This window comes from Bradyrhizobium sp. HKCCYLRH1034, from assembly GCF_051168375.1.
Classification (GTDB): domain Bacteria; phylum Pseudomonadota; class Alphaproteobacteria; order Rhizobiales; family Xanthobacteraceae; genus Bradyrhizobium.
In genome coordinates this window covers 338738-454080 of record NZ_JBNPUW010000002.1, presented here as the reverse complement: position 1 = coordinate 454080, position 115343 = coordinate 338738, and the positions used below count along the sequence as shown (strand labels likewise).

General features: G+C 65.2%; 95 protein-coding genes and 1 pseudogene (1 of these 96 cut by a window edge). 47 read left to right on the top strand and 49 right to left on the bottom strand.

The genetic code is table 11. The features are described 5' to 3' along the window. The 3 genes from ACQR0W_RS05895 to ettA form a co-directional block, all read right to left on the bottom strand. On the bottom strand, positions 1–279 hold the 5' end (the start) of the coding sequence (locus ACQR0W_RS05895) for a lytic murein transglycosylase (protein WP_315717841.1). The gene continues 909 nt to the left of window position 1, outside the view; the window shows 279 of its 1188 coding nt (coding positions 1–279); the start codon lies at positions 277–279; its stop codon lies beyond the left edge, outside the window. Between the two features lie 131 nt (positions 280–410). Beyond that, positions 411–989 carry a TIGR00645 family protein gene (locus ACQR0W_RS05890; RefSeq protein WP_315750243.1) on the bottom strand — a complete coding sequence of 193 codons (579 nt, stop codon included), beginning with the start codon at positions 987–989 and terminating at the stop codon, positions 411–413. 135 nt (positions 990–1124) lie between these two features. Beyond that, complete coding sequence (gene ettA / locus ACQR0W_RS05885; RefSeq protein WP_315717864.1) at positions 1125–2774, bottom strand: energy-dependent translational throttle protein EttA; 1650 nt, start codon at positions 2772–2774, stop codon at positions 1125–1127. A gap of 304 nt (positions 2775–3078) precedes the next feature. Here ettA and ACQR0W_RS05880 point away from each other — a divergent pair, with 304 nt between their 5' ends. Both ACQR0W_RS05880 and ACQR0W_RS05875 read left to right on the top strand, forming a co-directional pair. Further along, positions 3079–3297 carry a hypothetical protein gene (locus tag ACQR0W_RS05880; RefSeq protein ID WP_315717844.1) on the top strand — a complete coding sequence of 73 codons (219 nt, stop codon included), beginning with the start codon at positions 3079–3081 and terminating at the stop codon, positions 3295–3297. A 124-nt stretch (positions 3298–3421) separates the two neighbouring features. Continuing rightward, a complete protein-coding gene (locus tag ACQR0W_RS05875; RefSeq protein WP_434840598.1) occupies positions 3422–4384 on the top strand; it encodes a D-2-hydroxyacid dehydrogenase family protein in 963 nt (320 codons plus the stop codon). 81 nt (positions 4385–4465) lie between these two features. On the opposite strand, the gene ACQR0W_RS05870 is transcribed toward ACQR0W_RS05875, so the two are convergent. Next, a complete protein-coding gene (locus ACQR0W_RS05870; protein WP_434840597.1) occupies positions 4466–5686 on the bottom strand; it encodes a L,D-transpeptidase family protein in 1221 nt (406 codons plus the stop codon). Between the two features lie 364 nt (positions 5687–6050). Between ACQR0W_RS05870 and ACQR0W_RS05865 the strand changes: the two genes are divergently transcribed. After that, a complete protein-coding gene (locus ACQR0W_RS05865; RefSeq protein ID WP_315750240.1) occupies positions 6051–7067 on the top strand; it encodes a hypothetical protein in 1017 nt (338 codons plus the stop codon). Positions 7068–7081: 14 nt separating this feature from the next. On the opposite strand, the gene sseA is transcribed toward ACQR0W_RS05865, so the two are convergent. From sseA to ACQR0W_RS05850, 3 genes are all read right to left on the bottom strand, one after another. Next, entirely contained in the window at positions 7082–7939 is an 858-nt protein-coding gene (gene sseA, locus ACQR0W_RS05860; protein WP_316171677.1) for a 3-mercaptopyruvate sulfurtransferase, read from the bottom strand. Positions 7940–8052: 113 nt separating this feature from the next. After that, a complete protein-coding gene (locus ACQR0W_RS05855; RefSeq protein WP_315717849.1) occupies positions 8053–8466 on the bottom strand; it encodes a rhodanese-like domain-containing protein in 414 nt (137 codons plus the stop codon). Between the two features lie 101 nt (positions 8467–8567). Continuing rightward, entirely contained in the window at positions 8568–9743 is a 1176-nt protein-coding gene (locus tag ACQR0W_RS05850) for a vWA domain-containing protein (RefSeq protein ID WP_316171676.1), read from the bottom strand. 115 nt (positions 9744–9858) lie between these two features. Here ACQR0W_RS05850 and ACQR0W_RS05845 point away from each other — a divergent pair, with 115 nt between their 5' ends. Next, positions 9859–10104: a GlsB/YeaQ/YmgE family stress response membrane protein gene (locus ACQR0W_RS05845; RefSeq protein ID WP_315717851.1), complete on the top strand. Its 246-nt coding sequence runs from the start codon at positions 9859–9861 to the stop codon at positions 10102–10104. A gap of 97 nt (positions 10105–10201) precedes the next feature. After that, on the top strand, positions 10202–11044 hold the full coding sequence (locus ACQR0W_RS05840) for an AAA family ATPase (protein ID WP_315717852.1): 843 nt from the start codon (positions 10202–10204) through the stop codon (positions 11042–11044). 27 nt (positions 11045–11071) lie between these two features. Here ACQR0W_RS05840 and ACQR0W_RS05835 read toward each other — a convergent pair whose 3' ends face one another. Next, positions 11072–11455: a response regulator gene (locus ACQR0W_RS05835; RefSeq protein ID WP_315717853.1), complete on the bottom strand. Its 384-nt coding sequence runs from the start codon at positions 11453–11455 to the stop codon at positions 11072–11074. Beyond that, positions 11448–15140 (bottom strand): PAS domain-containing protein, encoded by a 3693-nt coding sequence (locus ACQR0W_RS05830; protein WP_316171675.1) that lies wholly within the window; start codon positions 15138–15140, stop codon positions 11448–11450. Before ACQR0W_RS05830 ends, ACQR0W_RS05835 begins: the two co-directional genes overlap by 8 nt. A 233-nt stretch (positions 15141–15373) precedes the next feature. Between ACQR0W_RS05830 and ACQR0W_RS05825 the strand changes: the two genes are divergently transcribed. Further along, entirely contained in the window at positions 15374–16888 is a 1515-nt protein-coding gene (locus ACQR0W_RS05825; RefSeq protein WP_315750236.1) for an ATP-binding protein, read from the top strand. Between the two features lie 45 nt (positions 16889–16933). On the opposite strand, the gene ACQR0W_RS05820 is transcribed toward ACQR0W_RS05825, so the two are convergent. Then, a complete protein-coding gene (locus tag ACQR0W_RS05820) occupies positions 16934–19063 on the bottom strand; it encodes a phosphocholine-specific phospholipase C (RefSeq protein WP_316187227.1) in 2130 nt (709 codons plus the stop codon). Between the two features lie 272 nt (positions 19064–19335). Here ACQR0W_RS05820 and ACQR0W_RS05815 point away from each other — a divergent pair, with 272 nt between their 5' ends. Further along, a complete protein-coding gene (locus ACQR0W_RS05815) occupies positions 19336–20928 on the top strand; it encodes an ATP-binding protein (protein ID WP_315717857.1) in 1593 nt (530 codons plus the stop codon). Between the two features lie 816 nt (positions 20929–21744). On the opposite strand, the gene ACQR0W_RS05810 is transcribed toward ACQR0W_RS05815, so the two are convergent. Then, positions 21745–22860: a helix-turn-helix transcriptional regulator gene (locus tag ACQR0W_RS05810; protein WP_316235283.1), complete on the bottom strand. Its 1116-nt coding sequence runs from the start codon at positions 22858–22860 to the stop codon at positions 21745–21747. Positions 22861–23185: 325 nt separating this feature from the next. On the opposite strand from ACQR0W_RS05810, the gene ACQR0W_RS05805 reads away from it, so the two are divergent. Continuing rightward, the gene (locus ACQR0W_RS05805) at positions 23186–24865 is read left to right on the top strand and encodes a methyl-accepting chemotaxis protein (protein WP_316235282.1); all 1680 of its coding nucleotides are present in this window, start codon (positions 23186–23188) and stop codon (positions 24863–24865) included. Positions 24866–24910: 45 nt separating this feature from the next. Here the strand turns inward: ACQR0W_RS05805 and ACQR0W_RS05800 are convergent, their stop codons facing one another. Beyond that, positions 24911–26089 carry a cytochrome P450 gene (locus tag ACQR0W_RS05800; protein WP_316235281.1) on the bottom strand — a complete coding sequence of 393 codons (1179 nt, stop codon included), beginning with the start codon at positions 26087–26089 and terminating at the stop codon, positions 24911–24913. A gap of 90 nt (positions 26090–26179) precedes the next feature. Continuing rightward, complete coding sequence (locus tag ACQR0W_RS05795) at positions 26180–26971, bottom strand: helix-turn-helix transcriptional regulator (RefSeq protein ID WP_316235280.1); 792 nt, start codon at positions 26969–26971, stop codon at positions 26180–26182. 177 nt (positions 26972–27148) lie between these two features. Between ACQR0W_RS05795 and ACQR0W_RS05790 the strand changes: the two genes are divergently transcribed. Beyond that, the gene (locus tag ACQR0W_RS05790; RefSeq protein ID WP_316235279.1) at positions 27149–28294 is read left to right on the top strand and encodes an ABC transporter substrate-binding protein; all 1146 of its coding nucleotides are present in this window, start codon (positions 27149–27151) and stop codon (positions 28292–28294) included. Between the two features lie 126 nt (positions 28295–28420). Here ACQR0W_RS05790 and ACQR0W_RS05785 read toward each other — a convergent pair whose 3' ends face one another. The 5 genes from ACQR0W_RS05785 to ACQR0W_RS05765 form a co-directional block, all read right to left on the bottom strand. After that, the gene (locus tag ACQR0W_RS05785) at positions 28421–30055 is read right to left on the bottom strand and encodes a GMC family oxidoreductase (RefSeq protein WP_316186793.1); all 1635 of its coding nucleotides are present in this window, start codon (positions 30053–30055) and stop codon (positions 28421–28423) included. A 63-nt stretch (positions 30056–30118) separates the two neighbouring features. Continuing rightward, positions 30119–30712: a GNAT family N-acetyltransferase gene (locus tag ACQR0W_RS05780; protein WP_316186792.1), complete on the bottom strand. Its 594-nt coding sequence runs from the start codon at positions 30710–30712 to the stop codon at positions 30119–30121. A 112-nt stretch (positions 30713–30824) separates the two neighbouring features. Further along, positions 30825–31751 carry an SMP-30/gluconolactonase/LRE family protein gene (locus ACQR0W_RS05775; protein ID WP_316167551.1) on the bottom strand — a complete coding sequence of 309 codons (927 nt, stop codon included), beginning with the start codon at positions 31749–31751 and terminating at the stop codon, positions 30825–30827. A gap of 172 nt (positions 31752–31923) precedes the next feature. Continuing rightward, positions 31924–32763, bottom strand: coding sequence for a GyrI-like domain-containing protein (locus tag ACQR0W_RS05770; protein WP_434840596.1), 840 nt, complete (start codon positions 32761–32763; stop codon positions 31924–31926). Positions 32764–32841: 78 nt separating this feature from the next. After that, positions 32842–33219 carry a hypothetical protein gene (locus tag ACQR0W_RS05765; protein WP_434840595.1) on the bottom strand — a complete coding sequence of 126 codons (378 nt, stop codon included), beginning with the start codon at positions 33217–33219 and terminating at the stop codon, positions 32842–32844. Positions 33220–33353: 134 nt separating this feature from the next. Here ACQR0W_RS05765 and ACQR0W_RS05760 point away from each other — a divergent pair, with 134 nt between their 5' ends. Next, positions 33354–33626 (top strand): hypothetical protein, encoded by a 273-nt coding sequence (locus ACQR0W_RS05760; RefSeq protein ID WP_315718054.1) that lies wholly within the window; start codon positions 33354–33356, stop codon positions 33624–33626. A 23-nt stretch (positions 33627–33649) separates the two neighbouring features. Here the strand turns inward: ACQR0W_RS05760 and ACQR0W_RS05755 are convergent, their stop codons facing one another. The 3 genes and pseudogenes from ACQR0W_RS05755 to ACQR0W_RS05745 form a co-directional block, all read right to left on the bottom strand. Then, complete coding sequence (locus ACQR0W_RS05755) at positions 33650–34126, bottom strand: HXXEE domain-containing protein (RefSeq protein WP_434840594.1); 477 nt, start codon at positions 34124–34126, stop codon at positions 33650–33652. A gap of 308 nt (positions 34127–34434) precedes the next feature. Further along, positions 34435–34869, bottom strand: a pseudogene (locus ACQR0W_RS05750) (cupin domain-containing protein). 341 nt (positions 34870–35210) lie between these two features. Further along, positions 35211–35864, bottom strand: a complete 654-nt coding sequence (locus tag ACQR0W_RS05745; RefSeq protein WP_316166653.1) for a glutathione S-transferase family protein — start codon at positions 35862–35864, stop codon at positions 35211–35213. Between the two features lie 190 nt (positions 35865–36054). On the opposite strand from ACQR0W_RS05745, the gene ACQR0W_RS05740 reads away from it, so the two are divergent. Next, the gene (locus ACQR0W_RS05740) at positions 36055–37275 is read left to right on the top strand and encodes a polyhydroxyalkanoate depolymerase (RefSeq protein ID WP_434840593.1); all 1221 of its coding nucleotides are present in this window, start codon (positions 36055–36057) and stop codon (positions 37273–37275) included. Here ACQR0W_RS05740 and ACQR0W_RS05735 read toward each other — a convergent pair. Next, complete coding sequence (locus tag ACQR0W_RS05735; RefSeq protein WP_316166651.1) at positions 37265–38308, bottom strand: AraC family transcriptional regulator; 1044 nt, start codon at positions 38306–38308, stop codon at positions 37265–37267. The two genes, ACQR0W_RS05740 and ACQR0W_RS05735, sit on opposite strands and share 11 nt — an antisense overlap. Before the next feature lie 131 nt (positions 38309–38439). Between ACQR0W_RS05735 and ACQR0W_RS05730 the strand changes: the two genes are divergently transcribed. The 3 genes from ACQR0W_RS05730 (at position 38440) to ACQR0W_RS05720 (ending at position 41619) form a co-directional block, all read left to right on the top strand. Beyond that, the gene (locus tag ACQR0W_RS05730) at positions 38440–38889 is read left to right on the top strand and encodes a cupin domain-containing protein (RefSeq protein ID WP_315718048.1); all 450 of its coding nucleotides are present in this window, start codon (positions 38440–38442) and stop codon (positions 38887–38889) included. 290 nt (positions 38890–39179) lie between these two features. Next, entirely contained in the window at positions 39180–40667 is a 1488-nt protein-coding gene (locus ACQR0W_RS05725) for a flavin-containing monooxygenase (RefSeq protein ID WP_434840592.1), read from the top strand. A 157-nt stretch (positions 40668–40824) separates the two neighbouring features. After that, positions 40825–41619: a substrate-binding domain-containing protein gene (locus ACQR0W_RS05720; RefSeq protein ID WP_315718045.1), complete on the top strand. Its 795-nt coding sequence runs from the start codon at positions 40825–40827 to the stop codon at positions 41617–41619. 79 nt (positions 41620–41698) lie between these two features. Here the strand turns inward: ACQR0W_RS05720 and ACQR0W_RS05715 are convergent, their stop codons facing one another. The 4 genes from ACQR0W_RS05715 to ACQR0W_RS05700 form a co-directional block, all read right to left on the bottom strand. After that, positions 41699–42496 (bottom strand): transporter substrate-binding domain-containing protein, encoded by a 798-nt coding sequence (locus tag ACQR0W_RS05715; protein ID WP_434840591.1) that lies wholly within the window; start codon positions 42494–42496, stop codon positions 41699–41701. Positions 42497–42661: 165 nt separating this feature from the next. Beyond that, complete coding sequence (locus tag ACQR0W_RS05710) at positions 42662–42895, bottom strand: hypothetical protein (protein WP_315718042.1); 234 nt, start codon at positions 42893–42895, stop codon at positions 42662–42664. A 162-nt stretch (positions 42896–43057) separates the two neighbouring features. Continuing rightward, positions 43058–44035 carry a hypothetical protein gene (locus tag ACQR0W_RS05705; RefSeq protein WP_434840590.1) on the bottom strand — a complete coding sequence of 326 codons (978 nt, stop codon included), beginning with the start codon at positions 44033–44035 and terminating at the stop codon, positions 43058–43060. A 161-nt stretch (positions 44036–44196) separates the two neighbouring features. After that, a complete protein-coding gene (locus ACQR0W_RS05700) occupies positions 44197–45390 on the bottom strand; it encodes an MFS transporter (protein WP_434840589.1) in 1194 nt (397 codons plus the stop codon). A 62-nt stretch (positions 45391–45452) separates the two neighbouring features. Between ACQR0W_RS05700 and ACQR0W_RS05695 the strand changes: the two genes are divergently transcribed. After that, positions 45453–46259, top strand: a complete 807-nt coding sequence (locus ACQR0W_RS05695) for an AraC family transcriptional regulator (protein WP_315750222.1) — start codon at positions 45453–45455, stop codon at positions 46257–46259. Positions 46260–46385: 126 nt separating this feature from the next. Further along, positions 46386–47735 carry a malonyl-CoA decarboxylase gene (locus ACQR0W_RS05690; RefSeq protein WP_315718038.1) on the top strand — a complete coding sequence of 450 codons (1350 nt, stop codon included), beginning with the start codon at positions 46386–46388 and terminating at the stop codon, positions 47733–47735. Between the two features lie 853 nt (positions 47736–48588). On the opposite strand, the gene ACQR0W_RS05685 is transcribed toward ACQR0W_RS05690, so the two are convergent. Then, positions 48589–49005: an SRPBCC family protein gene (locus ACQR0W_RS05685; protein ID WP_315828301.1), complete on the bottom strand. Its 417-nt coding sequence runs from the start codon at positions 49003–49005 to the stop codon at positions 48589–48591. Between the two features lie 133 nt (positions 49006–49138). Between ACQR0W_RS05685 and ACQR0W_RS05680 the strand changes: the two genes are divergently transcribed. Beyond that, positions 49139–49426, top strand: coding sequence for a hypothetical protein (locus tag ACQR0W_RS05680; protein ID WP_315828302.1), 288 nt, complete (start codon positions 49139–49141; stop codon positions 49424–49426). 2 nt (positions 49427–49428) lie between these two features. After that, positions 49429–50058, top strand: coding sequence for a hypothetical protein (locus ACQR0W_RS05675; RefSeq protein ID WP_315828303.1), 630 nt, complete (start codon positions 49429–49431; stop codon positions 50056–50058). 19 nt (positions 50059–50077) lie between these two features. Here the strand turns inward: ACQR0W_RS05675 and ACQR0W_RS05670 are convergent, their stop codons facing one another. Then, entirely contained in the window at positions 50078–50620 is a 543-nt protein-coding gene (locus tag ACQR0W_RS05670) for a hypothetical protein (RefSeq protein WP_315828304.1), read from the bottom strand. A gap of 247 nt (positions 50621–50867) precedes the next feature. Between ACQR0W_RS05670 and ACQR0W_RS05665 the strand changes: the two genes are divergently transcribed. Continuing rightward, the gene (locus tag ACQR0W_RS05665; protein WP_315828305.1) at positions 50868–51107 is read left to right on the top strand and encodes a hypothetical protein; all 240 of its coding nucleotides are present in this window, start codon (positions 50868–50870) and stop codon (positions 51105–51107) included. Positions 51108–51310: 203 nt separating this feature from the next. Here the strand turns inward: ACQR0W_RS05665 and ACQR0W_RS05660 are convergent, their stop codons facing one another. The 4 genes from ACQR0W_RS05660 to ACQR0W_RS05645 all read right to left on the bottom strand — a co-directional run bounded on the left by ACQR0W_RS05660 (position 51311) and on the right by ACQR0W_RS05645 (position 54889). Then, positions 51311–52366, bottom strand: coding sequence for a hypothetical protein (locus tag ACQR0W_RS05660; protein ID WP_315828306.1), 1056 nt, complete (start codon positions 52364–52366; stop codon positions 51311–51313). 401 nt (positions 52367–52767) lie between these two features. Continuing rightward, on the bottom strand, positions 52768–53022 hold the full coding sequence (locus ACQR0W_RS05655; RefSeq protein WP_315718031.1) for a DUF3297 family protein: 255 nt from the start codon (positions 53020–53022) through the stop codon (positions 52768–52770). After that, positions 53019–53495, bottom strand: coding sequence for a glutathione peroxidase (locus ACQR0W_RS05650; RefSeq protein WP_315828307.1), 477 nt, complete (start codon positions 53493–53495; stop codon positions 53019–53021). Before ACQR0W_RS05650 ends, ACQR0W_RS05655 begins: the two co-directional genes overlap by 4 nt. Further along, a complete protein-coding gene (locus ACQR0W_RS05645; protein ID WP_316169165.1) occupies positions 53495–54889 on the bottom strand; it encodes an amidase family protein in 1395 nt (464 codons plus the stop codon). Before ACQR0W_RS05645 ends, ACQR0W_RS05650 begins: the two co-directional genes overlap by 1 nt. Before the next feature lie 364 nt (positions 54890–55253). Between ACQR0W_RS05645 and ACQR0W_RS05640 the strand changes: the two genes are divergently transcribed. Then, positions 55254–56357, top strand: coding sequence for a lactonase family protein (locus tag ACQR0W_RS05640; protein ID WP_315828309.1), 1104 nt, complete (start codon positions 55254–55256; stop codon positions 56355–56357). Positions 56358–56437: 80 nt separating this feature from the next. Continuing rightward, positions 56438–56872 carry a group III truncated hemoglobin gene (locus tag ACQR0W_RS05635; RefSeq protein ID WP_315828337.1) on the top strand — a complete coding sequence of 145 codons (435 nt, stop codon included), beginning with the start codon at positions 56438–56440 and terminating at the stop codon, positions 56870–56872. Between the two features lie 54 nt (positions 56873–56926). Here the strand turns inward: ACQR0W_RS05635 and ACQR0W_RS05630 are convergent, their stop codons facing one another. After that, positions 56927–57184 carry a DUF6894 family protein gene (locus tag ACQR0W_RS05630; RefSeq protein WP_315718026.1) on the bottom strand — a complete coding sequence of 86 codons (258 nt, stop codon included), beginning with the start codon at positions 57182–57184 and terminating at the stop codon, positions 56927–56929. Between the two features lie 305 nt (positions 57185–57489). On the opposite strand from ACQR0W_RS05630, the gene pqqA reads away from it, so the two are divergent. The 10 genes from pqqA (at position 57490) to ACQR0W_RS05580 (ending at position 68368) form a co-directional block, all read left to right on the top strand. Beyond that, positions 57490–57570 (top strand): pyrroloquinoline quinone precursor peptide PqqA, encoded by an 81-nt coding sequence (gene pqqA / locus ACQR0W_RS05625; RefSeq protein WP_012029362.1) that lies wholly within the window; start codon positions 57490–57492, stop codon positions 57568–57570. Between the two features lie 215 nt (positions 57571–57785). Then, positions 57786–58715 carry a pyrroloquinoline quinone biosynthesis protein PqqB gene (gene pqqB / locus ACQR0W_RS05620; RefSeq protein WP_315718025.1) on the top strand — a complete coding sequence of 310 codons (930 nt, stop codon included), beginning with the start codon at positions 57786–57788 and terminating at the stop codon, positions 58713–58715. A 20-nt stretch (positions 58716–58735) separates the two neighbouring features. After that, positions 58736–59491 (top strand): pyrroloquinoline-quinone synthase PqqC, encoded by a 756-nt coding sequence (gene pqqC, locus ACQR0W_RS05615; protein ID WP_409977980.1) that lies wholly within the window; start codon positions 58736–58738, stop codon positions 59489–59491. A 245-nt stretch (positions 59492–59736) separates the two neighbouring features. Continuing rightward, positions 59737–60045, top strand: coding sequence for a pyrroloquinoline quinone biosynthesis peptide chaperone PqqD (gene pqqD, locus ACQR0W_RS05610; protein ID WP_315828310.1), 309 nt, complete (start codon positions 59737–59739; stop codon positions 60043–60045). Beyond that, complete coding sequence (pqqE, locus tag ACQR0W_RS05605; protein WP_315828311.1) at positions 60042–61235, top strand: pyrroloquinoline quinone biosynthesis protein PqqE; 1194 nt, start codon at positions 60042–60044, stop codon at positions 61233–61235. The genes pqqD and pqqE overlap by 4 nt, the downstream gene beginning before the upstream one ends. Further along, positions 61228–62217, top strand: coding sequence for a prolyl aminopeptidase (gene pip, locus ACQR0W_RS05600; RefSeq protein ID WP_315718020.1), 990 nt, complete (start codon positions 61228–61230; stop codon positions 62215–62217). Before pqqE ends, pip begins: the two co-directional genes overlap by 8 nt. A gap of 176 nt (positions 62218–62393) precedes the next feature. Next, positions 62394–63065, top strand: a complete 672-nt coding sequence (locus ACQR0W_RS05595) for a DUF4286 family protein (RefSeq protein ID WP_316169167.1) — start codon at positions 62394–62396, stop codon at positions 63063–63065. A 458-nt stretch (positions 63066–63523) separates the two neighbouring features. Then, positions 63524–65323, top strand: a complete 1800-nt coding sequence (locus ACQR0W_RS05590) for an FAD-dependent oxidoreductase (protein ID WP_434840588.1) — start codon at positions 63524–63526, stop codon at positions 65321–65323. Then, positions 65293–67143: a 2-oxoacid:acceptor oxidoreductase subunit alpha gene (locus ACQR0W_RS05585; RefSeq protein ID WP_316169168.1), complete on the top strand. Its 1851-nt coding sequence runs from the start codon at positions 65293–65295 to the stop codon at positions 67141–67143. The genes ACQR0W_RS05590 and ACQR0W_RS05585 overlap by 31 nt, the downstream gene beginning before the upstream one ends. Positions 67144–67312: 169 nt before the next feature. After that, positions 67313–68368: a 2-oxoacid:ferredoxin oxidoreductase subunit beta gene (locus tag ACQR0W_RS05580; protein ID WP_315718016.1), complete on the top strand. Its 1056-nt coding sequence runs from the start codon at positions 67313–67315 to the stop codon at positions 68366–68368. A 367-nt stretch (positions 68369–68735) separates the two neighbouring features. Here the strand turns inward: ACQR0W_RS05580 and ACQR0W_RS05575 are convergent, their stop codons facing one another. Next, positions 68736–70007 carry a TMEM143 family protein gene (locus ACQR0W_RS05575; RefSeq protein WP_316169169.1) on the bottom strand — a complete coding sequence of 424 codons (1272 nt, stop codon included), beginning with the start codon at positions 70005–70007 and terminating at the stop codon, positions 68736–68738. Between the two features lie 147 nt (positions 70008–70154). Between ACQR0W_RS05575 and ACQR0W_RS05570 the strand changes: the two genes are divergently transcribed. Next, the gene (locus tag ACQR0W_RS05570; RefSeq protein WP_316169170.1) at positions 70155–70565 is read left to right on the top strand and encodes a VOC family protein; all 411 of its coding nucleotides are present in this window, start codon (positions 70155–70157) and stop codon (positions 70563–70565) included. Positions 70566–70590: 25 nt separating this feature from the next. Here the strand turns inward: ACQR0W_RS05570 and ACQR0W_RS05565 are convergent, their stop codons facing one another. From ACQR0W_RS05565 to ACQR0W_RS05555, 3 genes are all read right to left on the bottom strand, one after another. Next, on the bottom strand, positions 70591–72129 hold the full coding sequence (locus ACQR0W_RS05565; protein ID WP_315828312.1) for a SpoVR family protein: 1539 nt from the start codon (positions 72127–72129) through the stop codon (positions 70591–70593). Next, a complete protein-coding gene (locus tag ACQR0W_RS05560; RefSeq protein WP_315718011.1) occupies positions 72126–73403 on the bottom strand; it encodes a YeaH/YhbH family protein in 1278 nt (425 codons plus the stop codon). The genes ACQR0W_RS05565 and ACQR0W_RS05560 overlap by 4 nt, the downstream gene beginning before the upstream one ends. 225 nt (positions 73404–73628) lie before the next feature. Then, positions 73629–75572, bottom strand: a complete 1944-nt coding sequence (locus ACQR0W_RS05555) for a PrkA family serine protein kinase (RefSeq protein WP_315718010.1) — start codon at positions 75570–75572, stop codon at positions 73629–73631. Positions 75573–76172: 600 nt separating this feature from the next. Here ACQR0W_RS05555 and ACQR0W_RS05550 point away from each other — a divergent pair. The 7 genes from ACQR0W_RS05550 to ACQR0W_RS05520 are packed head-to-tail and all read left to right on the top strand — an operon-like array spanning position 76173 to position 84236. Further along, positions 76173–76694 carry a hypothetical protein gene (locus ACQR0W_RS05550; RefSeq protein WP_316166629.1) on the top strand — a complete coding sequence of 174 codons (522 nt, stop codon included), beginning with the start codon at positions 76173–76175 and terminating at the stop codon, positions 76692–76694. Positions 76695–76703: 9 nt separating this feature from the next. Further along, positions 76704–79550, top strand: coding sequence for a bifunctional transaldolase/phosoglucose isomerase (locus tag ACQR0W_RS05545; RefSeq protein WP_316186790.1), 2847 nt, complete (start codon positions 76704–76706; stop codon positions 79548–79550). 14 nt (positions 79551–79564) lie between these two features. Then, positions 79565–80602, top strand: a complete 1038-nt coding sequence (gnd, locus tag ACQR0W_RS05540) for a phosphogluconate dehydrogenase (NAD(+)-dependent, decarboxylating) (protein ID WP_316169172.1) — start codon at positions 79565–79567, stop codon at positions 80600–80602. Further along, positions 80599–82122 (top strand): glucose-6-phosphate dehydrogenase, encoded by a 1524-nt coding sequence (zwf, locus tag ACQR0W_RS05535; RefSeq protein ID WP_316169173.1) that lies wholly within the window; start codon positions 80599–80601, stop codon positions 82120–82122. Before gnd ends, zwf begins: the two co-directional genes overlap by 4 nt. Positions 82123–82175: 53 nt before the next feature. Continuing rightward, a complete protein-coding gene (gene pgl, locus ACQR0W_RS05530) occupies positions 82176–82874 on the top strand; it encodes a 6-phosphogluconolactonase (RefSeq protein ID WP_316169174.1) in 699 nt (232 codons plus the stop codon). Positions 82875–82896: 22 nt separating this feature from the next. Beyond that, positions 82897–83391: a gluconokinase gene (locus ACQR0W_RS05525; protein ID WP_316169175.1), complete on the top strand. Its 495-nt coding sequence runs from the start codon at positions 82897–82899 to the stop codon at positions 83389–83391. A gap of 20 nt (positions 83392–83411) precedes the next feature. After that, positions 83412–84236, top strand: a complete 825-nt coding sequence (locus tag ACQR0W_RS05520; protein WP_316169176.1) for an HAD family hydrolase — start codon at positions 83412–83414, stop codon at positions 84234–84236. A gap of 11 nt (positions 84237–84247) precedes the next feature. Here ACQR0W_RS05520 and ACQR0W_RS05515 read toward each other — a convergent pair whose 3' ends face one another. After that, positions 84248–86059 (bottom strand): glycoside hydrolase family 15 protein, encoded by a 1812-nt coding sequence (locus tag ACQR0W_RS05515; RefSeq protein WP_434840587.1) that lies wholly within the window; start codon positions 86057–86059, stop codon positions 84248–84250. A gap of 39 nt (positions 86060–86098) precedes the next feature. Then, entirely contained in the window at positions 86099–88051 is a 1953-nt protein-coding gene (gene malQ, locus ACQR0W_RS05510) for a 4-alpha-glucanotransferase (protein ID WP_316169620.1), read from the bottom strand. A 355-nt stretch (positions 88052–88406) separates the two neighbouring features. Here malQ and treS point away from each other — a divergent pair, with 355 nt between their 5' ends. From treS to treY, 5 genes are read left to right on the top strand one after another with little or no spacing between them, the layout of a single operon-like run. Beyond that, the gene (gene treS, locus ACQR0W_RS05505; RefSeq protein WP_316169178.1) at positions 88407–91712 is read left to right on the top strand and encodes a maltose alpha-D-glucosyltransferase; all 3306 of its coding nucleotides are present in this window, start codon (positions 88407–88409) and stop codon (positions 91710–91712) included. Beyond that, on the top strand, positions 91709–93847 hold the full coding sequence (gene glgB / locus ACQR0W_RS05500; RefSeq protein ID WP_315828321.1) for a 1,4-alpha-glucan branching protein GlgB: 2139 nt from the start codon (positions 91709–91711) through the stop codon (positions 93845–93847). The genes treS and glgB overlap by 4 nt, the downstream gene beginning before the upstream one ends. Positions 93848–93851: 4 nt before the next feature. Next, positions 93852–95927 (top strand): glycogen debranching protein GlgX, encoded by a 2076-nt coding sequence (gene glgX, locus ACQR0W_RS05495; RefSeq protein ID WP_316169179.1) that lies wholly within the window; start codon positions 93852–93854, stop codon positions 95925–95927. Further along, entirely contained in the window at positions 95924–97690 is a 1767-nt protein-coding gene (gene treZ / locus ACQR0W_RS05490) for a malto-oligosyltrehalose trehalohydrolase (protein ID WP_315828322.1), read from the top strand. The genes glgX and treZ overlap by 4 nt, the downstream gene beginning before the upstream one ends. A gap of 1 nt (position 97691) precedes the next feature. Continuing rightward, on the top strand, positions 97692–100493 hold the full coding sequence (gene treY, locus ACQR0W_RS05485; RefSeq protein WP_315828323.1) for a malto-oligosyltrehalose synthase: 2802 nt from the start codon (positions 97692–97694) through the stop codon (positions 100491–100493). On the opposite strand, the gene ACQR0W_RS05480 is transcribed toward treY, so the two are convergent. Continuing rightward, positions 100494–100805 (bottom strand): polyhydroxyalkanoic acid system family protein, encoded by a 312-nt coding sequence (locus ACQR0W_RS05480; RefSeq protein ID WP_315717996.1) that lies wholly within the window; start codon positions 100803–100805, stop codon positions 100494–100496. A gap of 170 nt (positions 100806–100975) precedes the next feature. On the opposite strand from ACQR0W_RS05480, the gene ACQR0W_RS05475 reads away from it, so the two are divergent. Continuing rightward, entirely contained in the window at positions 100976–101140 is a 165-nt protein-coding gene (locus ACQR0W_RS05475; RefSeq protein ID WP_006614022.1) for a DUF3309 family protein, read from the top strand. 95 nt (positions 101141–101235) lie between these two features. Here ACQR0W_RS05475 and ligD read toward each other — a convergent pair whose 3' ends face one another. Further along, positions 101236–103926 (bottom strand): DNA ligase D, encoded by a 2691-nt coding sequence (ligD, locus tag ACQR0W_RS05470; protein WP_315828324.1) that lies wholly within the window; start codon positions 103924–103926, stop codon positions 101236–101238. Positions 103927–104566: 640 nt separating this feature from the next. Here ligD and ACQR0W_RS05465 point away from each other — a divergent pair. Continuing rightward, positions 104567–105448, top strand: a complete 882-nt coding sequence (locus ACQR0W_RS05465) for a Ku protein (protein WP_315750197.1) — start codon at positions 104567–104569, stop codon at positions 105446–105448. A 236-nt stretch (positions 105449–105684) separates the two neighbouring features. Here ACQR0W_RS05465 and ACQR0W_RS05460 read toward each other — a convergent pair whose 3' ends face one another. Beyond that, a complete protein-coding gene (locus ACQR0W_RS05460; protein ID WP_315750196.1) occupies positions 105685–105963 on the bottom strand; it encodes a DUF6496 domain-containing protein in 279 nt (92 codons plus the stop codon). Between the two features lie 183 nt (positions 105964–106146). Continuing rightward, entirely contained in the window at positions 106147–106326 is a 180-nt protein-coding gene (locus ACQR0W_RS05455) for a hypothetical protein (RefSeq protein ID WP_315717991.1), read from the bottom strand. A 14-nt stretch (positions 106327–106340) separates the two neighbouring features. Between ACQR0W_RS05455 and ACQR0W_RS05450 the strand changes: the two genes are divergently transcribed. Continuing rightward, positions 106341–106556 (top strand): hypothetical protein, encoded by a 216-nt coding sequence (locus ACQR0W_RS05450; RefSeq protein ID WP_315717989.1) that lies wholly within the window; start codon positions 106341–106343, stop codon positions 106554–106556. 396 nt (positions 106557–106952) lie between these two features. On the opposite strand, the gene ACQR0W_RS05445 is transcribed toward ACQR0W_RS05450, so the two are convergent. From ACQR0W_RS05445 to ACQR0W_RS05420, 6 genes are all read right to left on the bottom strand, one after another. After that, positions 106953–107642 (bottom strand): response regulator transcription factor, encoded by a 690-nt coding sequence (locus ACQR0W_RS05445; RefSeq protein WP_316169180.1) that lies wholly within the window; start codon positions 107640–107642, stop codon positions 106953–106955. Then, positions 107639–110356, bottom strand: coding sequence for a sensor histidine kinase KdpD (locus ACQR0W_RS05440; protein WP_316169181.1), 2718 nt, complete (start codon positions 110354–110356; stop codon positions 107639–107641). Before ACQR0W_RS05440 ends, ACQR0W_RS05445 begins: the two co-directional genes overlap by 4 nt. A 67-nt stretch (positions 110357–110423) precedes the next feature. After that, positions 110424–111029: a K(+)-transporting ATPase subunit C gene (locus tag ACQR0W_RS05435; protein ID WP_316169182.1), complete on the bottom strand. Its 606-nt coding sequence runs from the start codon at positions 111027–111029 to the stop codon at positions 110424–110426. Between the two features lie 116 nt (positions 111030–111145). Next, on the bottom strand, positions 111146–113263 hold the full coding sequence (gene kdpB / locus ACQR0W_RS05430; RefSeq protein ID WP_316169183.1) for a potassium-transporting ATPase subunit KdpB: 2118 nt from the start codon (positions 113261–113263) through the stop codon (positions 111146–111148). Positions 113264–113279: 16 nt separating this feature from the next. Next, complete coding sequence (gene kdpA, locus ACQR0W_RS05425; protein WP_316169184.1) at positions 113280–114983, bottom strand: potassium-transporting ATPase subunit KdpA; 1704 nt, start codon at positions 114981–114983, stop codon at positions 113280–113282. A 34-nt stretch (positions 114984–115017) separates the two neighbouring features. Then, positions 115018–115107, bottom strand: a complete 90-nt coding sequence (locus ACQR0W_RS05420) for a K(+)-transporting ATPase subunit F (RefSeq protein ID WP_042340291.1) — start codon at positions 115105–115107, stop codon at positions 115018–115020. Positions 115108–115343 lie beyond the last annotated feature (236 nt).

The window sequence follows — 115343 nt, the reverse complement described above, 5'->3', positions numbered from 1 at the left end:
TTGCTGGATCAGCTTCTCGCCGTGCGCGGCCAGCCGCGCGATCGACGCTTCCTTGATGTAGTCGGCTGGCACCTGCACGAACTCGGCCTGCGCCGGCGCCCCCGTCGCGGGCCGGCCGGGCAGCAGCAGATCGGGAAGCTTGTAGTCAGGCTCCAACCCGCGCGTCTCCGCCTCGAACGTCGCGCGGGAGACGCCCTGCTCCTTGGCTTCGGGCCAGAGCGAGTTGATGAACTGCGTGAAGGCGGCGTCAGCCGCGCTCGCTTGGCCATCGCCGAACATGCAGAGCGCCAGACCGACGAGAACGAGCCTGCGCAAACGGAGTAGCAGCTGCCGAACCATGCCTCAGGGCTACCATAGCCCGCGGCACTTGTGAACGTCGGCAGGCAACCGACGGAACCCGAGGCTGCCGCTCAATGCCCCGCCTGCTTCGCCTCTTCGATCGCGGCATTCGACAATTTGTCGACCACGGCGATGCCGATCGCGGAGAGGATGAAGACCGTGTGGATGATCGTCTGCCACATCACGCCGGTCTCGGTGTAGTTCGACTTGCCAGACGAAAGTGCGCCGGCCTCGATGAAGGTGCGCAGCAGGTGGATCGACGAGATGCCGATGATGGCCATCGCCAGCTTGATCTTCAGCACGCTGGCATTGACGTGGCTGAGCCATTCCGGCTCGTCGGGATGGCCCTGCAGATTGAGCCGTGACACGAACGTTTCGTAGCCGCCGACGATCACCATCACGAGCAGGTTCGAGATCATGACCACGTCGATCAGTCCGAGCACGGCGAGCATGATCTGCTGCTCGGAGAAATCGAAGGCGTGGGCGAACAGGTGCCAGAGCTCCTTCAGGAACAGCACGACATAGACGCCCTGCGCGATGATCAGCCCGACATAGAGCGGCAGCTGCAGCCAGCGCGAGCCGAAGATCAGCATGGGAATGGGGCGCAGCGCTCCGCCCTTGGAGGACAGGGTCGCGTCGGAGGAAGACATGTGAAAAATCTCACGGCTGGGAGGGATTGCGGATCATGTATCTACGCAATCGCAGCACGCGGAAAAGCGACAACTGGCCGCAGCCGGGGCGCGACGCTTTGTCTCGGAACAAAGACCGCGTCGCGCCTCGCGAGATCAGCGCGTCAGCTTCTTGTACTTGACCCGGTGCGGAATCACGCTGTCCTGGCCGAGCCGGCGCATCTTGTCCTTCTCGTAGTCCTGGAAGTTTCCTTCGAACCATTCGACATGGCTGTCGCCCTCGAAGGCCAGCATGTGGGTCGCGATGCGGTCGAGGAACCAGCGATCGTGGCTGATGATGACGGCGCAGCCGGCGAAATCCTCCAGCGCCTCTTCGAGCGCACGCAGGGTGTCGACGTCGAGGTCGTTGGTCGGCTCGTCGAGCAGCAGCACGTTGGCGCCCGACTTCAGCATCTTGGCGAGATGAACGCGATTACGCTCGCCGCCGGACAGTGCCCCGACCTTCTTCTGCTGGTCGGCGCCCTTGAAGTTGAACGCCGAGCAATAGCCGCGCGAGTTCACTTCCTTCTTGCCGAGCAGGATCAGCTCGTTGCCGCCGGAGATCTCCTCCCACACGGTCTTGTTGCCATCGAGCGCGTCGCGCGACTGGTCGACATAGCCGAGATGCACGGTCTCACCGATGGTGATGGTGCCAGCGTCCGGCTTCTCCTGCCCGGTGATCATGCGGAACAGTGTGGTCTTGCCGGCGCCGTTCGGACCGATCACGCCGACGATGCCGCCCGGCGGCAACTTGAAGGTGAGATTGTCGATCAGCAGGCGGTCGCCGAAGCTCTTGGACAATCCGTCGAAATCGACGACGTTCTGGCCGAGCCGCTCGGCGACCGGAATGATGATCTGGGCGGTCTGGGTCTGCTTCTCGCTGGCCTTCTTGAGCAGCTCCTCATAGCGCTGGTAGCGCGCCTTGGACTTGGCCTGGCGGGCCTTCGGCGAGGCCGCGATCCACTCCTGCTCGCGCGCCAAAGTGCGCTGATGCGCGGCATCCTCGCGGCCCTCCTGCTCCAGCCGCTTCTGCTTCTGCTGCAGCCAGGAGGAATAATTGCCCTCGTAGGGGATGCCCTTGCCGCGATCGAGCTCCAGGATCCAGCTGGTGACGTTGTCGAGGAAGTAGCGATCGTGGGTCACGATCAGGATCGCGCCCGGATAATTGCGCAGGTGACCTTCGAGCCAGGACACCGATTCGGCGTCGAGATGGTTGGTCGGCTCGTCCAGCAGCAACAGCTCGGGCTGGTCGAGCAGCAGCTTGCACAACGCGACGCGGCGGCGCTCACCACCGGACAGCTTGGTGACGTCGGCATCGTCGGGCGGACAGCGCAGCGCATCCATCGCCTGGTCGACCTTGCTGTCGAGATCCCAAAGGCCCTGCGCCTCGATCTCGTCCTGCAGCTTGGTCATCTCGTCGGCGGTCTCTTCCGAGTAGTTCATCGCCAGCTCGTTGTAGCGATCGAGGATCGCCTTCTGCTTGCCGACGCCGAGCATGACGTTCTCGCGCACTGTGAGCTTCGGATCGAGCTGCGGCTCCTGCTCGAGATAGCCGACGCGGGCACCCTCGGCCACCCAGGCCTCGCCGGTATAGTCCTTGTCGATACCGGCCATGATCTTGAGCAGGGTCGACTTGCCCGAGCCGTTGACACCGAGCACGCCGATCTTGGCGTCCGGATAGAACGACAGGTGAATGTTATCGAGCACCTTGCGGGTCGGGTAGGTCTTGGACAGACCCTGCATGAAATAGACGAACTGGCGCGCCATCGCGTGTCCCTTGAAGCCTGCCGGAATTTTCGGAAAATGGTTGCCGCTGATGTAACCGCGCGGTCCCCAAAGGGCAACCGGCGAGCCGGTCTCGGCGGGAACAAATGCCGGGAGAATCACGGTCGTTCCTGCGCCGGCCCGGCCTGCCGCCCACGGACGAATACGGGTCCATCACCTTGTGTGTGGCGGATCACGACAATTGCAACCATCTTTTAATTAATTCGGCGGGACACTCGGTCTCGGCCCGCAAGACCCCGCGCGCCCAAGCGGCAAAAGCCGCGACCGACAACAGCGAGAGCCCGTCATGGCAGCCTTCACCTCAGCCTCCCTGCCCGCTCCGGCGGCACACCGCAAAGACCGATCCGGGATCGCGGACGACATCCGCGGCTTCTGGCGCGAATTCGTCGCGCGCGCCTTCAACCCGTACCGGCCAGAATTGCACTATATGCGCGGCCCCGGCCCCGCCTGGCGCGCCAAGTACGGCCATGACGCCGCGTTCAGGCTGAAGACCCGCCTCGACTGATGTCTCCTGGTTCCGCGTGAGAGCGTGACGATGCCTTGCGCAACCAGCGCGTTGCGCGCAAGCATGGCGCCATTCCTGACGGCATTCACCATTGCCGCCGTCCCCCGATGAATGGACCCTGCCGATGACACGGCTGCGCTGTGCGATCCTCGACGACTATTACGATACGGCCCTCTCATTGGCCGACTGGCCGCGGCTGGCCGACAGAGTGGATGTGACGGCTTTCACACAGCCGTTCGGCAACGAGGAAGCGGCCGCCAGCGCGCTCACCGATGCCGACATCATCTGTGCGATGCGCGAGCGGACGCCATTGCCGCGCTCCCTGATCGAGCGGCTGCCGAAGCTGAAGCTCCTGATCACCTCCGGCATGCGCAACGCCGCCATCGACCTGGAGGCCGCCAAGGCGCGCGGCATCATGGTCTGCGGCACGCAATATGGCCGTGACCCCACCGCACCGCTGACCATGGGCCTAATCCTGGAGCTGACCCGCAGGATCGGCCAGGAGAATGCTCGCATGCATGCCGGGGAGCCCTGGCAAACGCTGGGCGGCGTGGAGATCGAGGGCAAGACGCTGGGCGTGATCGGGCTGGGCAAGCTCGGCACCAAGGTCGCAGAGCTCGGCAAGGCGTTCGGCATGAACGTGATCGCCTGGAGCCCCAACCTGACCCCCGAACGCTGCAAGGCGGCGGGAGTAGGCTACGCGACCAAGGAGGAGCTGTTCACCGCCGCCGACGTCATCACCGTCCACGTCGTGCTCAGCGACCGCTCACGCGGGCTGGTGGGCGCGGCCGACATCGCGCGCATGAAGGCCACCGCCTATCTCGTCAACACCTCGCGCGCGCCGATCGTCGACGAGGCCGCACTGCTGCAGGCGCTGCGCGACAAGCGCATCGCCGGCGCCGGCCTTGACGTGTTCTCGGTGGAACCGCTGCCCGTCGCCCATCCGCTGCGCCGGCTCGGCAATGTCGTGCTCACGCCGCATCTCGGCTACGTCACCGAGGAGAGTTTTCGCGCCCATTACGGCCAGATGGTCGATTGCATCGCCACCTGGCTCGCAGGAGCCGAGCCGCCGCGCCGGCTGGCTTGACGCAGGCGAGCGCGGCGCTCGCAGCAAAACACCCTCCGCGAGGAGGGTGTTTTCAACGTAATCAGCGCGCGCACGCCCGCCTCAGCGGATCGTCACCGGCGGCGGCAGCGGCTGCATGTTGGCGGGCTGGCCAGCCGCCGGCACAGTCGCCTGGGCCTGGACGGGCGCCGGAGCCGGTGAGGCCGCGGCAGCAGCCATGTTCTTGCTGGAACCCGGAGGCGCTCCGCCCGGCATCACGACCACGCGGGTGCCGACCTTGACCCGGTCGAACAGGTCGGCGACGTCGTCGTTCAGCATGCCGATGCAGCCGGAGGACACGAACTTGCCGATCGTCGACGGCTGATTGGTGCCGTGGATGCGGTACACGGTCGAGCCGAGATACATCGCGCGGGCACCGAGCGGATTGCCCGGCCCGCCGGCCATGAAGCGCGGCAGATAGGGCTGCCGTTCGATCATCTCGCTCGGCGGATACCAGTCCGGCCACTCGGTCTTCTTGGTGATCTTCTGCACGCCGGTCCAGGTGAAGCCTTCGCGGCCGACGCGGACGCCGTAGCGCATCGCCCGGCCGTTGCCGAGCACCAGATAGAGGTAGGTGTTGGGCGTATCGACGACGATCGTTCCCGGCGGCTCCTTGGTGACGAAGTCGACCTCCTGGCGGCGCAGGTTCGCCGGCAGCGGCGCCGGCGCCGCATCGGGTTGTTCCTCAGGCGGCAGAGCTGCTACCGTCATCGGACGATCCCCGGCGGACGGGGCCTGCGCCGCGCCCACGACGGCGCCGGGCGGCCGCGGCGCGCCTGCGTCGCCACCAGGCGCGCTGTTGCCATAGGCGCCACCATAGGCCTGTTGGCTGGAGGCGGGACGATCACCATAGATCACCGGGGGCGGACCAGCCGGGCGGCCATACCGCGGATCATCCGGGGACATCACCGGGCCGGTCGGAGCGGCCCCATAGACCGTCGCACCGGCCGGACGTCCGTATCGGGGATCGTCGGGAGAAAGGATGGGACCGGTCGGAGCCGCAGCACCATAAACCGGCGCATTGGCTGGACGACCGTAGCGCGGATCGTCCGGCGAGATCACCGGGCCGGGCGGCGGCAACGCCGCGGAATTGCCGGGCGCATCCTCATCGTCGAGCGCGTCAAAATCCTGCCCCTGCCCGCGCGCGTCGGCCGGGTAAGGCGTCGGCGCCGGTGAATACGCTCCAGGCGCGGTCTGATAGACCTGCTGTGCCTCGGCAAATGAAGTTGCCGTCACGCCCGCTGCCGCGACCGCGCAAACCGTCAGGATTTGTCTGATCATCATCGCCCTTGCAGTATCCCCAAGCCGCCGATTGGGACCTTTGCTGTGCCAGATGGCCGAAGATAGCGGCGCATTCAAGACAATTCCGGCCAGAGCGGCCCGACTTCGGCAATTTGTGATCATGTCTCCGTCGTTGCACGGAAGTCTCACGCCGCCGAAAAAGTGCGGCGTAGCCCCCGCAGGCCCTATCGATGCCGTGATTTGCCGAGCGGGCGGGAACACTTCCGGTATTCTGACCTGAGCCTGATTCGCGATGCACGGCAGAAGCCGGCCTCGTCGCGAACGCGGCTATTCCCTGTGATCACCGCGTTCCCTACTGGCTCGAATGTCTCGGCAGTCCCCGCTGCCGTGGCGAGAGTTACCGTCAATGCTTCCCGGCTTTCGTTTTCTGGTCGCCGCGATCGTCTGTTCCATCTCTCTCACCATCTTCGGCATGGGCGCCGCGGCCCTGTTGCGCGCCGCCCACGAGCAGTTCGCCAGCAACGCGTCCTGGCGCACGACTCAGGCGTCGGGCTTCACGACGTTCCTACCGCCGGCCGAGCCCACGCCGGTGCTCGCAGTGCTGCGGGTGGATTCGATTCCGACACCGCCGGTGACGCCGCCGCCGGTCGTGGCCGATGCTGCCCCGGCAACGTCCGAACAGCCGAGCGCGCCGTCGACGGCGGCGCCGCTCACAGAAGCGCCCGAAGTGACACCCGTTGCGGTGGCCACCGACGTGCCGACGCCCTCGCTGCCCGCGGAAACGGTCGACACGTCCCGCACCTCCGCCATTGTCGCGACCGCGTCCGCGACGAACGACCGGATCGAGAGCACCAAGCCGGAGCGCCCCATTCCGGACACGACCGCTTCGATCGTCGCTCCGGTCGAAAAAGCGTCCGACAGGCCGAGCATGGACAGCTCGCCCGAGACTGCAGCGCCGGCCCCGCCGCGGGCGTCGAGCGAAACGGCGGCCGCCGTGGTCGCACCACCGCCGCCAGTTCCTCAGGTCATCGCCAGCGCCGATCCGATGATGACGACCGCAGCCGCCGCTTCAACCGCGCTCGCGCCCGTTCCGGCGGTGCTCGATCCGATCGCGGCGAAGCTCGCCGCGCTGGCCGAACAGCCGGCTCATCAGGAGCGGCCCGCCGCCAGCGAGCATCGTGCCTCGGTGAAGGTCGCGAGCGTTCAGTTGCGCCGGAGCATCCTCAAGAAGCGCCAGGCCCGGGAGAAGCAGATCGCTGCGCGCCGCGCCAAGCAGCGGCGCATCGCCCAGCGGCTCCGGTCGGCTCGGCAAGCCGCTGCCGCCCAGCAGCAACAGACTGCCTTCCCCGATCCATTCGGACAGCAGCCGTTTGGTCAACCGCAGGCGGTCGGCCAGCAGGCTGCCGGGCCGCGCACGCGATAGGCGGAGCCAGCCGATCAGGCCGGCCCCGTCGCAACCGGCGGACCGTTCTCGATGCCCCACTCCGACCACGAGCCGTCGTAGAGCGCGGTGTCGCGGATGCCGAGACGATAGAGCGCCAGCGTCAGCACGGCCGCCGACACCCCTGAGCCGCAGGAGGTGACGATCGGCTTGGCGAGATCGACGCCGGCAGCGCCGAATGCCTCGCGCAACCGGTCGAGCGGCTTCATCACGCCGGTCGCCGCGTCAAACAGCTCCGCATAAGGCAAATTTCGGCTGCCGGGGATATGGCCGGATCGGAGGCCGGACCGCGGCTCGGCGACCTCGCCCGCGAAGCGCGGCGCCTGCCGTGCATCGATCACCTGCTCGGCATTGCCGGCGAGATTGGCAACCATCTGCTCGATCCGGCGCACGCGCGCGGCATCGAACTTCGCGCTGAACGTGCCGAGCGCCGGCGTGACCTGTCCGCTCTCGACCGGGCGCCCCTCCGCCATCCACTTCTTCAGCCCGCCGTCGAGCACGCGCACATCCGTGTGGCCGAATGACAGGAACATCCACCAAGCGCGCGGCGCGGCGACCCAGCCGCCGGAATCATAGACCACGACCGTATCGCCATTGCTGACGCCGAGCCGGCCCGCGTCGCGGCCGAACTGCTCGGCGCTCGGATACATGTGCGGCAGCGGATTGGAATGGTCGGAGACCTCGTCGACGTCGAAGAACACGGCGCCGGGGATGTGCGCCTTCAGATAATCGTCCTTCGGCAGCGGCAGCACACCCGGCATCTTGAAGGTCGCGTCGAGCACCTTCACCTTGGGATCGCCCAGATGCGCAGCGAGCCAGTCGGTGGAGACGAGAGGGTCGTCGTGGATGGTCATGCGCAAGAGCTCCGGACTTCACATTCAATCGTCATCGCCGGACTTGAGATCCGGCGATCCACCTTGTCGAAGCGATGGACACGCGGGTCAAGTCCGCGCGGGATGGGCAGCGATCAATCCTTCTTCTTCGGCGCCCAGGCCTCGACCGGCCCGCCGGCGTCGCGCCACGCCGCGAAGCCGCCGCCGATATGGGCGACCGGCGTCAGACCCATGTCCTGTGCGGTCTTGGCCGCGAGCGCCGAGCGCAGGCCGCCGGCGCAATGAAAGATGAACGTCTTGTCCTGCTGAAAGATCGGCTTGGCGTAGGGGCTCTGCGGGTCGATCCAGAACTCCAGCATGCCGCGGGTGCACGAGAACGCGCCGGGAATCCTGCCCTCGCGCTCGATCTCCCGGGGATCCCTGATATCGACGATCACGACATCGTCGCGCTTCGCCGCCGCGATCGCCTCAGCCGCCGAGAGCGTCTCGATCTCGGCGTTGGCTTCATCGAGCAGCGCCTTGATGCCGCGCGTGATGGTCTGGGGCATGCCTTCTTCCTTCGTCGTGTCCAGCCGTCGCGCGGCGCCGTTTCGACCTCGTCATTCGGGGTGGTCGGTCAGGACCGAACCGCCCGGAATGACGGGACTGCCTACCGGACCAGCTCCTTCATCGCCGCTTCCAATCCCTCAATCGTGATCGGATACATGCGCTCGGAGAAGATGCGGCGAATGATGGTGGTGGACTCAGAATAGTCCCAGTGCTTCTGCGCCACCGGATTGAGCCACACCGCGTGTGGATAGGTGCGGATGACGCGGTCGAGCCACACCGACCCCGGCTCTTCGTTGACATGCTCGACCGAACCGCCGGGCACCATGATCTCATAAGGCGACATCGAGGCGTCGCCGACGAATACGACCTTGTAGTCGTGCGGGTACTTGTGCAGCACGTCCCAGGTCGGCGTGCGGTCGGTGAAACGCCGCTTGTTCTGCTTCCACACGCCCTCGTAGAGGCAGTTGTGGAAGTAGAAATATTCCATGTGCTTGAATTCGCTCTTGGCGGCCGAGAACAGCTCCTCGACCTGCGCGACGTGGGAATCCATCGAGCCGCCGATGTCGAAGAACACCAGCACCTTCACCGCGTTGCGCCGCTCGGGACGCATGTGCACGTCGAGATAGCCGTGGTTGGCGGTTTCGCGGATCGTGGTGTCCAGATCGAGCTCGTCGGGCGCACCGGTGCGGGCGAACTTGCGCAGCCGGCGCAGCGCCACCTTGATGTTGCGGATGCCGAGCTCGACATTGCCGTCGAGATCCTTGAACTCGCGCCGGTCCCACACCTTCACGGCGCGGTTGTTGCGGTTCTTCTCCTGGCCGATGCGGACGCCTTCGGGGTTGTAGCCATAGGCGCCGAACGGCGAGGTGCCGGCGGTGCCGATCCACTTGTTGCCGCCCTGATGGCGGCCCTTCTGCTCCTCCAGGCGCTTCTTCAAGGTCTCCATGAGCTTGTCCCAGCCCATGGCCTCGATCTCTTTCTTCTCCTCCTCGGTGAGGTATTTCTCGGCCAGCTTCCTCAGCCATTCCTCGGGAATCTCGGCCTTCTCCATCGCGTCGAGCAGGTTCTCCAGCCCCTTGAACACGGTGCCGAATACGCGATCGAACTTGTCGAGATTGCGCTCGTCCTTCACCAGCGCGGTGCGCGAGAGATAGTAGAAGTTCTCGACCGAATGCTCGGCGAGGTCGGCGTCGACGGCCTCTATCAGCGTGAGATATTCACGCAAGGAGACCGGGACCTGCGCGTCGCGCAGTGCTGTGAAGAATTGCAGGAACATGCCCATTAGATCGCGCGGCTGGGAGGGCGCGTCAAGGGCCGCTCCACGCCCCACGCTGGACCCGCCGGCATTTTGCTCTACAATCCCTGGAACAACAGGTGGAATGGGGGCTTTGATGGGTATTATTGCAGCACTGATCATCGGCGCCGTCGCGGGCTGGCTGGCGGGGCTGATCGTGCGCGGCGCAGGTTTCGGCCTGATCGGCAACATGGTCATCGGCATCATCGGCGCGCTGGTCGCAAGCTACGTGCTGCCGGCGCTGCACATTGCGCTTGCCAGCGGCACGCTGGGGGCGATCCTGGACGCCACGATCGGCGCCGTCATCGTGCTCGTGATCCTCTCATTGATCAGGCGCGCTTGATTATTTCTGCTTCCGATGGCAGCCATCATCTTAAGGCCGCAGCCGCGTTGCCGCTGTGTAGCCACTCAACACAAGTTCGAACGATGAGCGAGACGCAATGAAATTTACCGGCACCCAGGACTACGTCGCCACCGACGACCTCAAAGTGGCCGTCAATGCGGCGATCGTGCTCGAGCGCCCGCTGCTGGTGAAGGGCGAGCCGGGGACGGGCAAGACCGTGCTGGCTGAGGAAGTCGCCAAGGCCGTCAACGCGCCGCTGCTCACCTGGCACATCAAGTCGACCACCAAGGCGCAGCAGGGCCTTTACGAATACGACGCCGTCTCGCGGCTACGCGACAGCCAGCTCGGCGACTCCAGGGTGTCCGACATCAAGAACTACATCAAGCGCGGCAAGCTGTGGGAGGCCTTCACGGCCGAGCAGCGACCGGTGCTCTTGATCGACGAGATCGACAAGGCCGACATCGAGTTTCCGAACGACCTGCTGCTCGAGCTCGACCGGATGGAATTCCACGTCTACGAGACCAACGAGACCATCAAGGCGAAGCTGCGCCCGATCGTCATCATCACGTCCAACAACGAGAAGGAGTTGCCGGATGCGTTCCTGCGCCGCTGCTTCTTCCACTACATCAAGTTCCCCGATCCGGATACGATGGGCCGCATCGTCGACGTGCACTTCCCGAACATCAAGAAGCGACTGGTCGAGGAGGCCCTGCGCATCTTCTTCGAGGTCCGCGACGTGCCCGGCCTGAAGAAGAAGCCGTCGACCTCCGAGCTGCTCGACTGGCTCAAGCTGCTGCTCAACGAGGACATCGGTCCTGAGCAGCTGCGCGAGCGCGACCCGCGCAAGCTGATCCCGCCGCTGCACGGTGCGCTGCTCAAGAACGAGCAGGACGTCCACCTGTTCGAGCGGCTCGCCTTCCTCAGCCGGCGCGAGGTGTGAGGCGCCCAGCTCCATCCGACCGGCGCGTCATTGCGGCGCCGTCTTCTTGATCAGGCGTCCGAGCGCGCGCATGATCCCATCGACGGCAATCGGCTTCTCGCAGCGGAGGATCTTCGAGAAGCGATCCGGGATGACCGATTCGTCATAGCCGGTGGTGAAGACGAAGGGCACGCCGCGTTCGACCAGCAGATCGGCAACCGGAAACGCCATGTCGCCGCGCAGATTCACGTCGAGAACGGCGCCTTCGATCCGCCCCTCGCGTTTGATCAAGGCGAGCGCGTCGGGGACGGTTCCGACCGGGCCCAGGATCGTGCCGCCGGCGTCGCCGAAGGCGCAGCGCAGCTCATCGGCAAGCATGTACTCGTCCTCGACGATGAGGATATGACGGTCGCGAAGCGAGCGTTCAGGCATGATCCTCGAGCTCCAGTGTGGTGAGCGAAACGGGAATCGATATCGTGCAACGGACACCGTCGGATTCGAAGGCGTACGAGGTCCTCGCGCTGAGCTGATAGGGCAAGGCCTGTTCGATCAGCTCGCGCCCCTGCCCCGTGCCGCTGGGCATCGTGTCTGGCGGCGGCATGTCGACGCCGCTTTCGCGCCACTCGATATGCAGCCAGGGCTGTCCCTCCGCGCCTTCGCGCTCGAGCGACCAGACCACGCAGAGCCGGCCCGACGGCTGCGCCAGCGCGCCATACTTGACCGCGTTGGTGGCGAGCTCGTGCAGCGCCATGGCAAGGGTCTGAACGGTCGACGACCGCAGCCTTACGCCGGACGGCCCCGACAGCCCGATGCGCTCCGAACCGCCGGCGACAGCCCACAGCTCGCTACGGATCAGATCGTCGAAGGTGACGCGATCATGCTCCTTGAGGCGGGACAGCAGGCCCTGGGCGCGTGACAGCGTATCCAGCCGATCACGGAAGCGAGCTCGAAAATCGCCGAGATCGGTGCTGGCGCGCGCCGTCTTGTCGGCCATCGAGCTGACCACGCCCAGCAGGTTGCGGGTGCGATGCTGCAGTTCGGCCACCAGCACCTTCTGCCGCTCCTCCCATTCACGCCGCTCGGTCACGTCGACCATGGCGCCGGTCATGCGGATCGGTCGTCCCGCGTCGTCATAGAAGAAGCGCCCACGGCCGTAGAGGTAGCGAATTGCGCCCCCCGGATGCACCACGCGAAACTCGCTGACATACTCTTGGTGCGCCTCCATCGCGCGGTGAAGCGCGGCTTCGGCTGCGGGACGATCGTCGGGATGGATGCGCGCCGCCCAGGCCTCGTAGCTCGGAGTCAGTTCGCCAACGCCATAGCCTTCCATGCGGAAGTGCTCGTCCGACCAGTAGACCTCGCCGGTCGCGACGTTCCAGTCCCACAGGCCGAGCCGACCGACCTCGACCGCGCTGCGCAGGCGCTCCTCGCTCTTGCGCAACTCCCGTTCGGCCTTGTTCTGCTCGGAGATGTCGCGCGCCGTCCCGAACCACTCGATGATCTCGCCGTCACGCCCGAGAATGGGGATGGCGCGCGAATGGATCCAACCGAGGTTGCCATCGATCCGGATGATACGGTGCTCCAGCTCAAACATGCCCTTCGTCGCGACCGCCCTGCTGATCGCCGCAGTCACCTGCGCCTGATCGTCCGGATGAATGTATTTCGCGAGCCAGCCTTGGCTCGGGTTCATTGTATCGGCGATGAAGTCCTTGCCCTGCAACTGGCGCATCTCCCGCCAGTCGGGGCTCATGCGATAGATGACGTCGGAACTCGCGGTTACGAAAGCGCGATAGCGCTCCTCGCTGGCGCGCAGCCGCTCCGTCGCTTCGGCACGCAGACGGGCCATCTTGAGATGCGCCTCGACGCGCGCCAGCAGTTCACGCGCACTGAACGGCTTGATGAGATAGTCATCCGCACCGGCCTCCATGCCTTCGACGCGGCTCTCTTCTCCGGCCCGGGCCGACACCAGGATCAGCGGGATGGTGCCGACCCGTTCATCGGCGCGCAGCCGCGCAAGCAACTGCATGCCGTCGATGCGCGGCATCATCACATCAGACAGAACGAGGTCGGGCTTGTCGCGGGCGATGGCCGCGAGCGCGGCTTCACCATCGGCGACGGTCTCGACATCGTAGCGCGAGGCGAGCAGGCGGCGGACATAGTCGCGCATATCGGCATTGTCGTCGGCCAGCAGGATACGGGGGCGCGGCCCGGCCCTGTCGGCTGACGGGGTGGTGATGTCGATGTCCGGAACGGCATGCGCGTCGAGCGGCGGCGGATCCGGCAGCCAGCGCAACGCCTCCTCGATGAAGGGCCGCGCACCGCGAAGGATCGGTTCCTGCGCTGGCGCCGCGTCGACCTGGTCGAACGGCAGATGACTTCGTCCCCTGGGAATCCTGACCGCGAACGTGCTGCCCTGCCCGGCTTCGCTGGTCGCTGCGACGGATCCGCCGTGCAGCTTGGCGAGCTCATGCACCAGCGCGAGCCCGATTCCCGAGCCTTCATGGGTGCGGCCGAACGCGCCGGCGACGCGATGGAAACGCTCGAACAGCCGCGGCAGCTCGTGCTGCGGGATGCCGGTCCCGGTGTCCTTCACGCTCAGTTCAAAATGACGATCGCAGGTGACGAGCCGGACCTCGATGTCGCCCGCAAAGGTGAATTTGAACGCGTTGGACAGCAGGTTGAGGACGATCTTCTCCCACATTTCGGGATCGACATAGGCCGGCTCCGGCAGCGGCGGGCAATCCACCATCAGCCTGAGGCCGGCGGCCTCGATCGCCGAGCGGAAGGTGCTGGCGATCTCCGCGGTCAGGCTCGCGAGGTCGACCGGCGCGTAGACCGCCTGCATCCTGCCGGCCTCGATCCGCGAGAAATCCAGCAGCGTGTTGACCAGCTTGAGCAGCCGCAAGGCATTGCGCTCGGCGATCTCCAACCGGTCGCGATCCGCCGGCGGCAAGGCCTGCGACCGCAGCAGGACATCTTCGAGCGGACCGAGCATCAGCGTCAGCGGCGTACGGAATTCGTGGCTGACATTGGTGAAGAACGCGGTCTTGGCCCGATCGATCTCGGCGAGCGCCTCTGCGCGGCGCCGCTCCTGTTCATAGGCCAGCGTCTCCGCAAAGGAGCTGCCGAGCTGAGCGGCCATCAGATCGAAGAAGCCCTGGTGCTCGGCATCGAGGGCGCGGCGCGGATTGACGCCACAGATCAGGATCGCCGTCGCCTGCTCCCGGCCCGTCGCAACCGGCAGCACCAGCGCCAGCTGTGGCGGCTCGGGCCATGCGCCGGTCGGCACGCCGGCAAATTTCCCACGATCCAGCACGACGCGAATCGGCGCCACCGCGCGCGCCGCCGCCCGGATCGGCCACAGCCCGTCACAGTCGAGGGCAATCTGCGCCGGCGCGATTGCACTGTCCGGGTGCCCCCCCGCGGCGCTCAACAACCGTGCCGATCGCTGATCCTCGCTGAGTTGGTAGATCAGCGCAAACGGGACATCATGCGGATTCTCGGCGAGGACGTCGGTGGCTTCGCGACAAGCATGCGCCAGACTGTCGGCACGGCCGCGCGCGGCGAGATCGCGCAAGGTCCGCATACGGCGCTCGCCTACGACCCGGGCCGTCGTCTCGATGACGGGGGTGAAGACGCCGCCGACGCCGCCGGTCTCATCGCGAATCGGCGAATAGGAGAACGAAAAATAGGTCTCCTCCAGGTAGCCGTGGCGGTCGATGAACAGCGGCATGTCGCGTGAGCGGGTCGCTTCGCCAAGCCTAACGACGTGCCGCAGCATCGGGCCGATGACCTCCCAGATCTCGGACCATACCGCGCGCCCTGGCGCCCCCAGCGCCGCGGGATGCTTCTGCGAGCCGAGGATTAGGCGATACTCGTCATTGTAGAGCATGACGAGCTCCGGGCCCCACCAGATCAGGATCGGGAACGCGCAGTCCAGGCAGGTGCTGATCGAAGTGCGCAAGGACTGAGGCCAGCTCTCGGGCGGCCCCAACGGCGTCCGCGACCAATCATGGATGCGCATGAGCGCCCCCATCTCCCCGCCACCCTGCAGGAAGTCGGCTCCGCGCGCGAACGCCTTGAACGTCGCGTGACCGGCATCCGAATGCTCGTTCACTCCTGGCCCCTTTTTCGCCGCACAGTACCGTCAAATGCGCGCGGGCGCCAAGCACCGGCCCTCACGGCAAGAGGCGCGTCGACAGGGAACTGGGTAGCCCGCGATCGGGTTCCATCTGCGAACCATCCACAGCGCATCCCGCAATCTGGGACAGTCCATTGCAAACGCTCGACGTGCGCGCCCGCGCTTGTTAAGCGCCAGCCTCTGCGTGAAGCGGGCTTGAGTCGGGGCACATGACGGTTGCAATCGAGATGGGGCAGACGGCGGCGGGATCGCCTGCGGCCCTGGACCTCGAGGAACTCCTGGCGACCCGGCTCCTGGTGCAGGGCAATTCCGGCTCCGGCAAGTCGCATCTCCTGCGCCGCCTGCTGGAGCAGAGCGCGCCCTGGGTGCAGCAGACGATCATCGACCCGGAGGGCGACTTCGTCACGCTGGCCGAGCGATTCGGCCATCTCGTGATCGCGGCCGAGGACCACACCGAGCGCGCGCTGCAGGTCGCCGGCGAACGGGCGCGGATGCATCGCGTCTCGACGGTGCTCAACCTCGAAGGCCTCGACGCCGAGAATCAGATGCGGCGCGCGGCCGCCTTTCTCAACGGCCTGTTCGAGATCTCCCGCGACCACTGGTACCCGATGCTGGTCGTGGTCGACGAAGCCCAGCTGTTCGCACCGGCCGTCGCGGGCGAAGTCTCCGACGAGGCCCGCAAGGCCTCGCTCGGCGCGATGACCAACCTGATGTGCCGCGGCCGCAAGCGCGGGCTGGCGGGCGTGATCGCGACGCAACGACTGGCGAAGCTCGCCAAGAATGTCGCGGCCGAGGCCTCGAACTTCCTGATGGGCCGCACCTTCCTCGACATCGACATGGCCCGCGCCGCCGACCTGCTCGGCATGGAGCGGCGCCAGGCGGAGGCGTTCCGCGACCTCGAGCGCGGCCAGTTCATGGCCTTGGGGCCCGCGCTGTCGCGCCGTCCACTCGGCCTGCGCATCGGCCCGACCGATACCAAGCCGCGCAATGCAACGCCGCGGCTGATGCCGCTGCCGGAGGCTTCGCTCGAGGACGCCCGCGCGGTGATTCTCGCCGCACCGCCGCCCGAGACCAACGCGCGGCCGCAGCGCAAGCCGCAACCGGAGTTGCTCGACCAGCTCATGGCGGCGAAGTCCGCCGCGCTCGAGCTGCGCCCCGAACCGCCAGCACCCGCCGTCAGCGAGGAGGAGCTCGCCGAACGCAAAGCCCGCGTCGAGCGCGTGCTGCGCGCGGTCTTGGCCGAGCCCGACGCCGGCTTCCGCGCCGTCGGCGTGCTCTACCAGGAATTCGTCGTCCGCTGCCGCATCGAGGGGCTGGGCACGGCCGTGCCCGACCTCAACGAGTTCCGCCGCATGCTGACCCGCGCCCGCGCCGGGCTCGGCGGCGACGAGACGGCCGACGATGCCGGCTGGCAGGACGTCACGCTGCGCGCCTCGCTGCTGCCTGAGGACATGCAGGGCGTGTTCATGATGATCGCCCGCGCCGCCAAGGACGGCCGCCCCTGCCCGAGCGATGCGGCGATCGCCCGCGCCTATGGCTCGCATTCGCTGCGCCGGGCGCAGCGCCTGCTGACCTATATCGAGGACCAGGGCCTCATCGTGTGCCAGCTCGACGGCGCCGGCCGCCGCATCGTCACCCTGGTCGAACTTGCCTGGGCGACGGCGCCCGGCGATCCCAATGCCGACGACGCAGCCCCCGAAGGTCTCGTCACCTCGTCATCTTGAGGATGCGCCCAAATCGCTCCGGGCGCATCCCGATATCGTTCGCGATCAGGTCGCGGCGATCCTGCCCATCGCCGGGTCGCTGATGCTGGGCCGGCCGTTCTCGACGTGACCCGCGAGCTGCCAGTTGAAGTTGGCATCGCTGTCCGTCGTGACCGTCAGGTCGTACCAGCCATGGGTCTGCTGCAGGCGAACCCGCGTCTCCAGCCGCTGGCCACGCTGCAGGCGGTGCCGCTGGCTGCGTCCCGTATAGTTGTCGGCCAGTGTCACGACACAGCTCGCCCCCTTGTTGGTGAGCGCGATCGCAAGGCTGCGCGAATCGTCGTCATCATCCCAATCACAGAGATGGACCGTATCGACGTCGACCAGCGCGGCGGTGGTGGCGACGCCGCCCTTGAAGTGGCGGAAGAAGCCGTTCGGGCCGTACACCGACAGATCGTACTGGCCGGCGCTGGCCGCGAGGTCCCACACGCCGTGCAGCGATTTCCCGGCTTCGACGGTGTAGCTCCACGGGCCGGTCGCGGTGTTGCCGGAGCGGACGTGGAAGCAGGCGCCCGCCTGCCCCGGATTGGCGAAGCGGATCGCGAACGTCTTGTGCGCAGCATCGGCGTCGCCATCGACCCTGAGATCGTAGGGCAGCGGGCGCGCCGGGCGAATGCCCGGCTCCTGCTGCGGCAACGCCTGCTTGGCCGGCGGCACCGGATGATAGTCGTCGAAGCGGGCACCGGAGGTGATGTCGGCGGCCGGCGGCTTGTAGCCGGCCGTGCTCGGCAGCGGCGCCATGCCTTCGTTGGGCGAAGTGAAGTTGAACGCCGAGGTGAGATCGCCGCACACCGCGCGCCGCCACGCCGGGATGTTGCTCTCGAACAGATCGGGCGCCTTGTGATGGAAGCGGCGCTCGATGAAGCGGATCACAGAAGTATGGTCGAACACTTCCGAGCACACGAAGCCGCCGCGCGACCACGGCGACACCACCAGCATCGGCACGCGGACGCCTAGTCCGTAGGGGCCGGCAACGTGGCTTCCGTCGCCAGCGAAGAGGTCCGTGCTCACATCGACGGTCGACTGGCCCCAGGCCTGCGACATCGCCGGATACGGGCCGACGACGTGGTCGAAGAATCCGCCGCCCTCGTCGTAGTTGATGATCAGCGCGGTCTTGCTCCACAGCTCCGGGTTCGACGTCAGGATGTCGAGCACCTTGGAGATGTACCAGGCGCCCGGCCCGGGCAGCCAGTTCGGATGCTCGCTGAACGCCTCCGGAGCTGCGATCCACGACACCTGCGGCAGCGTGCCGTTGCGGACGTCGTTGCGCAGCCCGTCGAACAGGTTCTCGAACGTGCCGCCATTGGCGATGTTGCTGCCACGCAGCGCCTTCTCGTACAGCGGGCTGCCTGCTTGCGAATTCTGGTACTGATGGAAATACAGCAGCGAGTTGTCGCCGTAATTGCCGATCCACGGATTCTGGGTCCAGCCCCAGGAGCCTTCCGCCGTCAGGCCGAGACCGATGTCCTGGTAGACCTTCCAGGAGATGCCGGCCTTCTCCAGCCGCTCCGGAAACGTGGTCCAGTCGTAGCCGGCTTCCGCATTGGTGATGACCGGGCCGCCGCCCTTGCCGTCGTTGCCGTCCCAACCGGTCCACAAGTAGTAGCGATTCGGATCGGTCGGGCCCATCACCGAGCAGAAATAGGAATCGCACACCGTGAAGGCGTCGGCCAGCGCATAGTGCCAGGGCAGATCCTGCCGGTTCAAGCAGGTCATGGTCGTGGTGCCCTTGTTGGCGATCCACTTGTCGTAGTTGCCGTTGTTCCAGGCCTTCTGGCCGTCGTTCCAGCCATGGGCGACGTCCTCGACATAGACCTGGCCGGCATTGTCGACGCGGAACGGCATCACTGCCCCCGCGCCGTTCGGCTGCTGCCACACCGGATTGCCATTCGGCAGCTTCACGGCGCGCGGATCGTTGAAGCCGCGGACGCCGCGCATCGCGCCGAAATAATGATCGAAGGCGCGGTTCTCCTGCATCAGCACCACGATGTGCTTGACGTCCTCGATGCTGCCGTGGCGGTTGAACGCCGGAATGGCATGCGCGCGCTCGATGCTCTGGCCGAGGGCGGCGGTCGCAGCCGACGCTCCGAGCAGCCGCAGGAACTCGCGCCGGTTGTGCGCGATCGTGTTCGACATCTCGTTCATTCCCCATGGTGATGACGGTGTCGAGCGGCTTAGGTCGGCGCGTTAACAACCGCGTGACCGGGCGGTAAAGGATGTGTGGCAGGCTTTTGACGCCGCGCGGCGGAGCGGCATTCGCGGCGAGGGCGCCCTGCCGCGATCCGCGTCGAAGCCGCCATTGCCCTTGCGCCGGAGACGAAAAGCTGAATGATCCGTTCGGGTTGCGACGACGACCGGCCGGGCAGCCCCCGGATTTGGCGCGTTGCGTTGTTGAGGATGATTTGCATATGCCGACGTTGACGGTGCAAGCGGCGGGTCTGCAGGGAGCGCCGGTATGGGCATGGTTGCAGGTCGTATCCAACGGACTGATCGCCAGCGCCTTCTTCACCATCGCCTTCGTCGTCGGCACGTTCCTGCGGCGGCGCTGGCGCGACGTCATGTTCCGCGGAATCGTCGGGGCGCTTGCGACCTTCGTGGCCGTCGTCGGGGTCACCCGCCTGCTCGCGATCGTCGATCTCTGGGTACCGACCTCGACCATCACGGACGTCATCAACGTCTTTCTCGGCGTCACCTCGATCGGAATCATCGTCATCATGATCAAGATGCTGCCGCAGCTTCTGGTGCTGCCGACGCGCATCACCTTGCAGAAGGCCTATGCACAGCTCGAGGAGGAGATCCGGCAGCGCCGCGCCGCGGAAGCGATGGTGCGGCGATTCCAGGAAATCGAGGCCAACGAGGCCCAGGTCCGTCAGGCGCAGAAGATGGAGGCGATCGGCCAGCTCACCGGCGGCGTCGCGCACGACTTCAACAACATCCTGACCGTCATCACCGGGACGATCGAGATCCTTGCCGATGCGGTCAAGGACAAGCCCCAGCTCGCCGGCATCGCCGGCATGATCAGCGCCGCCGCCGAGCGCGGCGCCGATCTGACCCGGCACCTGCTCGCCTTCTCGCGCCGCCAGCCGCTGCAGCCGCGCGCCACCGACATCAATGCGCTCATCGTCGAGGCCGGCCGTCTGCTGCGGCCGACGCTCGGCGAGCAGATCGAGATCGAATCGATGCTGGCCCATGACAGCGCGCCGGCGCTGATCGATCCGAGCCAATTGTCGACCGCGATCCTCAACCTCGCGCTCAATGCGCGCGACGCGATGCCGGACGGCGGCAAGCTGACCCTGGAGACCAAGAACGTCACGCTCGACGAGCACTACGCGCAACTGAACCGCGACGCCAAGCCCGGAAGCTACGTCATGATCGCGGTCAGCGACACCGGCCAGGGCATTCCGGCTCCACTGCTCGACAAGGTGTTCGAGCCGTTCTTCACCACCAAGGACGTCGGCAAGGGATCGGGCCTCGGGCTGAGCATGGTCTACGGCTTCGTCAAGCAATCGAACGGCCACGTCAAGATCTACAGCGAGGAAGGCCACGGCACGACGGTCAAGCTCTATCTGCCGCGCGCCGCCGGACTGCCGGAGACGCCGGCCGCAGAGCCCGGCCGGCCGGCGGTCGCGCGCGGCGACGAGACCATCCTGATCGTCGAGGACGATGCGCTGGTGCGCGACTACGTCGTGGCTCAGGTGCGCCGTCTCGGCTATCGCACGCTGTCGGCCAGCAATGCCGCCGATGGGCTGACAATCATCGACAGCCAGGAACGCATCGACCTGCTGTTCACCGACGTCATCATTCCCGGCGGCATGAACGGCCGGCAGCTCGCCATCGAGGCCGAGAAGCGCCGCCCCGGACTGAAGGTGCTCTACACATCTGGCTACACCGAGAACGCGATCGTGCATCATGGCCGGCTCGATGCCGACGTGCTGCTGCTGGCAAAGCCGTATGTCAGCGCCGATCTCGCGCGCATGATCAGGACGGCGCTGGAAGCGTAAGGCGAACCGCGATGGTGGCGCCGGTCGATGTCTCGTTTGCCAGAGCTCGCGCGTCACGACCGGTGTCGTCCCGGCCTTGCGCCGGGACCCATGGCCACCGGCCATGGTGGCGAAGCGAAATCGATCCACCAGCGTGCCTCACACAAATTCCTGGGGTTATGGGTCCCGGCGCAAGGCCGGGACGACGGCTGAGGTTGCGGTTGGCGCCTTCCATCACACTGTGCCCGAGACATCCCATAAGACACGACGCCGCCTTCCGGCCGCCCATGAGGCGCAGGTGATGCGGCAATCATGTCCCTCCTGAAAATCGAGAGGGCGCGAGGAAGGCCGGACCTCGGCTGAGGCCCGTGGCCCGCCTGCTCAAAAGAATGCAGGCGGCAGGTACCACAGGTACAGCCGGACAGACCCGGCCTTCCCCGCGCAACGGTTTTAACGGTGTCCTTCGTGCTCTCCCTGGGGATCGGCTCTCTTGCCCCCATCGCCCGCGCGTGCCGCCAAGCAACGCTCGCGAGCTTGACCTCAGCGTCGAGAGGCCAGGACCACACGACTTCGCCGTCCGTGCCGCCTGCGCTCGTCTGGCACAGCCGTCACGTCCATCGCAGCCCACCTCCACGTTCGTGACGACGCGTACGTCCCTCTGCTCGAGGCGGGATGGGCAAGACCATCGGTCTGATTTGCCCGACGACGCAAGCCGGCGCGGCTGCGGCAAACTAACCCGACGGGCATTTCGCGCATACGAAGCATGCGGAGATTGCCCGTCGGGCACATCTGGCCGGTGCTCCATCCAGACGTGATGCCGTGAAGGTCGGCTGACGATCAGCGGGCGGACGGAGCAGCGGCGGCTTCACCCCGCGCCGCCAGCGGCAATGACGCCTGCCTCAGACTTTCCGACGGCGTCTCACCATAGATCTTTCGATACTCCCTGGCGAAATGCCCCGGATTGCTGAAGCCACATCGCAGGGCGATCGACGTCACCGTGTCACCCGCTTTCGCATCATACAGCATGCGGTGCGCATGTTGGATTCGCGTCAGCTTGATCTTCTCGGCCAAGGACACACCACTCTTCGCGAAGTACTGATAGACCGTGCGGGGGCTGACGCCGTAGCGAACCGCGAGTTGCTGGATCGATATCTTCTGATCCCAGTTCGTCTCAATGTGTTCCAGGATCCTGCGAATGGACTCCGGCACCTGGCTATCGCGATCGAGATGATCCGCGGTGACGTCGATCGTCGCGCCGACGAGATGGGTTCGTCCGTCGGACGGGCTATAGACGGAGGTCGCCATGCCACGGACCCAGCGCACCGCACCGGCTTTGCCAAGCACCCGGTAGTCGCGCGTGTAGCCGGTTCGCTTCATGATCGCACGACGGATGACCTGCTCGAGCCCGTTCCGATCCTCGGGATGCACGTGGCACAACATGTCGCGCAGCGACGATGGCGACGCCGGCGGAAAATCTCCCTTGGACTCGTCTGCATCGACGATCAGGTTGAACGTCGACAGCCCAGCGAGCTTCTCCGCGGCTGCAAGCTGTTCTTCCAGGATCCTGGTTGTCGTGATGTCCTCGACCACGGCGCAGAACCACTTCAGGCGGCCCCTGGCGTCCCTGACCGGATTGACGGTCACGCGTCCCCACACGACGCTTCCGTCCGGCTGGAGATAGCGCTTGTCGAGCTGATAGGTCGCGATCTCGCCTGCAAGCAGCTTGTCGTGCTGCAGCCGATTGCGCTCCCGGTCCTCTGGATGCGTCAGATCGACAAAGGTCAGCCCACCGGTCTTGAGCTGCTCCAGCGTGTATCCGACGATCCGGCAGCATTCGGCGTTCGCAAACCGGATATGTCCCGTTGCACTGTCGATGATCGAGATGCCGATGCCGAGGCTGTCGAGAAACACCCTCGGCACCGCGATGACTTCGGCAATGTCCTTCTCTGGCATGTCGAAGCCGATACCATCCAATCCGAATGGAGCCTAGCGCCGAGGATCATGTCGATCTTGATCTAAGGCAATCCCGGCCCTGCGACACCTGAACACGCCCCGCAGATTCACGGCCATTCCTGCACAATCAGAACATCGCTGCAGATTGCTGCCTAACCGAATCTTACTGACGAGCTGTTAGATTGAATAAAGCCCCCCGGGAATTTACGGGGATCATCGAGTTCAGGAATGATCGCAGTCAGCGCCGTCTCCGGATCACAGCAACTACCGCGTGATCACGAGGATGTGCACATCGCTGGCGTGATCGTTTGCACAGGAGACCATCATGTTTGGCCGCAAGAACAACGCCGCATCCCTGGCCGCCCTGGCCGCAAACGCGATCACCGCGAAGGTGATGGTCGCTGACGACAAGCTCAACATCGTCTACATGAACGAGGCGGTACGGGCGCTGATGCGTGAGGCGGAGGCCGATCTCAAGACGCAGTTGCCGAACTTCCGCGTCGACGGCCTCATCGGCACCAACATCGACGTCTTCCACAAGGACCCGACCCACCAGCGCCGCATGCTGCAGGCCCTCGCCTCCGAGCACCGGGCCACCATCAAGATCGGCAAGTGGACGTTCGATCTGATCGCGCAGCCCTTGAAGCACCCGGACGGAAGCCGCGCCGGAACGGTCGTCGAGTGGTCCGACGCCAGCGTGCGGCTGCAGAACCTCGACTACAGCGCTCAGGTCGCGGCCATCGGCCGATCACAGGCCGTGATCGAATTCAACCTGGACGGCACCATCGTCACCGCCAACGACAATTTTCTGAATGCGCTGGGCTACAGCCTTCCGGAGATCCAGGGCAAACATCACAGCATGTTCGTTTCGCCGGAGGAGCGCAACAGTGCCGCCTATCGCGAGTTCTGGGCCGCCCTGAACCGCGGCGAATATCAGGCCGCAGAATACAAGCGAATCGGAAAGGGCGGCAAGGAGGTATGGATTCAGGCGTCCTATAATCCGGTGTTCGATCAGAACGGAAAGCCCTTCAAGGTCGTCAAGTTCGCCACCGACGTGACCGCCCAGAAGCTTCGGAATGCCGATCTCGCCGGACAGATCGCCGCCATCAGCAAATCGCAGGCCGTGATCGAGTTCGAACTGGACGGCACGATCATCAACGCCAACGACAATTTCCTGCAGGCGCTCGGCTATACGCTGTCCGAGATCAAGGGCCGCCATCATTCGATGTTCGTCGATCCGTCAGAGCGCGACGGTGCGGCCTACCGCGACTTCTGGGCCGCCCTGAACCGCGGCGAATATCAGGCCGCGGAATACAAGCGGATCGGAAAGGGCGGTCGCGAGGTCTGGATTCAGGCCTCCTACAATCCAATCCTCGACCTCAACGGCAAGCCCTTCAAGGTCGTGAAATACGCCACCGACGTCACCAAGCAAGTGCTGGTGCGGATGGGCAACGAGCGCGTCCGCGGCATGATGGAGTCCGTCGCCGCGGGTGCCGAGGAATTGAACGCCTCGGTGCGCGAGATTTCCGAGGCCATGACGAAGTCCCGCGAGACCGCGATGGGGGCGGCTGACCGGGTCGCCTCCGCCGATTCGCAGGCCAAGCGCCTGAGCGAGGCGACGCAGGCGATGAGCGGCATCGTCGAGCTGATCGGCAACATCACCGGGCAGATCAACCTGCTGGCACTCAATGCCACGATCGAATCGGCGCGCGCCGGCGATGCCGGCCGCGGCTTTGCCGTGGTCGCGTCGGAGGTCAAGAATCTCGCCACGCAGGCCAAGGCCGCCACCGACAAGATCGGCGCGGAGATCGCCGGACTGAACGGGATCTCCAGCGAGGTCGTGAATGCGCTGAACGCGATCAAGGTCGAGATCCAGAACGTCAGCGAATACGTCACCTCGACCGCCGCCGCCGTCGAGGAGCAGAGCACGGTCACCGGCGAGATGTCGTCCAGCATGCAGCGCGCAGCCGCAGAGGCGCAGGCGATCGCAGCGGGCAGGGCGTAGAGGCCGCCTGAGCACGGCGCTCCCCCGCAAGGGCCGCGGCGAGGATCAATCCTGCGTCGCGTCCCAGGTCACCGGCAGATTGAGCAGGCCGCGAAAGGCCCAGCCGCCGATGCGCACCGGCTCGGTGTCACGCAGGCGCAGGTTCTTGAGCCGCGCGAACAGCGTCGGCAGCGCGACGTCGGCGATCATCGCGCGCGAGGCCCAGGCGCCCGCACAGAAATGCGGGCCAGCACCAAAGGCGATGCTCTTGGAGACGTCGCGGCGGACGTCGAAGCGATCGGGGTCGGTGAAATGCGCCTCGTCGCGATTGGCCGAGCCGAACATCAGGAACACGCGCTCCTCCGGTTCGAAGGCGACGTCGCGAATCGTCCAGGGCTTGGCGATGCGCCGGGGCGACATGCCGATCGGCGAGATCCAGCGGGCGTATTCCTCGAACACCTGGAGCCAGCGCACCTCGCCATGGATGGCCAGCGCGAGCTGCTCGGGATGCGTCAGCAGCGCCCACACCGTGCCGGCGATCGCATCGCGCGGTTCGTTCTGGCCGCCCGAGATGGCGAGCTTGATGTTGGCGCGGATGCTCTCCATCGGCATTTGCGTGGCGAGCATCACGCCAAGCAGGCTCTGGTTCGGGGTCTTCTCCAGCACCGGCAGCATGTCGTCGATGGCAGCGTCGATGCCTGATGTCGCGGCGTTGCAACGCGCCTCGACCGCGGGATCCCCGGTGTAGTTGGCGATGCCGTCGATCATCGCCTGCGACCACGCATTCATGTCCTGGAAGCGCATGTTGGTGAGGCCGGTGATCAGCTTCAGGCACTCGGCCGAGAAAGGCAATGCGAAGTCGCGGACGAGGTCCACGTCGGCGGTGGGATCGAGCGCATCGATCAGCCGGTCGGCGTGGGCCTGGAACTGCGCCAGCCAATGCACGCGTACCGCCCGCGGCGACACCGCCGGTGCGATCGCCTGGCGCTCGGCCATGTGCGCCGCGCCATCCTTGCGCATCATGTTGTGGCCCATCAGCCGGTTCATCAGGCCCTGCGGCTGGTGCGAGCTGAAGACGTCGATCTGCTTCTCGGAGACGAAGATGTCATCGCGCCGGCACAACAGCGTGCTGCCGAGCTGCGGCACGAAGGCGATCGGCGCCTCCTGGCGCATGCGCGCCAGCGCCGGATAGGGATCGGCCCAGAAGGTGGCGGTATCGATATCGAAGCGCGGTGCTGTGCTCACTCTCGGTCTCCGGTCTGACGGCGCAGGCTAGCTGCGCGCTCCGGCAACGTCTGTCCCGGCGATGGGTGACAGCAGGCGCGCCCTCCTCGCTCAGTTCAGCGGCCGCGGTGTCGCCATCAGGCGGAGGGCGATCGCAAACAGCTCGTTCTGCGAGGCGATGCCGAGCTTCTCATAGGCGCGCTTGCGATAGGTGAAGACGGAGTTCAGAGCGATGCCGAGATCTCCGGCGATCGCCTCGGAGGTCAAGCCTTCGAGGATGCGACGGCAGACGTCCTTCTCCCGCGCGGTCAGGACCGACAGCGGCCCGCCGGCGGCGAACAACGAAGCAAATCTGTCGGCCGGATCCATCGCTGCGGCGCGATCCTGGCAATGACGCGCGACGATGGCCCCCACGATCGGGGCGACCGCGGCGATGCGCTGGCGCTCGTGGGGCGCAAAACCGCCTTGCTCAGCGGTACGATAGAAGTTCACGTAGGTGCAGTGCTCGCCGACCCAGATCGCGGTGGCGGCCTTGTCGACGATCTCGGAGTCCTCGAAGAACAGCTTGCGGTAGCCCTTCGGGTACATGCGGCGCGCGAAATTCGGCAGCAGGATGTGGCGCGCGTCCGCGCGCCTGCGGAAGATCGTGTCCCGGTTCGGATCGGCAGTGTGGAAATGCTCCGAATAGGCCGCGCCGAGATCAGGCCCGATCGCGATGTTCCCCGTGCTGAGCAGGCAGCGCGCCGAGCGCTGGTCCTCGAAGGCGAACACCATGCAGTGGCCGACATCGGCAAGGATGCGCAACGTCTCGATCAGGACTTGCGGAAATGCGGGCTGTCCGATCGCGAGCACCATCGCGCCGACGGCACCGGCCGCCTCGATGCCAGGCTCCTGAGCCTCCATGCGTTCCTCCCGGATCTCTTTGTTCGCCGAAACCTAGCAGCAACCCGCCCTGGCTGGAAGCGCCGCCCCGCGTCACCAACCACGGGGACAGACACGAGGCCGCCGGTCCGGCTACGCTCATCGGCCAAAGTCTCGGCCAGTCAACGCGCCGAGCACGCTCAACGGGGAGGATATGCGATGAGGGCCGCGCTCACGGCGATCGGAATTGCTGCAACGATGGCTTTCGGCTCGCCCGCGCGCGCCGACATCAAGGTCGGTATCGTGGTGTCCGCAACCGGGCCCGGCTCGGCGCTCGGGCAGCCGCAGATCAAGGCGGTGGCTGCGCTGCCGAAGGAGATCGCCGGCGAGAAGATCGTCTATATCGCGCTCGACGACGAATCCGACAGCGTGAAGGGATTGCAGAACGCGCGCCGGCTGGTGATCCAGGACGGTGTCGACGTCATCATCGGCTCGTCGCTGACGCCGGTCACCATGCCGCTGCTCGACGTCGCGCTCGAAAGCAGGACGCCGCTGCTGTCGCTGGCGGCATCGACCGCGATCGTGCAGCCGATGGACGACAAGCGCAAATGGGCGTTCAAGGTCGTGCCCAATGACGACATCATGGCCGCGGCAATGCTGAAATACATCGCCAAGACCGGGGTGAAGACGCTCGGCTTCATCGGCGTGTCCGACGGCTATGGCGAGGGCTATTATCAGGAGGTGACGAAGCTGGCGCCGAAGCTCGGGCTCACGGTGACCACGCACGAGGTCTATGCGCGCGGCGACACCAGCGTCACCGGCCAGGCGCTCAAGGTGATTGCCACCAATCCGGATGCGGTGTTCATCGCCTCCGCCGGCACGCCGGCGGTGCTGCCCCAACAGGCGCTGCGCGAGCGCGGGTATGCGGGGAGGATCTTCCAGACCCATGGCGTCGCGACGCAGGAGTTCATCAAGCTCGGCAAGGAGAATGTCGAGGGCGCGGTGTTCGCCGGCGAAGCGTTCTCGATCGCCGACGACCTCCCCGCGGAGGATCCGTTCCGCCGCGCCAATGACGAATTCGTTTCAGCCTATCTGGCCGCCAATGGTGACAAGCCGAACATCTTCGCCGCACATCTGTGGGACACCGCCACGCTGCTCAAGCGCGCCATCCCGGGCGCATTGAAGGCGGCCAAGCCGGGCACCGCAGAGTTTCGCGCCGCACTGCGCGACGAACTGGAGCGCGGCAAGGACGTCTATCTCAACAACGGCCTCTCCAACATGAGCCCGACCGACCACAACGGCTACGACGAACGCTCGGCATTCCTGATCAAGGTCGAGGGCGGGCGGTTCAGGCTGGTGAAGTAGTCAAGCTCGTGATCGGAAGCATAGTCTGCCGCGCAGGCGGTGCACTCCCCTCCCCGCAAGGGGGAGGGGGGCGCACTGGTCGTGCGGCACGACGCGGGCTCGAACGATAAGCGGCGACGGCCCCAACTACGCCGACAAACTCTCCGCCACCGGCGCCTTGCCCAAAATCAGGTCCGCCGCCTTGTCGCCGATCATCAAGGTCGCGGCGTTGAGGTTGGCGGAGATCATGCGCGGCATGATCGAGGCGTCGGCCACGCGCAGGCCCTCGAGACCATGGACGCGGAGCTGGTCGTCGACCGTTGCCCAGGTCGAGTCCGCTGGGCCCATCCGGCAGGAGCAGCCGGGATGGAAGGTGGTGGTGGCGCGCTGCGTCGCCGCGGCCAGGAACTCGTCGTCGCTGTTCACCTTCGGTCCCGGGAAATCCTCATAGGCGTAGTACGGCGCGAGCGGGGCCGAGGCCAGCAGCCGACGCGCCAGCTTCATGCCGGCGACGACGACGCGGCGGTCGAGCTCGGCGGTGAGATAGTTGGTCTGGATCAGCGGCGGCGCGAACGGGTCGGCCGAGCGGATGCGGACGTAGCCGCGGCTCTCCGGGCGTTGCTGCCAGGAAGCGACCGTCATGCCGGGCTCGTCCTCGAGCTGGCCCTGCACGCCCTCCTTGTAGCTCGCCGGCGTGAAGGTGAGCTGCAGGTCGGAGCGCTCGGCGGTCTCGCCGGAATGCCAGAAGCAGTAGACCATGGTCGGCGACAGCGACAGGATGCCGCGCCGCGTCACCGCCCATTTCAGCGCCTCGCCCCATAGATTGAGGCCGCGCGCGAGCTCGTTGACGGTCTTGATGTTCTTGACACGCGCCACCGTGCGCGGCGCGTAATGGTCCTGCAGGCCCTCGCCGACGCTGTTGAGCGCATGGCGCACCTCGATGCCATGCTCCTGCAGCAGCGCGGGCGCGCCGATGCCGGAGAGCTGCAAGAGCTGCGGCGAGTTGTAGGCACCACCGGACAGGATCACCTCTTTTCGCGCGCGCACCTCGACCGGCGCCCCGCCGCGCCCGCCGCGGCTGTAACGCACGCCGACCGCGCGTTTGCCTTCCAGCACAATGCCGGTGGCATGGGCGTGGGTGCGAACTTCGACGTTCGGCCGCTTGCTGGCCGGACGCAGGAAAGCGGTCGCTGACGACACGCGGCGGCCGTTCTGGATGGTGCGCTGGACGTAGGAGACGCCTTCCTGGATGGCGCCGTTGTAGTCCGGGTTGCGCGGGATACCGAGCGAGACAGCGCCATCCATGAAAGCCTCGCACAGCGTGTCCTTCCACTCCATGGTGGTCACGATGAGGTTGCCGTCGCGGCCGCGATACTGGTCCTCGCCGGCGCCGATGCGCTTCTCCATGCGCTTGAAATTCGGCAGCACGTCGGAATAGCTCCAGCCGCGATTGCCCATCTGCGCCCAGGTGTCGAAATCCTGGCGCTGGCCGCGATTGTAGACATGGCCGTTGATCGAGGAGGAGCCGCCGAGCGTCTTGCCGCGCGGCGCGTAGATGCTGCGCCCCGCCGTGTACGGCCCCGGCTCCTGCTGATAGCCCCAGTTGATGCTCTTCATGTAGAAGGTCTTGATGAAGCCGGCGGGCAGATGGATGTAGGGATGCCAGTCGCGCGGCCCCGCCTCCAGCACGCACACCGTGACCCCAGGGTCCTCGCTGAGGCGGCTCGCCAGCACGCAGCCGGCGGAGCCGGCGCCCACGATCACATAGTCGAAGGTATCCATCTGGTCGTTCGTCCCGGTCTCGTCATCATCAGCCGCGCGAGGCGGCAAGCGGCCATAGCGCGGTCAGCGCGGCTTGTCATTCAATTGGTAGTCGAGATGCGCCTTCACGGTCGGCCATTCGGCCGCGGTGATGCTGTAGACGACGGTATCCCGCAGCGTGCCGTTCGGCGCGATCTGGTGGCTGCGCAAAATGCCGTCCTGCTTGGCGCCGAGCCGCTCGATGGCGCGCCGGCTCTGGTGGTTGAAGAAATGGGTGCGGAACTCGACGGCGATACAGTCCATCGCCTCGAAGGCGTGCGCCAGCAGCAGCCGCTTGCACTGCGTGTTGAGCGCGCTGCGCTGCACCCGCTTCGCATACCAGGTCGAGCCGATCTCGACGCGGCGGTTGGCGGCATCGACGTTCATGTAGGTGGTCATGCCGGCGACACGGCCGTCGGCATCGAGCACCGTGAACGGAAGCATGCTTCCTGTGGCGAACAGGCCGAGCCTCCGCTCGATCTCCTTGGCCATGGTCTCGGGTTTCGGAACTGCGGTGTACCACAGCTTCCACAATTCGCCGTCACTGACGGCCTCGACCAGCGCGTCGTGATGGTCCGCCGACAGCGGCACAAGGCTCGCATGCGGGCCGCGAAGGGTGACTGGTTCAAGAAAGGGCATCAGCAGTGTCCGTCATTGCGAGGAGAGCAAGCGACGAAGCAATCCAGAGTCGCATGTGCCGCTCCCGATGGCTTCGCTGACGCTCGCGATGACGGAACTATCACGTAGAGCGTCACTTGTTCAGAAAATTCAGCGCCAGGCCCGGTCGTGGCCAGTCCATCGCCACCAGCTCACCCCTGCCCGACAGCGTGATGTAGGCCGTCTTCAGCTCGGGACCACCGAAGGCGATGTTCGTCGTGACGCGGTCACCGGTCGGCACCTGCTCGACCAGCGTGCCGTCGGGCGCGATCACGCTGATGCAGCCGGTCACCAGCGTGGCGACGCAGACATTGCCGTTCGCCTCGACCGCGAGCGAATCGAACATCTGGTAGCCTCCGAGCCCCGCGATCGGGCGGCCGCGCTCGCCGCGATAGATCACCTCGCGCGGCTTCACGGTGCCGGGCTCGGCGAGATCGTAGGCCCAGAGACGCGCGGTCGGCGTCTCCGCGATGTAGACCGTCTTCTCATCCGGCGATAGCCCGATGCCGTTGGCCGGCAGAATGCCGTGGACGGCCTCGACGATCTCGCTCATGCCGGGCTTGAGGTAATAGAACGCGCCGACGTCCATGTCGCGGGCGCGGCGCTTGCCGAGGTCCGAGAACCACAGGCCGCCGTGACGGTCGAACACCAGATCGTTCGGCCCGCGCAGCGCGTGCTCGCCGCAGCGGCTGACGACGGTCTCGATCTTGCCGCTCTGCAGATCGACGCGCTGGATCGAGCCGCCGAGATAGTCCTCGGGCTGTGGGCCCGGCATGATCATCTTGCCGGTCGGAATCCAGGAAAAGCCGCCATTGTTGCAGATGTAGATCTTGCCGTCGGGCCCGAGGGCTGCGCCGTTCGGCCCGCCCGGAATCTGCGCCACGATCTCCTTGCGGCCGTCGGGAAACACCCGCGTCAGGCGCTTGCCGCGGATCTCGACCAGCACCACCGAGCCGTCGGGCATCACCACGGGCCCTTCCGGAAATTCCAGATCTGTGGCGAGCACGCGCATGTCGGACATCGGACGACCTCCCGCTTTCGTCGCCGCGCTGCGGCGCATGGTTGTTAGGCGTGAGGTTATCGCAAAGCCGGCACGGCTTGCCAAGCAAGCGGCAGGGCGCAGGACCGCAGAGCAGGCCTGCTTCGGGAGGCGCTTGCAGCGTGTCGACGCAAGTTGGTACCGCGCGCAATGTTTAACGGATCACCGGCAGCCAGATTTCCAGGCCGCCATTGCCGGTGAGCGGGTCGAAACGCCGATCATAGCGCTCGAAGTTCGGCGCATCGGCGACCTCATAGCCCGACTGCGGCAACCAGCGATTCCAGATCGTGTGTACAGTGCGGCGGATCGACGAGACGTGGCCGGAATGCGTGAACACGGCGAATGTCGCCGCCGGAACCCGCACGCGGCTGAAGGTCCGAGGCAGGTCGGAAAAATCGGCCACCTCGACGCCCGCGATATAGTCGAAATTGCCGGCATCGTCGCCGTTGCAGCACACGCCATAAGCCACCACGCCGCGGCGCGCCGGAACCTCGTGCACGATCTCGTTGAAGCGGCGCCACAAGGCGGGAATGCCGGCGCCATTGTCGACGCTGACGCGATCGCCGAGGCCGGCGACGAGCAGCGGCTGCGCGGTGACGAAGCGTGGGGCGGCGAGATCATCGAGCGGGGTCTGGTCCATCAGGATCGGCTCCTGCAGTGCGAGGCCATCGAGACGCGCACGGGCGCGCACCGCTTCCGGCGTGACGCCGAACTGGTCGCGGAACGCGCGCGTGAACGCTTCGTGGGAGCCGTAGTCGGCCTCGAGCGCGAGACTGAGAATGTCGGGTGCGCCAGAGGCCAGAGCCCGTGCCGCCTCGCTGAGACGGCGCAGCCTGACATAGCGCATCACCGAGACGCCGGTCGCCGCCGCGAACGCGCGCACGATGTGGAAGCGCGACACGCCGGCGATGGCCGCGACCTCATCCAGCGTCAATGGCGCCGACAGATGGCTCTCGATGAACCAGAGCGCCTTCTGGGCCGGGTTGTTGGACACGCCTCTCTCCTGTCGAAGCGCCCGATCCTGCGCGCGGAGATCCACATGCGCTTGATCGTTGTTGCGCTGCGGGCCGTGCTATTTGCCGGCCGGCTTCGCCGGAGCAGCGTCCTTGGCGGCCGGCGCATCGGCCTTCTTCCTCAGCTCGTCCGCAAGTTTCGCCTGCGACGCCTTGAGTTCGTCGATCAGGCCCTGCTGCGAGATCAGCGCAGCCTTCAGCGCCTGGATCTGCCGATTCGCCGCATCGAGCTTCTGCTGCTGATCGAGCGATTGCTTGGTCATCGTCTTCTGCAGGAAATCGATATTGCTCTGCAGACATGATGTCCGTCGATCCATCGCCTTTTCTGCAGTGCAGATTTCGATGCCCGGAATATCCTGCGCATGTCCGGCAGAACTCACACATATCGCGAGCGCGCTCGCGGCAAAGATGATTCGCGCGGCAACGAATTTTCGCATCACAATTTTCTCATTGGCTTGCCCAACACATGATTTTGCGTGGAACTGACGGAGTTTCCTGATTGATACCATACTGAGACCTCAATCGCGCATTGAAGTTCCGGCTGGGACCCGTTTTTAGGGAGATGGACAGAATGGCTACGCGCGAAAAACGGCTGGCGCAATTCGACGGCAGCGGTGAGCCGCCGCCCGGACAGACGGTCGAGGTGCTGTGCGAGGATCACAGCGGCACCTATCAACTGCCGTTCCCCTGCTTCTACATTGATGGCAAATGGCACAACAAGGAATCCGGCGGCGCGCTCGAAGCCACCGTCATCGGCTGGCGGTTCCCGCGCGCGCGATTTGACGAGCGCAATGGACGCCGTCCGCAGCCGAGCTTCGTTGCCGATCGCGCTTCGTCTTATTGATCATGCCGGGCCCTGAGTTCTGCTCAGGGCCGGTCTTGCCGAAAATATGGTTTTGAACGCAGATTGAGCATCACGACCGGATAGGCCATCAGCAGCGAGCCGGCGACGATCGCGAGGGCAGCCGTTCCAACGTCGAGCGCACCGTCACCCCACGCTCGCCGCCACATCGCAATTGCAATCGGAAAGAACAGAATCAGCGCCGTCGCCAGCCCCGGCGAGAATCTGCCTCCGCTGCGCAGGAACGGCAGGATGTGGAAGAAGATGGCGTTGATGATCATCAGCGCCGCGTAGGTGAGCGCGGCCGGCGGCCATGTCTCGGCAAGCTCTGCCTGCACCGCGCCGAGCACGACCACCAGCGCGTTCGTCACGTAGAAGTCGCTCCACTCGACCGGCAGCTTCATCACCGTCCGCGCCCAATTGCGCCAATCGAACGTGTATTCCTCGAGAATATGCGCGCCGTAGGCCGCGAGCGCGAGCCAAGCCAATGTGGTCAATGTCATGATCGATGCTCCCCTCGCGGGTGATGGACCGGCGCCAGACCGGTCGCAAGGGACAATGTAGAGCACCCAGGCGCGAAACAGGCAGCGCGCGTGCCGTGTTTCAAAATGCGACGGCGCTTCCTTGCAGTCTTAATCCTTGGAACGCTGCTGGAACGAATCGCGTCCGAATCGGATGCCGCATCTGGTGCGCGATCTGTTCACGCTAGATGTCGGACACATCGGAGACGACCCACCACATCGTGAGGGGAAGCCTCCGGCCGCTTGCCGCAACCGGATGCCAAAGACTAACGGAGAAGCAGATCTGGCGCTCAGGTCCAGGGCGTGACCGGCGGCACGTTGTCGGTCGCCGGCGGCATCTCGACCGTCTTGAAGTCGGCGGCCTGACGATCTCCATATATTCCATGTCAGGGGAATAATCGTAGAGGTAGTGCACGATGCCGGGACGCTGGTGCACGACGTCGCCGGCCTTCACCAGGGTCGGCTTGTCCTCGTACATGAAGCGGGCCCAGCCCTTCATCATGATGACGATCTGGAAATCGCAATCATGGCGATGCCAACCTGTACCCATCCACCGGCGGACGATCCGGATTGACCTTGACGAGGTGGCAGATCACCTGGCCGCCGGTGGCGTCGGCGATGCCGAGATCGCGGTACAGGAAGAAGTCGCGCAACCCGCCGCCCTTGCAGTCGATATCCTCGGGCTTCACGTGCGAGAACTTGGTCACCACTGCATGCTGGTTCATGACGGCCTCCACCGCTTGATCGCGACATCGGCGACCGTTGCGGCCCATCGATCGGCCACCACGTCCGAAAGCGGATTGTGCCATGCGAAAACCACGCCACGCCCTGTCTGCAACGCAGAGATCGGCAGGCCAGGGCGGCATCGCGAGCCGAACTGATTGCCAACAACCGGGGTTTTGGCCGACGCCATAGGGCAATGGTGACGTGCTGACAGCTCGCACCACGCGCCGAGAAGACGCAAATCCGGCTTCAAATTGAGCAGCCGCTGCCCGCGGCGTGAGCCGTTCTCGCTAGAGCCGCGGCAGTAAAGGGCCGCGAGCACGCGCCGCTGACGGCAGAACACCTAGTACTCGACCTCCAGCTCCTCGATCTCCTCGGGCTCGGCCTTGGCGGCCTCGATCCATTGCTGCATCTCCGGCATAGCCATGATCAGGTCGGCATAGGCCCTGAGCCGCGGCTCGAGCTTCACGTCATAAGTCACGAAGCGCGTCACCACCGGCGCATACATCGCATCCGCCATGCCACGCTGGCCGAACAGAAATGGGCCGCCGGATATGCCCAGGCAGTCGCGCCAGATCGCCCAGATGCGATCGATGTCGGCCTGCGCCCGCGTCCAGACCTTGAAGCCCGGAAAGTGGCCCTTGAGATTGACCGGCAGCGACGCCCGCAGGGTCGTGAAGCCAGAATGGATCTCGCCCGAAATCGAGCGGCAATGCGCGCGCTGGATGCGGTCGGCTGGCAGCAGGCCCGCCTCCGGAAAGGTCTCGTTGAGATACTCGCCGATCGCCAGCGTATCCCAGATCGTCGCACCATCGTGGCGCAGGCACGGCACCAGGATCGAGGACGACAGCAGCAGGATCTCGGCGCGAGCCGATGCGTCGTCCGGACCGACGATCACCTCGTCAAAATCCAGTCCGGCAAACCTGGCGAGCAGCCAGCCGCGCAGCGACCACGACGAGTAATTCTTGCTGCTGATGGTCAACGTCGCTTTGGCCATGTCGCCCTACCCTCTTGCCGCATTGTCGTTTGTCGTTCGCCCATCGTGCCGCTCGTGCGACCGGCATCATGCGCGGAGCCGGATACGTCGGAGATATCATCGAGCAAGCGACATGCCAGTTCTTCAGGCAAGACTCGGCCGTTCTGGCTCCGATATTGCATACAGCAATGCATGTAATGGATCGGACGCGATGGCGCTGCTGTACCAAGCCTATCAGAACCACATGGACCTGACCGAGCCGTGGCGCCAGAGCGCAGCAGCCGCCATGCGCTATCTCAACCTGATCCCATCAGGGCTATCCAGCCGCGCCATGCGGCGTCTGTCCGCCGCGCTCGAGCTGATCTCCCGCTCAGCCTTGACCTACGCCCGCCCGGCGTATGGCATCGATAGCGTGATGGTCGGCAACCGCGAACTCGCCGTCACCGAAGAGGTCGCGTTCAAGACGCCGTTCGGCTCGCTCCTGCACTTCAAGAAGGACGCTGCGCCGGAGCAGCCCAAGGTGCTGCTTGTCGCGCCAATGTCCGGCCATTTCGCCACCCTGCTGCGCGGCACCGTGAAGACGCTACTGCAGGATCACGACGTCTATATCACAGACTGGCACAATCCGCGAGACATCCCGCGCGATCATGGCCGCTTCGGTCTGGAAGATTACACCGATCATCTCATCAGTTTTCTCAGCCAGCTCGGTCCGCGGCCGCACATGGTCGCGATCTGCCAACCGTCGGTGTCGGCACTCGCGGCCACCGCCGTGATGTGCGAGGACGACCATCCGTCGCGCCCCGCCACCTTGACCTTGATGGCCGGACCGATCGACACGCGGATCCAGCCGACCAAGGTCAACGAGTTCGCCAAGAGCAAGCCGATCGACTGGTTCGAGGACAACCTGATCCACTACGTGCCCTTTCAATGCAGGGGCGCCTTCCGAAAGGTCTATCCTGGCTTCGTGCAGCTCACGGCCTTCGTCTCGATGAATCTCGAGCGCCACGTCAAGCAGCACATGGATCTCGCCAACCATCTCGCCAAAGGCGAGGTCGAGAAGGCCGAAACGATCAAGACCTTCTACGACGAGTACTTCGCGGTGATGGATCTGCCGGCGGAGTTCTACATCGAGACGGTGCGCGACGTTTTCCAAGAGCATCTGCTGCCGCAAGGCAGACTGATGCATCGCGGCCGTCCCGTCGACCCGAAGGCAGTCCGGCGCATCGGCCTGATGACGGTCGAGGGCGAGCGTGACGACATCTGCTCGATCGGCCAGACGCTCTCGGCGCAGGACATCTGCACCAACGTACGCGCCTATCGCCGCGTCCATCACATGCAGGCCGGCGTCGGCCATTACGGCGTGTTCAGCGGCAAGAAGTGGAATAACGAGATCTATCCGCTGCTGCGGGATTTCGTGCACGTCAATTCGTGAAGCGACCGCGCTGCACGCGTTGCAGCGTGGCCGACGGCGCCTCCCCGAACTTGTTGCGATAGGCCCCCGCCATCCGCCCGAGATGGGTGAAGCCAAGGTCGAAAGCGATGTCGATGATCCGCGCCTCCGGTGGAGCCGCCATCAATTGCGCATTGAGCCGCGCCAGCCGGATGTCGAGCAGCATGTCGGAGATCGACATCCCGAAATGGCGGCGAAAGCCGCCCTGCAGCGCCCGGATCCCCACGCCTGACGACGCCGCAAGTTGCGCCAGATCGAGCGGTTCGGCTGCGTGCGCTGCCAGAAGATCACGCGCCCGGCGGACGGCCTGCGGCAATGTCTCGACCCGGCCGGAATGCAGCCTGATCGCCTCCGCCAGGCCATTGCCGGGCTGCTCGAACAGAATGTCCAGCAGCGTCTCGCGCCAATTGGCTGCCGCAACCGGTGGCAGGCCGCGCCCACCGCCGAGACGCTCGGCGAGGTCCGCGAGCTCGAGCATGTGAGCCCGGAGCCGCGAGCCAGGACATCCCGACAACGCGATTGCGGGATCGAATTCGATCGGTTGCACCGCGCGCCCGGACAGCGCTGCTGCGCGCTGTTCCACGAGACGGCGGTCGAGCAACAGGATCAACTGAGCGCAAGCGTCCCAGACCATCCGCGTGGGCAATGTCGGCGACAGCAGTGATGCCGCATGGTCTGGCGCCGTCGCGACCTCGCCGGCCCCGGCAAAGACCCGCGCGGTCCCCGCCAGCGGGAGCTGCAGCAGAAAGAAGCGGTCGAGACAGCCCGGATCGATGGTTACCGCACCGCCATAGGCGACGTAGTTGATGGAAAAGCCATCGAATGCCGCGCAATTATGCAGAGCGAGGAAATCGCGCGCAGTATCCGCCTCCGGTTGCAGCCCATGCGGACAGAAGATGCGGCCTATTTGTTCAGCCGCCTCATCGACATCGTGCGTTGCAACACGGCCATAGGCTGTAAGCCGCGGCACAGCCGGAGACTTCCAACTACGATCAGCGGCTGCATCTGCAGTCATGGCCTACGTCGCCCGTCGAGATCGTTTGAAACCTATAATAATTAGCAACTGACGTCGAGGGATTCGTTTTCTGGATAGACTCGGCGTCGCCCCGGCTTGATCCTTCCACGCGTGCAGCAAGGAGATCCGCCATGATCACACTCGAAAAAGGCATCACGCGCGCAGGTACCGGCTATGCCGGCAAGACCTGGAATATCCTGGGTCAGCTCTATTATCCGAAAGCCGTCACCGACTCCACGTTCGCCTTCGAGACCAACAGCGAGCCCGGGCAGTTCGTGCCGGTTCACGTTCATCCCACCCAGGACGAGTTCATCCTGGTGCAGGAAGGCGTCCTCGACCTCAAGCTCGACGGCGTCTGGGTCAAGGCGAATGCCGGCGACCTCGTGCGCATGCCGCGCGGCATTCCGCATGGCTACTTCAACAAATCCGACAAGCCGGCGCGCGCGCTGTTCTGGGTCTCCCCGATGCAGAAGCTGGAAGCGCTGTTCAACATGCTCGACAATCTCGCCGATCCAGCCGAAGTGGTGCGGATCTCGGCGGAACACGAGGTCGACTTCCTGCCGCCGGAGGCCAACGACTAGGCGGCAGCGCGGGCCCCAGCGGGCGCTCCCGCCCTTTGTTGCGGTACGAACGGCGCGCGATCATCGCTATCGGCTCCGTGCGCCTGCAGCATGAGCAGCGGCTGCGCTCCAACGAGATGCGATCGGCGAGATCCTTCTCGCCCTGATTTCGATGCTGCCGCATCCGTCGGCATCGCACGTCTCGGTCGCGCCGGGCGACCTTCGTCACCGTCAAACTCTCGCGGGCTTCTGCAGCGCGGCGGACGAATGCCGCCCGAACGCGGCTGCGCGCTCGACAACAAGGAGGTCCCATGATCAGCCGAAAGAATGTCTGTGTGATCGGCGCCGGTGTCTCCGGCCTGGCTGCAGCCAAAGCATTCACCGCCCGCGGGCACGACGTCGCCATCCTCGAGCGGAGCGCCGATCTCGGCGGCGTCTGGGAGCCCGCGCGGTCCTATCCCGACGTGCAGACGCAGAGCCCCAAGGAGCTCTATCGCTACACCGACAAGGCGATGCCGGATCACTACCCCGAATGGCCGAAGGGACCACAGGTCTATGCCTATCTTGCCGACTACGCGAAATCCCACGACCTCATCCGCCTGATGCGGTTGAACACGACCGTGCTTGCGATGCAGCGCCGCAGTGACGGCAAGCCTGGATGGAGCCTCGACCTCAAAACCGGAGACCGGACGAGCCGGGAGGATTTCGATTTCGTCGCCGTCTGCACCGGTCAGTTCAACGAGCCGCAGACGTTGTCGCTTGGCGGCGAAGATCAATTCGTGGCCGCCGGCGGCTTGATCCTGCATTCCTCGAAATACAACGATGCCGCGCTCACGAAGGGGCGCGACGTGGTGGTCCTCGGCGGCTCGAAATCGGCAACCGACATCGCGGTCAACGCCGTGCGCTCCGGCGCGCGCTCGGTCACGATCGTGCTTCGTGAAGCGGTGTGGCGCATTCCCTACTTCATCGGCGGTCTGATCAACTTCAAGCGCATCCTCTATATCCGCGCCCAGGAGCAGATGTTCCCAAGCTGGGGCATCGGCCCGCTCTCGCGCCTTGCCCATCTGCTGGCCAAGCCGCTCGTCTGGGCCAATTGGCGCGGCCTGGAGAGCCTGCTCAAGACGCAGTTGAAGCTCGCCAAATGCAACATGGTGCCGAAGGGCAGGATCGAGGACGGCGTGAACTGCTCCGTCCCGATCGCGACGCCCGACTTCTTCCCGATGGTCGCAGACGGCCGGATCAAGGCCGTCTACGGCACCTTCGGCCATTACGAGCCGAACACCATCGTGACCAGCGGCGGTGAACGAATTCCGGCCGACGTCGCGATCCTCGCCATCGGCTACAAGCTCGGGGTCCCGTTTCTGTCGGATGCCGACCGCGCCAGACTGGTCGATCCGGACGGGCAGTACCGGCTCTATCGGCTGATCGCCAATCCCGATCTTCCCGACATGGGATTCGTCGGCTTCAATTCGAGCTTCTGCACCGTGCTCTGTGCGGACATGGCCGCCAACTGGCTGGTGCGGTATGCCGACAAGCAGCTGGCGCATCAGCCGAGCGAGCGCGAGATGCGCGACAACATCGAGATGATGCTGCATTTCAAGCGGATCGAGCGCCCTGCCGCGGGCGTGTATGGCGGACTTTGCGTCGCGCCCTATCACTTCAAGCATTTCGACGAACTGCTTGCCGACATCGGCGCTCAGCGCCGACGGCGCAATCTATTGGCCGAGATGTTCACGCCGCCCGATGCGGACGCGTATAACGACTTTCTCGCATCTGCGCCGGCCTATCAGGCCGGCTGAGGTGGCGGCGAACAGTCTCGCCGCGCTGCAGACACAGTGACGCCGCAAGCGAGACGCATTGCAGAGGGATGGCCGGCCCTGTGGAGCGCTGGCCTTCCCGACACAGTCGGGCTATCCAAGGCGCCCCGGCCTCCAGCCGTTCGCCTCGGAGTCTGCCATGATCCTCTCGACCCATCTCCGCACCATCGGTCTCGCCGCTTCGGCCGCGTTCCTCCTGACCACCGCGGCCCAAGCCGCAGAAGTCCACGTCATGATCTCCGGCGGCATGACCGCTGCGTTCAAATCCCTGGTGCCGGAATTCGAGCGGCGCTCGGGTCACAAGGTCACGATTGCCTACGGCCCGTCGATGGGAACAACCACGAATGCGATTCCCGTTCGCCTCGAGCGCGGCGAACCTGCCGATGTCCTCATCATGGTGGGCTACGCACTCAGCGATCTCACCACCAAGGGCAAGGTGACGCCGGATAGCCGCGCGGACCTCGCGAACTCGCCGATCGGCGTCGCGGTCAAGTCGGGGACGCCGCATCCCGATATTTCGAACGCGGAAGCCGTGAGACGCATGCTGATCGCCGCCAAGACCATCGCCTATTCGGACAGCGCGAGCGGCGTCTACGTCTCCACCGAGATGTTCGACAAGCTTGGCATCAAGGACGAGATGAAAGGCAAGGCGCGGATGATTCCGGCCACTCCCGTCGGCGAGATCGTCGCCCAGGGTGAAGCGGAGATCGGCTTTCAGCAGATCAGCGAGCTCAAGCCGGTGAAGGGCATCGACATCGTCGGGCCGCTGCCGGCCGGACTGCAGAAGATCACCGTGTTCTCCGCCGGCATCGCTACGGCCGCCAAGGAGCCGGAGGCCGGCGAGGCGCTCATCAAGTTCCTGCAGTCACCGGATGCGCGTCACGTCATCGCGGAAAGTGGCCTCGATCCGATCGTGAGGCGGGCGCCGAACTGACGACGAAGCGTGCCGGCTGAGACGATGGCTCTCCCCGCCGGGTGGCGTGGGAGAGTCGGCCAAGCAGCGTCGGGTGCGCTTACTGGGTGAGCAAAGTCGACTCGCTCAGATTGTTGGCGCCGTAGGCCTTCTTGAGCAGACCGTTCGCCTTGGAATCCGTCATGAACTTGGTGACGAAGGCCAGCGACTGCGGATGCTTCAGCGGCACCGCGACCGCGGTGTCCGTCTTCTTGAAGGTCTCGGCGAGCACCTTGGTGCCGGAAATCTGCTTGGCGATGAGATTCAATTGATCGCGCGCCAGCGCGAGCGCGTCGATCTCGCCCGCGCTGAGCAGCGCATAGACTTCCTCGTAGGATTTGAAGCCGGTGACGGTCGCCTTCTTCAGGAAAGCCTTGGCACCGCGCAGCACGGTCGTGTCGTTGATGGCCGCAACCTCGGTGCCGGCCTGGTCCAGCGCGGCGATGTTGGCGACGTCGAGACCGGCGCGGATGATGAAGGTGGTCTCGACCGAATCGTAGACCGGACCGAAAGAGACCTTGGTTTCGCGCTCCGCGTCCTTCGGCATGAAGGCCACATCCCAGACGCCCCGAGCAGCTTCATCGGTGATCGCATTGGAATTCGGATGCTCGACGAACTCGACGGGCACACCGACCTGCGCGGCCATGGCCTTGCCGAGTTCGACCGGAACGCCTGAATAGCCGCTGTCCGACTTGACGCACCAGAACGCACCGCCGGCGGGGCCAACGGCAATGGCGATGCGAAGCTTGCCGGTCGGCGCGATTTCTTCCTTCAAGCCGGCTGCGCCGGCGGCGTTGCCGGCAAACGTGACTACCGCAGCTGCCAGGGCTGCGTCACGCAGCCAGCGCCAAAACGCCATGGCCCTCTCCCGTTGGATTGCAAGTTGGATACGAGCCGCACCTTGCCGGGAGCACCGTTAAATACAGCTTACCTCGCTTAAGCAAAGCAGCATGCGACGCGCAAAACTTGCGCGTCGCAATTACGGTTTCAAATAACTCGATACCGAAAACCGATTAAGCGTCGCTTAAACGCAGCGCCGAACCGCGACGCCATTGACGATGACCGTGCGGCACGCCGCAGCCGCCACCGGCGGCTTGCGAACCACCACGGCGCCCGCCGCACCGGCGCAGCCGGCCCGCACGACGCCGCGTGCGCAGACCACGGCGTTGGCATCCGACATCGACACGAACGGCATCGCCGCCAGGATGAACAATCCGCACAGCGTGGAAATAATGGCACGTGAGACAATGGCGCTCATCTTCAAACTCCTGATCATGATCTGATTGGTCAAATATCCACCCCGTCGCGACCTTGCCTGGGACTCCCCCGCCCGACAATTGTGACAATTTGGGTGGATTTGCTCTCGTCTACTCCCCGTGCGCACAACGGTGGTAACCGTGAACGGCGGCGTTCGCCGGTATCAGCGATTGGCCGCGAACTCCGCGAGCATGCCCTTGCAGCCAGGCGTCAGCGCGCCGGCATTGGCCGCGAGGCACTGCGCGATTCGACCGCCGCCCGGCTCGATGCCGCTGCACAACGCCCGCGCGTCGGCGCCGCAGGCGGCCCTCACGATGCGCAACTCCTCGAGCGGCCGCAGCGGTCGCAGCACCAGCGCCGGCGCCGCCGGTGCAGCGGTGGTTGTCACAGCGGGCGCGGCGACAGCCGCAGTTGCCGGCGCGGCGCCGCCGCGCGAAGACGCCATCGCCTGGGCGCAGGGAGCGGACAGCTTGGCCTGGTTCTGCTCCAGGCATTGCAGCGCCGCGGCGCCGCCCGGCGGCACGCTGCCGCAGACCTTGCGGTAATCGGAGCCGCAGGCACTCCGGATCGCGGCCACCTGCGCCTCGCTCGGTTGGGCTGCGGGCGCTGACGCCGCTGCAGCCGGCTTGGCCGCCGGGGACTGCGTAGGCACGGCCGCAACGGCCGCGGCCGGCTGCGCCGCTGCCTTCGGAGGCTCGGGAGACTTGCTCGCCTCGGCGACGGCCGGCTTGGCCGGGCCGGACGGCACCGAAGCCGGCTTGGCTTCCGCGGCAGGCTTGGTTTCCGCCGGCGGCTTGGCTTCCGCCGCGGGCCTGGTCTCTGCCGCGGGCTTGACCTCTGCCGCAGGCTTGGCCTCTGCCGCAGGCTTGGCCTCTGCCGCAGGCTTGGCCTCCGCGGCAGGCTCGAGCGCCTTGACCGCCGTCTGACAAGATGAGGACAGGCTCGCGATGTTCTTCTGCAGGCATTGGAACGCCGCCGTGCCGCCGGGCGGCACGCTCGCGCATTTCGCCATGTAGTCGGACCGGCACGCCGACTTGATCGCGTTGCGCTGCGCATCGCTCTGCGCCAGCGCCTGCGTTGCTGCAAGGCCGGCCGCCGCGGCCATCCCGAGCACCAGCATTCTCCTGAAGCGATTGATCATCGGTCGATCCTCAATGGTGTCGTGCTTCAATGACTTGTCGCCAGCGCAGCCGCCCGCATGGTGGCCAATCGGGTCTCATCAGTATGCGCACGCGCATATCGGCCCAGGCTGCGCCGGCGGCGGATGCCTGGCAATTGGGAAAATTTGGGTGGATCGCATTCTCACGCCGCCGGCGCCTGCCGCAGCGCCGGCTGCGCCGCCGGAAGCTCCGGCGGCAGGATCAGCGCGGCGATGACCGCAACCAGGCAGAGCGCGGCGAAGGCCTGCAGCATGGTGACGAAGCCGCCGCGCTCATACAGCCAGGCGACGAGGCCGACCGACGCGCCGGCCGCGGTGAAGCCGATGAAATAGCGCACCGCATAGGCCCGCGAGCGCCATTCCTCGGCCGTGTACTTGCCGACCATGGCGTCATTCACGGTGACCTGCCCGAACGCACCCATGACGATGCCGATCGAGGCCACGATCAGCGCCCAGTCGCGCGCGTCGGCGGCGAGATACAGCAGCGGCGCCAGCACCAGCGACAGCGGCAGCGCGATCGTCTTCAGCGCGTGGCGATCGAGCAGCCGGCCGATCGTGTACTGCGTCATCGCGCCGAACACGTAGACACCGGCCGCGATCACGCCGAGCAGTGCCGGGCTCTGCGTCAGCCCCGCCAGCCGTTCCGCGAACAGTTTTGGCAGCGCCACGGTGATCGCGTTGAACGTCGTCGAGATCGCGATCACCACCAGCAGCAGCGCCAGCACCACGCGCCACATCTGGTCGCGCGCGACGCGGGCCTGCGCCGCGGCCTGCTTCGATCCGCGGCGATCCTCATGCACGACCGACAGCGCGAACACCACGCCGATCACCACCGTGATCACCCCGGGTACGATGAAGGCGAAGCGCCAGCCGAGATATTGCCCGACCACGCCGGTGACCAGCGCCGACGAGGCGACGCCGAGATTTCCGAACACGCCGTTCAGCCCCATGTCGCGGCCGAGCCGGTCGGCATAGGACACCAGCATCGCGGTTCCCACCGGATGATAGATCGAGGCGAACAGTCCGATCGAAAGCAGCGCCGCGCCGAGCTGCCACGGCGTCCGCACCAAGCCGACCGAGATCATCGACAAGCCGATGCCGAGATAGAAGATCAGCATCATGTGCCGCCGGCTCCAGCGGTCGCCGAGCCAGCCGGTCAGGAGCGACCCGGCGCCGAAGGCGATGAAGCCCGGCGTCGCATAGGGCAAGAGGTCCGCATAGGCCATGCCGAGCGCCGGGCCCATGATGATGACCGCGGCTGCGAAGATCAGCATCGCATAATGGTCGATGAAATGGGCCGCGTTGACGAAGCCGATGACGCGGCGGGCGCTGTTCATGGGAGCTGTCCTCGATTCCTGACGGATCGGTTATAGTCGACGCGACCAACGAGAAGCCGCCAATGACCATCGTGGACACGCCATTGAAGCCGCTCGGCGCCGACCGGGTGACGACCGAGCCCGGCGTCCATCTGATCGCGCGCCTCTATCAAAAAGGTGCGCGGCTCGATCCGCACATGCACCGTGAATCCCAGTTGATCTACGCCTCGCGCGGCACGATGCAGGTGACGACGCCGCGGGGACGCTGGCTGGTGCCGCCGGATCGCGCGGTCTGGGTGCCGGCGCGCCATGGCCACGCCATCGACATGCTGGCCGACAGCCAGATGCGGACGCTGTATTTCGAGCTGGACTGGCTGAAGCGGGAGACGCGGGGCGCGCGGCTCGACCGCGAATTCGTCGTGCAGGTGTCGCCGCTGCTGCATCAGGCGATCCTGGCGCTGTTCGCGGCGGACGGCGGGCCGGAGCGGACGGCGCTGCTGGTGCGGCTCGCTCTGCTCGAATTGCGCCGCGCCGAGGATTCCTCGACCTTCATCCCCTTGCCGCAGGATCCGCGCGCGAGACGTGCCGCCCAGCTCGTCCTCGCCTCTCCCGCGAGCGAGGAGGACCTGGCGACCCTGGCGGGCAAGGTCGGCAGCTCGGCCCGCACTTTGTCGCGGCTGTTCGCGGCGGAGACGCGGCTGAGCTTCAAGGCGTGGTGCCAGCGCGCCCGGATCGCCGCCGCGATCGAGCGGCTGTCCACCGACCGTCACCTCTCCGTCAAGCAGCTCGCCGCCGATCTCGGCTATGCCAGCGTACCGGCGTTTTCGCATGCCTTCAGGCAGGTCACCGGCCGCACTCCGACCGAATTCGCGGAGCAGACAGGTGCATGACTCGCCGGCCGCATATGCACACCGCGACGGCGGCGTTGACGATTTGTTATGTTTGAATGTCGCCAGCTTTGCCATAAATCCATGTAACATCGCCTTCATCACGCTCCGGGATTCGACCGACATCAGATGGCCAACGCCTTTTTCACCGACCTGATCACCACAATTTCCGAGCGAGGCCGGACGCTGCTGCGCGGCGGCGGCGCCCCTGTCGACAAGCATGATGCGAAAAGCCTGGCCGAGCTGTGCGAGGCGCTGGTGTCCGGCGCCGGCGAGGCCTCGGGCACGGCGATGGCCCGCGACGTTCTCGACGGCTATCACGATCTCGACCCCGAGGGCCGCAAGGCGTTCTTCACCGCGCTGGTGCATGATTTCGGGCCGGACAAGGCCAGGCTCGCCAAGGCGATCGACGACTGGCGCGCGACGCCATCGGACGAAGGCGCGAGCGCGCTGCATTTCGCCTCCGAGCCGCGCCGGCAGGAGCTGATCCGCCGGCTCAACCGCGCGCCGGGCGGCACGCCCGAGCTGGTGGCGATGCGCACCGATCTCCTGGATCTCATCAAGGGCAATCCGGAACTCGCCGCGCTCGATCGCGACGTCGTGCATCTCTTGAGCTCATGGTTCAACAGGGGGTTTCTCGTGCTGCGTAAGATCGACTGGTCGACGCCGGCGAACATTCTGGAACAGATCATCCGCTACGAGGCAGTGCACGAGATCCACGACTGGGACGATCTGCGCCGCCGCATCGATCCGGTCGATCGCCGCTGCTACGCCTTCTTCCATCCCGCGATGCCCGATGCGCCCTTGATCTTCGTCGAGATCGCGCTGACCGAGACCATCCCCGGCGCCATCGCGCCGCTGCTCGCCGTCGATCGTCCGCCGGTGCCGGCCGACCGCGCCCGCACCGCCGTATTCTATTCGATCTCCAACACCCAGCGCGGCCTCGGCGGCATCTCGTTCGGCAACTTCCTGATCAAGCAGGTGGTCGAGGAGCTGCGGCGCGAGCTGCCGAAGCTGGACACCTTCGTCACGCTGTCGCCGGTGCCCGGCTTCATGCACTGGCTGAAGTCGACGACCGATGCGACCGAAGAGGATCGCAACGTGCTCAAGCTGCTGAACGAGCCGCGCTGGGTCGAGGATGCCGAGATGACCGCCGAGCTGCGCCCGGTGATCGAGCCGCTCGCCGCGCACTACTTCCTGAAGGCGCGGACGTCGAAGGGCAAGGTGATCGATCCCGTCGCCCGCTTCCACCTCGGCAACGGCGCGAGACTCGAGCGCATCAACTGGCTCGGCGACCTCTCGTCCAAGGGCCAGCGCGAATCCGCGACCGTGATGGTGAACTACCTGTATCGGCTCGAGGACATCGAGAAGAACCACGAAGCCTATGCCAATGACGGCGAGGTCGTGGCCTCGAGCGCGGTCAAGAAGCTGCTGCGCGCCGAGGGCCGGCGGCTGCTGGATATGCGGCTGTCGTCGTAGGGCTTGAAGGCGCGCAGAGCACTCTCGCGTGCGCCATCGGCTCGACGTATCCGGCACCCTGCCCGCCGCGAACTCCGTCGTTGCGAGGAGCGAAGCGACGAAGCAATCCAGAGTCTTTCGCGTCGCCCTGGATTGCTTCGCTTCGCTCGCAATGACGCCGGTGAGAGACTGTGCTTACGCCACAGCCACCGTCGTCATCCCGGCGAACGCCGGGATCCATAACCACAGGTCGTCGTTTGAGGCAGGCCAGTCGTTAGACCTCGCCAAGCCACATCCGCCGCGGCGTATGGGTCCCGGCGTTCGCCGGGACGACGATGAGGTTGGACCGGTTTCACATTTCAAACAGCTTGGGGACGCGCGATCATAGCCTCGCGGCGCATGGCGCCCGAGTTGCTGCGAAGCATGTCCCTCCGACAAATACAGAGGGCGCAGGGAAGACCGGGTGCTGGCCGCAACCCATGGCCCCCGTGCGAGAGAAAGTGCACGGGGCAGGAACCACAGGTACGACCGGTGCATTCCGGCCTTCCCTGCGCGATGGTTTGAACGGTGTCCTTCGTGCTCTCCCTGGGGATCGGCGTTCTTGCCCCCATTTTGCGACAACGCGCCTTTGGCGCGTTGCGCAGACCTCAGCGTCGAGAGGCCAGGACCACACGACTTCTCCGTCCGTAGCGACGCCGGTCGTCCACCGTCGCCGCTGCGGCCACCGCATCCCTATCCCGACGTTCGTGACGACGCGTACGCCCCTCTGCGAAAAGGACAGGACATGCGCATCATTGCTGATTTTCGGAATTTGTCAAGGTGAAAGATTCGGGCACCGCTCGCGGTGCCCGCCGGGACCTCGGCCCCCTCGCCCTCACGACGCCTTGCGTTTCGCTTCCACATGGCGCGCGAAGCTGTCGAGAATGGCCTGCCAGCCGCCCTGCTGCTGCTCGACGGAATGGGTCGTTTCGGCATCGAAGGCGACACGAACGACAACGCCATTCGGGCCGGGCTCGAAGTGGACCTCGGCCTTCCGGTCGCCGAAGGCATATTCGATCAGCTTGTGCTCGACGATCTTCGCGTAGGTGCCGGCAAAGTCGAAGCCCATGCTGCCGTCCTTGGCCTCCATCCGCGACGAGAACGCGCCGCCCTCTCTCAGGTCGACCGTGGCCTTGGTCGTATGCCAATCGTCGGAGGCCGCGTTCCATCTCACGATGTCGGCCGGCGTCGTATAGGCACGCCAGACCTGATCGATCGGGGCTGCGACGTTGGTTTCGACGGTGATCCTCATGAACATTGCTCCTAGTTCGTGTTGAACGATCACTGCACTTGTGCAGGAGTGATGCTCGAAGGACGATGGGGACCGGCCGGTCCCGACAGACGGTAGGACAAATCTTGCCTCTTGGGATACCGCAGGATTTTCGATGGGAAAAGCGATACGAGTGTCATTCGTTGCCGCCGCAGCGCTGACAGGCGGCGCTTTTGGAGCGGTCGGTCTCGGCTACGCGGCCTTGGCAGTCGGCTTCTTTGCTCTCAGTTTCGCGCCTGGGGGCATTCACAGCGACTGGAGCATGCTCGCGCTGTTGGGTGTCGTGGTTGGCGTCGGTCTCGGCGGCCTCCTTGGAATTTGGGCGGGCGTGACGGTGGCCAAGTCTTTGCTCCGGAAAAAGCAGAAACTGGAACTCCCAGGCCATCCAGAAACCGAGAGATAATCATGAGCCCCTCAGCGGAGATTTCGAAACGCATATTCGAGCTGCTCTCGGAAGATGGCTTTTGGCAGCCGTCCCGTGGGATCTATGTCAAACCATGGATCGACGCGTGGCGAGGATGGATTAGCATCGACTCCGGACGTTACAACCTGGGCCCTGTGGTCGGCCTGTTCAACGACGAACTTTTGAAGGCCAGCAGCAAAGCGCTGAAACGATTGGGGGCTCCATGGCGATACGGCAAGAATGGACCACCGTTGATCATGATCAACCTGCAGCAGCTTGCCGAGCAGGACTCAGAGAGCAGGACGAGAATCTCTTGGACCTATAGCGGCGAACCATTGCAGGTAAGCGTTGCGGACGACATCGTTTGCTGCATACGGACCTGCGGATACCCCTACATCCAGCGGCACACCAGCATCGAGGCCGTGTTGCGCGCAGCCGTGGACGAAAGGAGGGCATCGCCGGCCTTCATCATGTACTTGCCGATCCTCCTGATCAAGCTCGGCCAACTGGACACACTCCGCCAAGTCGTAGCCATCCAGCGCGAGCGCCCCGTCAGCGCGGACCTCTCGGTCAGCTACGAGCAATACGTCGATGCCCTACTGGAACTTCGTGATGGCAGCCAAAGTGAATGATCCTTGCGATAGGATCACATCACATCCTCGGCTTGTCGATATGAAGTCCTCGCGCCGCCAGCGCCTCGATCAGATGCGGCCGGCGCTCGTCGATCCATTCGACGCACTGTTCGGGAATGACACGAATGCCGTCATTGACCATCCGCGCCAGCGGGCCCGGAGCCCACGCAAGGATATGGCTGGTGGTGGGCCCCTCCTGCAGGTAGGCCACCCACGTATCCCAGGGCGGCACGTTGCCTTCGGTGAAAAAGCCTTCGGTCTCGTCGTGGGCCACGCCACAATCGAGACTATCGTCAGGAAAAAACGCAAGCAACCGGCCTTGAAAGCTGCAGATGTTTGGGGGGGTGATGTTGCCGCCACCCAGGCGGCAACGGCGCTGCTGGGCGACCGACTGAACCCAGGCCTTCCGCGTTCGGCTGCCGAATTCGGGCGCGATGTCGGCGCTCCGGAATGTCGTCGAGGGCCACCACGGGCGCGGACGCGAGGCGCACCAGGCGATGGTCTCGGCCAGATGCTGGATGACCTCGTCCAACGTGTGGCCGTTCTCGTGATCAAGATTCATGGCGGGCTCATGTCGTTGCTGTCAGTCGAACGCTAGCATCCACCGGCCCTCGCCTCCTGTCCAGCATAGCACTGCGTCCGAAGCTCCCGCGGCACACTGGCGATTCATCATTGCTCTCTGCGCAACGATTCATGCACTGTCGTTAAGATTTCACGGACACACGTGATGCGCTGTCTCACGCAAAATTCGTGACACGGTCTCGCCATGTGGGGCATAGTGACATAGGCTTCGCCTGAGGATGCATGACGTGAGGACTTCAGAGCTGATACGACTGCTGGCTGGTCACGGAATCTCAAGACAGGCTTTCAGCATCGACGGGGTTGGGGCCTGCGAAGAGCAGTACAGACTGGACCGGGACGGCCCCCTCTGGAAATTCTACTACTATGAGCGCGGCGAGCAGGCGGGAGTTCGGCAGTTTGCCAGCGAGGATGAAGCGTGTCGTTTCATGCTCGACACCCTGCTGGCGGATCAGACGACGCGGCGCTGAGCCCTCTCGCGCGAGCGATCTGAAGGTGAGTTGATCCGGAAGAGGCGCAGAACTTGATCACAAGCACTCATAGTCGTGCTCTCCGGCCCCGCTTGCTCACTTGAGCATTCGGACCTCATTGTTCTCAAGGCGATGCGAGAGCACCGCCTGAACGCGCCGCGCGCGGCACTCCTCACCATGAGGGTGTATGCTGTCGCCGCGCCTCACCCGACCGCCCCCTGCGGCCTCAGCCGCAGTATCGCCGGCGGGAGGTTCGCCGCCAGCCATTCCGCAATCACCTTCTGCTTTCGGTGATACGCCAGTCCCACCGCGACCACCGCGACGCCGATCAGCGACAGTGCGAACGGGAACAGCAGCGAGTCCTTGAAGACGACGTCGGCGAGGTGGCCGAGATACATCGTGATGCCGATGGCGCCGAACACGGCGTAGGCGCGGCGGACGATGATGACGGCGATCGCGAGCAGGCCGACGTTCAGCAGGCAGTAGATCGCCTTGCCCAGCTCGGTCGCGCCTTCCGTGGCGCTGACGCCGCCCCAGAAGGCCATCAGGCCGAACAAGTGCAGCCAAAAGCCGAAGTCGCGGCTGTGGCTGGTGTAGTCGACGATCCACGCCACCGCGAGAATGCCGAGGCCGAACCAGATCGACACCACGCGGCGCATCTCCCAGTCGAAATGGCTGACGTTGAAGATCCAGGGCGTGAGGTCCATCGACATGAACCACAGCGCGACCGACATGATCGCGACGATGAAGGGCACGCGATAGAAGCGCAGCGCGATCGCGCCCGCCGCGATGGTGGCGATCTCCATGAACAGCCAACTGCCCTTGATCCAGACGTAGAAGTCATGAACCGTGCCGGGCTTGCCGAACTTGCCCCACCAGCCGAATTCGGCTTGGACGCCGTAGACGGCGAGCGGTGCCATCGACACGGCGATGGCGATCAGCAGGCCGCCGGGGACGCGCAGGTCGCGGCGCCAGAGGTGGTCGCCGGCGAAGCCGAACGCGGCGGCATAGGCGAGCGCGCAGGCCGTCAGGGCGCGGCCGCCCATCTGCGAGAAGGCCACCGTCGAGAACAGGCCCATGGCGCCGATCACGATCAGCGCGCCGGCGTACCAGAGCAGATGCGCGGCATCGAATTTGGCGTGCGCCGCCGGACCCGCCTTCGCCTGTTGCTCGAGGTAGGTCAGCAACCGCTGCAACTCGTCGGGCCCGATCGCGCCTGCCCCGGCGGCGGCGCGCAGATCTTGTTCCGAATAGGCCATCGTCATCACCCTCTGTGACCCCGCCGGGAGACGGCACGCAGGGGTCCGATCGCGCAAACGCCTGGGGACGTCGCGCCTCGGGACCGGTGCCGACGGGGCGGATATGGGTGAGTGTAGCGGATTGTGAGCGACGTTCAATATAATTTTGAACGACGCTCAAATATCTACGCCAACGTTCTAAAATACCCATCGCGACGCGGGGGCTAAAGCTGCTTCGACCCCGCCCTTCTCCACACCGTCATGGCCGGGCTTGTCCCGGCCATCCATATCGTGCACCTGGAATGACGACGGGGATGCCCGGGACAGGCCCGGGCATGACGAGTCCTGGGTTGGCGGTTTGCCTCATCGCTGAGGGCAGAGGTTGGCGGATACGACCACCAGAGGCCCGCAGCGCAGTCGCCTCAATCCTTGAAATACGGCTCGACCGGGCCGTGGACCTTGATGGTCAGCGGGTTGCCGTGGCGGTCCTTGGCATTCCCTGCGGCGACGCGGATCCAGCCTTCGCTGATGCAGTATTCCTCGACATTGGTCTTCTCGGCGCCCTTGAAGCGGATGCCGACGTCACGCGACAGGATCTCCGCATTGTAATAGGGGCTCTTCGGATCAACCGACAGCCGGTCAGGAAATGGGGTCGCAGTCGTCTCGTTGTCGCTCACAGCAGTGCCTCGATCTCTTTCTTCAACGCCTCGGGCGTGGTGGTCGGCGCATGGCGCGACACCACATTCCCATGGCGATCGACCAGGAATTTGGTGAAATTCCATTTGATCGCCGAGCCCAAGAGGCCGGTCTTCTCGCCCTTCAGGAACTTGTAGAGCGGATGTGCATCGGTACCGTTGACGTCGATCTTCGCAAACAGCGGGAAGGTGACGTCGTACTTGCCGGCGCAGAACGCGCCGATCTCCTCGGCCGTGCCGGGCTCCTGGGCGCCGAACTGGTTACAGGGAAATCCGAGCACGGCAAAGCCCCTGTCCGCATAGGCGCGGTGCAGCGCCTCGAGGCCGCGATATTGCGGCGTGAAGCCGCAGGCGCTGGCGGTGTTGACGATCAGCAGCACCTGCCCCTCGAAGCGCTTCAGCGGCACCTCCTCGCCCTTCAGCGAGGTCGCGGTGAAATCATAGATGCCGGCCATCAGCCCAGCACCGGATCGATCGGCGACGGCGGGGTACCGCCAGCCTCGATCGCTTCGCCAGCGAGAAGGCACGCGTCCTCGCGAAAGCGCTGGCCGACAAGCTGGACGCCGACCGGGACGCGGCCGACCATGCCGGTCGAGACCGTCAGGCCCGGCAGGCCGAAGAACGGAATCGCGATCTGCGTGAGCTGGGCGTGCCAGACCTGCTGGAACGACTCCTCGTCCTTGCGGTCGAGCTGATCGGCGAACGGCAGCATGCCCGACACCGGCATCAGCAGCAGCGGATGCTGCTCCATGAACAGGAGCCATTGCCGGGTCAGCGCGGCGCGGCGCGCGAGCGTCTGCGACAGGTCGAATGGGTGAACCTTGTCACTGACGCCGCGCAGGCAGGCCAGCGCGCCCGGGTCGCCCTCCTTTTCCGCAGCCGCGAGCTGCGCCTCGTAGCCGTCGCCGAGCCAGAGACGGGTCTGCAGCAGCGCGGCCTCCTGCATCGGCGGCGTGTCCGCGATCTCCTCGACGGTCCAGCCGGCGGCTTCCAGCCGCCTGGCGGCATCGCGCAAGGCGGCCACGACCTCCGGCACAGGGTTCAGCCCGTCCGGGTTGACGCAGAGGGTGACGCGGTTCGGCAGCGGCGGGCCCTCGAGCGGCACCGGCATCCACCAGACATCGCGGACGTCGCGCGCCGACATCGCGGCCAGCGCGATCCTGACGTCGTTGACTGTGCGGGCGAGCGGGCCGGAGACGGCGCTGATCTGCGGGCCGATCGGGCGCTCGGGGAACTGTGTATTGAAGGCCGGGATGCGGCCGACCGTCGGGCGCAGGCCGTGGATGCCGCAGGCGTACGCGGGATAGCGGACGGAGCCGGCGATGTCGGTGCCATGCCCGATATGGCCGATGCCCGCCGCGGTGGCCGATCCTGCGCCGCCCGAGGAGCCGCCCGGCGTGATGCCGGGGTCGCGTGGGTTCTTGGTGTGGCCGTGGATAAGGTTGCTGGTGAACCAGCGATAGGACACCGCCGGGGTGTTGGTGCGGCCGAGCAGCACGGCACCGGCCTTGACCAGGTTGTTGACGACCGGATTGTGCGCCGAGGCGATCGCGTCCTTCTGCAGATTGAGGCCGTTGGTGGTGGCGAAGCCGGCCTGGTCGACATTGACCTTGATCGTCACCGGCACGCCGGCGAGCGGCCCCGGATCCTCGCCGCGCGCCAGCCGGGAGTCGATGGCGTCGGCCTGTTGCAGCACGTCCTCGGGGCGATGGTCGACCACGGCGTTGACCGCGGGGTTCACCGCATCGAGCCGCGCCAGCGCCGCGGTCGCGGCATCGCGGGCGGAGACCTGCTTCGACTTGATGAGGGCGGCGAGGTCGGCAGCCGGCAGGCGCCAGAGATCGGTCATGGGGAGCTCCGTGGTGTCGGGGCTTGTTCTAGCGCGAGCACTTGTCGGGAGAAAGCCGTCGCGGCGCGGCACTCCAGCATAGCTTCGGCAGCAAACCGCATGGGTCTTGTTGCACTCGCCCTCGCCTCCTCGTCATGGCCGGGCTTGTCCCGGCCATCCACGTCGTGCAGCGCGCGTGGACCGACGTGGATGCCCGGGACAAGCCCGGGCATGACGGAGAGACAAACTGGCCGCGTGTTAGGGGTGCGAAGTGCGGTCGCGATCAATACCCATCCTGCATCGATCGATCCGGAATCAGGCTTGGTCAAGCTTCACGTTCGACTTTAAGAGCTGAAGCAAGCACATCACAAAAGGGGGAAACCACATGATCAGACCGGGCACCATCATGGCCGCAACATTCGTTCTCGCCGCTGCAGCAACGCTGGCGCCGCGCGCGGGCCACGCCGAGACCTATGCCTATGTCGGCAACGCCGACAGCAACGACATCAGCGTCTTCAAGTTCGATGCTTCCACCGGCGAGATGACCCCGGCGCAGACGGCTTCCTTCGTCGGCGTCGACAAGCCGGGCTCGTCGACCCCGCTCGCGGTCAGCCCGGACAAGACGGTGCTGATCGCCGGAATCCGCTCGCAGCCGTTCCAGGCCGAGAGCTTTGCGATCAATGCCAAGACCGGTCAGCTCAGCCACATCGGCAACGGGCCGCTCGCCGACAGCATGGCCAACATCGCCTTCGACCGCACCGGCAAGGTGCTGTTCAGCGCCTCCTATGGCGGCAACAAGGTGGCGGTGAATCCGATCCAGGCCAATGGCGTCGTCGCGGCGCCGAGCCAGGTGATCCCGACCGGGCTGAACGCCCACGCCTTCCTGCCCTCGCCCGACAACCGCTTCGTGTTCGCGACCAATCTCGGCTCCGACCAGGTGCTCGGCTTCGCCTTCGACGCCGCGACGGGCACGCTGACGGCCAAGGAGGCGCTGACGGTGAAGACGCCGGAGAAGTCAGGGCCGCGCCACTTCATCTTCCACCCGAACGGCAAGTTCATCTACCTTCTGCACGAACTCAACGCGGATCTCGCGGTCTATGCCTATGACGCGGAGAACGGCACCTGGAGCGAGCAGCAGCGCACCACCGCCCTGCCCTCAGGCTTCACCGGCAAGCCCTGGGCGGCCGATCTGCACGTGACGCCGGATGGCAAGTTCCTCTACGCCTCGGAGCGCGGCTCGAACACGATTGCCGGCTTCAAGGTCGATGCGGCCAGCGGGCGCGTGAGCCTGATCGGCAGCGTGCCGACCGAGACCCAGCCACGCGGCTTCGCCATCGATCCCACCGGGCGCTATCTCGCCGCCGTCGGCGAAGTGTCGAACGGGATGACGGTGTATCGGATCGACCCGGCCAGCGGCGCGCTCACGAGCCTGAAATCCTACGCCGTGGGCAAGAAGCCGAACTGGGTGGAGTTCGTCAGCCTGCCGTGAGCGAACGACAGGGCCGCCACAAGATCGGACGTGGCGGCCCGGCGTTTCCATCGGCGCTGCGAGTGCCTATATACAACGCCATGACGATGCCTGCCGCCCAGCCTGACCGCCATCCCCTCGCAGTTCAACATCCGGAACTCGACGACGCCTCGATCCGCCTGCTGGTCGAGACCTTCTACGGGCGCGCAAGGGAGGACGAGCTGATCGGCCCGATCTTCAACCGTACCGTGGAGGATTGGGACGACCATATCGGCAGGATCAGCGATTTCTGGTCGTCGATGTTCCTGAAGACCGGCCGCTACAGCGGCGCGCCGATGCGGCCGCATCTGTTGCTATCGTTGCAGGGGCCGCATTTCGACCGCTGGCTGCAACTGTTCGAGGCGACGGCGAAGGACCTGTTCGCGCCGGAGCTCGCGGAGCTCTTCATCGTCCGCGCCCGCCGCATCGCCGACAGTTTCGAGATGGGCATCGCCAGCACGCGCGGCGACATCGCGCGCCCGCGCCATTCGGTCTGATCTCGGCCGCAAGCACGCGGGCGTTCGGGAAACGGCCATGCGGCCGTTCTGCGCTCAATGGCGCGTCATCGATTGCGCCGGCATGTTGAAGATCGCTTCGGAGAACGGGAACTCCAGCACGATCTCACCGTCCTCGTCGGTCACCTCGATGACGGCCGTCATCAGCGCCGCGTTGCCGCCTTCGGTCCGCAGCAGTTCCTTGATCATGTCGCGCGCGACTTCCCAGGCGCGGTCGGGACTGCGCAGCACCTCGCCGTCGGTGTCGGAGACCAGTTCCTCGCCGATCCGTGTGTTGAAGAAATATCTAGGCATCATCAGCTTCCAATGGGGTCGCGCGCTGGGGTTTTGAAGTCTCGAACATCTCACGACTGCTTTATCCGGCCAGCTCAGCCCCCCAAGCTAGGGACCGAATTGAACGGTGTTGCGAAGCCATCGATCACGAATTCGTTGTTTTCACGGCTCGTTCCGACGAAAACGGCAGCAACTCGCATCTGCAACTTCGCACTGCAATAAACAGGCCTGAGAGGCTCAAACAAAAAGATTCCACTGGCGAACTTTTCGTAGCACGGTAGTTTATTGCTGAGGACGATAACCGTCCCGACTTGAAGGAGAGGACAATGGCCTGGAAAGCACCGAAGATCGTTGAAGTGCCGGTCGGCATGGAAATCAACATGTACGCCTGCGCGGCCCGCAAATAATTCGCGGGTGTGACGTCCAGGTCTCGGCGATCAGGACGTCGACGCTTGAGGGTGGGGATCAGCGACCGCGTATGTGCCAGCCCGTACGCTGGTCGGATGTCCCACCCTCGTCACCTTCCCTGCGGGCGGTCCTGACCGTTGGTCAGCCTGCCTGTCGGAGATCCTGCCGCTGGTAATCGCGTGCGCCACCACAGCTGAATTCCAGGAGACGGCTCATGCTTCGCCTCGTCGTCCTGGGCGCCGCCGCGGGCGGTGGAGTGCCACAGTGGAATTGCGGCTGCGCCGTGTGCCGTGCCGCGCGCACCGATCATCCCGAGATCAGCAACAGCCAGGCCTCGGTCGCGGTCAGCGCTGATGGCGCCAACTGGTTCCTGATCAACGCCTCGCCCGATCTGCGCCAGCAGGTTACCCGCACGCCGCAACTGCATCCGAAGCCCGGCGCCCTGCGCCACAGTCCGATCGCCGGCGTGATCCTGACCAATGGCGAGATCGACGCGGTCACGGGGCTGCTGTCGATGCGCGAGAGCTCGCCGTTTTCGATCCATGCGCACCCCAAAGTGCTTGCGATCCTCAGATCGAACAACATCTTCGATGTGCTGAAGGACGAGACCGTCAAGCGCGTGCCGATCGTGATCGATGTGCCGTTCCGGCCGCTGCTGCAGGACGGCCGGCCCTCGGGCCTGGAGATCACGGCCTTCGCCGTCTCGGGAACGAGCGCGTGGTATCTGCGCGACAAGCAGCATCCCGGCGGCAGCTCCTCGACCGGCGACACGCTGGGCCTGAAGATCGCCGATCTCGAAGGCGGGCAATATTGCTACGTCATCGCCGCCTGTGCCGGCGTGGACGATGATCTGAGAACGAGATTGAGGGGCGCGCCCTTGGTGCTGTTCGACGGCACGGTGTGGCGCGACGACGAGATGATCCAGGCCGGACTCGGCAACAAGACCGGGCAGAGCATGGGACATATCGCGATGTCCGGAGAAAGCGGCGCGATCAAGCAGCTGGCGGACCTCGCGATCGGCAGGAAGGTCTTCCTGCACATCAACAACTCCAATCCGGCGTGGCTGCACGCCTCACCCGAGCGGCAAACGTTGGAACGCGAGGGATGGGAAATCCCCGCTGAAGGGATGGAGATCGTACTGTGAGTGAGGTCAATCTGAGCGGAATGACGGCGCTGTCGATCGGACGCGGCGTGACGCTGAACAGTGCAAGCGAATTGGAAGCAGCACTTCGCCATATCGGCGCGACGCGCTATCACAACCACCACCCGTTTCATAAGCTGCTGCACGGCGGCAAGCTCAACAAGGGCCAGGTGCAGGCCTGGGCGCTCAACCGCTACTACTACCAGTCGACGATCCCGCTGAAGGACGCGATGGTGATGACGCGCTTCCGCGACCGCGCCACGCGGCTGGAATGGCGGCACCGCATCGAGGATCATGATGGCGATGTCGGCAGCGAGGGCGGCATCGAGCGCTGGATCAAACTGACCGAAGGCCTCGGCCTCGACACGGCCTACGTCGAATCGACCGAAGGCATCCTGCCGGCCACCCGCTTCGCGGTCGAAGCCTATGTGCATTTCTGCCGCGACCGCTCGCCGCTGGAGGCGATCGCCTCGTCGCTGACCGAGCTGTTCGCGCCGAGCATCCATGAAGAGCGCATCTCGGGCATGCTCGAGCACTACGATTTCGTCAACAACGACACGATGAGCTACTTCAAGCGCCGTCTCACCCAGGCGCCGCGCGACGCGAACTTCGCGCTGCATTACGTCAAGGAGCACGCCACCACGCCGGAGCAGCGCGCCGCCGTGTGCAACGCGCTGATCTTCAAGACCAACGTGCTGTGGGTGCAGCTCGACGCGCTGTATCATGCCTATGTCGAGGGCCACATCCCGCCCGGCGCCTTCGTGCCGAAGGAGGGCTGAGCGTGGTCTTCGCGGCTCTCTCAAGGGTACCGGTGCCACCCTCCCCTGGAGGGGGAGGGTCGGCTCGCGCGAAGCGCGAGGCGGGGTGGGGTGAAGCCACCTGCCGCGGTGCGCATGGAGAGATCGCCCCACCCCGTTGCGCATCGCGGGCGATGCGCAACGACCCTCCCCCTCCAGGGGAGGGTGGGCACCGCCGATGCCGCGGCATCGGACAGAACGCAACAATCATCGGCTAGAGACCCGCCATGGCCCCGCGTCACATCCAAGTTGCCGAGACCAGCCGCGTGGTGCTGCCGCGGCATGCCAAGCTGAAGTTCGACGAGACCCGGCAGGTCTGGGTGATCCTGGCGCCGGAACGCGTGCTGGCGCCGGACGAGATCGCGATCGAGGTGCTCAAGCTGTGCGATGGCGCGCGCAGCGTCGCTGATATCATCGACGAGCTCGCGGCGAAATATGCCGCGCCTCGCGACGTCATCGCGACCGATGTGGTTGCCATGCTGCAGGATCTCGCCGACAAGGGATTCCTGACCGAGGTTCGGGAGACGACATCATGACCGAGCTGACCGACACCTCACCGCCCATCGACAGCAATGACGGCCTCGCCGTGCTGGAGCGGCGCGGTTCCGTGGCCGAAACCTACGGCATTCCGCTCGCCGTGCTGCTCGAACTCACGCATCGCTGTCCGCTGCAATGCCCCTATTGCTCCAACCCGCTGGAACTCGATCGCGCCGGACAGGAGCTGACCACCACGGAATGGAAGAAGGTGCTGTCCGAGCTCGCCGAGATCGGCGTGCTGCAGATCCACTTCTCCGGCGGCGAGCCGACCGCGCGCAAGGATCTGGTCGAGCTGGTGCAGCATGCCAACGACGTCGGCCTCTACACCAACCTGATCACCTCGGCCGTGCTGCTGACGCGGGAGCGGCTGAAGGAGCTGGCCGATGCCGGGCTGTCCCATGTCCAGATCAGCTTCCAGGGCAGCGAGGCCGGCATCGCCGACCGCGTCGGCGGCTACAAGGGCGGCCACGTCAAGAAGCTCGAGGTCGCGCGCTGGACCCGCGAGCTCGACCTGCCGCTGACGGTCAACGCCGTGATGCACCGGCAGAACCTGCATCAGCTGCCCGACATCATCCAGATGGCGGTCGATCTCGATGCCGACCGGCTCGAGGTCGCCAACGTGCAATATTACGGCTGGGCGCTGAAGAATCGCGCCAGCCTGATGCCGACCTATGCCCAGTTGGAGGAGACCGACCGTCTGGTCGAAGAGGCGCGCGAGCGGCTGAAGGGCACGCTGACGATCGACTACGTCGTGCCGGACTACTACGCGCTGCGGCCGAAGAAGTGCATGGGCGGCTGGGGCCGGCAGTTCTTCAACATCTCTCCCTCGGGCAAGATCCTGCCCTGCCACGCTGCCGAGAGCATCACCGGGCTCGACTTCATGTCCGTGCGGTCGAACCATTCGATCGCCTGGATCTGGCAGAACTCCGAGGCCTTCAACCGCTACCGTGGCACCGGCTGGATGAAGGAGCCGTGCAAATCCTGCGAGTTCCGCGAGATCGATTTCGGCGGCTGCCGCTGCCAGGCGTTCGCGCTGACCGGCGATGCGGGGAATACCGATCCGGCCTGTACGCTGTCGCCGCTGCACGAGAGCATCTTCAAGCAGGCCGAGCGTGACGCGGCCTCGGGCCAGGACCGCTTCCTCTATCGCAATTTCGCCGGCGGCACGCCCGAGAGCAATGATGCCTGACGCCGAAGCCGGCCGCGCCTCCGCGCGCCGCAGCGATCCGTTCGCGCCGCTGACGTCGGAATGGCTAGATGTCTCCGGCGGTCACCAGATCTACGTCGAGAGCAGCGGCTGCGCCGCCGGCATCCCCGCGGTCTATCTGCATGGTGGGCCGGGCTCCGGATGCCAGCCGGATCACCGCCGACTGTTCGATCCCGAGCGCTTCCATGCCGTGCTGTTCGACCAGCGCGGCGCCGGCCGCTCGCGTCCTGCGCGCAGCCGCGACAACAACACCCTGCCCGACCTGATCGCCGACATGGAGGCGATCCGCGAAAAGTTCGGTTTCGACCGCTGGATCGTCGCCGGCGGCTCCTGGGGCGCCACCTTGGCGCTGGCTTATACGCAGGCGCACCCGACGCGCGTCACGGGGCTGGTGCTGCGGGCGACGTTCCTCGGCACCCGTGCGGAAGTGGAGACGGCATTCGGCGAGACGCTGGCGCGCTTTCACCCTGCCCTGCACCGCGACTTCCTGGAGATGCTGCCGGAAAACGAACGCGCCAACCCGTGCGACGCCTATTTCCGCCGCATCCTCGATCCCGATCCGGCGATTCATGGCCCGGCTGCGCGCGCCTGGCACGACACCGAGCGGGCGCTGTCCGAGATCAAACCCGCCCGCGCCCATCTGGATCGGCTCGCCATCCGCTCCGGCACAGCCTTGCCGGCGACGCCGTTCATGGAGGCGCATTACTTCTCGCAGGACAGCTTCATGGCGAAAGGCCAGTTGCTGCGCGATGCGAGCAGGCTGAGCGGGATTCCCGGAATCATCGTGCAGGGCCGCTATGACCTGCTCTGTCCGCCCTCCACCTCCGCGCGCCTGGCCGAAATCTGGCGCGACGCCGAAATCCGTGTCGTCGAAGCCGCAGGTCACAATCTTTATGATCCCGGCATCCGCGATGCGGTCATGAAAGCCATCTGCGATATGGCGACGCGCACGACTGCGCCTTAAACACATGGTCATCTCTCCTCATCCTGAGGAGCCATGCGCGGCATGGCGTCTCAAAGGATGAGGCCCCAGACATCCCCCCGCCTCATGGTTCACCGGGCAATGCGCAGCATTGTCCGGGAGCCGCGCCAAGTGACGCCCTCACCATGAGGATTGGCCGCTGAACAAGGACATCTGCAATGCCCATCGCCGGGAAAGGCATGCTTTTGACATCGATGAACATCGATGCTGAGCATGAAGCCGATTTCAACAATTGGTATGACAGCGAACATCTCGAAGAGCGCGTGGCCATCCCCGGCTTCATCGAGGCGCGACGCTATGTCGCCGAGCAGGGCAGCCCGAAATATCTCTGCCTATATTCGACCGAAACGATCGACGTGCTCGACAGCGCGGCCTACCGCGCCCGGCTGGAGTCGCCGACGGAATGGTCGAAGGCGGTGATGGCGCGGTTCAAGAACATGATCCGCAGCGTCGCGCGCATCACGATCTCGATCGGCGCCGGTCGCGGCGCCGTGCTGGGCATCATCCGCCTGCGGCCCAAACCCGGGCAGGACAAAGCGTTGCGCGACGCGCTGCAGATCGAGCTCGACCCAAGCAAGCTGAGGGGCATCATCTCGATGCATCTGCTCGAAGGCGATGCCGACCTCTCCGGTCCCGCCGCTGGAGTTCCTGCGAGCTCGCGCGATGCCGACTGGTTCATCCTCATCGACGGTACCGACAGTCATGCCATCGCCACCTTGATGACCACCCGCTTCGCGGCGATCGACGGTCCGCTGGCGAGGCAGATCTCGGCCGGCATCTATCGCCTGATGTGGGACTTGAGCCGCGCCGACATCGCGGCGGCGAAGTGAGTTAGATCCCGCCTCTCTCCACATCGTCATGGCCGGGCTCGTCCCGGCCATCCACGTTGTGCGGCATCCTGGGAACGACGTGGATGCCCGGGACAAGCCCGGGCATGACGGCGGAGTGCGTGGCAGCCCGCGTGCTCCACCCTCCATTCTTTAATTTATCGTCATCCTCGCAATCTATCGTCACCGAAAATGCCGCATCGCAACACGTGGCAGCATCAGGCCGGCAATGCGGCGCCGCACACTGTGCATGAGGGGCAGCTTTGCAAATTTGCCTTTGTGCGCGCCTTGGAATGGCTCTAGTCTGATAAGACTATTCAATTGAGCCATTCAAAAAACAGAAGGGCGACGAACAGGACCTGCTCCGGACCCACATCGATCCCTAGCCGATCCTGAACAAGCAGTCGTCCTCACGTCAGGAAGGCCGCGCGCTCATGGTTCGCCGCGCGGACAGGGTATGAATGAGAGCGACTGATATCTCGGCCCCCGACTACTTTCACAAAGTGGTCGACTGCCAATGGGCTTGTCCCGCACACACTCCGGTCCCTGAATACATCCGCCTGATCGCTGAGGGTCGCTACAGCGACGCCTACATGATCAATTGGAAATCGAATGTATTCCCGGGCATTCTCGGACGCACCTGCGATCGCCCTTGCGAGCCCGCCTGCCGACGGGGGCGTGTCGAGGAAAGCCCGGTCGCGATCTGCCGCCTGAAGCGCGTTGCGGCCGATTTCAAGGACGACATCCATCAGCGCCTGCCGCGCCCTGCCCCGAAGAACGGCCGGCGCATCGCGCTGGTCGGCGGCGGCCCGGCCTCGCTGACGGTGGCGCGCGATCTCGCGCCGCTCGGCTATCACTGCACCGTGTTCGATGCCGACCCAAAGCCCGGCGGCATGATGCGCTCGCAGATCCCCAAATTCCGCCTGCCCGACAGCGTCATCGACGAGGAGACGGGCTACGTGCTCGGCCTCGGCGTCGACTACAAGGCCGGACATCGCGTCGACAGCCTCAAGACGCTGCTGGCCGAGAACTATGATGCCATCTTCATCGGCTCCGGCGCGCCACGCGGCCGGGAGCTGAACATTCCCGGACGCAAGGAAGCCGCCGCGAACATCCATCTCGGCATCGACTGGCTCTCCAGCGTCTCGTTCGGACACACCGACAAGATCGGCAGGCGCGTGATCGTGCTCGGCGGCGGCAACACCGCGATGGATTGCTGCCGCACCGCGCGACGGCTCGGCGGCGAGGACGTCAAGGTCATCGTGCGCTCCGGCTTCGAGGAGATGAAGGCGTCGCCCTGGGAGAAGGAGGACGCGCTGCACGAGGACATTCCGATCCTCAACTATCTCGTGCCGGTCGCCTTCAATCACGACAATGGCAGGCTCACCGGCGTCACCTTCCAGAAGGTGAAGGCCGAATATGACGCCAGCGGCCGTCGCTCGCTGGTGCCGTCGGGCGAGCCCGACGTCACCTATGAGTGCGACGACGTGCTGGTCGCCGTCGGCCAGGAGAACGCGTTCCCCTGGATCGAGGCCGATTGCGACATCGCGTTCGACAAATGGCACATGCCGGTGGTCGATCCGACAACCTTCGTCTCGACCAACCCGAAAGTGTTCTTCGGCGGCGATGCGGCGTTCGGTCCGAAGAACATCATCTGGGCGGTCGCCCAGGGCCACGAGGCGGCGCTGTCGATCCACCGCCTGCTGTCCGGCGAGGACATCACCGAGCGGCCGCTGCCCGAGGTGCATGTCTCCTCGCAGAAGATGGGCATCCATGAATGGAGCTATGACAACGACGTTTCGTCCGAGAAGCGCTTCAAGGTGCCGCACTGCGACAAGGTGGTCGCGCTGAAGGACATCCGCGCCGAGGTCGAGCTCGGCTACGACGTCAAGCTCGCGCTCGGCGAGGCGCATCGCTGCCTGAATTGCGACGTGCAGACGGTGTTCTCCGACACGCTGTGCATCGAATGCGACGCCTGCGCCGACATCTGTCCGATGGACTGCATCACCTTCACCGACAACGGCGAGGAGGCGGATCTGCGTTCGCGCCTGAAGGCGCCGGCGCCGCATGTCGACCAGAGCCTCTACGTGTCGTCGGATCTGAAGACCGGGCGGGTGATGGTGAAGGACGAGGACGTCTGCCTCCATTGCGGCCTGTGCGCCGAGCGCTGTCCCACCGGTGCGTGGGACATGCAGAAATATTTCATCGAGACGACTCACGCAGGTAACGCATGTCCCAGCAAGCGCCGCTCAGCAGCGTAAACGACTTCGTCGTCCGCTTCGCCAACGTCAACGGCTCCGGCTCGGCCAGCGCGAACGAACTCTTCGCGCGCGCCGTGCTCCGCCACGGCGTGCCGGTCAGCCCGCGCAACATCTTCCCGTCGAACATCCAGGGCCTGCCGACCTGGTACGAGGTGCGCGTCACCGAAGCGGGCCATCTCGGCGCCCGCGGCGGCGGCACTGATCTGATGGTGGCGATGAACCCGCAGACCTGGGACAAGGACGTCGCCGGTATCGCGCCGGGCGGCTATCTGTTCTACGATTCCACCAAGCCGATGCCGGCAACCAAGTTCCGCGACGACATCACCGTCATCGGCGTCCCGCTGACCGCGATCACCAACTCGACCTATTCGGATCCGCGCCAGCGCCAGCTGTTCAAGAACATCATCTATCTCGGCGCGCTCTCAGCGCTGCTCGACATGGATCCGAAGCTGATCGAGCAATTGATCGGTGAGCAGTACAAGGGCAAGGAGAAGCTGCTCTCCTCCAACGTCCACGCGCTGCATCTCGGCCGCGACTGGGCGCTGCAGAATTTGAAGTGCCCGATCGGCCTGCGCATCAAGAAGGCCGACAAGGTCGGCGACCGCATCTTCATCGAGGGCAACAACGCCGCCGCGCTCGGCGCCGTCTATGGCGGCGCCACGGTCTGCGCCTGGTACCCGATCACGCCGTCGTCGTCGCTGGCCGAAGCGTTCAGCAACCACTGCAAGAAACTGCGACACGATCCGGAAACCGGGCAGGCCAAATACGCGATCGTGCAGGCCGAGGACGAGCTCGCCTCGATCGGCATGGTGGTCGGCGCGTCCTGGAACGGCGCCCGCGCCTTTACCACGACATCGGGCCCCGGCGTGTCGCTGATGACCGAGTTCATCGGCCTCTCCTACTTTGCCGAGATCCCGGCCGTGATCATGAACGTGCAGCGCGCCGGCCCCTCGACCGGCATGCCGACGCGGACGCAGCAATGCGACCTGATCGCCTGCGGCTATGCCTCGCACGGTGATACCAAGCACGTGATGCTGTTCCCCGAGGATCCGGCGGAGGCGTTCGAGTTTGCCGCTGCGGCGTTCGATCTTGCCGAGCGGCTGCAGACCACGGTTTTCCTGATGCTCGACCTCGACATCGGCATGAACCAGCGGCTATGCCGGCCGCTGAAGTGGGACGATGCCAAGCAGTATGACCGCGGCAAGGTGATGACGGCGGAAATGCTCGACGAAGGCCGCGACTTCGGCCGCTATCTCGACGTCGACGGCGACGGCATTCCGTTCCGCACCTACCCCGGCACGCATCCGACGAAGGGCTCATACTTCACCCGCGGCACGTCGCGTGACCGCTACGCGCGCTATTCCGAGGAAGGCGCCGTCTATGCCGACAACGTGCAGCGCCTGCTGCGCAAGTTCCAGACCGCGCAGGACATGGTGCCGCGGCCGCTGCAGGCCAATGCGAGCAAGCCGACCAGATATGGCGTGATCTATTTCGGCTCGACCGCGCCGGCGATGGACGAGGCAATCGGACTGCTGGAGGCGCGCGGCTGTCAGCTCGACCGCCTGCGCATCCGCGCCTTCCCGTTCCATTCGAGCGTGGCGAGCTTCATCGCCGAGCACGACTTCGTCTATGTGGTCGAGCAGAACCGCGACGCGCAGCTGCGCCAGCTGATCGTCACCGAGAACGGCATCGACCCGGTCCGGCTGGTGCCGATCCTGCATTATGACGGCACGCCGATCACGGCGCGCTTCATCGCCGATGCGATCGGCGACCACCAGGACCACATCAAGGTCACACCGCTGCGCAAGGCGGTGTCATGACTTTACAGCCACTCTCTCCACGGTCATGCCCGGGCTTGACCCGCCTGCGCGGCCGGAGCCGCTCCGGCGCGGCGAAGGCCCGGGCATCCACGCCTCTCTTTCCTCGGACTCCCACGTGGATGGCCGGGACAAGCCCGGCCATGACGGCACTGGGCGACAGGGTGCTCTCATGACCTACATCGCAAAGCCGAAATTCCAGCATCCCGGCATCAAGAAGAACGCACTCGGCTACAGCCATCGCGACTACGAGGGCAAGATCTCGACCTTGTGCGCCGGCTGCGGCCACGATTCGATCACGGCCTCGATCATCGAGGCCTGCTTCGAGCTGTCGATCGAGCCGCATCGGGTGGCAAAAATCTCCGGCATCGGCTGCTCGTCGAAGACACCGGACTACTTTCTCGGCAATTCGCACGGCTTCAACACCGTGCACGGCCGCATGCCCTCGGTGCTGACCGGCGCCAACCTCGCCAACCGCGAGCTGATCTATCTCGGCGTCTCCGGCGACGGCGATTCCGCCTCGATCGGCTTCGGCCAGTTCGCCCACGCGATCCGGCGCGGCGTGAACATGACCTATATCGTCGAGAACAACGGCGTCTACGGCCTGACCAAGGGCCAATTCTCGGCGACCGCCGACCGCGGGTCGAAGTCGAAGAAGGGCGTCACCAACACCGACAATCCGATCGACCTGGTCGGCATCGCGCTGCAGCTCGGGGCCACCTATGTGGCGCGGTCGTTCTCCGGCGACAAGAAGCAGCTGGTGCCGATCATCGAGGGCGCCATCCGGCACAAGGGCGCGGCGTTCATCGACGTCATCAGCCCGTGCATCGCGTTCAACAATCACGCCGGCTCAACCAAGAGCTTCGACTATGTCCGCGAGCACAACGATGCCGTGAACCGGTTGGACGTGCTGACCGGGCGCGATCCGATCGAGATCGACCAGGATCCGGGCACGGTGCAGATCGTCGAGCAGCACGACGGCTCCAGGCTGGCGCTGCGCAAGATCGACGCCGACTACGACCCGCACGACCGGCTCGGCGCCATGACCTTCCTCCAGAAGCATGCCGCGCAAGGCCAGATCGTCACCGGCCTGCTCTATGTCGACCCTGAGGCCGACGATCTGCACAGCCACCTCAACACGGTGGAACGCCCGCTCAACCGGCTGGAGGCCGCGGATCTGTGCCCGGGCCAGGCCGCGCTCGACAAGATCAATGCGAGTCTGCGCTAGGCAGACCGCTGCGTGGAGAGCGTGCGCTCTGTAACCGTCCTTCGAGACGCCCGCCTCCGGCGGGCTCCTCAGGACAAAGGTGGAGTGCATTGCGCCCGCTTCTGGCGGGGCTATCGCATTTCACAATCGGAGTTTTGCGCTTGTCTATCTCCACGTCATGGCCGGGCTTGTCCCGGCCATCCACGTCGTTCGGCACGCTGATAACCACGTGGATGCCCGGGACAAGCCCGGCCATGACGGAGTAACTAACTATCAGATCGTTCGTTGCGACAGCTCGGCATATCTGGTGAGCCGCGCCCTCGCTCCTCATCATGAGGAGCGCCGCAGGCGCGTCTTGAACCATGAGGCCCGTCATCGTTGATGACGATTACGCCCGCAACGCGCTTGCCCAGACGCGATCGAGCTGCGCGATCGCCTCGCGCAGCGGCAGCGCGGACAGCGCGTCATCTCCGCCGGTCACAAGGCCGAACTCCCGCAGCCTGATCAAGGCCTCCTCGACATTGAACGCGCGGCTCAATCCAAACATCTGCTGCAGCAACTCCTCGACATGGCTGCACAATGCTGCACGCGAGAGCGGCACCGACGCCAGCAGCAGGCCGCCATAGGCCAGCATCGCTTCCTTCCAGTCCTGGTCCTCGGCCTCGCCGATCAAATAGTTGAAGATGCCGGAATTGTTGTTGACGTTGCGGAAGTAGATGTTGTCGGTGACCTGCTTCTGATGGATCAGCGACTGGCGATGGAAGTTGCCCCATTGCCGCAGGATGAAGGCGCCGAGCGCGAACAATCCCGACAGCGCCGCCAGCGCCTGCTCCGTATCGTTGTCGTGCACGGTGCCGCTGAGGCCGAGATAAAAGCCGGCGACGATGAACAGCACGGTGAGCGTCGAAGCCAGCTTGAGCAGGATCGGTACGCCGCCGACCAGCGCCGGCACGCCCAGCGTCAGTTGCTCGCGCAGGCCCATGACGACGCGGACGTTCGGCAGCAGCGCCTCGAGGTCGAAGCGCGCGATGTGGCGGAAATATTTGAACAGCACCGCGCCGCCGCGAATCTTGTTGCGGCCACGCCAAGCGGCGGTCTTGCGCTTCTTCTGAGACGGCTCGTCTGGCTTGGTCGCGACCATCAGGATGATGTCGTCGTAGACCTCGATCTCCTGCTTGCGCCGCCGCAGGCCATACAGCATGGGGACCTCGATGGTCTCTTGATGCGTGCCGCGCCGGAACATGCGGACGGCGCGAAAGTCGGAGACCGGCGCCCTCAGCTTGACCCTGACAAGCGCGTGCTCGGCGAAGGCGCGCTCGATCTCATCGTGGCTGATCTCGATGAAGTTCGCTTCGCCCAGCACCCGGACGAATTCGTCGGTGAGGTTGCAATAGGCGGTGTCGAGCTCCTGAGCGGAGCGGTGGCGGCTGGCGGGGACCTCGGGATCGAAGTCGAAATAGACATCGCGCAGCCGATCGAGCTCGTCGAAATATTCGTGGTGCAGGATGGCGCCGAGCATGTGCGCCAGCTGGCGAAGGTCGGCCGCCAGGGCGTCTTCCAGGCCGCCATGCGAAATGACGGCGTCCAGGACGTCGGACTTGCGTATCGGAATGAACCGGTCCCGCCGATCCGTTGCCGCCGTCTGCTTTGGTCCAACCACGCGCCTTACGCCCGAGCTTTGATCATCGTCCGCAACGGCCGGCTGCAACCACCCGGCCAACGGCGGGCACCATAGCGGGCTCATCAGCCTTGCGCCACTCGACGCGGGATGGAAAAGCTCGGTGAGGCCGGCCGGGAGGGAGAGATCGTGACCAATGACGTAAAGAGGGTGTCCGCATTTCGCGCCATTCGCGCCATCGACTACACGGTGATCCTCGCCCGCGACTGGGACGTCATGCGGCAGTTCTACGAGGAGGTCCTGGGCTTTCCGCTGCTCCGGGAACTGTCGCAGGGGTGGATCGAATTTCAGATCGGCGCCAACACGCTCGCGCTCGCTCGGCCGCAGCGGCTGACATCGCACCAGCCGACACCGCCGGGAAGCGCGGCGCTTCAACTCGCCTTCAAGGTGGGACGCGACGACGTCGACCGCTGCGCGGCCGAGCTGACGGAGAAGGGCGTCGCGCTCCTGGAGCAGCCGAGGGACCAGGCCTTCGGCCATCGGACGCTGTTCTTCAGGGATCCCGACGGCAATCTGCTGGAGATCTTCGCGGAAATCTGATGTCGCTCAGGGCTTGGCGGCCGCGCTAGGCGGCCGCCGGTTGTATCCGGGGATTGAGCACGTACTCCTTCAGCACCTTATCGGTGGCGGCGTCGACCTCGACCAGCGACACGTCGTAGCTCCAGAGATCGGCGAGATGCTGCAGCACGCGCTTGGTGTCGGTCTCGTTGAGCTGGGCGCCCTTGACCACCGTATGTCGCAGCATCAGGCGGCGATCGCCGGCGAGATCGACATCGACCACCTCGATGTTGGGATCGATGTAGCCGACATCGTACTGTTTCGACAGCTCGCGCCGGATGCGGCGATAGCCGCGCTCGTCATGGATGGCGTCGACCAGGATGCCGGCGCGTTCGGCCGGATCGTCATGCAAATGGAACAGCTTGAAGTGCCGGATCAGGTTGGGGCTGAGGAACTGGCTGATGAAGCTCTCGTCGCGATAATTCGCCCAGACGTCACGCAGCACCGCCATTTCGTCGCCGGTGCCGGCGATGTCCGGAAACCACTCGCGATCCTCGTCGGTCGGGTCCTTCACGATGCGCTCGATGTCCTGCATGATCGCAAAGCCGAGCGCATACGGGTTGAAGCCGGAGAAGCGCGGATCGTCGAACTCCGGCTGGAACACGACGTTGGTGTGCGACTGCAGGAACTCCAGGAAGTTGCCGTCGGTGAGGCGGCCGTCCTGGTGCAGCCGGTTCATGATGCGATAGTGCACATAGGTCGCCGTGCCCTCGTTCATGACCTTGGTCTGGCCCTGCGGATAGAAATACTGCGCGATGTGGCGAACGATGCGCAGCAACTCGCGCTGCCAGGGCGCCAGCCGCGGCGCGGTCTTCTCCAGGAAATAGAGCAGGTTCTCCTGCGGGAGGCCGAGCAGCGCGCGACGGCGCTCGACGTTCAGCATCGCATTGGTCTTGACCGGGCCGGTCGGCACCGTGCGCCAGAGATCGTTGAACTGGCCCTCCTCGTAGAGCCTGCGCTTGCCCGCGCGCTTCTCCTCCTCGCGGAAGTCGAGCTTCTTCTTGCCGGGATAGCGGTCGACGCCGTGCGACATCAGCGCATGCGCCGCGTCGAGCGTATGCTCGACCGCGAGCCGGCCATAACGCTCCTCGCATTGCGCGATGTAGCCGCGGGCGAAATCGAGATAGTCGAGGATGCCGTCGGCGTCGGTCCACTGCTTGAACAGGTAGTTGTTCTTGAAGAAATGGTTGTGGCCGAACGCGGCGTGCGCGATCACCAAGGTCTGCATCGTCGCCGTGTTCTCCTCCATCAGATAGGAGATACAGGGCGAGGAGTTGATCACGATCTCATAGGCGAGGCCCATCAGGCCCTTGCGGTACGAGGCCTCGTGATAGGCGAAGTGTTTGCCGAACGACCAGTGCTTGTAGAACAGGGGCATGCCGACCGAGGAATAGGCGTCGAGCATCTGCTCGGCCGTGATCACCTCGATCTGGTTGGGATAGGTGTCGAGCCCGAGCTCCTTCTCGGCGACGGCTTCGCAGGCATCGTGGATGCGCTGCAGGGTGAGGAAATTCCAGTCTGCGCCCTCGAACAGCAACCCGCTCATGACGCCGCCCTCTCCTGCGTGGTGCCGCGACGCTGAAACAGGTCGTGGAACACCGGGAAGATCTCGCTGCGGTCGCGGACCTTGCGCATCGACAGCGGCTCGCCATTGGCGCGCAGCCGCTCATACAGCGACCACAGCGCCGAGTCGGGCATCTCGAACGAATAGGTGCCGGATTCGCCGACCTCGAGATAGGCGAAGAACTGCGACACCGGCAGGATGTTGTCGGTCAAGAGCCGCGCGACGTTCTCGGAATCCGAGGTGGCGTTGTCGCCGTCGGAGGCCTGCGCCGCGTAGATGTTCCAGTCCGAGGGGCGGAAGCGCGAGCGGACGATGTCGTGCATGCATTGCAGGGCGCTCGACACCAAGGTGCCGCCGGACGCCGGTCCGTAGAAGAACGTCTGCTCGTCGACCTCCTCGGCGCGATCGGTATGGCGGATGAAGACGATCTCGACATGGCGGTAGCGCCGGGTCAGGAACACGTAGAGCAGCATGTAGAACCGCTTGGCGAGGTCCTTCATGTGCTCCGACATCGAGCCGGACACGTCCATCAGGCAGAACATCACGGCCTGTGCGATCGGCTTCGGCACGGCCTCGAAGCGCCGGTAGCGGATGTCGATCGGGTCGATGAAGGGGATGCGCTTGGCCTTCGCCTTCAGCGCCTCGATCTCGGCCAGAAGCGCGGCGCGCTTGTCGTCGTCGGTCTCCTGCTCCAACTGGGCTTCGAGCTCGGCAATCGCCTCCGGCCGTGGACGGCGCAGCGCGACGCGGCGGGCCAAGGCGCGGGTGACGGTGCGGCTGATCGAGATATTGGCCGGCGAACCCGAGGTCGAATAGCCCGCGCGTACCAGCCCCTCGCTCTCGGCCTCGGCGAATTTGCGCTTGGCGAGATCGGGCAGTTCGAGATCGTCGAGGAAGAGGTTGACGAACTCCTCCTTGCTTAGCACGAAGCGGAACGCGTCCTCGCTGTCGCCTTGTCCGGGCGCCGACTTGCGGCCGCTGCCGTCGCCGGAGCGCGGCAGGATGTCGCCTTCGACGAACTTCTTGTTGCCGGGCAACACCATGTCGCGGGTGCCGCCCTCGCGGCGGAAGCGAGGCTCGTCCATGCCGTCGAGCGGGATCGAGACCTCGCCGCCCTCCAGCACGTCCTTGATGTCGCGGTCCTGCGAGGTCTTCTTGACCGCTCCCTGAACCAGGGCCTTGGCGCGGCGCAAAAATCGCTGGCGATTTTCGAGACTTTTGCCGCCCGGATTCAGGCGCCGATCAATGATGTGCATGACCACGTTCCATACGCCTCCTGCTGCAGCGGCTTCGACTCCTGCTCTCCCCCGCCGCGATGCCGCGGTGCAGTATCGGACCCGACACTGCAACGGCACCCTCTGCCTGTCCGACGCCTCCCAGCGAAGCTCAGCGTCGAACGTTTCGCTCGTTTCGTAGCCCTGGCGCCGACGTCAGACCGATGGCCTGCCGCACCTGCAGTGAACATCGGCGCCGGACCACGATCAACCCGCCTGCTTCACGCGCATGTACCACTCGACCAGCCGGCGGACCTGCCGCTCGGTGTAGCCGCGTTCGACCATGCGCGCGACGAAGTCGTCGTGCTTCTTCTCGGTCTCGCCGTCCTTCTTGGTACCGAACGAGATGACCGGAAGCAGATCCTCGACCTGCGAGAATATCCTCTTTTCGATGACTTCGCGGATCTTTTCGTAGGAGGTCCAGGACGGATTTTTGCCACCATTCTGGGCCCGGAAGCGCAGCGAGAACTTGACAACCTCGTTGCGGAAATCCTTCGGGTTGGCGATCCCGGCCGGCTTCTCGATCTTGGTCAGCTCCTGGTTCAGCAGCTCGCGATTGAGCAGCTGTCCCGTATCGGGATCCTTGAAGTCCTGATCTTCGATCCAGGCGTCGGCGTAGTCGACGTAGCGGTCGAACAGGTTCTGGCCGTAATCGGAGTAGGATTCCAGATAGGCCTTCTGGATCTCGTGACCGATGAACTCGGCGTAGCGCGGCGCCAGATCCGCCTTGATGAATTCGAGGTAGCGCTTCTCGATCTCCTCGGGCAGTTGCTCGCGCTTGATCGACTGTTCCAGCACGTACATCAGATGCACGGCATCGGCCGACACTTCCGCCGTGTCGTGATTGTAGGTCGCAGCCAGCACCTTGAAGGCAAAGCGGGTGGAGATGCCGTCCATGCCCTCGTCGACGCCGGCAGCGTCGCGATATTCCTGCACGCTGCGCGCCTTCGGATCGGACTCCTTGAGGCTCTCGCCGTCATAGACCCGCATCTTGGCGTACAACGTCGAATTCTCGTGCTTGCGCAGGCGCGACATCACCGAGAATCTGGCGAGCGTGTCCAAGGTCGCCGGCGCACAGGGCGCGGCGGAGAGCTCGGAGCCCTGGATCAGCTTCTCATAGATCTTGCGCTCCTCGGTGACGCGCAGGCAGTACGGCACCTTGATGACGCAGATGCGGTCGATGAAGGCCTCGTTGTTCTTGTTGGTCTTGAAGCTCTGCCACTCCGCCTCGTTGGAGTGGGCGAGGATCACGCCGTTGTAGGGAATCGCGCCGATGTTCTCGGTGCCGATATAGTTGCCCTCTTGCGTCGCCGTCAGCAGCGGATGCAGCATCTTGATCGGCGCCTTGAACATCTCGACGAATTCGAGGATGCCCTGGTTGGCGCGGTTGAGGCCGCCCGAATAGCTGTAGGCGTCGGGATCGTTTTGCGCGTAGGTCTCGAGCTTGCGGATGTCGACCTTGCCGACCAGCGAGGAGATGTCCTGGTTGTTCTCGTCGCCCGGCTCGGTCTTGGCGATGCCGATCTGGCGCAGCCGCGACGGCTGGATCTTGGCGACGCGGAACTGCGAGATGTCGCCGCCGAAGGCTTCGAGCCGCTTGTAGCACCACGGGCTCATCAGGCCCGACAGGCGGCGGCGCGGAATGCCGTATTTCTCCTCGAGCATCGGGCCCAGCGTGTCGGGATCGAACAGGCCGAGCGGCGACTCGAACACGGGGCTCAACTCATCTCCCGCCTTGAGCACGTAGATCGGATGAGTTTCCATCAACTGCTTCAGCCGTTCGGCGAGCGACGACTTGCCGCCGCCGACCGGTCCGAGCAGATAGAGGATCTGCTTGCGCTCTTCGAGACCCTGCGCGGCGTGACGGAAGAATCCGACGATGCGCTCGATCGTGTCTTCCATACCGTAGAAGCCGGCGAACGCGGGATACAGCCGAACCGTCCGGTTCAAAAAAATACGGCCAAGGCGTGGGTCCTTGGCCGTATCGATCATCTGAGGCTCACCGATCGCAGCTAGTAGTCGTTCAGCGGCGTTCGCGTATCGCATCGGGTCGGTTCGACACGATTCTAGATATTCCTGCATCGACATGTCGGTCTGGCTGCGTGCCTCGAACGACCTTGCGAACGCGTTGAACAACGAATCGTTGTACATGATCCCTCTCCACGTAGGTTCCGCTGCACTGCTGCAACGGGCCGAGATCCAAGTACGTTCCTGCTGATCCCGAACCGACTCAGAGTGAAGCGCGCTAGCCCCCATTGGGCACCGTCTTCGTCCTTTTCCGCAACGCAAAGTGCATGCAGCATATGCCCTATCAACATGCACTTCGCTCAATAGTTCGGCAAAAGCCGGCCGACTCTCTCCATTTGTACCCCATTGTCTCTGCTTCGCAACATCCGCAATACCCCGGCACCGTAGTCTTCCTGCGCCGCACAAGGTGTTGTGAAGCCACGTGAACTGGCGGCGAGACAGCACCGGGATCAGTCTGTCTTCCGGAAGTGAACCGCGAGTGAACGCCAACGGTCGCGCAGCTGCGCCAGGCAGCGAATGTCTCATTCGCGGCGCGACATGATGCGCGCCGGCCACGGTGGTCGAACAGATGGCCCCGCTGCGCGCACGTCAACCATCGCTCACGCGACGCCATCGTGATCAGGCGAGCGATGAACGCGCGCATCTCACAGCCATTCGCACATGTTCACCGCTAGAACCGAATGCCGTGACGTAACGCGCGGCCGAAACCGGACGGATCACTCGATGCTGATCATTGCCATGATCAGGTTGCGGCTCGCCACCGAATGTCTGCAAGCAGAAAGCATCATGGGTTATCCGCCGATCACGAGCCGCAGCCGACGCGACAATCGCAAGACGCTCGCCTTGATCCGTGACGTGAGGCACCATTACCCAGAACACATGTGGCCGCTTTCCGGCATTGCAAGGCGGAGAAGGTTTGATCGACGGCATTTGCTCGCGACGATGGGAGACCTCCGGCGCGCGGGTGTCGCGGAGGCCGACGCGAGCCGAACGCTGGCCGCGCTTGGCGAACCTTCGCCACGCCTTGGTCGAACGGTCGGCAGCAGGCTTCAGGCTGCCTGCACGTCTCCCGCGGGGCGCGCGCCGCCGGCACGTCGAGCCCGGCGCGAAGCTCTTGGGATTCCAGAGGGATCAATCCATTATGAATGGCGTTCTCCTGTGGGCTGGCGCATAGTTGTTCATGTGACGTCCACGACCTGGCAGGCCGCCAGGCGGGAACCCGAAAAAGCAAGCCGACGCACATAGATAGGCATCATGAATCCGGTCAAAGCTCTCGAAGAACACGGCCAGGCGGTCTGGCTCGATTTCCTCGCACGCGGCTTCGTCGCCAAAGGCGACCTGAAGCGGCTGATCGATGAGGATGGCGTCAAGGGCGTCACCTCGAATCCCGCGATTTTCGAGAAGGCGATCGGCAGCTCCGATGAATATGACGCGCCGATCGCCACGGCGCTGAAGAACGGCGATCGATCGCCGACGCAGCTGTTCGAGGCCGTCGCCGTCGAGGACATCCAGAATGCTGCCGACGTGCTGCGGCCGGTCTACGACCGCTTCGATGGCAATGACGGCTTCGTCAGCCTCGAAGTCTCGCCCTATCTGGCGATGGACAGCAAAGCGACCATCACCGAGGCCGAACAGCTCTGGAAGGCGGTCGACCGCAAGAATCTGATGATCAAGGTGCCGGCGACCGACGCCTGCCTGCCGGCCATCCAGCACCTGATCTCCAAGGGCATCAGCGTCAACATCACCTTGCTGTTTTCGCAAGACGTCTACCGGCAGGTCGCCGAAGCCTACATTGCCGGCCTCGAGGCCTACGTCGGCGCCGGCGGCGATCCGTCGCATGTCGCCAGCGTGGCGTCGTTCTTCGTCAGCCGCATCGACAGCGTGGTCGACAAGCAACTGGACGAGAAGATCGCCCAGGCCAACGATCCCTCGGAGAAGGAGCGGCTGGCGGCGCTCAAGGGCAGGATCGCCATCGCCAACGCCAAGATGGCGTATCAGGATTACAAGCGGCTGTTCGCAGGCGCGCGCTGGGAGCGGCTGGCCGAGCGAGGCGCCAAGCCGCAGCGGCTGCTCTGGGCCTCCACAGGTACCAAGAACAAGGATTACAGCGATGTCCTCTATGTCGAGGAGCTGATCGGGCCGAACACCGTCAACACTGTGCCGCCGGCCACGCTGGACGCCTTCCGCGATCACGGAGAGGTGCGCGACAGTCTGGAGGAAGACGTCGATGCCGCCCAGGCCGCCCTGGAGCATCTGGCGAAGACCGGCATCTCGCTCGACGACATCACCGCAGATCTCGTGGTCGACGGCGTCAGGCAGTTCGCGGACGCCGCCGACAAGCTCTACGGCGCGGTTGCGCACAAGCGCGCCGTCGTGCTGGGGACAGGACTTGGGCAGCAGACGATCGCCGTTGCTGCTGATCTCGAGAAGAAGGTCGCCTCCGCTACCGAGGACTGGCGCAAGGACGCCAGGATCCGCCGGCTCTGGTATAAGGATGCGACCGTCTGGACCGGCCATGACGAGCACAAATGGCTGGGCTGGCTGACCAGCGCGGAGAAAGCCGATATCGGCGATTATGAGGACTATGCGCAGCGGGTGAAGGGACAGAAGTTTTCCGACGCCGTGGTCCTCGGCATGGGCGGCTCCAGCCTCGGGCCGGAAGTGCTCGCCGAGACGTTCCCGCGCAGGGCCGGCTTCCCCAGGCTGCACGTACTCGATTCCACCGACCCCGCGCAGGTGCGCGCGATGGAGAAGGCGATCGACATCACCCGTACGGTGTTCATCGTCTCCTCGAAGTCGGGCGGCACCACCGAGCCGAACGCGATGAAGGACTACTTCTTCGCGCGCGTCTCCGAGGCGATCGGGCCGAAGAAGGCCGGCCATCGCTTCATTGCCGTGACCGATCCCGGCTCGTCGCTGGAGAAGGCGGCCAAGGCGCAAGGCTTCGCCCGCATCTTCCACGGCGAGCCGACCATCGGCGGCCGCTATTCGGTGCTGTCGCCGTTCGGCCTGGTGCCGGCCGCCACCGCCGGCATCGACGTGCGCAGGCTGATTACGCAGGCGCTGTCAATGGTGCGCTCCTGCGGGCCCGACGTGCCGCCGCTGCAGAACCCGGGCGTTCAGCTCGGCTTGGCGATGGGTCTCGCCGGCCTCGAAGGCCGCGACAAGATAACGATCTTCGCCTCGCCCAAGATCGCCGATTTCGGTGCCTGGGCCGAGCAGTTGATCGCGGAGTCCACGGGCAAGGAAGGCAAGGGCCTCATCCCGATCGATGGCGAGCCAGTCGCCTCGCCCGAGGTCTACGGTCATGATCGCTTCTTCATCGACATCAGGATCGGCGGCGACGACGTGGCCGGCCATGATGCAAAGCTCGCCGCGCTCGAGGAGGCCGGCCATCCGGTCGTGCGCATCGTCATGAAGTCGATCGACCAGCTCGGCCAGGAATTCTTCCGCTTCGAAATGGCGACCGCCGTTGCCGGCGCCGTGCTCGGCATCAACCCGTTCGACCAGCCCGACGTCGAATCGGCCAAGATCAAGACCCGCGAACTGACGGCGGCGTTCGAGCAGAGCGGCGCGCTGCCGGCCGAGGAGCCGGTGGTCTCGATCAAGGGCTGCGAGCTCTACACGGATGCACAGAACGTCGAGAGCCTGCGCGAGCATGGCGCCGACGGCACGCTCGCGTCCTGGCTGAAGGCGCATCTCGGCCGCGCCGGCGACGGCGACTACATCGCCCTGCTCGGCTATATCGACCGCAACGCAGGCAATATCGACACGCTGCAGCGGATCCGGCTGAGGCTGCGCGATGCCAAGCACCTCGCCACCTGCGCCGAGTTCGGTCCGCGCTTCCTGCACTCGACCGGCCAGGCCTACAAGGGCGGTCCGGACAGCGGCGTGTTTCTCCAGATCACGGCCGACGATGCCCAGGATCTGCCGATCCCCGGGCAGAAGGCGAGCTTCGGCGTGATCAAGGCGGCGCAGGCGCGCGGCGACTTCGACGTACTCACCGAGCGCGGGCGTAGGGCTCTTCGGGTCCATCTCAAGGGCAATCTGAAATCGGGCCTGAAGATGCTCGACAGCGCGATCAGTGAAGCGCTGAGCTAGGAAGGGCATCGTCGATGCAATTGGGAATGATCGGTCTCGGGCGGATGGGCGGCAACATCGTGCGCCGCCTGATGCGCGCCGGACACGCCTGCGTGGTCTATGATCGCGACGCAAAGGCCGTCGCCGCGCTGGTTTCCGAGGGCGCCACCGGCGCCGCGAGCCTCGAGGAGTTCGTCGGCAAACTCGCCCTCCCGCGGCACGCCTGGGTCATGCTGCCGGCCGGCAAGATCACGGAAGCCACCGTCGAGCAGCTCACCAAGCTGATGAGCCGAGACGACGTCGTCATCGACGGCGGCAACAGTTTCTGGCAGGACGACGTCCGCCGCGGCAAGGCGCTCAAGGAGCGCGGTCTGCACTACGTCGACGTCGGCACCTCCGGCGGAGTCTGGGGCCTCGACCGCGGCTACTGCATGATGATCGGCGGCGACAAGCCGGTCGTCGACCGGCTCGATCCGATCTTCGCGACGCTAGCGCCAGGCATCGGCGACATCCCGCGCACACCGGGCCGTGACGGCCGCGACCCGCGCGTCGAACAGGGCTACATCCATGCGGGGCCGACTGGCGCCGGCCATTTCGTCAAGATGATCCACAACGGCATCGAATATGGCCTGATGCAGGCCTATGCCGAGGGCTTCGACATCCTCAGGAATGCGAACAGCGCGGCGCTGCCCGAGGCGCATCGCTTCGACTTCGATCTCGCTGACGTCGCCGAGGTGTGGCGCCGCGGCAGCGTCATTCCGTCCTGGCTGCTCGACCTCACCGCCAGCGCGCTCGCGCGGCAGCCCGGTCTGGAGAAATATTCCGGCTACGTCGAGGATTCCGGCGAGGGCCGCTGGACCGTGAATGCGGCGATCGACGAGGCGGTGCCGGCCGAGGTGTTGACCGCCGCCTTGTTCGCCCGTTTCCGCTCGCGCCAGGAGCACACCTTCGCGGAGAAGATTCTCTCGGCGATGCGCGAAGGCTTCGGCGGGCACAAGGAGCCTGAACAGCACCCAGACCCGGCACGCCAGAGCGCGCCCGAGATCGTCAAGCCCAGGGACGACCGCGCGTGACCCCGCTGCATCCGCACCAGCCGCAACATCAGAAGCCTGACGCTTGCGCCTTCGTGATCTTCGGTGTGACCGGCGATCTGACCCATCGGCTCGTCTTGCCATCGCTTTACAATCTCGCGGCCAATCATCTGCTGCCGGACAGGTTCTGCATCGTCGGCATTGCTCGCAAGGGCACGTCGAGCGAGCAACTGCGCGACAATCTCATGGAAGGCCTGCGCAAATACGCCACACGCCCGATCGAGGATGAGATCGCGCAGCGCCTGTTGCAATGCGTGACTGCGATCGAGGCCGATCCGAAGGAGCCGGAAAGCTTCGATCAGTTGAAGGCGAAGCTGGAAAAGCTGGAAGCCGCGCGGGAGACCCACGGCAATCGGCTGTTCTATCTCGCGACGCCGCCGAGCGCCTTTGCGCCGATCGCACAACAGCTCGGGCGCGTCGGGTTGCTGCGCGAGGACGGCAAGGCTTGGCGCCGCCTCGTGGTGGAAAAGCCGTTCGGCACCGACCTCACCTCGGCCAAGAAGCTGAACGACGAGCTTCTGCAGCTCGTGACCGAGCACCAGATCTACCGGATCGATCATTACCTCGGCAAGGAGACGGTGCAGAACATCCTGGTGCTGCGTTTCGCCAATGGCATGTTCGAGCCGATCTGGAACAGGCATCACATCGACCACGTGCAGATCACCGTCGAGGAGAAGCTCGGCGTCGGCACGCGCGGCAGCTTCTACGACGCGACCGGCGCGCTGCGCGACATGGTCCCCAACCATCTATTCCAATTGCTGTCGCTGGTGGCGATGGAGCCGCCGGCACGGTTCGATGCGCATACCGTCCGCTCCGAGAAGGCGGAGGTGCTGTCGGCGATCCAGCCGTTGAGCGAACGGGAGGCGTTGCTCAATTCGGTGCGCGGCCAGTACACGGCTGGCATGATCGGCGATGCCGAGCTGCCCGACTATCTGAGGAGCAAGGACGTCCGCCCCAACAGCACCACCGAGACCTATGCCGCCTTCAAGCTCACGATCGACAATTGGCGCTGGGCCGGCGTTCCGTTCTATCTGCGCACCGGCAAGGCGCTCGGCGCCAAGCGCACCGAGGTCGCGATCAAGTTCCGCCAGGCGCCGTTCGCGATGTTCAGTTGCACGCCGATCGAGACCCTGGCCGAGAACTATCTGGTCATCGGCATCGAGCCGACCCAGAGCATCACGCTGCAGTTCAACACCAAGGTGCCCGGCCCCACCATCCGCACCGATGGCGTGCAGATGAAGTTCAATTACAAGGACTATTTCCAGGCCGAGCCCGCCACCGGATACGAGACGCTGATCTATGACTGCATGATCGGCGACAACATCCTGTTCCAGCGCGCCGACAGCGTCGAGGCCGGCTGGAAGGCCGTCGAGCCGTTCATCGGGGCGTGGAAGAAGGCCGGCCGCGATGGCCTGCATTCCTACGCGGCCGGCAGCGAGGGACCTGAGGCGGCGGCCGATCTCCTGGCCCGCGACGGCCGCAGCTGGCGCAAGCTGATTTAGCCGTGGCCGGGCCGCAGAACCGCAAACTCGTGCGAGTCGCGGACCAGGCGACGATGGCGAGGGTCGCGGCCGAACATCTCCTGGCCCGCATCGACGCAAATCCGGGGACCATAGCCGTCTGCCTCACCGGGGGATCGAGCCCGAGGCAGCTTTATCAGCTGCTGGCGACGGACGCCTATCGCGAGCGGATTGCATGGCCGCGCGTGCACTGGTTCATCGGCGACGAGCGCTATGTTCCGCCCGGAGATCCCCTGCACAACATGACCATGGCCCGCCACGCGTTCCTCGATGCCTGCGCGCCGGCCGCCAACATCCACCCGATCGCGACCGATAGGTCGGACCCGGAGGCCAGTGCCCGCGACTATCAGCGCACGCTGGAAGCGTTCTACGGCGCCGGGCGGCTCGACTCCGCGCGGACGCTGTTCGACCTCGTGCTGCTCGGCATCGGTTCCGATGGCCATGTCGCGTCGCTATTCCCCGGCTTTCCCGCCATTGATGTCGCCGATCGCTGGGTCGTCGGCGTCGACAAGGCTCACGTCGCACCCTTCGTGCCGCGGATCAGCCTGACCTTGCCTGCGCTCGCCTCCTGCCGAACCATGCTGTTCGAGATCGCCGGTGCCGACAAGCGCGCGATCATGGCGCGGGTGCTGGCCGGTGAGGACCTGCCGGCCAATCGCGCCCGCTCAAATCGGGAGACGATCCTGCTCATCGACAGCGAGGCCTGGCCGGAGGGGCGAAGTGGCGACATCTGACCTGCCCCATGCGCTCGTCATCATGGGCGTGTCCGGCTCCGGCAAGAGCACGATCGGGAAAGCATTGGGGCAACGCCTCGGCTGGCGCTTCGAGGATGGCGACAGCTTCCACCCGCCCGCAAACGTCGCCAAGATGAGCGCCGGCCACCCGCTCACGGACGAGGATCGCTGGCCCTGGCTGCAGGCGATTGCCCAGGAGATCGCGCGTTGCCGTAGTGCGGGCCAGCACATCATCATCGCCTGCTCTGCACTCAAGAAGGCCTATCGCGATATCCTGGTCGGCGGCTGTAACGATGTCCGCATGGTCTATCTCCAAGGCAGTCAGGAGCTGATCGGCGGACGGATGAGCCATCGCAAGGGGCACTTCATGCCGCCGGGCCTGCTCGCCAGCCAATTCGCCACCCTGGAACCACCTGACGCCGCCGAGCGTCCCATTACAGTCTCGGTCGACGCGCCAGTCGCGGCGATCGTGGACGACATCATGCAACAGCTTCACGCCGGTCGGGGCTGCGCCTGACCCGCGAACAGGAAGGGCTCATGACCCGCATCGCTCTCGTCATATCCGACGTCGACGGCACGCTGCTGACCAAGGACAAGGTTCTGACCGAGCGGGCCGCGAAGGTGGCGCGACGGCTGCACGAATGTGGCGTCGCCTTCACGCTCACCTCGAGCCGCCCAGCGATCGGAATGCGCTTTCTGATCGAGCCGCTGCAGATCAGCCTTCCGGTCGGCCCGTTCAACGGCAGCTCGATCATCGACGCCGATATGCGCCCGCTCGAGCAGAGCCTGATCCCGCCCGCCGCCGCCGCGCGCTGCGTCGATCTTCTCCAACAATCCAGGGTCGACATCTGGGTCTTCACCAATGATGCCTGGCTGACGCGCAATCCGGACGGCGAATACGTCCCGAACGAGCGGCGCGCGATACGCGCGGAGCCGACGATCGTCGACGATTTCTCCCCCTATCTGTCGAACGCCTGCAAGATCGTCGGCGCCAGCAGCGATTTCGAGCTGCTGGCGCACTGCGAGAGCCAGATGCAGCAGACGCTGGGGACCGAGGCGACGGCGGTCCGCTCGCAGAGCTACTATCTCGACATCACTCCGCCCGGGCGCAACAAGGGCACCTTCGTCACGGCGATGGCCAAGCGGCTCGGCGTTCCGCTCGACCAGGTCGCGACCATCGGCGACATGCACAATGATGTCGCGATGTTCGAGGTGAGCGGATTGTCGATCGCCATGGGCAATGCCAGCGACGAGGTGAAGAGCAAAGCCAAGCGCATCACCACGTCCAACCAGGACGAAGGCTTTGCCAATGCCATGGAGATGATCCTGGCGGAAAACGCGCAAGGCTCATCCGCAGGCTGACGCGCGGCAGCTCAGGCTCCCGACCGCTGCCTTGCGGGTTTGTCGCTGGCCTTCTTGGCGCTGCTCAGATTTTGCGCCGTGTTGATCAGCGCGATATGGGTCAGCGCCTGGGGAAAGTTGCCGGTCTGCCGCCGTGCCTCGGTGTCGTATTCCTCGGCCAGCAGTCCAACGTCGTTGGCGATGTTCACCACGCGGCGGAACAGCGTCTCGGCCTTCTCCGTATCGCCCGCCAGGACATGGGCGTCGGCCAGCCACAGCGTGCAGGCCAGGAACGCGCCTTCGATCGGCTGCTGCTCGTCCGGCGGGACCTCGCGCGGATCGTGCCGGAGCACGAAGCCGTCCCGCAGCAGATGCTCCTCAATCGCGTCGACCGTGCCGCGAATGCGCGGATCGGAGCACGGCAGGAAGCCGACCGCCGGCAACAGCAGCAGGCTGGCATCGAGCAGCCGCGAGCCATAGGACTCGACGAAGCTGCCGAGGCTTTCGTCGTAGCCCTTGGCGCAGACATCGCGATGAATCGTCTCGCGCAGCCGCCGCCAGCGCTCCAGCGGCGCCTTGAACCCGAATTTCTCCGCGCTCTTGATCGCGCGATCGAACGCCACCCAGGTCATCACCTTGGAGAACACGTAGTGACGGCCATCGCCGCGGCGTTCCCAGATGCCGTGGTCGGGCTGGTCCCAGACGTCGGTGAGATGGTCGAGCACCGCGCATTCCAGGTCCCAGGTGCCGTCGTCCAGCTTGAGCTTGGTCATGCGGGCCTGATGGAAGGCATCCATCAGCTCGCCGTAGACGTCGAGCTGGAGCTGCGCATGCGCGGCATTGCCGATCCGCACCGGCTGGGCACCCTCGTAGCCCGGCAGCCACTCGGCCTCCCACTCCATCAGCCGCCGCTGGCCCATGATGCCATACATGATCTGCATGTAGGCGGGAGCGCCCGCCGCGGCGCGCAGCAGCCAGTTGTGCCAGGCCAGCGCTTCCTCGGTGTAGCCTGAGTTCATCAACGCGAGCAGCGTGAACGTCGCGTCACGCAGCCAGCAGAATCGGTAGTCCCAATTGCGCCGGCCGCCGAGCTTCTCCGGCAGCGAGGTGGTCGGCGCCGCGACGATGCCGCCGGTCGGCGCGTAGGTGAGCGCCTTCAAGGTGATCAGCGAGCGCATCACGAGTGCGCGATGCTCGCCCTGATAGGTGCAGCGCCGCGACCAGTCGGCCCAGAATGTTTCGGTGTCATCCAGCGCCTGATCCGGATCGATCGCCTTGGGCGCCGGCAGATGCGACGGACCGTAGGTGAGCACGAAAGGCACGGTTTCGCCGGCAGCGACCTCGAACTCCGCCACCGTGGTCATGTCCGCGCCGCGGGTCGCGACGGGGGTATGCAGCACCGCCATGTCCTGGCCGCAGATGGCGAGCAGCGCGGAGCGATCCTCGGAACGCTTGACCCAGGGAATCTCGATGCCGAACCCGAAGCGGATGATCAGCTCCATCCGCATGGCGACCCGGCCGGAGACGCCGCGGACCAGCCGAACGACATCGGAGGCCCTGCCCCGCGGCGGCATGAAATCGATCATCTCGACGGTGCCGGTCGCAGTTTCGTATCGCGTCTCGAGGATGAGACTGTCGCCGCGATAACGTCGAGACGTCGATCGGACGTCGCCGCGCGGCTCGATCAGCCAGCGGCCGTGGCTGCTATCACCCAGCAGGCCGGTGAAACAGGCGTCGGAATCGAACGCCGGCCAGCACAGCCAGTCGATCGACCCGTTCCGGCTCACCAGGGCAGCCGTCTCACAATCGCCAATCAGGGCGTAGTCTTCGATCCTGCAGGACATTTGGCATCCGCGTGCAACTGCCCCCCCGATCCCCCCGTACTAAACGCCGGCCGGGCTGACCCGTTCGGCGGTCGCCGCCTTCAACGCTGCGACGCTGGTCGCACCGGCGATGTCCTCGAGCTTGATCGGCATCTTGCGGCGCCAGTTCGGATGCTCGTCGATCGTGCCGGGAATATTGGGCTGATCGACCACCTCCAGCAGATCCTCCAGGGAAATCACCAGCAGCCGGGACCGCGTCCGCGACAGGAAGGCGATCGCTGAGTGGACGTCGTTGGCTTGAATGCCGTGTTGGCGGAGCACCTCGTCCCAGAGCCCCAACGCATCCCAGCGATCCTGGTCGCTTTCACCGGGATCGATGCCCAGCCCGCGTTTGGTCTTGAGATCGCCGAACGAGCGCCAGCCGGCGTAGGTCGAGAGGTCGTGGGTATTCAGCGTCACCAGCGCGTTCGGCGGATAGAAGTCGACATCGCGGAAGCGGCCGTTGTCGTCGCGTTCGAAGATCATCACCTTGTAGGACCACAATCCCCAATCGGCCATCTGTTCGCGAAAGCCCTCCGGCACGGTGCCGAGATCCTCGCCGATGACGATGCATTCATTGGCGACGCTCTCGATGACGGTCGCGGCCAACAGCGCCTCGAACGGCATCTGCACGTACGCGCCCTGCTTGGCCGGAAATCCGTGCGGCACCAGGTACAGCCGCTTCAAACCGAGCACATGGTCGAGCCGGATCGCGCCGGAATGCCGCATCGACGCCCGAACCATCTCCCGAAACGGCTCGAAATTCTTCAGCGCCAGTCCCGGCGCGTTGAACCCGGCGAGTCCCCAGTTCTGCCCGACCGTGTTCAAGGGATCGGGCGGCGCCCCGACCGAGAGCGTGCGCGAAATGGCGCCCTGCTCGTTCCAGGCATCGAAGCCGTCGGATTGAACGCCGACCGCGACGTCGAGATACAAGCCGACCTTCATTCCCAGCCGATGCGCGAGATCCCGGCAATGGCGCAATTGTCGCTCGGCGAGCCATTGCACATAGGCGATGAACTCGGCCTCCCTCCGGTCGGGGCCGCTGAGCAGCGCCGCGCAGCGCGCAGCATCGGGCTGCCGCCACTCCTCGGGCCAGTCCCACCAGGGCTTCAGGAAGCGATGCCGCAACACCTCGAAGCAGGTGAAGCGGGCCAGCAGCTCGCCACGCTCGGCCCGATAGGCCTTGAACTCCGCAGCGGCCGCGGCGTCGGGCGCAGCCATGAAAGCGTCGAAGGCGGCACGCAGGGCCGGCCATTTCAACGCCGCCACACCCTTGTAGTCCACCAGCTCGGCCTGCCGCAGCGGCTCCAGCACCTTGCTGCCGGGCCCCTTCGCGAAGCCCGGGGCCTGCTCGACATCGACATAGAGCGCATTCAGGAACAGCCGGCTGTTCGGCGCGTAAGGGCTGAAATCGCCCGGCCGGTCGTCGAACAGCGCGTGCAACGGATTGAGGCCGACGCCATCGGCGCCGAGTTCGGCGCAAAGCGTGATGAGATTGGCAAGGTCGGTGAAATCGCCCATGCCCCAGTTGCGGCCGGATCGAATGCCGTAGAGCTGCACCGCCAGCAGCCAGACACGGTCGAAATCACCGGCGAAGGCCTTCGCCGGTGCGACGAGCAGCGGCAGCTCCTCGCGGTACGACGACGCATCCGCCAGCTCGAGGCGGTAGCTGCCGACCGGCAGATCACCCGGCCACTCGACCAGGGCCTCGCCGGCGTCTCCCTTCGCGATCTCAGCGTCGCCACGCCTGATGGTCCACCTGACCGGCAGCTTCGCCGCCTCGGTCAGGCGGCTGCGCGCGGGCTGCCCAGAGCGAATCACCACCGCATCGCTCAGCAGCCGATGCGGCGTGGGCCGGGGAAAGGCCTCCACGATGATCTTGAGGGCCGCTTCGTCGGTCACACGACGGTGCCCCTGACCATCGTAGAATTCTGTCAGGATTCCGAGACTATGGGCTTCGCTGTAGAGATCCATTCGGCACGCGATCTGGACGTAACGGCAAGTCGTACGTCGTAAAATTGTTGTGGGACGGCAAGAGGATAAGCCCCTAACGCCGCGGCAAGGCCGTCGTTCCCCGGGGAACAAAACGAGCCTTGCGGCTTTGTAATTGGGGTCGTCTCGGTTTCTAGCGAACCGGGACGCCGTTTTATTGTCAATGGCATCACCGTGAACAAATTTGCGCACACGTTCGAGAGCGTCGCCCTCAAAGACGCTTTCTCCCCTATTCTGCCCTCTTTTGAGGAGAGCCGCATCTGTCGAGGCCGAGACATCTTTCGAGACGCCTCCGATCGCAGCCGCATCATCATCCTCTCTCCTAGGTGAGGGCCTCATGAACCTGATGTCATCCCTGGATTCGCCCAGCCTGCAGACCGAGCCCGACGGCGACGGTCTCTGGTACAAGGACGCGATCATCTATCAGCTGCACGTCAAGGCGTTCGCCGACAGCAACAATGACGGCGTCGGCGACTTCGCCGGCCTGACCGACAAGCTGGACTATCTGCAGGACCTCGGCGTCACCACGCTGTGGCTGTTGCCGTTCTACCCCTCGCCCGGCCGCGACGACGGCTACGACATCGCCGACTACGGCAGCATCAATCCCGATTTCGGGACGATGAAGGAGTTCAAGCGCTTCATCCAGGAAGCCAAGCGGCGCGGCCTGCGGGTGATCACCGAACTCGTCGTCAACCACACCTCCGACCAGCATCACTGGTTCAAGCGCGCCCGGCGCAGCCCGCCCGGCTCCAGCGCCCGCAACTGGTACGTCTGGAGCGACACCGACCAGAAATATCTCGGCACCCGAATCATCTTCACCGATACCGAGAAGTCCAACTGGACCTGGGATCCGGAGGCCGGCCAGTTCTACTGGCACCGCTTCTTCTCGCACCAGCCGGACCTCAATTTCGACAATCCGCGCGTGGTCAACGCGATCATCCAGGTGATGAAACGCTGGCTCGATGCCGGCGTCGACGGCTTCCGGCTTGACGCCATCCCCTACCTCTGCGAGCGCGACGGCACCAACAACGAAAACCTCCCGGAGACGCATGCGATCATCAAGCGCCTGCGTGTCGAGCTCGACAATTACGCCAAGGACAAGCTGCTGCTGGCGGAAGCCAATCAGTGGCCGGAGGACGTTCAGGAATATTTCGGCCAGGGCGACGAATGCCATATGGCCTATCACTTCCCGCTGATGCCGCGCATCTACATGGCGATCGCCCAGGAGGACCGCTTCCCGATCACCGACATCCTTCGCCAGACGCCCGACATCCCCGCGACCTGCCAATGGGCGCTGTTCCTGCGCAACCATGACGAGCTGACGTTGGAGATGGTGACCGACGTCGAGCGCGACTATCTGTGGTCGACCTACGCCAACGATCCGCGCGCACGCATCAATGTCGGCATCCGCCGCCGCCTCGCGCCACTGATGGACAACGACCGGCGCAAGATCGAGCTGATGAACTCGCTGCTGATGTCATTCCCCGGCACGCCGATCATCTATTACGGCGACGAGATCGGGATGGGTGACAACATCTATCTCGGCGACCGCAACGGCGTACGAACGCCGATGCAATGGACGCCCGACCGCAATGGGGGCTTCTCGCGCGCCGACCCGGCGCGGCTCTACGCGCCGATGATCATGGACCCGGTGTACGGCTACGAGGCGGTCAATGTCGAGGCGCAGTCGCGCAGCCTGTCGTCGCTTTTGAACGCCACCAAGAAGCTGATCTCGATGCGCAAGTCGACGCTGGCCTTCGGCAGGGGCACCATGACCTTCATCCGCCCGGCCAACCGGTCGGTTCTGGCCTACGTCCGCCAGTACAAGGACGAGGTCATCCTCTGCGTCGCCAACCTGTCGCGCTCGGCGCAGGCGACCGAGCTCGATCTCTCGCCGTTCAAGGATCGCGTCCCGATCGAGATGCTCGGCCGCTCGCGCTTTCCCGCGATCGGCGAGCTGCCTTACATGATCACGCTCGCGCCCTACGGATTCTACTGGTTCCAGCTCAAGGAGCGCGAGAAGTCGGAGCCCATCATCCAGCGCGCGGTACCGGAGTTCGAGACGCTGGTCGTGCCGCTCGGCTCGACCTGGGTATCGCTGGCTCGCACTCGCAGCGTGTTCGAACGCGACGTTCTGCCCGGTCATCTGGCGCGCGCGCGATGGTACCCCGAGCGCTCGGCGGACGCGATCCATCCGACGCTGACCTCGGCGATCCCGTTCTGCGACATCGGCGACAATCGGCCCTGGCTGATCTTCTTCAAGGCCGCCGAGCGCGACGAGAAGCGGCGCTATCTGCTGCCGATGCAGATCGAGTGGGTGCGTTTCGATCGCGATCGCTACAATCCGCAGGCCTTCGCCGCCGTGCGCCAGGGCGCCCGCGAGGGAACGCTGCTCGATGCAGCGACGAGCCCGATCTTTCTTGCGCTGCTCCTGCACAATCTGAAGCAAGCGTTGACGGTCGAGGAAAACGGGGTGCGCCTCGAATTCCGGCCGACGTCGCGGTTTCCCGACAAGCAGATCCGCGAATCGGAGCAGGTGCGCGTGGTCGAGACCGACCGCTGCAGCAGCAAGGCGGTGGTCAACAACGAGTTCTTCATCAAGCTCCGCCGCGAGCTGGAGGCTGGTCCGCACCCGGAGATCGAGATCGGCGGTTTCCTCACGGAAACCGTAGGCTTCGGCAATGTCCCGCCGCTGCTCGGCAGTGTCGAGGTGATCCAGGAGGGCGAGCGGCAGACCGTCGGCTGCGTCCACGGCTTCGTCGAGAACCAGGGCGACGGCTGGACCGTCAGCGCCGCCTATCTCGATCGCTACGTCGACGACCAGCGCGTGTTCGCCGCGAGCGGCGACGAGCGGCAGAGCGAGGAGCTGTCGCCCTATCTGCGCTACATGGCGCAGGCAGGCCGTCGCGTCGGCGAGTTGCATGCGGCGCTCGCCTCGCGCAGCGACATCGTCGATTTCGCACCCGAGCCCACGAACGCAGATCATCTCGATCACTGGGTCGACCGGCTGCGCGGCCAGGCTGACCGGATCCTCACGGGCCTGAGCGAGCGCCGCGATCACCTCAAGGATCCGGAACGAGGGCTGGTCGACCAGGTGCTCGCCAGGCGCGGCGAGCTGTCGGAGCGCCTCAGCAGCCTGATCCCGCACCATATCGGCGGCTGCGACATCCGGCTGCATGGCGATTTCCATCTCGGCCAGATCCTCATCGTCAAGGACGATATTTTCATCATCGACTTCGACGGTGACGAGGAGCAGCCGCTTGCGGAGCGTCGGCGCAAGGCGCCGCCGGCGCGCGACATCGCAGGCTTCCTGCGCTCGATCGATTGCTCGGTCCGCGTCGCCCAGGAGCGCGCCCTGAGGGCGAGCCAGGACGATCACGGCCGTATCGCCGCCGCGCTGTCGGAATGGCGCGACCAGGCAGCGACCGCCTTCTTGGCTGGCTATCGCGAGATCAAGGCCAGTCAGCGCCTCTGGCCGGACGATCCGCATACGGCGGAGGCGCTCCTTAACTTTTTCATGCTGGAAAAAGCCCTCGGAGCGCTCGAATATGATCTGGCTCACCGGCCGGACTGGTTGCGCATCGCATTGAGCAACCTGCTTCGCGTCCTGTCCGAGCCAGCATCAGCCAGCGAGTCCTCATGACCCATCTTTCTCCCGAGGCGTTTGCGATCATCGAAGGTCGGCATCCCGACCCGTTTCGCTATCTCGGTCAGCACAATGTCGACGGGCGGACGGTCGTGCGCGCGTTCCTGCCCGAGGCCTCCCGCGTCGAGGTGGTCGGCGAGCACGGCGACGTCGCCGCGCTGACGCGCATCCATGATGCCGGCCTGTTCACCGGGACCATGCCGTCGCTGCAGCGCTATCGGCTTCGGGCGACATTCGGCGACCACGTCACCGACCTCGAAGATCCTTATCGTTTCCTGCCGATCCTGAGCGACTTCGACCTGCATCTGCTCGGCGAAGGCAATCATGAGCGGCTCTACGACAAGCTCGGCGCGCATCCAATGGTGCTCGACGGCGTCGACGGCGTCGGCTTCGTCGTGCTCGCGCCGAACGCGCGTCGCGTCAGCGTGGTCGGCGATTTCAACTTCTGGAATGCGCGGCGCCACCCGATGCGGGTCCGCGGCAACGGCTACTGGGAGCTGTTCATTCCCCGCGCCAGGGCCGGCGACCACTACAAGTTCGACATCATCGGCCCGCAGGGCGAGCACCTGCCGCTGAAATCGGATCCGATGGCCTTCGCGGCCGAGATGCGTCCCAAGACCGCATCGATCGTGGTCGACGAGTCCAGCCTGCCGCGACCTCGGCCGGCGCCGCATGACATCAACAAGCTGAACAGGCCGGTCTCGATCTATGAGGTGCATCTCGGCTCGTGGCGGCGCAAGGACAATAACCAGTGGCTGACATATCGCGAACTCGCCGAGCAACTGCCGGCCTATGCACGCGACATGGGCTTCACGCACATCGAATTCCTGCCGGTCAGCGAGCACCCGTTCGACGGCTCCTGGGGCTATCAGCCGACCGGCCTGTTCGCGCCGACCAGCCGCTTCGGCAGTCCTGAGGACTTCTGTGCGCTGGTTGATGCGTGCCACCGCGAGGGCCTCGCGGTGTGGCTCGACTGGGTGCCAGGCCATTTCCCGGATGACCCGCACGGCCTAGGCCATTTCGACGGCACCGCGCTGTACGAGCACGCCAACCCGATGCAGGGCCGGCATCTCGACTGGGGCACGCTGATCTACAATTACGGCCGCACCGAAGTCGCCAATTTCCTGCGCTCGAACGCGCTGTTCTGGCTGGAGCGCTACGGCATCGACGGTCTGCGCGTCGATGCCGTCGCCTCGATGCTCTATCTCGACTACAGCCGTCCGTCCGGCGGCTGGATTCCGAACAAATATGGCGGGCGCGAGAACCTCGAGGCCATCGAGTTTCTACGCCGGACCAATATCGACGTGTTCGGCCATTTCCCGCAGGCGACCACGGCTGCCGAGGAATCCACGGCGTGGCCGCAGGTGTCTCGCCCGGTCGACATGGGCGGGCTCGGTTTCGGCTACAAGTGGAACATGGGCTGGATGCACGACACCTTGCGCTACATCAGCAAGGACCCGATCCACCGCAAATATCACCACGGCGAGATCCTGTTCGGCCTGCACTACGCCTTTTCGGAAAACTTCATCCTGCCGCTGTCGCATGACGAGGTCGTGCACGGCAAGCGCTCCATCCTTGGCCGAATGCCGGGCGACGACTGGCAGCGCTTTGCCAACCTGCGCGCCTATTACAGCTTCATGTTCGGGCATCCCGGCAAGAAGCTCCTGTTCATGGGCTGCGAGCTCGCCCAGGAGCGCGAGTGGAATCACGATACCTCGCTCGACTGGCATCTGCTCGGCGACGCCAAATATGCCGGCATCCAGGCCCTGATCCGCGACCTCAACCACCTCTACCGCAACGTGCCGGCGCTGCATGAGCGGGACTGCGAGCCGGACGGCTTCGAGTGGTTGACGACCGACGACTCCGACCGAAACGTCTTCGCCTGGGTGCGCAAGGGCTTCGATGAGCACGCGCGCTGCGTCGTCGTCGTGAACTTTTCACCCAACGTGTATTACAATTACCGGGTCCGCGTGCCGTTCGGCGGCAGATGGAGGGAAGCTTTCAATTCCGACTCCCTGCATTATGGCGGCAGCAATGTCGGCAACGTCGGCCAGGTCCATGCCTCTGAAGAACACCAGCTCAACCTCATCCTCCCGCCCATGGCAGCGGTATTTCTCCTCCCGGAAGCCTGACGCAATGCGCCTGGCCGCTGGAAGCCACGCCCGTCTCGGAGCAACCTGGGACGGGCGGGGGACCAATTTTGCCCTGTTCTCCGCCAATGCCGAGAAGGTCGAGCTCTGCCTGTTCGACAGCCAGGGCCGGCGCGAGATCGAGCGCATCGAACTGCCGGAGCGGACGGAGGATGTCTGGCACGGCTATCTCAACGATGTCTCGCCGGGGCAGCTCTATGGCTACCGTGTCTACGGTCCTTACGAGCCGGAGCAGGGCCACCGCTTCAATGCCAACAAGCTGCTGCTCGACCCCTATGCCAAGCGGCTCGCCGGCCGGCTGGTCTGGAGCGACGCCCATTTCGCCTACCGCGCCGGCTCGCCGCGCGAGGATCTCTCGTTCGACCGGCGCGACAACGCCCGCGGCATGCCAAAGGCTGTCGTCATCGACGAGACCTTCAACTGGGGTCGGCGCGAAATGCGGCCGCAGATCCCGTGGGAGGACACGATCATCTACGAGGCCCATGTCAAGGGCCTGACCAACAAGCGCGACGACGTCCCACCCAATCTGCGCGGCACCTATGGCGGGCTGTCGTCGCCGGCGATGATCAAGCATCTGAAGCGGCTCGGCGTCACGACGATCGAGCTGCTTCCCATCCACGCCTTCATCGACGACCGCATGCTGGTCGAGAAGAAGCTGGTCAACTACTGGGGCTACAACACGATCTCGTTCTTCGCGCCGGAGCTTCGCTACGCGCAGGACAATCCGCTCGATGCCTTCCGGACGACGGTGGCAAGGCTGCACGATGCCGGCATAGAGGTCATGCTCGACGTCGTCTACAACCATACCGCCGAGGGCAACCATCTCGGACCCACCCTGTGCTATCGCGGCATCGACAACGCGTCCTACTACTGGCTGAAGCCCGACAATCCGCGCTTCTACGACGACTTCACCGGCTGCGGCTCGTCCGTTAACCTGACGCATCCGCGTGTGCTCCAGATGGTGATGGACTCGCTGCGCTACTGGGTCGAGGTCTGCCACGTCGACGGCTTCCGCTTCGACCTTGCCACCACCCTGGCGCGCGAGAAGCACGGCTTCGACCGGCGCAGCGGCTTTCTCACCGCGATCCGCCAGGACCCGGTGCTGGCGAGCGTCAAGCTGGTCGCTGAGCCCTGGGACGTCGGTCTCGGCGGCTATCAGGTCGGCGCATTCCCCTCGCAATGGTCCGAATGGAACGACCGCTATCGTAGCGCCATGCGTCGCTACTGGAGTGGCGAAGGCAGCCTGATCGGCGAGGTGTCGAGCCGCATGACCGGCTCGTCCGACATCTTCAACCATGACGGCCGCACCCAGCGCGCCAGCGTCAATCACGTCACCGTCCATGACGGGTTCACGCTGGCCGATCTCTTCAGCTACAACAGCAAGCACAATGAAGCGAACGGCGAGGACAATCGCGACGGCTCCAACGACAACCACAGCAACAATTTCGGTCATGAGGGGCCGACCGACGACGTGACGATCACGGCGCTGCGACGGCAGTCGCGCAAGAACCAGCTCGCCTGTCTGTTCCTCGCGCAGGGCCTGCCGCTGCTGCTCGCAGGCGACGAGGTCGGCAACTCGCAGCATGGCAACAACAACGCCTATTGCCAGGACAACGAGGTCGGCTGGGTGGACTGGAGCGGCATGGGCCGCGAGGGCGATGATCTCATCGACTTCATCGCGCACATGACCGAGCTGCGCCGCCGCTTCGGCCAGATTCGCGCGCGCCGCTGGCTCGATGGCCGCCGCCCGGACGGCAGCTTCGGCGTGCTGTGGCTGACGCCTTCGGCGGAGGAGATGACGCAAACCGACTGGACCTTTCCTGACGGACGATTTCTCGCCTATGTGCTCGCTCCGGTGGAACAGGAACAGGCTCCGATCCTTATCGTTCTGAACGCGGCCCCCGAAGAGATCGGATTCAAATTGCCCAAGCTTGCCGAGTACAAGACGTGGCAACAGGTCCTGAACACCACCGAAGCCCAGCAGACGCCGATCGATTTCGCGTCCGGTGCGGACCTCAAGGCCCCGTCCCGCTCCGTGCTGGCGTATGCGGGCCAGTCATGAACGGCCGTCAATTCGGACCTCGGCTCACGCAGGACGGCACGACGTTCCGGCTGTGGGCGCCTGCCGCCAGGCGCGTCGATCTGATCCTCGACGTCAAGCATGAGATGCAACGCGGGGATGGCGGTTGGTATTCGCTCGACGTCGCCGGCGCCGGCGCCGGCACGCGGTATAAGTTCCGTATTGACGATGAGCTCGACGTTCCAGATCCCGGCTCGGATTTCCAGCCGGAGGATGTCTCCGGCCCGAGCGAAATCATCGACCACCGTGCCTACACCTGGCGCTCCGAAAACTGGCGCGGTCGTCCATGGCAGGATGCCGTGTTCCTCGAAAGCCATGTCGGCACCTTCACGACGGAAGGCACCTACCGCGCAATGATCGACAAGCTCGATCATCTCGTCGAGACCGGCATCACCGCGCTCGAACTGATGCCGCTGGCGGACTTCGCCGGCTCCCGCAACTGGGGCTATGACGGCGTGCTGCTCTACGCTCCGGACAGCGTCTATGGGCGTCCCGATGATCTGCGCGCGCTGATCGACGAGGCGCATCTGCGTGGCATCATGGTGTTTCTCGACGTCGTCTACAATCACTTCGGCCCGGAGGGAAACTACATCGGCCGCTATGCGCCGACCTTCTTCACCGACGCGCATACGCCGTGGGGCAGCGCGATCGACTACCGGCGCTCCGAAGTGCGCGCCTTCGCGATTCAGAACGCGTTGCATTGGCTGACGGATTATCGCTTCGACGGCCTGCGCTTCGACGCCGTGAATCACATCCTGTCCAACGAGGGTGAGATCCCGATGCTGCACGATCTCAGCGCCGCCGTGGGCAAGCTGGTCGAAGCAACCGGGCGGCACATCCATCTCGTGCTCGAAAACGGCGACAACCGCGCCAGCATGCTGGATTCCGCAGAGGAGCCGCCGCGCGGCAAATTCCGCGCGCAGTGGAACGACGACTATCATCACGCCTGGCACGTGATCCTGACCGGCGAGAGCGGCGGCTATTACGGCGACTACCAGCAGGCGCCGCGCCGCGATCTCGCTCGCGCGCTCGCCTCCGGCTTCGTCTACCAAGGCGAACCCGCGGCATTCTGGGGCGGCGATCCGCGGGGCGAGCCGAGCGGTCATCTGGCCCCCGGCGCATTCGTCAACTTCCTGCAGAACCACGACCAGATCGGCAACCGCGTGTTCGGCGACCGCCTGGAGGCGCTGGCATCGCCGGAAGGGATCGCGGCGGCACTCGCGGTGACGCTGCTCGCGCCCACCGTCCCGATGCTGTACATGGGCGAGGAATGGGGCTCGAAGCAGCCGTTCCCGTTCTTCTGCGACTTCCAGGGCGACCTCGCGCATGCCGTGCGCAACGGACGCCGCAGGGAGTACGAGTGGGCGTACGCCAAATATGGCGACGAGGTTCCCGATCCGCTCGACATCGAAACCTTCAAGTCCGCAATCATCGACTGGGACTCCCGCAATGAGTCGCCGGGGCGCGAGCGTCTCGCGCTGGTGCGCGCGCTCCTTGCGGTGCGTCACAAGGAGGTTGCGCCGCGGCTTCCGGGGGCGAAATTCGGCGAGGCGGACGTGACCGATGACGGTCGCCTGAGCGCGCATTGGCTGATGGGCGATGGCAGCCGGCTAAATCTGCTTGCCAACGTCTCCGACAAGGAGCTCGCGGCTTCGCCGACCGGCGTCCCGGGCACCCCGATCTGGGGCGGCACGCCTGGAGACCGCCTGCCGCCGTGGTCGGTGTTCTGGAGCATCGGGGGATAGCATGCCTCCGGCCATTCCCCTCGCGACCTATCGCCTGCAGCTCACGGGTGATTTCAACTTCGAATCGGCCGCACGCGTCTTGCCATATCTGAAGGCGCTGGGCATCAGCCACGTCTATGCTTCGCCCTTCATGACGGCGCGGAGGGGCTCGACACATGGCTACGACATCACCGATCATTCCAAGCTCAATCCCGAGCTCGGCGGCGAGGACGGCTTTGCGAAACTGAGCGCGGCGCTGAAGCAGCACAATCTCGGCCTCATCCTCGACTTCGTGCCGAACCATGTCGGCGTGCATTTCGACGACAATCCATGGTGGCTCGACGTGCTCGAATGGGGCCAGGCTTCGCCGCACGCCGCCTCGTTCGACATCGACTGGGACCAGTTGCCGTACCGCGCGCGCGGCGGCGTGCTGCTGCCGATCATCGGCACCTCCTACGGCCACGCGCTCGAACATGGCGACATCGAGCTGCGCTACGACCCGGACGAAGGCTCGTTCTCCTGCTGGTACTTCGAGCATCGGCTGCCGATCGCGCCCGAGCGCTATGGCGAGGTATTGCGCATCATCGTCAAGGAGGCCGGTGAGGAGAGCAGCGAGGCCGGCAAGGCGATCCTCGACCTGGCGTCGCGCTATCGCGGCCTGCGCCATCCGAACCGCAAGGAAGCGCCGGCGTTCAAGGCGGCCCTCAAGGCCATTCCCGGCGCAGCCGGCGTCATTGCCCAGGGGATCGCGGCCTATAAGGCCGGCCCCGACCGTGGTGCGCAGACGCTCGCTCTGCATCATCTGCTGGAGCGACAGCACTACAAGCTCGGCCATTGGCGGCTTGCGTCCAGCGACATCAACTACCGCCGCTTCTTCGACGTCAACACGCTGGCGGGCCTGCGCGTCGAGGATGCCGGCACGTTCGAAGCGATCCACCGGCTGGTCAAGAAGCTGATCGCGGATGGCCAGTTGCAGGGTCTGCGGCTCGACCATATCGACGGCCTGCGCGATCCCGCACAATATTTCCAGCGCCTGCGGCGGCTGATCCGCGACGCTCGGGGGCCCGCAGCCGGGCCGTTCTACGTCGTCATCGAGAAGATTCTCTGCGAGCACGAGAAGCTGCCGGGTTTTGCCGGCGTGCACGGCACCACCGGCTACGAGTGGATGAACGTCATCACCCAGGTCCTGATCGAGGGCAAAGGTCTGGAGCCCTTGGACGAGATCTGGCGCCAGATCAGCAACAAGCCGCCGAAGCTCGCGCCTGTGATCAAGGAGGCCAAGCGGCGCGTGCTGGAGACGCTGCTGACCAGCGAATTCACCGTGCTGACCCGCCTGCTGGCGCGCATCGCCAACGGCCACTACTCGACGCGCGACTATTCGGAAGACATCCTGCGCCAAGCGCTCGAGCTGTATGTTCTTCACTTCCCGGTCTATCGCACCTATCTCACCACAGCCGGCCCGACTGAGACCGACCGCAAGCTGATCGACCACGCCATCGCAGGCGCCCGGGCCGAATGGTTCGCCTCCGACGGCTCGATCTTCGAGTTCCTGCGCGATGCGCTGACCATGGATCTCATCAAGCGCGACCGCAGCACCAACCACAGCGTCCCGCGTGTGCGCCGCTTCGCCCTCAAGGTGCAGCAGCTCACCGGGCCGATGATGGCGAAGTCGCTGGAGGACACCGCCTTCTACCGCTTCCACCGGCTGCTCGCGCTCAACGAGGTCGGCGGCGATCCAGCGGCGCATGCTCTGGCGATCGCCGACTTCCATAAGCTGATGCGGGACCGCGCCAGGCATTGGCCGCACGGCATGACCGCCACTGCTACCCACGACACCAAGCGCGGCGAGGATGCGCGCACGCGGCTCGCCGCCATCACCGAGCTGCCCAACGATTGGACGTCCGCGATGGCGCGCTGGAAGACCTTGAACGCGCCGCACGTCATCACGGATGGCAAGATGCGCGCGCCCTCGGCGGCGTTCGAATACATGCTGTACCAGACGCTCGTCGGCATCTGGCCGGCAAGCGGCACCGATGGCACCCTGCCCGAGCGGCTGCAGGCCTATGCGCTGAAGGCCGCGCGCGAGGGCAAGGAGGAGACCAGCTGGCTCAATCCGAACGAGGCCTATGAGAACGGCCTGCGCGCCTTCATCGACCGCATCCTGGATCGCGAGCGCTCGTCCGAGTTCCTGCAGTCGCTGGAGACGCTTTCCAGGCGGCTCGCTTTGCTCGGCGCGCTGAACTCGCTGACCCAGCTTACGCTGAAGGCGACGATGCCCGGCGTGCCGGATTTCTATCAGGGCACCGAGTTCTGGGACCTTTCGATGGTCGATCCGGACAACCGCCGCCCGGTCGATTTCGCCGCGCGTGAGCACGCGCTGCGTGCGTGCGAGACTCCCGACTGGGCCCACCTCGCGGACCATTGGCCGGACGGCCGCATCAAGCTCGCCTGGACGCGGGAGCTGCTGAAGCTTCGCAACCAGATGCCCGCCGTGTTCACCGACGGCTCCTACGAGCCGCTCGAGGTGAGCGGACGTCATGCCGATCACATCATTGCTTTCGCACGGCGGCGCGGGCGGGACGCCGTCGTCGTCGTCACCGTGCGCAACTTTGCACCCTTCACCGACGGTGGCCGGGTGTGGCCCCACGCAGATGGTTTCGACGCCGAGGTTCATGCCCGCGGCTACATACCGGCGGACATGCAGGACGGCATCCTGGCGGTGTCCTCCATCTTCACGCATTTTCCTGCAGCGGCGATCCCGGCGCGGACCGACGCGGCAGCCCACCCGCCTGGTCGACGTCGGACAGGAGCGGCGCCGACCTGATCAGCTCTTCTTCGTCAACAGCAGCTGGCCGCGGCTGCGGATCGCGGATTGCGCGGCCTCGGCAAAGCGCTGCAGCAGCCAGGGCAGCACGACCTCGACACGCACGTGATCGTCGGCGACGTCGACATGGCCCGACGCCGCCTGACCGAGCGCGCGAACGCGAAAGATCATCTTGTCGCCCTCCCAGCGCTCTTCGTCGACCTTCAGGACCGGAACGCTGGTCGCGGCGCGGCTGAGACCGGCCTGGAGCCGGCGCACGGCCTCGTCCTTGCCGAGGCGATGCGGAATGGAAACGACAAGCGGTCTTGACATCGCGATCTCCTGACTAACAACCCTCTCTACGTAGTCATCGGTGGCTACGACCGCAAAGACACACGCTGCATTTTACTTGTTCCCACGCGGAACTTTCGAAGTTCCAACCAGTTTCCTCGGCGAAGGCAGAGCACGTTGTCGCCCCGCTGCCGGGCACTGGAGGGAAGCACATGTCCATCGGAACTATCATCCTCATCATTCTCATCATCGCCCTGCTCGGCGGCTTTTCCGGCATCGGCGGCGGTCCGTTCTACGGCACCGGCTACTACGGCGGCGGCGGCCTCGGCCTGATCATCGTCATCGTGCTGATTCTCGTCCTGCTCGGACGCATCTGATCCGATCGATCTCATAGCCATCCAACTGATCAGCTCGGGCCGACGTGGCCGCGCCACGTCGGCCTGGCCTTGATTGCGCCCCCGCATCGTATCCCTTACACTTCGTTCGCGAGCTTCCTCATCGCCGGCTTGATCGCTCCGGCCGCGTCGTCATAGCCCTCCCACGCCTTGGTCTTGGGCAACAGCGCCGGCGCGGTTCGGACCGTGTAGCGCTTGGGTTCGAGCCCGTTCTTCACCTGCGCCCAGGTCAGCGGCATCGACACGGTGGCGCCTTCGCGAGCGCGCGGCGACAGCACGGCGACCGCCGTCGACATCCGGTCGTTGCGCAGATAGTCGAGGAAGATCTTCCCCTTGCGCAGCTTCTTCGACATGTTGAGCAGGTACTGCTCCGGGCGGTCGTTCGCCATCCATTGGCACACGCCCTGTGCAAACGCCTTCGCTTCGGGCCAGCTCACCTTGTCGCGCGCGCCGTGCAGCAACGGCGTCACCACATGCAGACCCTTGCCGCCCGTGGTCTTGCAGAAGCTCTCGAGCCCGAGGCTCTTCAAGCGCTGGCGCATCTCCTTGGCGGCCGCGATCACCTCCTCGAACGCGACGTTCGGCGCCGGATCGAGATCGAACACCAGCCGACCCGGGACGTCATAGGCGTCCGGCGCGCAATTCCATGGATGCAGCTCGACGGCGGCGACCTGGGCCACCGCGATCAATCCCTCGACGCGGTCGATCTGCAGATATGGTTTGCGGTCGCCCGAGACCTTGACCAGCTCCAGCAGGTCCGACATGCCCTGCATGCCGTGCCGCTGGAAGAATTTTTCGCCACCGATGCCATCAGGCGCACGCACGATCGAGCACGGCCGCCCCCTCAGATGCCCGATCATCCAGTTGCCGACGGCTTCCAGATAGGTCGCAAGATCAAGCTTGGTGACGGGCTCGCCGTCGCCGGCGTCCGGCCACAGCGCCTTGTCGGGCTTGGAGATTGCAACGCCCATCACGGTCGCCGAGCCCTTCGTGCGTGACGGCGTCTTGTGCAGCGTGGTGCCGACGGTCGCGACGCTCGCGGCGGCCCGCGCCACCGGCCTGGCAACCTTCGTCGCCACCACCGGCGCCTCGGCAACGACCTCGCGGGCTGGCTTGTCCTCGCGCAGTCCCTTGAACGAGGCCTGCCTGACATTGCCGTCGCCGGTGAAGCCGGCAAACTCGATCTCGGCGACCAGCTCGGGCTTGAGCCAATGCACGTCACGCGTCTTACGCGGCGCGTTCTTGCCGCTGAACGGGCTCTTGTCGGATGCCGCCGCCTTCAGCGCCGGCATGATCGCCTTCACCGTGTCCTGGCCGAAGCCGGTGCCGACGATCCCGACATAAGCGAGATGATCGTCCTTGTTGACGCCGACCATCAACGATCGGAATTTGCCGTTGGTCGTCTTCCAGCCGCCGATGACGACCTCGTGGCCGGGCCTGGTCTTGGCTTTGGTCCAGCTCTCCGTCCGTCCCGAATGATAGGCCGAGTCCAACTTCTTCGAGACGATGCCTTCGAGGTTCAGCTTGCGCGCCGACTCCAGCACGGCTTCGCCGTCGCTCTCGAAATGCTCGACGTAGCGGATCCGCGGTGTCTTGCCCTTGATATGCGCCTTCAGCAGCTTCGCCAGCCGTGCCTTGCGCTCGCGCAAAGGCTGGCGGCGCAAGTCGAACTCCTCGGCGAACATCAGGTCGAAGGCGAAGAAGATCAGCTCGTCGGTTTCACCCGCCGAGATCGCCGCCTGAAGGGCGGAGAAATTCGGATTGCCGTCCTTGTCGAGCGCGACGATCTCGCCGTCGATGATCGCGTCCGGCAGCTTCGCAGCCTCCTCCGCAATCGCGCCGAACTTGGCGGTCCAGTCCAGGCCCTTGCGGGTCTTCAGGGTTGCCTCGCCGCCCTCGACCCTGATCTGCACGCGGTAGCCGTCGAACTTGATCTCATGCCCCCACCCCTCGCCGCTCGGCGGTTGCGCGACCGACGTGCAAAGCTCGGGCGGCACGAAGTCGGGCAGCGACGATACCGTCTTCGGCGCAACGCGGGCCTTGGTGCCGTTTCCCTTCTCGGCCCTCGCTTTCGGTGATGAGGCCTTCGTAGTCGGCTTGGTTTCGCTGTCACTGCGGTTGGAGTGCCACACCGCATCCGCGTTCATGCGCTGCGTCTTGGCGAGCATGAACGGCTTCGGCGCCTTGCCCTTGCCGGCCGCGATCTGCTCCATCGTGCGGCCCGAGGCGACCGACTTGTCGGCATCCAGGATATCGTTGGCCTCGCCTTCCCGGGCAAACTCGTCGCGATGCTTGATCAGCAGCCAATTGGTCCGCTTGCCGCCGGTGCGATCGTGGCGCATCCGCACCAGCACCCAGCTGCCATGCAGCTTTTCGCCCTCGAGAGTGAATTTGAGATCGCCCTTCTTGAACCCGCGCTCCGGGTCCTCGCTGTCCCAATAGCCGCGGTCCCACAGCATGACGGTGCCGCCGCCATACTCGCCTTCCGGGATCGTACCTTCGAAATCGCCGTAGTCGAGCGGATGATCCTCGACCTCGACCGCCAGCCGCTTGTCGTGCGGATCGAGCGACGGCCCCTTGGTGACGGCCCACGACTTGAAGACGCCGTCGAATTCGAGCCGCAGGTCGTAGTGCAGGCGCGTTGCGTCATGCTTCTGGATGACGAAGCGCGGCCGCGCCGTACGCGCGACCTTGGCGTCGCCGGACGGCTCCGCCGTCTTGTCGAAATCGCGCTTCTTGCGATAGGTGGAAAGCTTCCCGAGCGCCACGGTGATCCCTCGCGTTGAGTGGTAGCGTAGCAAAGCCGGCGAACTCGTGGAACCGGCCGCATCGGCAGGATAACTTCGGGCAAAGTTCCGCGTTCCCGCGGCTCATGGAGGGCCCAGGCTGTGCTGGCGTCCGCCCTCTGCCAGTCGAGAGGGCGCAGGGAAGGCCGGGAGCTCGCCGCCCCCATGGCCCGCCTGCAGAAAGAAATGCAGGCGGCAGGTACCACAGGTGCAGCCGAGACATCCCGGCCCTCCCTGCGCGACGGCTTTAACGGCTGCTTCGCGTTCTCCCCGGTGCGCCGGGCTTGTTGGCCACCGTGTCGCGACAATGCGCCTGCGCGCATTGCGCTGGATACCAGCATCGGGGTATCAGGACCGCGCGACTTGACCGTGCATGCCGGATTGTTCGTCGGCGCGACTGAATCACGCTGCAACCCGGCACACCCATCGCATTCCGCTGCCGACGTCCGTGACGACCGCGATACGTCCCCTCCGACGCAACGGAACGGGTCGGACCATAATGCTGATTTTACGAAGTCGTCAAGCGAATTATTTTTTCCCGAAGCGACCTTCGCCGGGCCCATGGAACCCACACCGATGCTTGCCCGTTGCAGCCTCGTCCGGATTGTCCAAGGAGACCACGATGGCCCCCCGCGCCTACTGGAAAGGCTCGCTCAAACTCTCGCTCGTCAGCTGCCCCGTCGTGCTCTATCCGGCGTCGACGTCGGTCGAGAAGACGCGCTTCCATCTGATCAACCGCGAGACCGGCAACCGGCTCAAGCAGCAGATGGTGGACGCCGAGACCGGCGACATCGTCGAGGGCGACCAGAAGGGCCGCGGCTATGAACTCGCCAAGGGACAGTATGTCGAGATCGAGCCGGAGGAGCTGGAGGCGGTCCAGATCGAGAGCAACCACACGATCGACATCGACAGCTTCGTGCCGCGCGACGAGATCGACCAGCGCTATCTCAACCACCCCTATTACATCGCCCCCGACGGCAAGGCGGCGCTCGACGCCTTCGCGGTCATCCGCGACGCCATGAAGGACCAGGAGCGCGTGGCGCTGGCGCGGATCGTGCTGACCAACCGCGAGCACGTCATCGCCATCGAGCCGATGGGCAAGGGCATGCTCGGCACCACGCTGCGCTTTCCCTATGAGCTGCGCGACGAAGCCGAGTTCTTCGACGACATCAGGGCGCCGAAGATCAGCAAGGACATGGTCGAGCTGGCCGGCCACATCTTGCAGACCAAGGCAGCCCATTTCGACCCCTCGGAGTTCAAGGACCAGTACGAGACCGCGCTGAAGGCGCTGGTGAAGCGCAAGGCCTCGGGCAAGCCGATCAAGCTGCCGGAGCCGGCGGAGCGGCCCGACAACGTCGTCAGCCTGATGGATGCGCTGAAGCAGAGCCTGAACGGCAAGAGCCGAAAAAAGACCGCGCGTGCGGCGTCGCGGCGGACGAGCACGCATCGACGCCCGGCGAAGAAGGCGCATCGGTCGGCGGCGCGGCAGAGGAAGGCGGGGTGAAAGCCAGCAGCTGCCTGCGTGGCGCAAGCGGCCTCCACACCCACCGCCGTCGTCCCGGCGAACGCCGGGACCCATACTCCGCGGCGGGTGTTGTAAGACAAGACTTGTCCCACATCCCGCGCAATAACATCTCCCTGGGGTTATGGGTCCCGGCGTTCGCCGGGACGACAGCGGAGATTTTTCCACGGCTGCGGGTCATGGCGTGCGCGATGATCGTAGCCCGAATGATCGCCTCGTCAGCTCTTCTTCGACTTCTTCTTCGTCGTTTTCTTGGTAGTCTTCTTCGTGCTCTTCTTGCTCGCCTTCTTGGCCGTCTTCTTCGCCGAGGCCCTCGCGCTCTTTTTCGCGGGCACCTTCTTGCCTTCGCGGCGCGCCTCCGACAGGCCGATCGCGATGGCCTGCTTGCGGCTCTTGACCTTGCGACCGGAACCGCCGCTGCGCAGCGTGCCGGCCTTGCGCTTCTTCATGGCCCGGCCGACCTTGGCCGATGCCTTGCGCGAGTATTGTCGTGCCATGAACATCCTCCCGATTGCGACACGTAAACCGCGTCGGCGAGACGAAAGTTCCAAAGCGCAAGCTGATGCCGCGTACCTCCACCGATGCTTTCACGATCGCGGGAATCGAAGCCCGTCGATACATCGAGATTCCAATGCAGCTTCGCGCTCATCGTTTCGATGACGGATAGACCGAGAAGCCAATCAGACGTTCTGATCCGCTGCATGAGGCGCAACTGGACAAGGCGACGGTCCGAATGATGCGTCCCTGGCCTCTTCCTCAGTCAGCAATTTCAGGAGCACCGTCCGCTTGGACTCATCGTTGAATTCAGCGAGACGTTTCCTGAACAGGATGAGGTTCTGCAGATGAATGTATTCTTCCATGACCGACCTCACTGATGGGAGCCAAGAACGACGTCGATGGACGAACGGCAAACGAAATCCAGGTGTGCAATATCTTTGATCTCATCGGGTCTTCCGAACCCGTCAAGGTCTGGATCTTGTGCTGCGATCTCGAACAGTCCCTGCAGGCTGAAAGATCGAACGCGCAGAACCCCTCACCGGGACATAGGCCGGCCTTCATGCCGAAGCGGCACCGCAACGCGTCGGGCTGACCTTGATTGAGATGAATTTCGGGCATGATGCTCTTCCCAGTATCGCCGATGACAATCTCTGCGCCGCAGTCGGCAGCCTCGCCCCCCCCCCCAAATTCAGATCGTGTTCTGACAAGCCGAGACATGGCACGTCCCGTGTTTACACCGTCGTGCATGCAAACGCACGATCAGCTGCGCCGATGAGGTGGCACGACCGCGGTCTCGATCATCCGTTGATCCAGAGAACGGGCGCCTGCGGACGTACTGTGCCGCAGCGCGAGATGACCGGCTGGTCAAAATTGCTCGAAAATATAACGAAACGAGCTGATGCCGCCCGCGGGACACGCAAGCTCGCCCATCGAATGGCGATGCCAACGCCCCTGACACACAGGACCAGTCGGCCGATACGGCCAAAGCTCAGTCCGGCGCGCGCAGCCGATAGCCGATGCCGGTCTCGGTCAATACGAATTGCGGGCGCTCGGGATCGGCCTCGACCTTCTGCCTGAGCTGACGCACATAGACGCGCAGATATTGCGCGTCGGTCAATTCGTCCCACAGCTCCTTGAGCAGGAAGCGGTGCGTCAGCACCTTGCCGGCGTGCTGCACCAGGACGCGGAGCAGATCGTACTCCTTGGGCGACAGCTTGATCTCGCGGTCGCCGACCTTGACGATGCGGCGGACGAGATCGACGGAGAGATCGCCGGTGCGGAACACCGGACGCTCGCCCTGCACCTGCAACTGATGCCGCAACGCCGCGCGCAGCCGCGCCAGCAGCTCGTCCATGCCGAACGGCTTGGTGATGTAGTCGTCGGCGCCGAGATCGAGCGCCTGGACCTTGCCCGCCTCGTCGCCGCGGCTGGACAGCACCACGACCGGCACGGCCTCGTTGCGGCCACGGATGGTTCGCAGCAGCTCGAGCCCGTCGACGTCGGGCAGGCCAAGGTCGAGAATGATCAGCGCCGGCTCCTGGCCCAACAGCTCCAGCGCGATCCTGCCGTTCGAGGCTTCGAGAATCTCGTAGCCCTGCGTGGTCAGGCCCATCCGCAGCAGCTTGCGGATCGGCGGCTCGTCGTCGATCACGAGCACCTTGATCGGAGCGCCGGTCATGCGGCCGTATCCAGCGATCTGGCCTGCGCCGGCACGGGCAGGCGGATGGTGAGGACCGCGCCGGGCCGATCGGTGCGGTTGCCGGCGAAGATGCGGCCATGCATCGCCTCGATGAAGCCGCGCGAGATCGCGAGCCCCAGACCGGTGCCAGGCCGCACCTGGTCGCCCTTCTGCACGCGATAGAACTTGTCGAACACGTGCTCGACCTCCGCGGCGGGAATGCCGTCGCCTTCGTCACGGATCTCGAGCATGATCCAGTTGTTGTCGCGGGACGCGCGGATCGCGATCGAGGTCTCGGGAGGCGCATATTTGGCGGCGTTGTCGAGCAGATTGAACAGCACCTGCTCGAACAGCACCGCGTCGACCTCGACCATCGGCAGATCGGGCGCCAGTTCCAGCGAGACATGATGACCGGCGAGGATCTTGCTCGCGCGCCGCAGCGCGCTGCCGACGATCTCGCCGACGTCGTGGAGCGCGGCGTTCGGCACGATCGCGCCCGATTCCAGCTTAGTCATGTCCAGGAGATTGGCGATGAAGCGGTTGAGCCGTTCGGATTCGTCGATGACGGTGGCAAGCAGGTCGAGCTTCTCCTTGTCGGACAGCCGGGCCGCGAGATCGCGCATCGTCGAGGCCGCGCCGAGCACGGAGGCGAGTGGCGTCTTCAGATCGTGCGAGATCGAGGTGAGCAGCGCCGAGCGCAGCCGGTCCTGCTCCATGGTGCGCTTGACCTTGTCCATGTCTTCGACCAGCAGCACGCGCTCGATCGCGAGCGCGCCCTGGTCGACCAGGGCATCGAGCAGCCGGCGCTGGTCCGGCGTCAGCAGCGGCCCGGTGCGATCGTCATCAATGCCGATGACGCCGATCGAGCCGCGCCCCGTGCGCATCGGCAGGAACAGCCGCTTGGCGCCCGGCAGCGTGTCGGAGCCGCGCCCGGCGGCGCGGTCGTTGCTCCAGGCCCAGCTCGCGGCGGCGAGGTCGGCGTCGTCGAGCTGATCCTCCGGCGGGTAGCCGGTCATGACCGTGAGCTTGCCGTCCTGCGGCAGCAGCAGCACGACCCGTACCTTCAGCATCAACGCCGCCTGATAGGCCGTGGCCCACAGCACGTCATCGAGGGTCGCGGTGCCCGCAAGCTTGCGGCTGAAGGCATAGAGCTGCTCGGTGGTCCGGACGCGGTGGGTGGCGGCGTCAGCCTGAACGCGAACGCGCGCGGCGACGTTGGACACCAGGATCGCGATCAACATGAAGAAGAAGAACGCGCCGATGTTGGTCGGATCGGTGATCGTGAACGTATACAGCGGCGGCAGGAAGAAGAAGTTGTAGCAGAGCGAGGCGGCGAGGCTCGCCAGCAGTGACGGCCACAGGCCGTAGCGTGCGGCGACGCCGACCACGGCCGTGAGGAACACCAGATCGACGTTCTCGATGCCGAAGACAGGCTGGATCAGCTCGGCGAGGCCAAGGCCGACAGCCGTGATCAGCAGCGCCTTCAGATAGGGCTTCGGCTGCAGCGGCTCGCTGCGCGCTCGCGTCTGCACCGAGCTGCTCGTGGTGTCCGGCGCCTCCTCGCCGGCGATGACGTGGATGCTGATGTTGCCGGCGCCCCTGACGAGGTCGTGGACCACGGAGCCCCTGATGATCTCGAACAGGCGCGAGCGGCTCGACTTGCCGATGATGATCTGGGTGACGTTGTTGGCCTGCGCGAAGTTGATGAGGTCATCCGCGATACGCCGGCCGACGCCCGGAATCGTCAGCGCCTCGCCGCCGAGGGTCTCGGCTAGCCGCAGCGTATCGGCGAGCCGGTCGCGCTGCTTGTCCGTGAGTTGCAGGTTGCGCCGGGTCTCGATGGTAACGGCGGTCCACGGCGCGTGGACACGGTCGGCGAGCCGCTTGGTGTAGCGCACCAGCCCTGTCGCTCGCGGGTCCTCCGACACGCAGACGAGGATGCGCTCGCCGGCTGCCCAGGGGCCGGCGATGGCATTGGCTTGCATGTGGGTGAGTAGTTGCTCGTCGACGCGCTCGGCCGTCCGGCGCAGCGCGAGCTCGCGCAGCGCGGTCAGGTTGCCGGGTGAGAAATAATGCTCCAGCGCCCGCTCTGCCTGCTTGGGCACATAAACCTTGCCCTCCTTCAGTCGCTGGATCAGATCGTCGGGCGTGAGGTCGATCAGTTCGATGGCGTCGGCGCGGTCGAGGACCGAGTCCGGGACGGTCTCGCGCACGCGCACATGGGTGATCTGGGCGACGACGTCGTTGAGGCTCTCGATGTGCTGGACGTTGACCGCCGTGTAGACGTCGATGCCGTGCGACAGCAGCTCCTCGACGTCGAGATAGCGCTTGGGGTGGCGGCTGCCCACCGCATTGGTATGCGCGAGCTCGTCGACGATCGCGAGCTTGGGGCGGCGCGCGATCACGGCATCCAGATCCATCTCCTCGACGATCTGGTCCTTGTAGGAAATACGTTTGCGCGGGACGATCTCCAGGCCACGCACCAGCGCCTCGGTCTCGGCGCGGCCATGCGTCTCGACGAAGCCGATCACGACGTCGACGCCGGCCCTCAGCTTGGCATGCGCGCTCGACAGCATCTCATAGGTCTTGCCGACGCCGGGGGCGGCGCCGACGAAGATCTTGAGCTTGCCGGCAGGACTGTCCTCCCGCCGGGCCGCTTCGAGCAGGGCCTCCGGCGAGGGACGTTGGTCAGGATCGCGGCGTTGACTGGCCATGCGGCATTATAGACGGAGGGACCTCGGCGCCAAGGCCAAGACCTTCTGGGCCAAGGCCTTCAAGGCGTCATTGCGGTTTGGCAGCATCGAGTGCCAGGTTGAGCGCCAGCACGTTAACGCGGGGTTCGCCGAGCAGTCCGAGCAGACGGCCCTGGGTCTGCCGGGCGATCACGGCCTGGACGCTCGCCTCCGGCAAGCCGCGTGCCTTGGCCACCCGCGGCACTTGGAACAGCGCCGCCTCCGGCGAGATGTCCGGATCGAGCCCGCTCGCCGAGGTCGTCACCAGATCGACCGGCACGGCCTGCGCGGGATTCTCCGCCTTCAGCCTGTCGACGTCCTCCTTGACGCGGTCGGCAAGCGCCTTGCTGGTCGGGCCGAGATTGGAGCCGGACGAGTTGGCGGCGTTGTAGGGCGCAGAAACCGTCTTGGTGGAGTCGTTCGGATCGGCGGCCGAGGTCGCCGACGGACGGCCGTGGAAATATTTGTCGTCCTTGAACTCCTGACCGATCAGCGCCGATCCGATCACCTTGCCGTTGCGCGTGATCAGGCTGCCCTCGGCCTGCGCCGGAAAGATGGTGCCGGCGACGACGGTCATGGCGAGCGGGTAGAGCAGCCCGGTGATCAGGGTCAGCGCGAGCAGGACCAAGATGGCGGGACGGAATTCTTTGAGCATGGGAATCTCCTGTGTCTCTCCCGTCATTGCGAGGAGCGAAGCGACGAAGCAATCCAGAGTCGCGTGGCCCGAGACAGTCCTGGATTGCTTCGCTCGCAATGACGGCGGTTGGGGCTTTAAGCCAGATGCAAGGCGGTCACGATCAGGTCGATCGCCTTGATGCCGATGAAGGGGATGATGATGCCGCCCAGCCCGTAGATCATCAGGTTACGGCCGAGCAGCGCGCCGGCGCCGATGGCGCGGTAGGCGACGCCCTTCAGCGCCAGCGGGATCAGCGCGATGATGACGAGCGCGTTGAAGATGATCGCCGACAGGATCGCGCTCTGCGGGCTCGCCAAGTTCATGACGTTCAGCACGTTGAGCTGCGGGTAGAACGCCAGGAACATTGCCGGGATGATCGCGAAATATTTGGCGACGTCGTTGGCGATCGAGAACGTCGTCAGCGCGCCGCGCGTCATCAAGAGCTGCTTGCCGATCTCGACCACCTCGATCAGTTTGGTCGGGTTGGAGTCGAGATCGACCATGTTGCCGGCTTCGCGCGCGGCCTGCGTGCCGGTGTTCATGGCGACGCCGACATCGGCCTGCGCCAGCGCGGGCGCATCGTTGGTGCCGTCGCCGCACATCGCCACCAGCTTGCCCTTGGCCTGCTCGTCGCGGATGAGCTTGAGCTTGTCCTCGGGCGTCGCCTGCGCCAGGAAATCATCGACGCCGGCTTCGGCGGCGATCGCCGCCGCGGTCATCGGGTTGTCGCCGGTGATCATGATGGTGCGGATGCCCATCCGACGCAGCTCGGCGAAGCGTTCGCGGATGCCGCCCTTGACGATGTCCTTGAGCTGGACGACGCCGAGCAGGCGCCCGTCCCTGGCGACCGCGAGCGGCGTGCCGCCGGATTTGGCGATGTCGTCGGAGATTGCACGGATCTCGCGGACAAGCTCGCTCTCGACCGGCTGAACCGCGCGCACCGTGTTGCCGGAGACGGGCTGGGTCGGGCCGCCGCCGATGGAGTTGAGGATGGCGTCGACCGCACCCTTGCGCACCGAGGAGCCGCCGGCATCGACGCCGCTCATGCGGGTCTGCGCCGTGAACGGCACGAAGGTGGCGCCGAGCTCGGCCATGTCGCGGCCGCGGATGCCGTATTTGTCCTTGGCCAGCACCACGATCGAGCGGCCCTCCGGTGTCTCGTCGGCGAGCGAGGCGAGCTGCGCCGCGTCGGCGAGCTCCTGCTCGCTCACGCCCTTGACGGGACGGAATGCAGTCGCCTGGCGATTGCCGAGCGTGATGGTGCCGGTCTTGTCGAGCAGGAGCGTATCGACGTCGCCGGCGGCCTCGACCGCGCGGCCCGACATCGCCAGCACGTTGAAGCGCACCAGGCGGTCCATGCCAGCGATGCCGATCGCCGACAGCAGCGCGCCGATCGTGGTCGGGATCAAGGTCACGAACAGCGCCACCAGCACCACCACCGAGATCGAGCCGCCGGCATAGGCCGCGTAGCTCGGGATCGTCACCGTCGCGAACACGAAGATGATGGTGAGGCCGGCGAGCAGGATGTTGAGCGCGATCTCGTTCGGCGTCTTCTGCCGCTCCGCGCCCTCGACCAGCTTGATCATGCGGTCGATGAAGGTCGAGCCTTGCGCGGCCGTGATCCTGACGCGGATCCAGTCCGACAGCACCTGCGTGCCGCCGGTCACCGCCGAGCGGTCGCCGCCGGATTCGCGGATGACGGGCGCGGATTCGCCGGTGATCGCAGCCTCGTTGACCGAGGCGACGCCCTCGATCACCTCGCCGTCGGAAGGGATGGTGTCGCCGGCCTCGACCAGCACGAGATCGCCGACCTTCAGGCTGGTGCCGGGCACGAGCTTGTAGGTGTGATCGGCCGGGTTCGTGCCCGTCAGCAGCTTGGCCTGGCTCTCGGTGCGCGTCCTGCGCAGCGAATCCGCCTGTGCCTTGCCGCGGCCTTCGGCGACGGCTTCGGCGAAATTGGCGAACAGCACGGTGAACCACAGCCAGAGAATGATCTGGAAGGTGAAGCCGAGATTCGCTCCGCCGGTCACGACGTCGCGGAGGAAGATCACCGTGGTGAGCGCGGCGACGACCTCGACCACGAACATCACCGGATTTCTGATCATCAGCCGCGGGTCGAGCTTGACAACCGCGGCCCTGATGGCCGGCAGCACGATCTTCGGGTCGAGCATCGTCGACATCGACGAGCGCTTCTGCAGTTTGATGGTGTCCATGGAGGTTGCTCCGAGATCAAAACACGGTGCCGGCGGCCATCGCGAGATGCTCGACGATCGGACCGAGGGCGAGAGCCGGGAAGAAGGTGAGGCCGCCGATGATCAGGATGACGCCGACCACGAGGCCGACGAACAGACCGCCCGTGGTCGGGAACGTGCCGGCCGAGGGCGGGATCGACTTCTTCCCGGCGAGCGAGCCCGCGATCGCCATCGCCGGAATGATCATGAAGAAGCGGCCGACGAACATCGAGGACGCGAGCGTGAGGTTGTAGAAGAAGGTGTTGCCCGTGAGTCCTGCGAATGCCGAGCCGTTGTTGGCGGTCGCGGAAGTGTAGGCGTAGAGCACCTCGGTGAAGCCGTGCGGACCGGCATTGGCCATCGACGCGACGGCCGACGGCAGCACCACCGCGACCGCGGTCCAGCCGAGATACATCAGCGGCAGCACCAGGATTGCCAGCATCGCCATCTTGACCTCGCGCGCCTCGATCTTCTTGCCGACATATTCCGGCGTGCGCCCGACCATCAAGCCGGCGACGAAGATCGCGAGCACGACGAACAGCAGTATGCCGTAGAGCCCGGCGCCGACGCCGCCTATGATGATCTCGCCGAGCTGCATGTTGATCAGCGGGATCATGCCGCCCAGCGCGGTGAAGCTGTCATGCATGGCATTGACCGCGCCGCAGGAGGCGGCCGTCGTGATCACGGCGAACAGTGACGACGCGACGATGCCGAAGCGGACCTCCTTGCCTTCCATGTTGCCGCCCGTCAGTCCCAGCGCGTTCAACGTGGTCGTACTGTTGGCCTCGGCCCAGTAGGTGATGGCGACGCCGGCGATGAACAGGACGCCCATCACGGCGAGGAGCGCCCAGCCCTGGCGCTGGTTGCCGACCATGCGGCCGAATACGTTGGTCAGCGCGGCACCGAGCGCGAAGATCGAGAGCATCTGGATGAAGTTCGACAGCGCGTTCGGGTTCTCGAACGGATGCGCGGCGTTGGCATTGAAGAAGCCGCCGCCATTGGTGCCGAGCATCTTGATCGCGACCTGCGAGGCCACCGGGCCGACCGCGATGGTCTGCTTCGCCCCTTCCAGCGTCGTGGCCTCGACATAGGGCCCGAGCGTCTGCGGGATGCCCTGCCAGACCAGGAACAGCGTGTAGACGATGCAGAGCGGCAGCAGCACATAGAGCGTGCATCTGACGACGTCGACCCAGAAATTGCCGACGGTCCGCGCCGAGGCGCGTGAGAAGCCGCGGATCAGCGCGATCGCGAGCACGATGCCGGTCGCGGCCGACAGGAAGTTCTGGTGCGTGAGCCCGAGCATCTGCACGAGATAGGAGAGCGTGCTCTCGCCGCCGTAGTTCTGCCAATTGGTGTTGGTCAGGAAGCTGATCGCGGTGTTGAAGGAGAGATGCTCGGCGACCGCGGACTGTCCCGCGGGATTGAACGGCAGCACGGCCTGCAAGCGCATCACGCCGTAGATGATCAGGAAGCCGCCGACATGGAACAGCAGCATCGCGACCGTGTAGGTCAGCCAATGCTGCTCGCGGCGCTCGTCGACGCCGCCGATCCAGTAGATTGCGGACTCGACCGGCCGCAGCACCGGCGACAGGAAGCTGCGCTCGCCATTGAAGACGCGCGTCATGTACCAGCCGAGCGGCTTGGCGAGCGCGACGATGACGGCGCAGTAGAGCAGGATCTGGATCCAGCCGATCACAATCATGGGGATGTTGTCCTTGAAGGTGCGACGGTGGCGGTCAGAACCGCTCGGGCCGCAACAGCGCGTAGGTGAGGTAGATCAGAAGGCCGAGCGATACCGCGCCGGCGAGCGAATAGTCGAAGATCATGGCTCGTCTCCTAGAGCCGCTCGCAGGCGTAGGTGTAGCCGATCGCCAGGGCGAACAAGCCGGCGGCCAGCGCCAGCATCAGGATGTCCAGCATGGTGTGCTCCTCATGCGCGCGAAAGACGCGCAACGCTTGGAGCGGCCGGGAGCGCCGCTGCGGCCACGGTCCGTTCCATCGCGGACAGATGGCATCCGGCCTCATAGGTTTTCGAGACAGCACCGCCGACAGAGTTATAGGA

What these genes read in the sequence shown, in the direction of transcription:
- ACQR0W_RS05890 (WP_315750243.1), bottom strand. Translation starts at nt 989, where the DNA reads ATGTCTTCCTCCGACGCGACCCTGTCCTCCAAGGGCGGAGCGCTGCGC.
- ettA (WP_315717864.1), bottom strand. Translation starts at nt 2,774, where the DNA reads ATGGCGCGCCAGTTCGTCTATTTCATGCAGGGTCTGTCCAAGACCTAC.
- ACQR0W_RS05880 (WP_315717844.1), top strand. Translation starts at nt 3,079, where the DNA reads ATGGCAGCCTTCACCTCAGCCTCCCTGCCCGCTCCGGCGGCACACCGC.
- ACQR0W_RS05875 (WP_434840598.1), top strand. Translation starts at nt 3,422, where the DNA reads ATGACACGGCTGCGCTGTGCGATCCTCGACGACTATTACGATACGGCC.
- ACQR0W_RS05870 (WP_434840597.1), bottom strand. Translation starts at nt 5,686, where the DNA reads ATGATGATCAGACAAATCCTGACGGTTTGCGCGGTCGCGGCAGCGGGC.
- ACQR0W_RS05865 (WP_315750240.1), top strand. Translation starts at nt 6,051, where the DNA reads ATGCTTCCCGGCTTTCGTTTTCTGGTCGCCGCGATCGTCTGTTCCATC.
- sseA (WP_316171677.1), bottom strand. Translation starts at nt 7,939, where the DNA reads ATGACCATCCACGACGACCCTCTCGTCTCCACCGACTGGCTCGCTGCG.
- ACQR0W_RS05855 (WP_315717849.1), bottom strand. Translation starts at nt 8,466, where the DNA reads ATGCCCCAGACCATCACGCGCGGCATCAAGGCGCTGCTCGATGAAGCC.
- ACQR0W_RS05850 (WP_316171676.1), bottom strand. Translation starts at nt 9,743, where the DNA reads ATGTTCCTGCAATTCTTCACAGCACTGCGCGACGCGCAGGTCCCGGTC.
- ACQR0W_RS05845 (WP_315717851.1), top strand. Translation starts at nt 9,859, where the DNA reads ATGGGTATTATTGCAGCACTGATCATCGGCGCCGTCGCGGGCTGGCTG.
- ACQR0W_RS05840 (WP_315717852.1), top strand. Translation starts at nt 10,202, where the DNA reads ATGAAATTTACCGGCACCCAGGACTACGTCGCCACCGACGACCTCAAA.
- ACQR0W_RS05835 (WP_315717853.1), bottom strand. Translation starts at nt 11,455, where the DNA reads ATGCCTGAACGCTCGCTTCGCGACCGTCATATCCTCATCGTCGAGGAC.
- ACQR0W_RS05825 (WP_315750236.1), top strand. Translation starts at nt 15,374, where the DNA reads ATGACGGTTGCAATCGAGATGGGGCAGACGGCGGCGGGATCGCCTGCG.
- ACQR0W_RS05820 (WP_316187227.1), bottom strand. Translation starts at nt 19,063, where the DNA reads ATGTCGAACACGATCGCGCACAACCGGCGCGAGTTCCTGCGGCTGCTC.
- ACQR0W_RS05815 (WP_315717857.1), top strand. Translation starts at nt 19,336, where the DNA reads ATGCCGACGTTGACGGTGCAAGCGGCGGGTCTGCAGGGAGCGCCGGTA.
- ACQR0W_RS05810 (WP_316235283.1), bottom strand. Translation starts at nt 22,860, where the DNA reads ATGCCAGAGAAGGACATTGCCGAAGTCATCGCGGTGCCGAGGGTGTTT.
- ACQR0W_RS05805 (WP_316235282.1), top strand. Translation starts at nt 23,186, where the DNA reads ATGTTTGGCCGCAAGAACAACGCCGCATCCCTGGCCGCCCTGGCCGCA.
- ACQR0W_RS05795 (WP_316235280.1), bottom strand. Translation starts at nt 26,971, where the DNA reads ATGGAGGCTCAGGAGCCTGGCATCGAGGCGGCCGGTGCCGTCGGCGCG.
- ACQR0W_RS05790 (WP_316235279.1), top strand. Translation starts at nt 27,149, where the DNA reads ATGAGGGCCGCGCTCACGGCGATCGGAATTGCTGCAACGATGGCTTTC.
- ACQR0W_RS05785 (WP_316186793.1), bottom strand. Translation starts at nt 30,055, where the DNA reads ATGGATACCTTCGACTATGTGATCGTGGGCGCCGGCTCCGCCGGCTGC.
- ACQR0W_RS05780 (WP_316186792.1), bottom strand. Translation starts at nt 30,712, where the DNA reads ATGCCCTTTCTTGAACCAGTCACCCTTCGCGGCCCGCATGCGAGCCTT.
- ACQR0W_RS05775 (WP_316167551.1), bottom strand. Translation starts at nt 31,751, where the DNA reads ATGTCCGACATGCGCGTGCTCGCCACAGATCTGGAATTTCCGGAAGGG.
- ACQR0W_RS05765 (WP_434840595.1), bottom strand. Translation starts at nt 33,219, where the DNA reads ATGCGAAAATTCGTTGCCGCGCGAATCATCTTTGCCGCGAGCGCGCTC.
- ACQR0W_RS05760 (WP_315718054.1), top strand. Translation starts at nt 33,354, where the DNA reads ATGGCTACGCGCGAAAAACGGCTGGCGCAATTCGACGGCAGCGGTGAG.
- ACQR0W_RS05755 (WP_434840594.1), bottom strand. Translation starts at nt 34,126, where the DNA reads ATGACATTGACCACATTGGCTTGGCTCGCGCTCGCGGCCTACGGCGCG.
- ACQR0W_RS05745 (WP_316166653.1), bottom strand. Translation starts at nt 35,864, where the DNA reads ATGGCCAAAGCGACGTTGACCATCAGCAGCAAGAATTACTCGTCGTGG.
- ACQR0W_RS05740 (WP_434840593.1), top strand. Translation starts at nt 36,055, where the DNA reads ATGGCGCTGCTGTACCAAGCCTATCAGAACCACATGGACCTGACCGAG.
- ACQR0W_RS05735 (WP_316166651.1), bottom strand. Translation starts at nt 38,308, where the DNA reads ATGACTGCAGATGCAGCCGCTGATCGTAGTTGGAAGTCTCCGGCTGTG.
- ACQR0W_RS05730 (WP_315718048.1), top strand. Translation starts at nt 38,440, where the DNA reads ATGATCACACTCGAAAAAGGCATCACGCGCGCAGGTACCGGCTATGCC.
- ACQR0W_RS05725 (WP_434840592.1), top strand. Translation starts at nt 39,180, where the DNA reads ATGATCAGCCGAAAGAATGTCTGTGTGATCGGCGCCGGTGTCTCCGGC.
- ACQR0W_RS05720 (WP_315718045.1), top strand. Translation starts at nt 40,825, where the DNA reads ATGATCCTCTCGACCCATCTCCGCACCATCGGTCTCGCCGCTTCGGCC.
- ACQR0W_RS05715 (WP_434840591.1), bottom strand. Translation starts at nt 42,496, where the DNA reads ATGGCGTTTTGGCGCTGGCTGCGTGACGCAGCCCTGGCAGCTGCGGTA.
- ACQR0W_RS05710 (WP_315718042.1), bottom strand. Translation starts at nt 42,895, where the DNA reads ATGAGCGCCATTGTCTCACGTGCCATTATTTCCACGCTGTGCGGATTG.
- ACQR0W_RS05705 (WP_434840590.1), bottom strand. Translation starts at nt 44,035, where the DNA reads ATGATCAATCGCTTCAGGAGAATGCTGGTGCTCGGGATGGCCGCGGCG.
- ACQR0W_RS05700 (WP_434840589.1), bottom strand. Translation starts at nt 45,390, where the DNA reads ATGAACAGCGCCCGCCGCGTCATCGGCTTCGTCAACGCGGCCCATTTC.
- ACQR0W_RS05695 (WP_315750222.1), top strand. Translation starts at nt 45,453, where the DNA reads ATGACCATCGTGGACACGCCATTGAAGCCGCTCGGCGCCGACCGGGTG.
- ACQR0W_RS05690 (WP_315718038.1), top strand. Translation starts at nt 46,386, where the DNA reads ATGGCCAACGCCTTTTTCACCGACCTGATCACCACAATTTCCGAGCGA.
- ACQR0W_RS05685 (WP_315828301.1), bottom strand. Translation starts at nt 49,005, where the DNA reads ATGAGGATCACCGTCGAAACCAACGTCGCAGCCCCGATCGATCAGGTC.
- ACQR0W_RS05680 (WP_315828302.1), top strand. Translation starts at nt 49,139, where the DNA reads ATGGGAAAAGCGATACGAGTGTCATTCGTTGCCGCCGCAGCGCTGACA.
- ACQR0W_RS05675 (WP_315828303.1), top strand. Translation starts at nt 49,429, where the DNA reads ATGAGCCCCTCAGCGGAGATTTCGAAACGCATATTCGAGCTGCTCTCG.
- ACQR0W_RS05670 (WP_315828304.1), bottom strand. Translation starts at nt 50,620, where the DNA reads ATGAATCTTGATCACGAGAACGGCCACACGTTGGACGAGGTCATCCAG.
- ACQR0W_RS05660 (WP_315828306.1), bottom strand. Translation starts at nt 52,366, where the DNA reads ATGGCCTATTCGGAACAAGATCTGCGCGCCGCCGCCGGGGCAGGCGCG.
- ACQR0W_RS05650 (WP_315828307.1), bottom strand. Translation starts at nt 53,495, where the DNA reads ATGGCCGGCATCTATGATTTCACCGCGACCTCGCTGAAGGGCGAGGAG.
- ACQR0W_RS05645 (WP_316169165.1), bottom strand. Translation starts at nt 54,889, where the DNA reads ATGACCGATCTCTGGCGCCTGCCGGCTGCCGACCTCGCCGCCCTCATC.
- ACQR0W_RS05640 (WP_315828309.1), top strand. Translation starts at nt 55,254, where the DNA reads ATGATCAGACCGGGCACCATCATGGCCGCAACATTCGTTCTCGCCGCT.
- ACQR0W_RS05635 (WP_315828337.1), top strand. Translation starts at nt 56,438, where the DNA reads ATGACGATGCCTGCCGCCCAGCCTGACCGCCATCCCCTCGCAGTTCAA.
- ACQR0W_RS05630 (WP_315718026.1), bottom strand. Translation starts at nt 57,184, where the DNA reads ATGCCTAGATATTTCTTCAACACACGGATCGGCGAGGAACTGGTCTCC.
- pqqA (WP_012029362.1), top strand. Translation starts at nt 57,490, where the DNA reads ATGGCCTGGAAAGCACCGAAGATCGTTGAAGTGCCGGTCGGCATGGAA.
- pqqB (WP_315718025.1), top strand. Translation starts at nt 57,786, where the DNA reads ATGCTTCGCCTCGTCGTCCTGGGCGCCGCCGCGGGCGGTGGAGTGCCA.
- pqqC (WP_409977980.1), top strand. Translation starts at nt 58,736, where the DNA reads ATGACGGCGCTGTCGATCGGACGCGGCGTGACGCTGAACAGTGCAAGC.
- pqqD (WP_315828310.1), top strand. Translation starts at nt 59,737, where the DNA reads ATGGCCCCGCGTCACATCCAAGTTGCCGAGACCAGCCGCGTGGTGCTG.
- pqqE (WP_315828311.1), top strand. Translation starts at nt 60,042, where the DNA reads ATGACCGAGCTGACCGACACCTCACCGCCCATCGACAGCAATGACGGC.
- pip (WP_315718020.1), top strand. Translation starts at nt 61,228, where the DNA reads ATGCCTGACGCCGAAGCCGGCCGCGCCTCCGCGCGCCGCAGCGATCCG.
- ACQR0W_RS05595 (WP_316169167.1), top strand. Translation starts at nt 62,394, where the DNA reads ATGCCCATCGCCGGGAAAGGCATGCTTTTGACATCGATGAACATCGAT.
- ACQR0W_RS05590 (WP_434840588.1), top strand. Translation starts at nt 63,524, where the DNA reads ATGAGAGCGACTGATATCTCGGCCCCCGACTACTTTCACAAAGTGGTC.
- ACQR0W_RS05585 (WP_316169168.1), top strand. Translation starts at nt 65,293, where the DNA reads ATGTCCCAGCAAGCGCCGCTCAGCAGCGTAAACGACTTCGTCGTCCGC.
- ACQR0W_RS05580 (WP_315718016.1), top strand. Translation starts at nt 67,313, where the DNA reads ATGACCTACATCGCAAAGCCGAAATTCCAGCATCCCGGCATCAAGAAG.
- ACQR0W_RS05565 (WP_315828312.1), bottom strand. Translation starts at nt 72,129, where the DNA reads ATGAGCGGGTTGCTGTTCGAGGGCGCAGACTGGAATTTCCTCACCCTG.
- ACQR0W_RS05560 (WP_315718011.1), bottom strand. Translation starts at nt 73,403, where the DNA reads ATGCACATCATTGATCGGCGCCTGAATCCGGGCGGCAAAAGTCTCGAA.
- ACQR0W_RS05555 (WP_315718010.1), bottom strand. Translation starts at nt 75,572, where the DNA reads ATGTACAACGATTCGTTGTTCAACGCGTTCGCAAGGTCGTTCGAGGCA.
- ACQR0W_RS05550 (WP_316166629.1), top strand. Translation starts at nt 76,173, where the DNA reads ATGCTGATCATTGCCATGATCAGGTTGCGGCTCGCCACCGAATGTCTG.
- ACQR0W_RS05545 (WP_316186790.1), top strand. Translation starts at nt 76,704, where the DNA reads ATGAATCCGGTCAAAGCTCTCGAAGAACACGGCCAGGCGGTCTGGCTC.
- gnd (WP_316169172.1), top strand. Translation starts at nt 79,565, where the DNA reads ATGCAATTGGGAATGATCGGTCTCGGGCGGATGGGCGGCAACATCGTG.
- pgl (WP_316169174.1), top strand. Translation starts at nt 82,176, where the DNA reads ATGGCGAGGGTCGCGGCCGAACATCTCCTGGCCCGCATCGACGCAAAT.
- ACQR0W_RS05525 (WP_316169175.1), top strand. Translation starts at nt 82,897, where the DNA reads ATGGGCGTGTCCGGCTCCGGCAAGAGCACGATCGGGAAAGCATTGGGG.
- ACQR0W_RS05520 (WP_316169176.1), top strand. Translation starts at nt 83,412, where the DNA reads ATGACCCGCATCGCTCTCGTCATATCCGACGTCGACGGCACGCTGCTG.
- ACQR0W_RS05515 (WP_434840587.1), bottom strand. Translation starts at nt 86,059, where the DNA reads ATGTCCTGCAGGATCGAAGACTACGCCCTGATTGGCGATTGTGAGACG.
- malQ (WP_316169620.1), bottom strand. Translation starts at nt 88,051, where the DNA reads ATGGATCTCTACAGCGAAGCCCATAGTCTCGGAATCCTGACAGAATTC.
- treS (WP_316169178.1), top strand. Translation starts at nt 88,407, where the DNA reads ATGAACCTGATGTCATCCCTGGATTCGCCCAGCCTGCAGACCGAGCCC.
- glgB (WP_315828321.1), top strand. Translation starts at nt 91,709, where the DNA reads ATGACCCATCTTTCTCCCGAGGCGTTTGCGATCATCGAAGGTCGGCAT.
- glgX (WP_316169179.1), top strand. Translation starts at nt 93,852, where the DNA reads ATGCGCCTGGCCGCTGGAAGCCACGCCCGTCTCGGAGCAACCTGGGAC.
- treZ (WP_315828322.1), top strand. Translation starts at nt 95,924, where the DNA reads ATGAACGGCCGTCAATTCGGACCTCGGCTCACGCAGGACGGCACGACG.
- treY (WP_315828323.1), top strand. Translation starts at nt 97,692, where the DNA reads ATGCCTCCGGCCATTCCCCTCGCGACCTATCGCCTGCAGCTCACGGGT.
- ACQR0W_RS05480 (WP_315717996.1), bottom strand. Translation starts at nt 100,805, where the DNA reads ATGTCAAGACCGCTTGTCGTTTCCATTCCGCATCGCCTCGGCAAGGAC.
- ACQR0W_RS05475 (WP_006614022.1), top strand. Translation starts at nt 100,976, where the DNA reads ATGTCCATCGGAACTATCATCCTCATCATTCTCATCATCGCCCTGCTC.
- ACQR0W_RS05465 (WP_315750197.1), top strand. Translation starts at nt 104,567, where the DNA reads ATGGCCCCCCGCGCCTACTGGAAAGGCTCGCTCAAACTCTCGCTCGTC.
- ACQR0W_RS05460 (WP_315750196.1), bottom strand. Translation starts at nt 105,963, where the DNA reads ATGGCACGACAATACTCGCGCAAGGCATCGGCCAAGGTCGGCCGGGCC.
- ACQR0W_RS05455 (WP_315717991.1), bottom strand. Translation starts at nt 106,326, where the DNA reads ATGGAAGAATACATTCATCTGCAGAACCTCATCCTGTTCAGGAAACGT.
- ACQR0W_RS05450 (WP_315717989.1), top strand. Translation starts at nt 106,341, where the DNA reads ATGGGAGCCAAGAACGACGTCGATGGACGAACGGCAAACGAAATCCAG.
- ACQR0W_RS05445 (WP_316169180.1), bottom strand. Translation starts at nt 107,642, where the DNA reads ATGACCGGCGCTCCGATCAAGGTGCTCGTGATCGACGACGAGCCGCCG.
- ACQR0W_RS05440 (WP_316169181.1), bottom strand. Translation starts at nt 110,356, where the DNA reads ATGGCCAGTCAACGCCGCGATCCTGACCAACGTCCCTCGCCGGAGGCC.
- ACQR0W_RS05435 (WP_316169182.1), bottom strand. Translation starts at nt 111,029, where the DNA reads ATGCTCAAAGAATTCCGTCCCGCCATCTTGGTCCTGCTCGCGCTGACC.
- kdpB (WP_316169183.1), bottom strand. Translation starts at nt 113,263, where the DNA reads ATGGACACCATCAAACTGCAGAAGCGCTCGTCGATGTCGACGATGCTC.
- kdpA (WP_316169184.1), bottom strand. Translation starts at nt 114,983, where the DNA reads ATGATTGTGATCGGCTGGATCCAGATCCTGCTCTACTGCGCCGTCATC.
- ACQR0W_RS05420 (WP_042340291.1), bottom strand. Translation starts at nt 115,107, where the DNA reads ATGATCTTCGACTATTCGCTCGCCGGCGCGGTATCGCTCGGCCTTCTG.